Source organism: Pseudomonas sp. BIGb0278 (genome assembly GCF_024809895.1).
In the GTDB taxonomy this organism is placed as follows: domain Bacteria; phylum Pseudomonadota; class Gammaproteobacteria; order Pseudomonadales; family Pseudomonadaceae; genus Aquipseudomonas; species Aquipseudomonas shirazensis.
Window position 1 is genome coordinate 55,935 of the sequence record NZ_JANUEL010000001.1, and the last position, 113,882, is coordinate 169,816.

General features: G+C 61.2%; 95 protein-coding genes, 12 tRNA genes and 2 pseudogenes (2 of these 109 cut by a window edge). 69 read left to right on the forward strand and 40 right to left on the reverse strand.

Annotation, left to right across the window (positions count from 1 at the left end; translation table 11 throughout):
• Window positions 1-12: the 3' end of an amidotransferase gene (locus tag M2396_RS00270; protein ID WP_103438161.1), read on the forward strand. It extends 726 nt beyond the left edge of the window; 12 of the gene's 738 nt are visible here — the last part of the coding sequence; its start codon lies off the left edge, out of view; it ends in the stop codon at window positions 10-12.
• Window positions 13-54: 42 nt separating this feature from the next.
• Here the strand turns inward: M2396_RS00270 and M2396_RS00275 are convergent, their stop codons facing one another.
• Entirely contained in the window at window positions 55-1,026 is a 972-nt protein-coding gene (locus M2396_RS00275) for a magnesium and cobalt transport protein CorA (protein ID WP_101321582.1), read from the reverse strand.
• Between the two features lie 75 nt (window positions 1,027-1,101).
• The gene (locus M2396_RS00280; protein WP_259072285.1) at window positions 1,102-1,791 is read right to left on the reverse strand and encodes a crotonase/enoyl-CoA hydratase family protein; all 690 of its coding nucleotides are present in this window, start codon (window positions 1,789-1,791) and stop codon (window positions 1,102-1,104) included.
• Window positions 1,792-2,079: 288 nt separating this feature from the next.
• On the opposite strand from M2396_RS00280, the gene M2396_RS00285 reads away from it, so the two are divergent.
• A tRNA-Ser gene (locus M2396_RS00285) sits at window positions 2,080-2,169 on the forward strand.
• Between the two features lie 163 nt (window positions 2,170-2,332).
• Here M2396_RS00285 and M2396_RS00290 read toward each other — a convergent pair.
• The 11 genes from M2396_RS00290 to M2396_RS00345 all read right to left on the reverse strand — a co-directional run bounded on the left by M2396_RS00290 (window position 2,333) and on the right by M2396_RS00345 (window position 15,544).
• Window positions 2,333-3,064 (reverse strand): hypothetical protein, encoded by a 732-nt coding sequence (locus M2396_RS00290; protein WP_259072286.1) that lies wholly within the window; start codon window positions 3,062-3,064, stop codon window positions 2,333-2,335.
• Window positions 3,065-3,178: 114 nt separating this feature from the next.
• A complete protein-coding gene (locus tag M2396_RS00295) occupies window positions 3,179-3,883 on the reverse strand; it encodes a hypothetical protein (RefSeq protein ID WP_259072287.1) in 705 nt (234 codons plus the stop codon).
• 527 nt (window positions 3,884-4,410) lie between these two features.
• The gene (locus tag M2396_RS00305) at window positions 4,411-4,983 is read right to left on the reverse strand and encodes a recombinase family protein (RefSeq protein ID WP_259072291.1); all 573 of its coding nucleotides are present in this window, start codon (window positions 4,981-4,983) and stop codon (window positions 4,411-4,413) included.
• A gap of 415 nt (window positions 4,984-5,398) precedes the next feature.
• Window positions 5,399-5,827, reverse strand: a complete 429-nt coding sequence (locus M2396_RS00310) for a hypothetical protein (RefSeq protein ID WP_259072292.1) — start codon at window positions 5,825-5,827, stop codon at window positions 5,399-5,401.
• A 61-nt stretch (window positions 5,828-5,888) separates the two neighbouring features.
• Window positions 5,889-7,424 carry a hypothetical protein gene (locus M2396_RS00315; RefSeq protein ID WP_259072294.1) on the reverse strand — a complete coding sequence of 512 codons (1,536 nt, stop codon included), beginning with the start codon at window positions 7,422-7,424 and terminating at the stop codon, window positions 5,889-5,891.
• A gap of 452 nt (window positions 7,425-7,876) precedes the next feature.
• Window positions 7,877-8,425, reverse strand: coding sequence for a hypothetical protein (locus M2396_RS00320; RefSeq protein ID WP_259072296.1), 549 nt, complete (start codon window positions 8,423-8,425; stop codon window positions 7,877-7,879).
• On the reverse strand, window positions 8,422-8,802 hold the full coding sequence (locus M2396_RS00325) for a hypothetical protein (protein WP_259072298.1): 381 nt from the start codon (window positions 8,800-8,802) through the stop codon (window positions 8,422-8,424). Before M2396_RS00325 ends, M2396_RS00320 begins: the two co-directional genes overlap by 4 nt.
• Before the next feature lie 702 nt (window positions 8,803-9,504).
• Window positions 9,505-10,890 carry a site-specific integrase gene (locus M2396_RS00330; RefSeq protein WP_259072300.1) on the reverse strand — a complete coding sequence of 462 codons (1,386 nt, stop codon included), beginning with the start codon at window positions 10,888-10,890 and terminating at the stop codon, window positions 9,505-9,507.
• Window positions 10,891-11,140: 250 nt separating this feature from the next.
• Window positions 11,141-13,267, reverse strand: coding sequence for a TonB-dependent siderophore receptor (locus tag M2396_RS00335; RefSeq protein ID WP_259072301.1), 2,127 nt, complete (start codon window positions 13,265-13,267; stop codon window positions 11,141-11,143).
• Between the two features lie 192 nt (window positions 13,268-13,459).
• On the reverse strand, window positions 13,460-14,662 hold the full coding sequence (locus M2396_RS00340) for an MFS transporter (RefSeq protein WP_259072303.1): 1,203 nt from the start codon (window positions 14,660-14,662) through the stop codon (window positions 13,460-13,462).
• A gap of 132 nt (window positions 14,663-14,794) precedes the next feature.
• Window positions 14,795-15,544 (reverse strand): 3-oxoacyl-ACP reductase family protein, encoded by a 750-nt coding sequence (locus M2396_RS00345; protein ID WP_259072305.1) that lies wholly within the window; start codon window positions 15,542-15,544, stop codon window positions 14,795-14,797.
• Window positions 15,545-15,664: 120 nt separating this feature from the next.
• On the opposite strand from M2396_RS00345, the gene M2396_RS00350 reads away from it, so the two are divergent.
• The gene (locus M2396_RS00350; RefSeq protein ID WP_101321577.1) at window positions 15,665-16,603 is read left to right on the forward strand and encodes a LysR family transcriptional regulator; all 939 of its coding nucleotides are present in this window, start codon (window positions 15,665-15,667) and stop codon (window positions 16,601-16,603) included.
• Here the strand turns inward: M2396_RS00350 and M2396_RS00355 are convergent.
• Together M2396_RS00355 and M2396_RS00360 are read right to left on the reverse strand one after the other, a co-directional pair.
• On the reverse strand, window positions 16,600-17,085 hold the full coding sequence (locus M2396_RS00355) for a GreA/GreB family elongation factor (RefSeq protein ID WP_371918883.1): 486 nt from the start codon (window positions 17,083-17,085) through the stop codon (window positions 16,600-16,602). The two genes, M2396_RS00350 and M2396_RS00355, sit on opposite strands and share 4 nt — an antisense overlap.
• Window positions 17,085-17,471, reverse strand: a complete 387-nt coding sequence (locus M2396_RS00360; protein ID WP_150570115.1) for a hypothetical protein — start codon at window positions 17,469-17,471, stop codon at window positions 17,085-17,087. Before M2396_RS00360 ends, M2396_RS00355 begins: the two co-directional genes overlap by 1 nt.
• Before the next feature lie 130 nt (window positions 17,472-17,601).
• Here M2396_RS00360 and earP point away from each other — a divergent pair, with 130 nt between their 5' ends.
• Both earP and efp read left to right on the forward strand, forming a co-directional pair.
• Window positions 17,602-18,735, forward strand: coding sequence for an elongation factor P maturation arginine rhamnosyltransferase EarP (gene earP, locus M2396_RS00365; protein WP_259072308.1), 1,134 nt, complete (start codon window positions 17,602-17,604; stop codon window positions 18,733-18,735).
• Window positions 18,736-18,783: 48 nt separating this feature from the next.
• Window positions 18,784-19,353 (forward strand): elongation factor P, encoded by a 570-nt coding sequence (efp, locus tag M2396_RS00370; protein WP_101321573.1) that lies wholly within the window; start codon window positions 18,784-18,786, stop codon window positions 19,351-19,353.
• 62 nt (window positions 19,354-19,415) lie between these two features.
• On the opposite strand, the gene M2396_RS00375 is transcribed toward efp, so the two are convergent.
• From M2396_RS00375 to M2396_RS00385, 3 genes are all read right to left on the reverse strand, one after another.
• Window positions 19,416-19,844, reverse strand: coding sequence for an organic hydroperoxide resistance protein (locus M2396_RS00375; protein WP_259072309.1), 429 nt, complete (start codon window positions 19,842-19,844; stop codon window positions 19,416-19,418).
• A gap of 128 nt (window positions 19,845-19,972) precedes the next feature.
• Window positions 19,973-20,428: a MarR family winged helix-turn-helix transcriptional regulator gene (locus tag M2396_RS00380; RefSeq protein ID WP_259072310.1), complete on the reverse strand. Its 456-nt coding sequence runs from the start codon at window positions 20,426-20,428 to the stop codon at window positions 19,973-19,975.
• Between the two features lie 57 nt (window positions 20,429-20,485).
• Entirely contained in the window at window positions 20,486-21,439 is a 954-nt protein-coding gene (locus tag M2396_RS00385; RefSeq protein WP_101321568.1) for a LysR family transcriptional regulator, read from the reverse strand.
• 112 nt (window positions 21,440-21,551) lie between these two features.
• On the opposite strand from M2396_RS00385, the gene M2396_RS00390 reads away from it, so the two are divergent.
• Window positions 21,552-22,301, forward strand: coding sequence for a sulfite exporter TauE/SafE family protein (locus M2396_RS00390; RefSeq protein ID WP_259072312.1), 750 nt, complete (start codon window positions 21,552-21,554; stop codon window positions 22,299-22,301).
• Between the two features lie 44 nt (window positions 22,302-22,345).
• Here the strand turns inward: M2396_RS00390 and M2396_RS00395 are convergent, their stop codons facing one another.
• Window positions 22,346-23,692, reverse strand: coding sequence for a class II 3-deoxy-7-phosphoheptulonate synthase (locus tag M2396_RS00395; protein ID WP_101321563.1), 1,347 nt, complete (start codon window positions 23,690-23,692; stop codon window positions 22,346-22,348).
• 119 nt (window positions 23,693-23,811) lie between these two features.
• Between M2396_RS00395 and M2396_RS00400 the strand changes: the two genes are divergently transcribed.
• Both M2396_RS00400 and M2396_RS00405 read left to right on the forward strand, forming a co-directional pair.
• Entirely contained in the window at window positions 23,812-24,567 is a 756-nt protein-coding gene (locus M2396_RS00400) for a spermidine synthase (RefSeq protein ID WP_101321561.1), read from the forward strand.
• A 342-nt stretch (window positions 24,568-24,909) separates the two neighbouring features.
• A pseudogene (locus M2396_RS00405) lies at window positions 24,910-26,638 on the forward strand (DEAD/DEAH box helicase).
• A 66-nt stretch (window positions 26,639-26,704) separates the two neighbouring features.
• Here M2396_RS00405 and M2396_RS00410 read toward each other — a convergent pair.
• On the reverse strand, window positions 26,705-27,472 hold the full coding sequence (locus M2396_RS00410) for a class III extradiol ring-cleavage dioxygenase (protein ID WP_259072315.1): 768 nt from the start codon (window positions 27,470-27,472) through the stop codon (window positions 26,705-26,707).
• A 102-nt stretch (window positions 27,473-27,574) separates the two neighbouring features.
• Here M2396_RS00410 and M2396_RS00415 point away from each other — a divergent pair, with 102 nt between their 5' ends.
• Window positions 27,575-28,225 carry a thiopurine S-methyltransferase gene (locus M2396_RS00415; RefSeq protein ID WP_259072318.1) on the forward strand — a complete coding sequence of 217 codons (651 nt, stop codon included), beginning with the start codon at window positions 27,575-27,577 and terminating at the stop codon, window positions 28,223-28,225.
• Between the two features lie 57 nt (window positions 28,226-28,282).
• Here M2396_RS00415 and htpX read toward each other — a convergent pair whose 3' ends face one another.
• Both htpX and M2396_RS00425 read right to left on the reverse strand, forming a co-directional pair.
• Window positions 28,283-29,170 carry a protease HtpX gene (gene htpX / locus M2396_RS00420; protein WP_101321555.1) on the reverse strand — a complete coding sequence of 296 codons (888 nt, stop codon included), beginning with the start codon at window positions 29,168-29,170 and terminating at the stop codon, window positions 28,283-28,285.
• 218 nt (window positions 29,171-29,388) lie between these two features.
• Window positions 29,389-30,600 (reverse strand): pyridoxal phosphate-dependent aminotransferase, encoded by a 1,212-nt coding sequence (locus M2396_RS00425; RefSeq protein WP_101321553.1) that lies wholly within the window; start codon window positions 30,598-30,600, stop codon window positions 29,389-29,391.
• Between the two features lie 169 nt (window positions 30,601-30,769).
• Between M2396_RS00425 and msrB the strand changes: the two genes are divergently transcribed.
• A complete protein-coding gene (msrB, locus tag M2396_RS00430) occupies window positions 30,770-31,165 on the forward strand; it encodes a peptide-methionine (R)-S-oxide reductase MsrB (RefSeq protein WP_101321551.1) in 396 nt (131 codons plus the stop codon).
• Between the two features lie 13 nt (window positions 31,166-31,178).
• Window positions 31,179-31,667 carry a glutathione peroxidase gene (locus M2396_RS00435; RefSeq protein ID WP_101321549.1) on the forward strand — a complete coding sequence of 163 codons (489 nt, stop codon included), beginning with the start codon at window positions 31,179-31,181 and terminating at the stop codon, window positions 31,665-31,667.
• Here the strand turns inward: M2396_RS00435 and M2396_RS00440 are convergent.
• Window positions 31,657-34,013 (reverse strand): annotated as a pseudogene (locus tag M2396_RS00440) (response regulator). The gene M2396_RS00435 and the pseudogene M2396_RS00440 overlap by 11 nt on opposite strands.
• A gap of 77 nt (window positions 34,014-34,090) precedes the next feature.
• Between M2396_RS00440 and M2396_RS00445 the strand changes: the two are divergent.
• Window positions 34,091-34,978 carry an ATP-binding protein gene (locus M2396_RS00445; RefSeq protein WP_259072321.1) on the forward strand — a complete coding sequence of 296 codons (888 nt, stop codon included), beginning with the start codon at window positions 34,091-34,093 and terminating at the stop codon, window positions 34,976-34,978.
• Window position 34,979: 1 nt separating this feature from the next.
• Window positions 34,980-35,462 carry a GAF domain-containing protein gene (locus M2396_RS00450; RefSeq protein ID WP_259072323.1) on the forward strand — a complete coding sequence of 161 codons (483 nt, stop codon included), beginning with the start codon at window positions 34,980-34,982 and terminating at the stop codon, window positions 35,460-35,462.
• A gap of 60 nt (window positions 35,463-35,522) precedes the next feature.
• On the opposite strand, the gene M2396_RS00455 is transcribed toward M2396_RS00450, so the two are convergent.
• Complete coding sequence (locus tag M2396_RS00455) at window positions 35,523-36,290, reverse strand: hypothetical protein (protein WP_150573100.1); 768 nt, start codon at window positions 36,288-36,290, stop codon at window positions 35,523-35,525.
• A gap of 369 nt (window positions 36,291-36,659) precedes the next feature.
• Here M2396_RS00455 and M2396_RS00460 point away from each other — a divergent pair.
• From M2396_RS00460 to M2396_RS00480, 5 genes are all read left to right on the forward strand, one after another.
• Window positions 36,660-36,735, forward strand: a tRNA-Glu gene (locus tag M2396_RS00460).
• A 2-nt stretch (window positions 36,736-36,737) separates the two neighbouring features.
• A tRNA-Gly gene (locus M2396_RS00465) sits at window positions 36,738-36,813 on the forward strand.
• A gap of 82 nt (window positions 36,814-36,895) precedes the next feature.
• Window positions 36,896-36,971 (forward strand) — tRNA-Glu (locus tag M2396_RS00470).
• A 3-nt stretch (window positions 36,972-36,974) separates the two neighbouring features.
• Window positions 36,975-37,050 (forward strand) — tRNA-Gly (locus M2396_RS00475).
• Between the two features lie 86 nt (window positions 37,051-37,136).
• A tRNA-Gly gene (locus tag M2396_RS00480) sits at window positions 37,137-37,212 on the forward strand.
• A gap of 106 nt (window positions 37,213-37,318) precedes the next feature.
• Here the strand turns inward: M2396_RS00480 and M2396_RS00485 are convergent.
• The 4 genes from M2396_RS00485 to M2396_RS00500 all read right to left on the reverse strand — a co-directional run bounded on the left by M2396_RS00485 (window position 37,319) and on the right by M2396_RS00500 (window position 46,799).
• Complete coding sequence (locus tag M2396_RS00485) at window positions 37,319-38,398, reverse strand: fimbrial protein (protein WP_259072325.1); 1,080 nt, start codon at window positions 38,396-38,398, stop codon at window positions 37,319-37,321.
• Window positions 38,395-40,974: a fimbria/pilus outer membrane usher protein gene (locus tag M2396_RS00490; protein ID WP_259072327.1), complete on the reverse strand. Its 2,580-nt coding sequence runs from the start codon at window positions 40,972-40,974 to the stop codon at window positions 38,395-38,397. The genes M2396_RS00485 and M2396_RS00490 overlap by 4 nt, the downstream gene beginning before the upstream one ends.
• A gap of 248 nt (window positions 40,975-41,222) precedes the next feature.
• Complete coding sequence (locus M2396_RS00495) at window positions 41,223-46,334, reverse strand: RHS repeat domain-containing protein (protein WP_259072329.1); 5,112 nt, start codon at window positions 46,332-46,334, stop codon at window positions 41,223-41,225.
• Window positions 46,335-46,361: 27 nt separating this feature from the next.
• Complete coding sequence (locus tag M2396_RS00500; protein WP_178080785.1) at window positions 46,362-46,799, reverse strand: hypothetical protein; 438 nt, start codon at window positions 46,797-46,799, stop codon at window positions 46,362-46,364.
• Window positions 46,800-47,120: 321 nt separating this feature from the next.
• Here M2396_RS00500 and M2396_RS00505 point away from each other — a divergent pair, with 321 nt between their 5' ends.
• From M2396_RS00505 to M2396_RS00520, 4 genes are all read left to right on the forward strand, one after another.
• Window positions 47,121-48,917, forward strand: a complete 1,797-nt coding sequence (locus tag M2396_RS00505; protein WP_150570130.1) for a hypothetical protein — start codon at window positions 47,121-47,123, stop codon at window positions 48,915-48,917.
• Window positions 48,918-49,128: 211 nt separating this feature from the next.
• Window positions 49,129-51,540 carry a hypothetical protein gene (locus M2396_RS00510; protein ID WP_259072335.1) on the forward strand — a complete coding sequence of 804 codons (2,412 nt, stop codon included), beginning with the start codon at window positions 49,129-49,131 and terminating at the stop codon, window positions 51,538-51,540.
• Between the two features lie 2 nt (window positions 51,541-51,542).
• Window positions 51,543-54,365, forward strand: a complete 2,823-nt coding sequence (locus M2396_RS00515; RefSeq protein WP_259072337.1) for a hypothetical protein — start codon at window positions 51,543-51,545, stop codon at window positions 54,363-54,365.
• Window positions 54,366-54,423: 58 nt separating this feature from the next.
• Window positions 54,424-58,140 carry an RHS repeat domain-containing protein gene (locus M2396_RS00520; protein WP_259072339.1) on the forward strand — a complete coding sequence of 1,239 codons (3,717 nt, stop codon included), beginning with the start codon at window positions 54,424-54,426 and terminating at the stop codon, window positions 58,138-58,140.
• A gap of 145 nt (window positions 58,141-58,285) precedes the next feature.
• On the opposite strand, the gene M2396_RS00525 is transcribed toward M2396_RS00520, so the two are convergent.
• The 3 genes from M2396_RS00525 to M2396_RS00535 all read right to left on the reverse strand — a co-directional run bounded on the left by M2396_RS00525 (window position 58,286) and on the right by M2396_RS00535 (window position 60,255).
• On the reverse strand, window positions 58,286-59,020 hold the full coding sequence (locus M2396_RS00525; RefSeq protein ID WP_101321525.1) for a molecular chaperone: 735 nt from the start codon (window positions 59,018-59,020) through the stop codon (window positions 58,286-58,288).
• A gap of 56 nt (window positions 59,021-59,076) precedes the next feature.
• A complete protein-coding gene (locus M2396_RS00530) occupies window positions 59,077-59,616 on the reverse strand; it encodes a fimbrial protein (protein ID WP_150573108.1) in 540 nt (179 codons plus the stop codon).
• Between the two features lie 228 nt (window positions 59,617-59,844).
• A complete protein-coding gene (locus M2396_RS00535) occupies window positions 59,845-60,255 on the reverse strand; it encodes a PA2817 family protein (protein WP_150573109.1) in 411 nt (136 codons plus the stop codon).
• A gap of 216 nt (window positions 60,256-60,471) precedes the next feature.
• Here M2396_RS00535 and M2396_RS00540 point away from each other — a divergent pair, with 216 nt between their 5' ends.
• A complete protein-coding gene (locus M2396_RS00540; protein WP_259072340.1) occupies window positions 60,472-62,001 on the forward strand; it encodes a hypothetical protein in 1,530 nt (509 codons plus the stop codon).
• Window positions 62,002-62,054: 53 nt separating this feature from the next.
• Here the strand turns inward: M2396_RS00540 and M2396_RS00545 are convergent, their stop codons facing one another.
• Entirely contained in the window at window positions 62,055-64,502 is a 2,448-nt protein-coding gene (locus tag M2396_RS00545; RefSeq protein WP_259072342.1) for an acyl-CoA dehydrogenase, read from the reverse strand.
• 168 nt (window positions 64,503-64,670) lie between these two features.
• Here M2396_RS00545 and M2396_RS00550 point away from each other — a divergent pair, with 168 nt between their 5' ends.
• The 3 genes from M2396_RS00550 (at window position 64,671) to M2396_RS00560 (ending at window position 67,148) form a co-directional block, all read left to right on the forward strand.
• Window positions 64,671-65,294: a glutathione S-transferase gene (locus M2396_RS00550; protein WP_259072343.1), complete on the forward strand. Its 624-nt coding sequence runs from the start codon at window positions 64,671-64,673 to the stop codon at window positions 65,292-65,294.
• A 145-nt stretch (window positions 65,295-65,439) separates the two neighbouring features.
• The gene (locus M2396_RS00555; RefSeq protein ID WP_150570138.1) at window positions 65,440-66,372 is read left to right on the forward strand and encodes an ABC transporter ATP-binding protein; all 933 of its coding nucleotides are present in this window, start codon (window positions 65,440-65,442) and stop codon (window positions 66,370-66,372) included.
• A complete protein-coding gene (locus tag M2396_RS00560; RefSeq protein ID WP_103438136.1) occupies window positions 66,369-67,148 on the forward strand; it encodes an ABC transporter permease in 780 nt (259 codons plus the stop codon). The genes M2396_RS00555 and M2396_RS00560 overlap by 4 nt, the downstream gene beginning before the upstream one ends.
• Here M2396_RS00560 and M2396_RS00565 read toward each other — a convergent pair.
• Complete coding sequence (locus tag M2396_RS00565) at window positions 67,032-67,658, reverse strand: DUF2062 domain-containing protein (protein WP_150570139.1); 627 nt, start codon at window positions 67,656-67,658, stop codon at window positions 67,032-67,034. The genes M2396_RS00560 and M2396_RS00565 overlap by 117 nt on opposite strands.
• 142 nt (window positions 67,659-67,800) lie before the next feature.
• Here M2396_RS00565 and M2396_RS00570 point away from each other — a divergent pair, with 142 nt between their 5' ends.
• The 8 genes from M2396_RS00570 (at window position 67,801) to murB (ending at window position 74,644) form a co-directional block, all read left to right on the forward strand.
• The gene (locus tag M2396_RS00570) at window positions 67,801-70,011 is read left to right on the forward strand and encodes a DNA internalization-related competence protein ComEC/Rec2 (protein ID WP_259072345.1); all 2,211 of its coding nucleotides are present in this window, start codon (window positions 67,801-67,803) and stop codon (window positions 70,009-70,011) included.
• Window positions 70,012-70,101: 90 nt separating this feature from the next.
• Entirely contained in the window at window positions 70,102-70,737 is a 636-nt protein-coding gene (locus tag M2396_RS00575; protein WP_060481604.1) for a MotA/TolQ/ExbB proton channel family protein, read from the forward strand.
• Window positions 70,734-71,168: a biopolymer transporter ExbD gene (locus M2396_RS00580; RefSeq protein ID WP_060481531.1), complete on the forward strand. Its 435-nt coding sequence runs from the start codon at window positions 70,734-70,736 to the stop codon at window positions 71,166-71,168. Before M2396_RS00575 ends, M2396_RS00580 begins: the two co-directional genes overlap by 4 nt.
• Window positions 71,168-72,175 carry a tetraacyldisaccharide 4'-kinase gene (gene lpxK, locus M2396_RS00585; protein ID WP_259072346.1) on the forward strand — a complete coding sequence of 336 codons (1,008 nt, stop codon included), beginning with the start codon at window positions 71,168-71,170 and terminating at the stop codon, window positions 72,173-72,175. The genes M2396_RS00580 and lpxK overlap by 1 nt, the downstream gene beginning before the upstream one ends.
• Window positions 72,176-72,217: 42 nt before the next feature.
• Window positions 72,218-72,403: a Trm112 family protein gene (locus M2396_RS00590; protein WP_028633616.1), complete on the forward strand. Its 186-nt coding sequence runs from the start codon at window positions 72,218-72,220 to the stop codon at window positions 72,401-72,403.
• Window positions 72,400-73,164, forward strand: a complete 765-nt coding sequence (gene kdsB, locus M2396_RS00595) for a 3-deoxy-manno-octulosonate cytidylyltransferase (protein ID WP_101321506.1) — start codon at window positions 72,400-72,402, stop codon at window positions 73,162-73,164. The genes M2396_RS00590 and kdsB overlap by 4 nt, the downstream gene beginning before the upstream one ends.
• On the forward strand, window positions 73,164-73,628 hold the full coding sequence (locus M2396_RS00600) for a low molecular weight protein-tyrosine-phosphatase (RefSeq protein ID WP_101321504.1): 465 nt from the start codon (window positions 73,164-73,166) through the stop codon (window positions 73,626-73,628). Before kdsB ends, M2396_RS00600 begins: the two co-directional genes overlap by 1 nt.
• On the forward strand, window positions 73,625-74,644 hold the full coding sequence (murB, locus tag M2396_RS00605) for a UDP-N-acetylmuramate dehydrogenase (RefSeq protein WP_150572939.1): 1,020 nt from the start codon (window positions 73,625-73,627) through the stop codon (window positions 74,642-74,644). The genes M2396_RS00600 and murB overlap by 4 nt, the downstream gene beginning before the upstream one ends.
• A 98-nt stretch (window positions 74,645-74,742) precedes the next feature.
• Here murB and rne read toward each other — a convergent pair whose 3' ends face one another.
• A complete protein-coding gene (gene rne / locus M2396_RS00610; protein ID WP_259072349.1) occupies window positions 74,743-78,030 on the reverse strand; it encodes a ribonuclease E in 3,288 nt (1,095 codons plus the stop codon).
• A gap of 783 nt (window positions 78,031-78,813) precedes the next feature.
• Here rne and rluC point away from each other — a divergent pair.
• Genes rluC through sppA form a run of 3 tightly spaced genes read left to right on the forward strand, consistent with a single transcriptional unit; the run spans window position 78,814 to window position 81,449 of the window.
• Window positions 78,814-79,779 carry a 23S rRNA pseudouridine(955/2504/2580) synthase RluC gene (rluC, locus tag M2396_RS00615; protein WP_259072351.1) on the forward strand — a complete coding sequence of 322 codons (966 nt, stop codon included), beginning with the start codon at window positions 78,814-78,816 and terminating at the stop codon, window positions 79,777-79,779.
• Window positions 79,776-80,453 (forward strand): HAD family hydrolase, encoded by a 678-nt coding sequence (locus M2396_RS00620; RefSeq protein ID WP_259072352.1) that lies wholly within the window; start codon window positions 79,776-79,778, stop codon window positions 80,451-80,453. The genes rluC and M2396_RS00620 overlap by 4 nt, the downstream gene beginning before the upstream one ends.
• 6 nt (window positions 80,454-80,459) lie before the next feature.
• Window positions 80,460-81,449 (forward strand): signal peptide peptidase SppA, encoded by a 990-nt coding sequence (gene sppA / locus M2396_RS00625; protein ID WP_103438127.1) that lies wholly within the window; start codon window positions 80,460-80,462, stop codon window positions 81,447-81,449.
• Between the two features lie 38 nt (window positions 81,450-81,487).
• On the opposite strand, the gene M2396_RS00630 is transcribed toward sppA, so the two are convergent.
• Entirely contained in the window at window positions 81,488-82,066 is a 579-nt protein-coding gene (locus M2396_RS00630) for a nucleoside triphosphate pyrophosphatase (protein ID WP_150570147.1), read from the reverse strand.
• Window positions 82,067-82,160: 94 nt separating this feature from the next.
• On the opposite strand from M2396_RS00630, the gene M2396_RS00635 reads away from it, so the two are divergent.
• The 16 genes from M2396_RS00635 to M2396_RS00710 all read left to right on the forward strand — a co-directional run bounded on the left by M2396_RS00635 (window position 82,161) and on the right by M2396_RS00710 (window position 95,403).
• Window positions 82,161-82,688 carry a YceD family protein gene (locus M2396_RS00635; protein WP_101321489.1) on the forward strand — a complete coding sequence of 176 codons (528 nt, stop codon included), beginning with the start codon at window positions 82,161-82,163 and terminating at the stop codon, window positions 82,686-82,688.
• 13 nt (window positions 82,689-82,701) lie between these two features.
• Entirely contained in the window at window positions 82,702-82,884 is a 183-nt protein-coding gene (gene rpmF / locus M2396_RS00640; protein ID WP_016485486.1) for a 50S ribosomal protein L32, read from the forward strand.
• 3 nt (window positions 82,885-82,887) lie between these two features.
• A complete protein-coding gene (gene plsX, locus M2396_RS00645; protein ID WP_150570148.1) occupies window positions 82,888-83,898 on the forward strand; it encodes a phosphate acyltransferase PlsX in 1,011 nt (336 codons plus the stop codon).
• 127 nt (window positions 83,899-84,025) lie between these two features.
• Window positions 84,026-84,964, forward strand: a complete 939-nt coding sequence (gene fabD, locus M2396_RS00650) for an ACP S-malonyltransferase (protein ID WP_150570149.1) — start codon at window positions 84,026-84,028, stop codon at window positions 84,962-84,964.
• A 16-nt stretch (window positions 84,965-84,980) separates the two neighbouring features.
• The gene (gene fabG, locus M2396_RS00655) at window positions 84,981-85,721 is read left to right on the forward strand and encodes a 3-oxoacyl-ACP reductase FabG (protein WP_101321482.1); all 741 of its coding nucleotides are present in this window, start codon (window positions 84,981-84,983) and stop codon (window positions 85,719-85,721) included.
• 215 nt (window positions 85,722-85,936) lie between these two features.
• Window positions 85,937-86,173: an acyl carrier protein gene (gene acpP / locus M2396_RS00660; protein WP_004371293.1), complete on the forward strand. Its 237-nt coding sequence runs from the start codon at window positions 85,937-85,939 to the stop codon at window positions 86,171-86,173.
• Window positions 86,174-86,342: 169 nt separating this feature from the next.
• On the forward strand, window positions 86,343-87,587 hold the full coding sequence (fabF, locus tag M2396_RS00665; protein WP_259072358.1) for a beta-ketoacyl-ACP synthase II: 1,245 nt from the start codon (window positions 86,343-86,345) through the stop codon (window positions 87,585-87,587).
• The gene (pabC, locus tag M2396_RS00670) at window positions 87,587-88,408 is read left to right on the forward strand and encodes an aminodeoxychorismate lyase (protein WP_259072359.1); all 822 of its coding nucleotides are present in this window, start codon (window positions 87,587-87,589) and stop codon (window positions 88,406-88,408) included. The genes fabF and pabC overlap by 1 nt, the downstream gene beginning before the upstream one ends.
• A gap of 3 nt (window positions 88,409-88,411) precedes the next feature.
• Complete coding sequence (mltG, locus tag M2396_RS00675; protein ID WP_259072361.1) at window positions 88,412-89,605, forward strand: endolytic transglycosylase MltG; 1,194 nt, start codon at window positions 88,412-88,414, stop codon at window positions 89,603-89,605.
• Between the two features lie 9 nt (window positions 89,606-89,614).
• A complete protein-coding gene (gene tmk / locus M2396_RS00680; RefSeq protein WP_101321474.1) occupies window positions 89,615-90,247 on the forward strand; it encodes a dTMP kinase in 633 nt (210 codons plus the stop codon).
• Complete coding sequence (locus tag M2396_RS00685) at window positions 90,240-91,226, forward strand: DNA polymerase III subunit delta' (RefSeq protein WP_101321472.1); 987 nt, start codon at window positions 90,240-90,242, stop codon at window positions 91,224-91,226. Before tmk ends, M2396_RS00685 begins: the two co-directional genes overlap by 8 nt.
• 31 nt (window positions 91,227-91,257) lie before the next feature.
• Window positions 91,258-92,040: a TatD family hydrolase gene (locus M2396_RS00690; protein ID WP_101321470.1), complete on the forward strand. Its 783-nt coding sequence runs from the start codon at window positions 91,258-91,260 to the stop codon at window positions 92,038-92,040.
• A gap of 405 nt (window positions 92,041-92,445) precedes the next feature.
• The gene (locus M2396_RS00695) at window positions 92,446-93,081 is read left to right on the forward strand and encodes a TetR/AcrR family transcriptional regulator (protein ID WP_101321468.1); all 636 of its coding nucleotides are present in this window, start codon (window positions 92,446-92,448) and stop codon (window positions 93,079-93,081) included.
• Window positions 93,082-93,189: 108 nt separating this feature from the next.
• Window positions 93,190-94,158: a GTP 3',8-cyclase MoaA gene (locus M2396_RS00700; RefSeq protein ID WP_259072363.1), complete on the forward strand. Its 969-nt coding sequence runs from the start codon at window positions 93,190-93,192 to the stop codon at window positions 94,156-94,158.
• A 66-nt stretch (window positions 94,159-94,224) separates the two neighbouring features.
• Window positions 94,225-94,830, forward strand: a complete 606-nt coding sequence (locus M2396_RS00705; RefSeq protein WP_101321464.1) for a DUF4823 domain-containing protein — start codon at window positions 94,225-94,227, stop codon at window positions 94,828-94,830.
• 12 nt (window positions 94,831-94,842) lie between these two features.
• The gene (locus tag M2396_RS00710) at window positions 94,843-95,403 is read left to right on the forward strand and encodes a DUF1285 domain-containing protein (protein ID WP_150570200.1); all 561 of its coding nucleotides are present in this window, start codon (window positions 94,843-94,845) and stop codon (window positions 95,401-95,403) included.
• Window positions 95,404-95,439: 36 nt separating this feature from the next.
• Here M2396_RS00710 and M2396_RS00715 read toward each other — a convergent pair whose 3' ends face one another.
• Window positions 95,440-96,636, reverse strand: coding sequence for an amino acid aminotransferase (locus tag M2396_RS00715; RefSeq protein ID WP_150572946.1), 1,197 nt, complete (start codon window positions 96,634-96,636; stop codon window positions 95,440-95,442).
• A gap of 279 nt (window positions 96,637-96,915) precedes the next feature.
• Between M2396_RS00715 and uvrB the strand changes: the two genes are divergently transcribed.
• From uvrB to M2396_RS00770, 11 genes are all read left to right on the forward strand, one after another.
• Window positions 96,916-98,931 carry an excinuclease ABC subunit UvrB gene (uvrB, locus tag M2396_RS00720; RefSeq protein ID WP_101321457.1) on the forward strand — a complete coding sequence of 672 codons (2,016 nt, stop codon included), beginning with the start codon at window positions 96,916-96,918 and terminating at the stop codon, window positions 98,929-98,931.
• Window positions 98,932-99,077: 146 nt separating this feature from the next.
• Window positions 99,078-100,559, forward strand: coding sequence for a glutamate--tRNA ligase (gene gltX, locus M2396_RS00725; protein ID WP_103438112.1), 1,482 nt, complete (start codon window positions 99,078-99,080; stop codon window positions 100,557-100,559).
• Between the two features lie 245 nt (window positions 100,560-100,804).
• A tRNA-Ala gene (locus M2396_RS00730) sits at window positions 100,805-100,880 on the forward strand.
• A 76-nt stretch (window positions 100,881-100,956) separates the two neighbouring features.
• Window positions 100,957-101,032 (forward strand) — tRNA-Glu (locus M2396_RS00735).
• Window positions 101,033-101,085: 53 nt separating this feature from the next.
• Window positions 101,086-101,161 (forward strand) — tRNA-Ala (locus M2396_RS00740).
• 42 nt (window positions 101,162-101,203) lie between these two features.
• Window positions 101,204-101,279: transfer RNA gene (locus M2396_RS00745), tRNA-Glu, on the forward strand.
• Between the two features lie 64 nt (window positions 101,280-101,343).
• Window positions 101,344-101,419, forward strand: a tRNA-Ala gene (locus M2396_RS00750).
• Between the two features lie 45 nt (window positions 101,420-101,464).
• Window positions 101,465-101,540: transfer RNA gene (locus M2396_RS00755), tRNA-Glu, on the forward strand.
• A gap of 171 nt (window positions 101,541-101,711) precedes the next feature.
• A complete protein-coding gene (locus M2396_RS00760) occupies window positions 101,712-102,251 on the forward strand; it encodes a TetR/AcrR family transcriptional regulator (protein ID WP_259072367.1) in 540 nt (179 codons plus the stop codon).
• Between the two features lie 22 nt (window positions 102,252-102,273).
• Entirely contained in the window at window positions 102,274-103,107 is an 834-nt protein-coding gene (locus M2396_RS00765) for an alpha/beta hydrolase (protein ID WP_101323080.1), read from the forward strand.
• Window positions 103,108-103,150: 43 nt separating this feature from the next.
• The gene (locus M2396_RS00770) at window positions 103,151-103,579 is read left to right on the forward strand and encodes a thioesterase family protein (protein WP_101321451.1); all 429 of its coding nucleotides are present in this window, start codon (window positions 103,151-103,153) and stop codon (window positions 103,577-103,579) included.
• 8 nt (window positions 103,580-103,587) lie between these two features.
• Here M2396_RS00770 and M2396_RS00775 read toward each other — a convergent pair whose 3' ends face one another.
• Window positions 103,588-104,295: an ATP-binding cassette domain-containing protein gene (locus M2396_RS00775; RefSeq protein WP_259072368.1), complete on the reverse strand. Its 708-nt coding sequence runs from the start codon at window positions 104,293-104,295 to the stop codon at window positions 103,588-103,590.
• Complete coding sequence (locus M2396_RS00780) at window positions 104,296-105,183, reverse strand: hypothetical protein (RefSeq protein WP_224785551.1); 888 nt, start codon at window positions 105,181-105,183, stop codon at window positions 104,296-104,298.
• A gap of 430 nt (window positions 105,184-105,613) precedes the next feature.
• Here M2396_RS00780 and M2396_RS00785 point away from each other — a divergent pair, with 430 nt between their 5' ends.
• Together M2396_RS00785 and M2396_RS00790 are read left to right on the forward strand one after the other, a co-directional pair.
• Window positions 105,614-106,588, forward strand: coding sequence for a tRNA-dihydrouridine synthase (locus M2396_RS00785; protein ID WP_101321437.1), 975 nt, complete (start codon window positions 105,614-105,616; stop codon window positions 106,586-106,588).
• Between the two features lie 126 nt (window positions 106,589-106,714).
• Window positions 106,715-107,158, forward strand: a complete 444-nt coding sequence (locus M2396_RS00790) for an Hsp20 family protein (protein WP_101321435.1) — start codon at window positions 106,715-106,717, stop codon at window positions 107,156-107,158.
• 49 nt (window positions 107,159-107,207) lie between these two features.
• Here M2396_RS00790 and M2396_RS00795 read toward each other — a convergent pair whose 3' ends face one another.
• Both M2396_RS00795 and M2396_RS00800 read right to left on the reverse strand, forming a co-directional pair.
• Entirely contained in the window at window positions 107,208-110,504 is a 3,297-nt protein-coding gene (locus tag M2396_RS00795) for a PAS domain S-box protein (RefSeq protein ID WP_259072370.1), read from the reverse strand.
• Between the two features lie 61 nt (window positions 110,505-110,565).
• Window positions 110,566-111,444, reverse strand: a complete 879-nt coding sequence (locus M2396_RS00800; protein WP_101321431.1) for a LysR family transcriptional regulator — start codon at window positions 111,442-111,444, stop codon at window positions 110,566-110,568.
• Window positions 111,445-111,574: 130 nt separating this feature from the next.
• On the opposite strand from M2396_RS00800, the gene leuC reads away from it, so the two are divergent.
• From leuC to leuB, 3 genes are all read left to right on the forward strand, one after another.
• Window positions 111,575-113,008 carry a 3-isopropylmalate dehydratase large subunit gene (gene leuC, locus M2396_RS00805; protein WP_101321429.1) on the forward strand — a complete coding sequence of 478 codons (1,434 nt, stop codon included), beginning with the start codon at window positions 111,575-111,577 and terminating at the stop codon, window positions 113,006-113,008.
• The gene (gene leuD / locus M2396_RS00810; protein ID WP_101321427.1) at window positions 113,005-113,649 is read left to right on the forward strand and encodes a 3-isopropylmalate dehydratase small subunit; all 645 of its coding nucleotides are present in this window, start codon (window positions 113,005-113,007) and stop codon (window positions 113,647-113,649) included. The genes leuC and leuD overlap by 4 nt, the downstream gene beginning before the upstream one ends.
• 78 nt (window positions 113,650-113,727) lie before the next feature.
• Window positions 113,728-113,882: the start of a 3-isopropylmalate dehydrogenase gene (leuB, locus tag M2396_RS00815; protein ID WP_150572950.1), read on the forward strand. Its footprint extends 928 nt past the window's final position; only the first 155 of its 1,083 coding nucleotides appear in the window; the start codon lies at window positions 113,728-113,730; its stop codon lies off the right edge, out of view.

The window sequence follows — 113,882 nt, forward strand, 5'->3', positions numbered from 1 at the left end:
AGCGCCGCCTGAGGCAGTTGTCAGGAGCTGCCAGCGCGGCTCCTGCTTATCCCGCTACAACCAACCCGAGCGCTTGAAACTGGCGAACAGCCCGGTGCAGCCGAGGCCGATCACGCTCAGCACGGCAAAGTAGCCGTAGTGCCAGCTTAGCTCGGGCATATTCTGGAAATTCATCCCGTAGATCCCGGCAATCGCCGTTGGGAACGCCAGGATCGCTGCCCACGCGGCGAACTTGCGCTGGGTAATGCTCTGGCGTGACGACTCCAGCAGCATGCCGATCTCGATGGTCTGGCTGGCGATATCGCGAATGCTCACCAGGTCTTCCATCTGCCGGGTGACGTGGATCTGCACGTCGCGAAAATACGGGCGCATGTTTTTGTCGATGAAGGGGAAGCTCAGCCGCTGCAGCTCTTCGCTGATTTCCACCATCGGCGCCACGTAGCGGCGCAGGCGCAGGATGTCGCGGCGCAGGCTGTGCAGGCGGCGGATGTCGTCTTCCATCAGCGAACTGCTGAGCACGCTCTGTTCCAGCTCCTCGATCTCGCCGTGGATCGCTTCGCTGACTGGCTGGTAATTCTCGGTGACGAAGTCGAGCAGGGCATACAGCACGAAGTCTTCACCGTGATCGAGCAGCAACGGTCGGGCTTCGCAGCGCTGGCGCACCAGCGCGTAGGATTTGGAGTGGCCGTTGCGGCAGGTGATGATGTAGCCGTTGCCGGCAAAGATGTGCGTTTCGATGAATTCCAGCTTGCCGTCCTGCCGCACCGGCGAATAGGTGACGATGAACAGCGCATCGCCGAAGGTTTCCAGCTTGGGCCGGCTGTGTTTCTCCAGCGCGTCCTCGATGGCCAGCTCATGCAGGTTGAACTGGCACTGCAGGCTGGCCAGCTCTTCGGCGCTGGGCGCTTCCAGGCCGATCCAGACGAAGTGGCCGGGCTTTTTCGCCCACTCACTGCCCTCGTCGATGCTGATGTTGGTGACCTTTCTTCCGGCGCTGTACACCGCCGCTGCGACGACTCGACCCATGGCTGTCCGCTTGTTCGGTTGACTATGTCGGACAGCTTGGTCGGTCTGCGCCGCGCAGGCAACCTCGGCGCGGGCTCAGAGGGCAAAGTCCTGGTCGAGGATGATCGCTTCGTCGAGCGCATCGAGCAGGTCCTTGCGCACTTTCAGCTTGGTTTTCTTGTGCGCATTCATGTTCAGTTTTTTCAGCGTATGGGCTGCGCTGGTGGCGGCTTCAAGCAATTGCTCGGCGGGTACCACCGCATCGAGGAAGCCAGCTTCGCGGGCCGCCTGCGGGTCGAACATCTCGGCGTTGATCACCGAGCGGTGGAAGGCCGAGCGGCGCAGGCGGTCGCGGGCCAGTTCGATGCCGGCGTGGTGCATGGTCATGCCGATGGCGACTTCGTTGAGGCCGATCTTGTACGGCCCTTCGACGCCGATGCGGTAGTCGGCCGACAACAGCAGGAACGCCCCCTTGGCCACGGCATGGCCGGGGCAGGCGACGATCACCGGGAATGGGTGCGCGAGCAGCCGGCGGGCCAGGGTCGAGCCTGCGGTGACCAGCGAGACCGCCTGCTGTGGGCCCGAGGTCATTACCTTGAGGTCGTAGCCGCCGGAGAGAATGCCGGGCTGACCGGTGATGATCACCACAGCGCGCTCCACTACCGCACGATCAAGGGCGGCGTTGATTTCGGTGATCAGGTCTGGCGAGATGGCGTTGACCTTGCCGTTGTTCAGGGTCAAGGTGGCGATGCCGTCTTCGGCGTGGTAAGTGATCAGCTCGTTCATGGCAGAGTCCTTTAAGTGGCGTGGCGATGACGTTACCCAGCGCAGCTGCGCAGGTAAAGCAGCAAGGCTGACCGGCCAGTCAGCTGCGGCCATCGCGGCCACGGGTTGCGGCCGTGGCCGCCGTTGCGCGGGAAAAGCGCCGGGTACAATGGCAGCTTTGCCATCCGCCCCTGCAGCGATCCTCGGGTTTGCTTAAGCGCATGAAAATTCTGAAAAAAGCGCTTGCCAATACCCGACTCTTCGACTAAATTAGCGCGCCTCGACAGGCTGAATAGCTTGAAGAGAAACGGTGAAGTGTCCGAGTGGTCGAAGGAGCACGCCTGGAAAGTGTGTATACGAGAAATCGTATCAAGGGTTCAAATCCCTTCTTCACCGCCACATTCCGAAAAGCCCCGCAAATCAATGGTTTGCGGGGCTTTCTCTTTTCTGATTGTACTACTCGATTGTACTACTCATCGAGGCGTATGATCTTCACTGCCTCGCTACCGATCGGTAGCTCGATAAGGCAGCACAGAATCCGCGACCAGAGGCGGAGCTGGCTCTAAATGAGCTGCTCACGCTCGGCTCGTCGTCTCGCTACTTCTTTGATCATCGCAGGGTTCTCGGGGATCAGGGCCTCAGTACACGCAATGTCCATATCCAGCCAGAACAGCTCTACTGCGTTCACCAAGTTTCTTAGCAACTCGACGGAAACAAGCATATCGTCTATGGGTCTTAGGTACTCCGCTGGTGTACCGGACTGCTCTCTGTAGGTATCAACCTCTGGCCACAGTTCGGGATGTCGCTGCCTAAGCATTGTCGCTGACCCACCCTCGCCATGTCTGCAAACGTTTCCCAATAGCTGAAGCTTGTCGAGACGCTGGTAAGACTCAAAATCTTCCAGTGACAGGCCACGTATCTCGCGAAACAACTGGTTTAGTGAAGGAATCTTCCCCGAACCGCCCCAGCAGGCGCGTCGGATAATGTCCACCATCCTGTCACGTTGCTTTAGCCTCGTCCCGCAGTTGCAAAGGTAGGCGCGCAATTGCTGCTCCCATAGCGATTGGATGCCTAAGCATAGCGCCATACTCGTTTTGACGATCAGTTGTCGATGGTCATGGAGATGGAAGGCAGCGACTATTTGATCTGGTTGTGCAGCAATTTCGATTCTCCTCAAGTCCAGGGCTGTCAGCGACGGCTCAACCACCAGCGAAAGGAAGTCTTGCGCTACCTCGCCGTACTTGGTGGCGTAGGCATCGGCTATCATCGGCGTCCATGTTTTTTGGGCAGTCATCGGATGGCCTTGGCAGTCGGCGGGGTGGGGTGGGTAATGAATGAACATCAGGGGCCTGAGCAGCCTTGCCTTGGCAGCTGACATAGCGACGAGGCTGCTCAGGGCGTTGTTGCCCTATTCAAGTCGCGGGGGCAAAGTGTCGCTGCCTATGGCGAGTGGTTCGCTGTCAGAGGGCAGGTTTTCGGCTTGAGCTTCAGCCCTGAACGCTATACCCATAATCTCGCGGCACCGATCAACGAAAGGCTTAGCGTCTTTACCAAACTTGCCCAGCATGATCCCGGCATCACCCCATAGCGCGTACATCTTCGAAAGATCAGATACCTTCTTGTGTAGTTCTTTCTGTAAATCCTCAAGCCGCTTCATCATCCGCTGCCTGTGAGTATCGTCCAGCGATGTATTCTCCATCAAGAAGTCTCGAAGCTCGTTAATCAGGCGCTGGATTTTCGACACGTCACCATCTGTGAACTTGTAGCCGAAGCTGTCGGTAAGTGTCGCAGAGAAATGCTTCTTCAGATTTTCTAGTTTCTGACTCGCTGACTGGGATAGCAACTGTTCTTCCATAGACTGAAGGAAGCCCCAGATGTCTGAGCAAACCCTTGTTAGGGGGCCCTCAACGTCAGGCTCGTAACCGTCTAGATGAATCAGGTTAGCTTCACGCAAAGCCGATAGAAGAGCCAAGGCTTCAATCAGGAGAGAATGAGCATCCTCATCATAGCTCGGGCCCATCTGCGTTCGTACATAGGAGATTATGGCAAGCGTTCCATTCAGCGGGTCAGACTGAGCGCTTTGAACGTATGGCGAAGGGATATTCATAAGCATCCGTTGTTCATGATTAGAGAAGCGTCACTGTGGCACAGGTCTCATACCATTGGAACGGGACGTGAAGGCAATAGCAACATTGGTAGTTGCTCCAACCCTTCTAAATAAGCATTGGCTCGCACCAGATAGCTTCGCTGTACCGGGTGTTGAAATATCGGTGGGGACAATGGCCATAGACTGCGAGTGTGGGGCAGTGTCTAACCCCCAAGCCGACCTCCATACTACCTACCAGCTACGATCCTGAAATATCAGGCACGAAAAAGCCGCCCGAAGGCGGCTATGTGCGAAGTCTCTCAATAGCTGAGGCAATAGAGCCGGCGTTAGCATCAAGAGCCTGAAGGCAAGCCATTGTGTTTTCGTGGGTATTCACGGAGCCTCTCTGCCGCACCCAAAGACTGACCTCTTCGATGGCTGCCCTTAAGGCAGTATTATCCATATGCAGCAGCTCTAGGGCGTCGGCTATCGCAGCGGCCTTGTCATCCATGTGGGGGGCACTCGTCATTGGGTAGATATCGCAGCGTAGGGCCTTACAGCGCCTTGTTCCAGTGCCGTTTGACCGTAGCAATACCGATGTTGAGTTCGGCTGCCACTTCCGCCTGTGTCATGTTCTTGGTCTTGGCCTTCTGCACTGCCTTGGTGGTGTCAACCGCTTCAGGGCGCCCCAGCCTTTTACCCTCTGCTTTGGCACGCTTCAAGCCGGATTGTGTACGCTCGATCAGCAAATCCCGCTCGAACTCTGCTACAGCACCAAGTACCTGCATCGTCATCTTGCCTGCTGCACTTGTCAGGTCTACGCCACCAAGGGCGAGGCAGTGAACACGAATGCCGGTCGCCGCCAGTTGCTCGACCGTCTGCCGTACATCCATAGCGTTGCGTCCAAGGCGATCCAGCTTGGTGACGATCAGCACATCACCTGATTCCATCCGCTCAAGCAGCTTCTGGAAGCCGGGGCGATCACTGGCAGGAACGCTGCCGGAAATGATCTCTTCGATAACCCGGCTGGCTTGTACATCGAAGCCAGCGTTCTTGACGTCCTGTATTTGGTTCTCGGTGAACTGATTCGACGTGCTTACACGGCAGTAAAGAAAGGTGCGAGACATCGGCATCACCAAAGGGATCATTTAACGTAGGATCATAGTAGCGGTATCAATAATATTTGTAAACCCTATTTTGTTGATACCACAATGAGCCAGATTTGACGGCATCGTTTAACGGTCGTTTGCTGATACCAGTTGAAGCCAGTGATCTAGGCACATGGGAAAGCCTTCACCAAGACAAGCTGATTAGGAGGCTCCAAATTTGGTGTCTCCTACAGTGCGGGTAGTTGATCAGCCCGCATAGTCCTGGCCCAACTGTATTTCCGTACAAATTCTGTGGAATAAGCGTTGAAGTGGCGATCTGCTTGACCCCGTATAGTGCAAGTCCCCGGAAACACTGGGCTGTAGCCGTGTAGCGCATCCAGTAGGCTCGGTATAGTGGCCGACTGGATTAGATATGGCGTTAGTTTTCCATTAGTTACTTGGTGTTTGCCCGCTCAGCGTTGTAGGCCCTGAATTCTTCCATCGTCAGCTCAGGTAGGCCGTACCTCTTCTGGAAGAAGTTGTGAAACCTCAGGTCGTAGTCTTCCGGGGTGATCTTGTATGCCACCCGCATTGCATCAAGGTCCAGATCGGCAGGCCAGTACTTCAGCCGCTTCTGCTCAAACCACCTGTGTATGCAACCGTTGGTGCCATGCATATCCACCCGCTCTACAGAGCATTTGACCAGCCCTTGCGACACTAGGGATTTAAGAGTCCGGGTCAGGTTGGCCAGATCAAATTCGCCGTAGCCCAAGTCGTCTCTGAGCACTTCCTGTAGGCGTACAGCGTTGTACGGCGGGTAACGGTTATCGGTCGGGTCAATGTGGGCGAGTGCTTCGAGCACCCGCACCTTGTTAGTCGTCATTCTCATAGTGGGTCACAATTCTTACTGACAAGTAGCGTGGGGAGCAAAATTTCATTACCTCCTACGCAGCCTGTGCCGCTGGCTCTGTCGCCATTGGTGGGAACTCAAGGTGTGCGGGGTAGCCTTTAAAGCCCCACTGACTGTAATAGCGATCACGATACGTCCGCTTGAACCGGGGCTGTGCCGAGTAGTCTCGACGGCCCTTTTCGATGACAGCGTGTAGGCAATCAAGTAAGCCAGTACGGGCAGCTTCGACCTGTTCAGCGGTACACAGGCCCAGTGCAAGCAATGGCTGCCACACTAGTTCGGCATCTGCATACAGAGCAGCGATGTAATCAGACCATGTGCCCAGCTTCTTAAACCGCTGATCGTCAGGCACAAGCACTGTTGGCATCAGAGCGGCCACATCAAGCCGCTTGAGCAGGCGGGCACGTAACAAACCCTTGGGGATGTCTGCACCCGACAAGGCGTGATAGCAGTGGTCGGTGATGCTGCCGATCAACAGGCGTTGGTCAGCATCAATAAGTTTCCTATTGGGCTTGCCCCAAGGCTGTTGCCAGTTCAGGTAAGTCAACGGCTTCCATTCGAAAGCGTGTTGCGGCAGGAAGCTTTTGTGCTCTTCGCCAATCTGCCACTCGCTCTGTGCGATGTAGATGCCAAGTACTCGCACCAGACCAAGCATAAAGGAGCAGTTGTCCCGGTGACGCTGTGATGGTGATACCGCTGCCATCCGTTCCAGCTCATCTGCATATACGCACAGAGATGCACGGGTGTGCAGCTCGGGCTTAAACCTGGTGAACGAGCCTTTGCCGCGCTGGTAGGCGTCCATCAGCTCTAGCTGCTCTAGCGGTAGTTGCTCAAGCTGGCCAAGCGTGTAGCGGTCTTCCAGTTCCTGTGCTGATGTACCCTTCTGCTGCCGGTTATAGATTTGCCGGGCTAGGGTGTGCAGTGTGTCCAGCTTTAAAGCACTGGATTGGGCAAGGTACTCGATGAACTCTGTGCCCAGCAGGGTGCGCACCTTCTTTGCCACCTGCTCGTTAGTGTCACCCAAGGTTACTTGCCATTTCTTTGGAAGATTGTGGGCTGGGATGCTCAGCCCCGCATCTGCCGAGACGAACTTGTTACCGGCTTGCTGATTAGGCAGCCACAGACCGATGAACAGGTTAAGCGGGTGCAGTGCTCCTACTGAGCCATCTACGCCTATACGGGCCTGGATGTGGCAGCGGTGGTACACAGACTTCCGCTCATCAGGGTTGAAGCCATAGCACTTGTAGTAGCGGTTGTGGAACTGTTCAAGCTCGAACAGTGAAGTAGTGGTGTGGGTCATCATGATGCAGACGGTGTTGGCCTTGATGCACTCTCTGATTACCCACTGCCCGAAACTGCTTTTGCAGAACCGGGTGAACTGGCCCTCTATGCGGGACTGCCGCTTAACGGCCTTGTCGGTCTGCCTTGACTTGGCCTTTCTACAGCTATCGTGACAGAAGCGCTTGGTCTTGTCCGCCTGCTCCCGCCGTCCAACATATGAACTGTTGCAGGTGTGGCAGGTGTAACCGTAATTACGGGTGCTGCTCTTCTTGGTGTTGCTCGTTGACATTCGTTCCGCCTTGGGAATCAAGCCGCATGGCAGCTTCTTCAATCAATTGTTCTACCGCTCGGGTAGGGTTAATGGCGCCTGTGTGTTCCATCAAGCGAAGCAACTTCGCTTGGTGCTCAGGCCGGTATACTGAGATTCGCATATGGGTTCCTGCTGGGATTGTTCAAAGGCGATTGGGCTGAAGCCCTAGTGCCATGCGGGATTGAGCGATTAAGGCGGACAAGTTCTATACTACCTGCGGCCTTCACCGATGTTTGCCGTGCGAGTCGAGAGTGGGCGGTGTTACGCCCGACTCGTTTCTTCGGCTGGCACAGAGTTGATGAAGCACTTAACCATCCAACTCACGAATTTGCGAACTGGCATCTTGTGTCTGCGTGCTTGGGCACAAAGAACTTCAAACTCGGCAGGGGTGAACGTGAGTCGCATCCCCTCGCCATGTACGTACCGGTCGTTCACGCAGCCTTACCTTCTACTGTGGCCTCTATCGGTGCAGCATAGGCTTTAAGCAGGTCAGCCAAGGCTGCTGCTTCCTGATCTTGTTTCAGTGCTGCCGCTGCTTTTGCTGCTGCGTCTGCTGCCGCTACATCTTCTGCGCGTTTCACTTGGTCTACGCTGAACTTCACCTGACGCTTAGTTTCAGCAAGATTCAATTCAAAGCGAGACAGGTCATATTCTTTTCTAGCAGAATTTGCTACTTCAGAAAGTTCGGCTTTGATGGTCTTCTCTGGCTTGCGTAGCACAGCGAAAACATCCAGCGGTGGGTTGAATGCCAGCTTGACCAGCGTATACCCCTTCACCATCTCTTCGTAAAGCTCCATGACGGCAGGCTCTAGAGGTTTGCTGCGTTGCCAGTGGATGTGGGCTGCTTTATCTTTGTAGTGCAGTGTCTCGCTGCCTCTGTTGTAGCCATCTTGTTTGGCTGCAATCAGCTTCTGCAAGTCTTCATCAGAATGGGGATAAAATTCTACGACATTAACGCCGTATTGGTATTCGGTTATCATGGTTGCTTCCTTTGATTGGGAGCCGGTTTGAATCCGGCTTTAAACTTTGCTGTGTTGTTTGTGGCTGGTTTACTGCTTGCTGCTGTAACGCTCTGGGAAGGCTTCTGAGACGTATTCTGGGTCGCCCCCGTAGGTTTGGGTGCAGTAATTGCTTTCGCTTCATATACGCGCTTTCTGTGAGCTTGCAGGTCTTCCAGCGACACTATTGTGCCAGCAGACAAGATGTAGTCTTCCAGAGCTGAAAGATAATTTAGTTCATCCTGTGTAGCTTCCACATAATCCACAGTGGCTGAGTGGGCAGTCGGTTGCTCTAAGAAGTAGCTCAGGATTGCCCCATCTGACTTCCGTACCTCTAGATACACTTTGTTGCTGGGCATTATGCCGCTTCCTGTTGATTGGTCTGTTCTTCCAGCTCTTGAGCCATATAAAGTTGCTCAAGTTCTGTTTGTGTAGCTTGGTTGTTTTGGCGCCAAGTGCGTGACTGGCAAGTTGACCCGCAAAAGCGGGTTAGTGGGCTTCTGGAATAGTGAGTTCTTCCACAGGCTTCACAGGTGTTACGGCGTAGCGGTCTTTGCATATGATGTTACCTTCAATGAATTAAGAGTTTCCAGCGGACAAAATAAACCCGTCACTCGGTGAGGAGCTTCGGGCTAAGTCTGTATTGAGTTGTGTAGCTGCGTACTTATGAAAAGTACGCTATTGCCCGTTGCGGGCGAATATATAGATTGGTGGCCAGTTTCGCTGCCCCACTGGCCGTGGGTATAATCATGATATCAAGATGGAATTACGTATCTTGATATGCCGGTGCAACTAGTGTTGGCATTTTCAAATCATCAGTCATATGCCCCAGACTGATAATGGGGTAACGCCACTAGGACCTTTCCAAGTCTAACTGTGTATTGGCATCAAAGATGGGAGCAAGCGGGGATACTTCAATGGGAAGTTGGCTGCATCACTAAACTTATTACGCTCATTATACCAGCTTTCTGTAGATGTCAATAGCTCAGGCATGCATTTGTGAAAATAAAGTTTCTGTCGTGGCTGGGGTATGTCTTGCCTGTTGGTACAAGGCAAGTAATTCAGTGCCCTATGTTAAGCAGGGAAGGGAGTGTGGAAATCGCTGACAGCTTCTGCATCGTGCTTCCACCCTTAGAATATACGTCGTGCGTCACAGAGCCTGTTTCATGTCCAATAAGTTCTTTCGCCAAAGCGTCTGGTACATCTGCCCTGATCAGCTCGGTTACAACTGTATGTCGGAAGCTGTGAAAAACATGCAGCTTGCTGAAGCCTGCTTCATTACGCAATCTACCAAATGCTTTGGATATCGCATGTGAGCGTTTGCCATAAGGGGCGCTTGAGTTGACTGGAATGAGGAAGTTGTCAGCCGAGTCTGCGATTAATCGGTTAACCGTCGGTAGCAGGCTTGGGTGAATCGGCACCACCCGCTTACTCGCCTTGCTTTTGCTTTTAGGGAAGTCAAAGCATAGAATTCCATCAGCGGCGATAATACTTTCTTTAGTTAGTTTACACAGCTCTTCGATCCTGCCACCTGTATACCAGCCCAGTAGGATGAGGTCGGCAAGGGGCTGGTCTTTTTTCTTTAGTGCTGCTTGATGCAACTTGGTAGCGTCGTCTTGTGTGTATATCTGGCGGTCTTGGCCAGCTGTCTCGGAACCCCCGCCTTGGGGCAGTTCGTGACCGGTGAACGGGTTGACCTTGTCTTTGTACTCTTCACGCCAGCCTTCATCGTATTTGATAGCCCACTTCCAGAACGCAGTACCAGCCATCAGGTATTGGCTGAGCGTGGCCGGGGCACGATTCAGCGATTTCAGCCACAGATCCACCGTGTCAAAGTTCAGCGGTAGTGTTTCTTTCTTCATGAAGCCGGAAAGCAGCTCCATCTTGCTCACTTGCTGATCGACGTGCTTATCCGCACCACCCCGGCTTTCTCTAAATTCACGGAATGTTTTGAGGCGGGCCGTGGTTATTGACACCTTCTGTTTCACTGGGGGGGTGAAAGTGGAGGGGGTTCGCAGAAGCACTTCCGCTTCTGAAACCTCTTCGGCATTAAGGCCATACCTTTCCATCGCTTCATGAGCAGTCCTGACGCGAGTACGCCCGATCAAATCGGTAAAATGGCTTACGCCTGTCGCTAACTTCTCAGGGGGACCATCCATGAGAAGTCTCAACTTGCGATGAGTCGCTTTTTGCAATACGTCACCCATTAACGCCACTTCGAGTCGCCAACTCTGTTTGCGTTTCTGCATTTCTACTCTGGCTGCGGCAATCTCAGCCTTCCACTGGGCGAGGATGGGCAGACGTGCTTCCATGGCTTCCTTACGAAGTCCGGTTTTCAGCGACTGAACCCGCACCTTCCAGCCAAGCGCTTTTTGCACATCGACTGGGATAGCCAGCCGCACGTACCATGTGGACTCGCCTTTCTTCTGAATCAGGTTGTGCGACATCGGGGCACCATTCGATGATGGGGTAATGGGCGTATTGTACTACTCGATTGTACTACTATTTGTCGTTAAAGGTCCTATTCTGCGTGGCTTATGGCCTTGAGGGTCAAAAAGTTCAAATCCCTTCTTCACCGCCACATTCTACGAGAAGCCCTCGAACTGAAAAGTTCGGGGGCTTTTTGTTTTGGGCTCGGTATAGCGGGCTGTACTTCACCTGCATGCGGTTGATGACCGCATGCAGGTCGACGCTGGGTTAAAAACTTACCGAAGCCGACAACCGAGCCGTACGCGGGGCGCCCTGGAACAGGTAGTTGTCGCCCAGATAATCGCCAGTGTCGCGCCAGTAGCGCTTGTCGAACAGGTTATCGACGGTCAGGCGCAGTACAGTGTCATAGCCGCCGATGGCTGTGCGGTAGCGGCTGCCGAGATCGAACACGGTGTAGCCGCCGACTTCGACGTTACCGGCCTGGCTGGCGTACTTGCTGGCGCTGTAACGGGCGCCGCCGAGCAGGGCCAGGCCGGGCACCGGTAGGGTGTATTCGGCGTGCAGCGCGGCGCGCACCTTCGGCACGTTGATCGCCTGGTGGCCTTCGTAAGCGTCGGTGCCGCTGTCTTCGACCCGCGCGCGAATAGCTGCGACGCTGGCTTGGAGTTGCAACTTCGAGGTGGCCCAACCGCTGGCGCCGAGCTCCAGGCCGGTGTTTTTTTGCTGGCCTTGCTGGACGTAGGTAAAGCCACCGACCTCAGGGCGAGCGTACTGGTAGGCCTGGCGGATCTGGAACAGCGCAGCGCTGAAGCTCATGCCTTGCCAGTCATGCTTGATGCCCAGTTCAAGTTGCCTTGAGAGCGTCGGGGCGAGGATTTCGCCGAGGTTGCTGGTGAACCACGGTGCCGTGCCCCCGGCCGAAAGGCCTTTGGAGTAGCTGGCGTAGACGGTGGTGTCAGGCTGCGGCTTGTAGATCAGCGCAGCATTTGGCAGCAGTTGATACTGCTGCGTGTGGCGGCCCGCAATGCCAGTCTCGTCCCAAGTCTTCTCATCCAGGCGCACTTCGCGGGCACCGAGCACGGTTTGCCACTGCTCGTTGAAGGTGATGCGGTCGCTGAAGAACACACCGTATTGGCGGCTGTCGAGGCGGCGCTCGCTGGCGCCAACGGCCTTGCTCGACGGTTCCAGTGGCGGCGCTCCGGTATCGATATTGCCGCTGCCGAGCCATTCGTTGTAGTACGGGCGTTGGTCGAGGGTACGGCGTTGCGCACTGGCACCTACGGTCAATTCGTGGCCGAGGCCCAGGGCATCGAAGCGACCATTGAGCATTGCCTGCGCCTCATCGGTACGACGGGTGTCGTCCGGGCTGCGGTAGTCATAGATGTCGTAATCGCCATTGCCGGCAAAGAACGCGCCTTCGCTCGAACCCCAGGCAAACGCACTGTAATCGTCGATCACCACCTTGCTGCGCGAAGCACTCAGCGTGCCGCTCCAGTCGTCATTGAAGCGGTACTCGAAGCGCCCGCCAAGGTTCAGCGAATCGTTCTGCACGGGCTTGGCCCATTGCTGATAAGCAAGCCGATCAGTCGGATCGACCCCATGCGGCACTGTGCTGCCACCAAGCAGCTGATAACCCGGCACTGAGCGCTGCTCGCGGTGCTGATACTCGGCGTCCAGCTGCAAGGTGGCGTTGCTGCTGATCTGCCAGTCAAACGCCAACGAGGCAAAATCACGCTTGCCGTCGGCGTGGTCGACATACGAGCGAATGTCCTCGTGGGCGAGGTTGGCGCGCAGGCCGAACTGGCGCTCGCTGCCGAACCAGCCGCCAACGTCAGTGGCCAGATAGCGCTCGCCGTGTTCGTTGGTCGAGACGCTGACGCTGCGCACATCGGCGGCGCGTTTGGTCACGTAATTGATCAGGCCGCCCGGCTCGGAGACGCCACTCTGCAAACCCGACAAGCCCTTGAGCAGTTCCACCTGCTGCTTGTTCTCCAGTGCGACGTTCTGCTCGCCGGCGATGGTCTGGCCGTTGATCTTGTAGCTGCTGGCAGCATTGAGCTCGAAGCCGCGCACGTTGAAGTTTTCGTAGTAGCCAATCGGCGCATAGCTTTCGCCCACCGAGGCATCGCTTTGCAGCACTTCGCTGAGCTTGCGCACCTGGCGGTCTTCCAGCAGTTGCTGGCTGAACACGCTGATCGAGGCCGGGGTGTCGAGCAGCGCCGCTGGCTGCCAGCCGGCTACCTGCGCCTGACGCACCTGATAACCGTCGCTGGCCGAGACATCGGTCACCTGCAGCGGGGCCAGGGTCACGCCGTCAGCCAACGCCTGGCCACTGTGCAGAGCAAGGCCAAGGCTGAGCAGGCTCAGGGGCAGGCGAGGGCGAAGCGAGGTCATGCAGGGCTCCTGGAAAAACGCGCGCGGCACCGCTGCGCCGAGGGCAAGCGAGGCGTGGCAGCGGCAGCGGGCAGCCTGCTGGTATTGCGCCAGGCAGGCGAAAAAGGGGCGCCATGGTAGCAGGCGCAGCAGCGCCGGGCGCCCCTATTTCAGAGGCGTCCGTTCAGAGAAACGATTGAGCTGGCAGATAATTCAGCTCGCGGCAGCCGACGGGCGCGGCGGCTGCAGCTTGCGCCTGCGCTCGGCCAGAACCCACACCAGCAAGGCCAGCGTGCCGATCAGGATCCCGGCGACGACGATGGCTTTCCAGCCGCTGTACTCGAACAACTGCGTCCCCAGCAGTGAGCCCAGCGCGCCGCCGATGAAGTAGCAGGTGATGTAGCCGGCATTGAGCCGGGTGCGGGCCTCGGGACGCAGGCTGATCACGGCGTTCTGGTTGCTGACATGTACCAGTTGTACCGCCAGATCAAGCAGCAACACACCGATCAGCAGGGCCACCAGCGACTGTTCGGCAAAACCCAGTGGCAGCCACGACAGCACCAGCGCACTCAGGCCCACGGTAGTGCCGAGGGCACCCTTACCGCGGTCGGCCAGGCGCCCGGCCCAGTTCGCTGCCAGGGCACCGGCAGCCCCGGCCAGGCCAAACAGGCCGATGGCCGCCTCGCCATAGTGGTAGGGCTCGCGCACCAGCAAAAACGCCAGTGGGGTCCAGAACAACGCAAACAGGCTGAACGCCAACAGCCCCAGCAACGAGCGCAGGCGCAGCACCGGCTCTTCGGCGAACAGGCGAAACACCGAGCCAATCAGTGCCGGGTATTTCAGCCCAGCGTGGCTCTTGTGCTGCGGCAGGCTGCGGTATAGCGCGATGGCGCTGATCGCCATCAACACTGCCGCCAGCACATAGATGCTGCGCCAGCCGCCCAGCTCGGCCATGAAGCCCGCAGCGGTGCGCGCCAGCAGGATCCCCAGCAGCAGCCCGCTCATCAAGGTGCCGACCGCGCGGCCGCGTTGTTCGGGGGCGGCCAGGCTGGCGGCCATCGGCACCAGAATCTGCGCCACCACCGAAAACAATCCGGTCAGCGTGGTGCCGACCAGCAACCAGGCCAGGTTCGGAGCGCAGGCACTGATGACCAGGCCGACCGTGGCGATGGCAATCATGCACACGATCAGCCGCCGTTGCTCGAGCATGTCGCCCAGCGGCGCCAGCAGCAGCAGGCCGGCGCCGTAACTGAGCTGCGCAGCGATGACGATGGTGCCGGCGCTGGCCGTACTCAGGCCAAACTGTTCGGCGATGCTGTGCAGCAAAGGTTGCGCGTAATAGTTGCTGGCAACGGCCAGGCCGGTGGCGGTCGCCATCAGCAGGATGAGGGCGCGACTCAAGGTCGGGGAGGGCATGGCAGGTCCTTTGCTGGCAGTAAAAAGTACATCGAGTATTGGGGCTGCGTTGGCCCCATCCCAATTCAATTGCTGCATGGTAGCGATTACCAGGCGACCCCGTCGCGCTGTCTGGCGCAACGGGGCAGGTACTCAGGCCGAAAAGCCGCCATCCACGGTCAGGCTGGCGCCGGTGATGTAGCCCGCTTCGGGGCCGGCCAGATAGGCGACAAAGCTGGCGATTTCCTCGGCGTGGCCATAACGGCCGACGGCCATCAACGGGATCAGGCTGTCGGCAAAGTCGCCATCGGCCGGGTTCATGTCGGTATCCACTGGCCCTGGCTGCACGTTGTTGACGGTCACGCCCTGCGGGCCGAGGTCGCGTGCCAGGCCTTTGGTCAGGCCAACCAGCGCTGACTTGCTCATGGCATACGGGGCGCCGCCGGCAAACGGCATGCGCTCGGCATTGGTGCTGCCGATATTGATGATCCTCCCGCCCTGGCCCAGGTGCGGCGCTGCAGCCTGACTGGCTACGAACACGCTGCGCACGTTGACCGCGAGCATGCGGTCGAACTCGGACAGATCGAACTCGGCGACGGGTGCAACGGCGAGCACGCCGGCGTTGTTGACCAGGATATCCAGCCGGCCGAAAGTCTCCACGGTGTTCTGTACCGCTTGCTGGACGGCGCTGGCATCGGCGCTGTCTGCGCGCAGCGCCAAGGCCTTGCCGCCGGCGCTATTTATCTCTTCGGCCAGGGCCTGGGCAGGCCCGGCGGAGCTGACGTAGGTGAACGCGACGTGTGCACCTTGCAGCGCCAGGCGGCGCACGATGGCTGCACCGATACCACGCGAACCGCCTTGGACCAAAGCGACTTTGCCGGTGAGGATGAGGGAACTGGACATGGGCGAACTCCTGCTAGTGGGCAAGGCGAAAGGCCTTGGCATGGGCGCAGTATCCGCTGCCGATTAGCTACTGATAAGATGCTAATCACGATCAGCAGAGTAAACCCTGGGTTGCTAATCATGGCCATCGAGTCATTCAGTACGCTGGAATGCTTTATCCGCAGCGCCGAGGTTGGCAGCTTCGCCGAAGCGGCTCGGCGGCTGCGCCTGACTCCGGCCGCAGTGGGCAAGAACGTTGCCCAGCTGGAGTCGCGCCTGGGTGTGCGGCTGTTTCAGCGCAGCACCCGCAAGCTGACCCTGACCGAAGCCGGCCAACGCTTTTTAAGCGAGGTCAAGGACAGCTTCGGCACTATCCAGTCGGCAATGGCCAACCTGGCCAGCGCGCAGGGGCAGCCGGCGGGGCTGTTGCGGGTGAGCATGGGCACGGTGTTCGGCCGCCTGTACGTGCTGCCGCTGCTGGGTGAGTTCTTGCAGCGCTTCCCGGCGATCACGCCGGATTGGCACTTCGACAACCGCCAGGTCGACCTGATCGGCCAGGGCTTCGATGCGGCCATCGGCGGCGGCTTCGAGCTGCCGCCGGGGGTGGTGGCGCGGCGGTTGACTCCAGCGCATCGGGTGCTGGTCGCGGCGCCTGGGTTTATTCAAGGGCGCGCCGCGATCAATCAGCCGGAAGATCTGCTCGAGTTGCCCGGCATTCTTATCCGCTCGCCGCAGACCGGCCGCGTGCGGGCCTGGCCATTGACCAGTCGCGGGCGTGAGCAACGACCGCTGCAGTTGCGTCAGGCCATGACCATGAGCGACTCCGATGCTGCCTGCGCGGTGGCCCAGCAAGGCCTGGGGATTGCCTTGGTCAGCCTGCCGTTTGCTGTGCCGTACCTGCGCGCTGGCCTGCTGCAACGGGTGCTACCGGACTGGTACGTGGACGATGGCAACATCAGCGTTTACTACGCTGGGCACAAGCTGCTGCCGGGCAAGACCCGCGCGTTCATCGACTTTGTCGTCGAGCAGTTTGCCGAGCAGGGCCTGGCCAGCGCCTTTGATGCGCTGGAGCTGCTTTAGACGACAGCAACCACGGCGGACACCTGGGCCACGCCTGCCACCACCAGGCTCACTTCATCGTCCAGCCGCTTGCCGATCAACACTTGCCCCAGTGGTGAGCGCGGGGTGATCACGGTCACCTGCTGCGGCCCGTGGCCAATCTTCAGGCCGGCGCCCTCCGGGCCAATGAACACCCGACGCTGATCGCCTTGTTCGTCTTCGAGGGTGACCAGGCTGCTGATCTGAATGCCGCGTGCGGGGTCATAGTCACGCAGCACCAACTGTTGATAGGTCAGCAGCGCCTGGCGGATCTCGGCAGCGCGACGGGCCTGGCCGGTTGCCAGGTAAGAAGCCTCGAGGCCGAGGGTGTCGTACTTGTTCTCGGCCTTGTTCTCTTCGGCGGTGGCGGCTTCATAGGCGATCTGCGCGGCCCGCCGCAGTGCCTCGACGTCGGCTTCGAGGGCAGTGACGATGGCGCTGAGGACTTCATTCTTGTTCAGCATCAGTAACAGAACTCGAGTACGTTGGCCTGGCTCTTGTCGGTCGGCGCGGTGCGATTCTGCTGCAGCCAGAACTGGCACTTGGGCTTGTTCAGGTTACGCGGGTTGCCCTGCGCGGCTGCGGCGGCCTGCTCGGCTTCCTGGTTGTGCAGAATGTCCTTGTAGCGCTCGAACATCTGCGCCTGGGCATCGCCGGCTGCGGCCGGTGCCGGCGCTACGATTGCCGGTGCCAGCACCTGAGCGACCGGCTGCACCTGTTCGGGCCACAACCGCGCCGCCAGCCACAGGCTCACGGCAATCGCGACGGCGCCAAGCCACAGGCCGAAGGCAATACACAGCACCAGTTGCACGGGCTTGAGGGTAATCTTCAGTTCACGGCGGCGGTACATGGCGGCCTCCTGGCAGGGCGGGGTGGCGAGCATTGTCGCATGGCCGCCGACAAATATTCAGCGCGGTGCTTTTGTCGGCAGGCGTTTATCCGCAAAATCGCGGGTTTTACCGCGCAGCATGGGAGCGGCGATGAAAGCCAGCTGGGATATCTTTTGCACCGTTGTGGATAACTACGGTGATATCGGCGTGACCTGGCGCCTGGCCCGGCAACTGGTGGCCGAACATGGCCTGGCTGTTCGCTTGTGGGTCGACGACCTGAACGCCTTCGTGCCGCTGTGCCCAGCCGCTGACGCCAGCGCCGAGCAGCAGTGGCACGAGGGGGTCGACGTGCGCCATTGGCCGGCGGCATGGCCGGCCACTACACCAGCCGAGGTGGTGATCGGTGCTTTTGCCTGCCAACTGCCCCCGGCCTACATCGAAGCGATGAGCGCGCAAGCGACGCCGCCGTTGTGGCTGAACCTCGAGTACCTGAGCGCCGAAGACTGGGTCGAGGGTTGCCACGGTTTGCCGTCGCCCCAGCCCAACGGCCTGCGCAAGGTGTTTTTCTTCCCGGGTTTCACCGCCAGGACCGGCGGCCTGCTGCGCGAGGCCGGTTTGCTGGCGAGCCGCGACAGCCTGCAGTCAGCGCCAAAGCAACGGGCAGAGTTTTTGGCAGGGCTGGGCGTGCAGGTCGCATCCGGCAGCCGGCTGCTGTCGCTGTTCGCTTATGAGAACCGCCAGTTGGGCAGTTGGCTGCAGGCGCTGGCGGCAGGGCCGCAAGCGACTCACTTGCTGGTGCCACAAGGGCGGATTCTGGCGGACCTGGCGGCCTGGCTCGAGGTTGCCACGCTGGCGCCGGGTGCGCTGCATCAGCGCGGCGCGCTGACTGTGCAGGTGGTGCCATTCGTCAGTCAGGGTGATTACGACAAGCTGCTGTGGGCCTGCGACTTCAATGCCGTGCGTGGTGAAGATTCGTTCGTGCGTGCGCAGTGGTCCGGTGTGCCGATGCTGTGGCATATCTACGTCCAGGACGAGAATGCCCACTGGGAAAAACTCGAAGCGTTCCTGGCGCTCTATCGCCAGGGTCTGTCAGACCCGGCCAGCGTGGCGCTGACCGCATTGTGGCGGGCATGGAACATCGACGGCGACATGGGCCAGGCCTGGCAAGCGCTGCAGCCACACTGGGACGAACTGCAAACCCATGCCCGCGAATGGGCTGTCGCGCAAGCCGCTCAGCCGGACCTCGCCACAGCGCTAGTACACTTTTGCCGAAATTCGCTATGATACGCGGCCTCGATTTTTATAAATCCATCCAGATTCGGATATTTCGCAATGAAAACTGGTAAAGAAATCAAACCCGGTACCGTTCTGCGCATCGATAACGATCCGTGGCTGGTTCAGAAAGCTGAGTTCACCAAGTCGGGCCGTAACAGCGCGATCATGAAGACCAAGCTGAAAAACCTGCTGACCGGCTACAAGACTGAAACCGTATACGGTGCAGACGACAAGCTGGACGACGTGATCCTCGATCGCAAAGAAGCGACCCTGTCGTTCATCAGCGGTGACTCGTACACCTTCATGGACACCAGCGATTACACCATGTACGAGCTGAACGCCGAAGACATCGAGGCCGTTCTGCCGTACATCGAAGAAGGCATGGAAGACGTCTGCGAAGCGGTGTTCTTCGAAGACCGTCTGGTTTCGGTTGAACTGCCGACCACCATCAGCCGTAAAGTTGTCTACACCGAGAACTCGGCGCGTGGCGACACTTCGGGCAAGGTCATGAAGCCTGCCAAGCTGTCCAACGGTACTGAAGTTCAGGTTGCTGACTTCATCGAAATCGACGAAATGATCGATATCGACACCCGTGACGGTAGCTTCAAAGGCCGTTCGAAGAAGTAATCACTTCTGCCGAACGCAAAAAAACCCGGCGCTGGCCGGGTTTTTTTATGCCTGAAGATTACTCAGACGTTCACATGCAAGCGTACATCGACGTTGCCGCGGGTGGCATTGGAGTACGGGCAGACCTGGTGTGCCTTGTCGACCAGTTCCTGCGCTGCGGCTTGTTCCAGGCCGGGCAGGCTGATCTCCAGGTCGATGTCCAGGCCAAAGCCGCCGGGAATCTGGCCGATGCCGACCTTGGCGGTAATCGAGGTGTCTGCTGGCAACGGCTGCTTGGTCTGGCCCGCGACGAACTTCAGGGCACCGATGAAGCAGGCCGAGTAGCCGGCAGCGAACAGCTGCTCGGGATTGCTGCCTTCACCGCCGGCGCCGCCGAGCTCTTTCGGCGTGCTCAATTTGACTTCGAGCTTGCCGTCGTCCGAGCGGGATTTGCCATCACGACCACCGGTAGAAGTGGCTTGGGCAATGTACAGCGGAGTGACCTTTTGCATGACTAGCCTCGCGTAATGTGCTGCGCGCCGTGGCGCTGGTTGGTGTGGGATTTAAATTAGCGCGCAATTAGTTAGTGCGCAAGATAAATAGCTGACCGTTTGTCGGAGATGCTGTCACAGCCTAGTTGCTATACGGCTTTTTGCAGGCTGGCGCGCAGGTCCAACAGCTCGGCCTGCAACTGCTGCAGCCGCTCCAGGCTGCGCCCGCTGGCCTGCAGAATGCACTGCGGCACGCGCTTGGCATCCTCATGCAGGGCATGGCCCTTGTCGGTCAGTTGCACCAGTACCACCCGTTCATCCTCGCGGCTGCGGGTGCGCTTGAGCAGGCCCTCGCTTTCCAGGCGTTTGAGCAGCGGGGTCAGCGAGCCAGGGTCGGTCAGCAGGCGATTGCTGATTTCACCTACGGTCAGGCCGTCCTCCTCCCACAACACCAGCATCGCCAGGTATTGCGGATAGGTCAGGCCCAGCGCCTGCAGCAAGGGCTTGTAAACCTTGGTCATCAGCAACGAGGTCGAGTGCAGGGCAAAACAGACCTGGTTGTTCAGCAGCAGCTCGTCGCAAGGGGCTTTAGTGTCGGCGTTCATGCAGGTCCTTGAATTCTTCAGATTTAAAATCTAGCACGCTGATAACTGGCGCGCTCACTACCAGCGTAATTCGCTGCGCAGGGCAAGATCCCACGGCGGCAACGGACTGAACCGGCTCTTGAGGAATTCGAGCAGCAAGCGACTGCGAGAGTTCGTTTCATGTTCCAGGCGTAATGCATAGATACCGCTGGTCTCGGCTGCAGGCAGGCCGTTTTGACAGAATAACGGCACCAGGTCGCCGCGCAGCAGGTGCTCGCTGATCAGCCAGGTTGGCAGGTGTGCCACGCCCAAACCGGCCAGGGCGCCGCACAGCAGTGTCTCGGCGTTGTTGGCCGACATGCGCATGCGGCTGGGCCGATACAGGCGCAGTTGGCCGTCGACGTTGAAGCGCCAGGCAAACGGTGGCGCCAGGCCGTCCCAGTCGAGGCCGTCGTGCTCTGGCAGTTCGCTGGGGCAGTTTGGCAAGCCACGGTTGGTCAGATACGCCGGGCTGGCACAGGCCACGCGGACCATATAGGCCAGTGGCGTAGCAACCAGGCGGGTGTCTGCCAAGGGGCCGGCGCGCAACACCAGATCGACCTCGCCCAGGTGGCTGCCGTGCAGGTCGACGAAGCTGTCGATCAGGCGCAGGCGCACGTCCAGCCCGGGATACGCCGCGAGAAAGTCGGCAATCGCCGGGGCCAGGTGCAGGCGGCCGAAGGCGGCCGGGGCGTCGATGCGGATCAGCCCCTCAGGGGCGTTGCTCAGCGACACCGCTTCGGCGCGGGCCAGGCGCAGCTCTTCGATGATGCGCCGCGCGCGTTCGGCAAAGGCCTTGCCGGCGGGCGTCACGCGTACGGCGTGGGTGCTGCGCATGAACAGCCGGCTGCCCACCGCTGCCTCGAGACTGTCGATGCGCCGAGCCACGGCAGATGGGGTCAGGGGATGGCGCCTGGACGCTGCGGAAAAACTGCCGGTGTCGAGCACGTCGAGGAACAGGCTCAGCTGTTCGGTAAGGGCATCGGGGTTCATTAAGACTCTGCTTGTGCGAGATACGCAAAGCCATTGTGCGCTGCTGTGCGTTTCCCTACCAGCCCGCAATGGTTAGCATGTACACATTGTGTAACAGGCAGATGAGGCCCTGATGATCGAGTGGTTGCTGTATATCGTACTGGGCGCTGCATTGGGCACGGTGGGCGGGTTGTTCGGCATCGGTGGCGGCTTGATCGCGATACCGGCGCTGGGCGTGCTGTTCGGTCTGGACCAACAACTCGCGCAAGGTACCGCGCTGGTGATGGTGGTGCCGAATGTGCTGCTGGCGCTGTGGCGCTACAACCAGCGCAACCGCATCGAACTGCGCTACGCCTTGCCGTTGTCGCTTTTCAGTCTGCTGTTCGCCTGGCTGGGCTCGATCTGGGCGGTCGGCATCAATGCCCATTCGATGCGCCTGGGCTTTGTCGGCTTTTTGCTGGCGTTGGTGGTGTGGAACCTGGCGCGGATGTTCATGCGCACCGCACCGGCCAGCAGCCAGTTGCGTTACCCGTGGCCGTGGCTGGGTGTGCTCGGCTGTTTTGCCGGGACCATGGGCGGGCTGTTTGGGGTTGGCGGCGCGGTGGTTGCCACACCGGTACTGACCAGTGTGTTCGGCACCACTCAGGTAGTCGCCCAGGGCCTGTCGCTGGCATTGGCGGCACCGAGCACCTCGGTGACTTTGCTCACCTACGGCCTGCACCACAGTGTTGACTGGCAGATGGGCGCTGCCCTGGCCGTGGGCGGGCTGCTCAGCATCAGTTGGGGCGTGAAGCTCGCGCACGCCTTGCCCGAGCGCGTGCTGCGCATGATGTTCTGTGGCTTTTTGGTGGTGTGCGCCGTGCTGCTGGCTTACGAGCTGTAAGCCGGTCGCGCAGTCACTGGCTGGCAGTGACTGCGCGGAGCAGGTCAGCGACGGACCTGTTTGAGGGTTTCGGCGATGAGGAATGCCAACTCCAGCGACTGGTCGGCATTCAGCCGCGGGTCGCAGTGGGTGTGGTAGCGATCGGACAAGCCGTCTTCGGTGATCGGTCGCGCACCGCCAATGCACTCGGTGACGTTCTGCCCGGTCATCTCGATGTGAATGCCGCCAGCGTACGAGCCTTCGGCCTGATGAACCTGGAAGAAGTGCTTCACCTCATCGAGGATCTGCGCAAAGTCGCGGGTCTTGTAGCCGCTGCTGGCCTTGATCGTGTTGGCGTGCATCGGGTCGCAGCTCCACAGCACCTGGCGGCCTTCGCGCTCTACCGTACGGATCAGCCCCGGCAGGTGTGTGCCGACCTTGCCTGCGCCCATGCGCACGATCAGGTTCAGACGGCCTGGATCGTTGCTCGGGTTGAGCACATCGATCAGCCGAATCAACTCCTCAGGGTCCATGCTCGGGCCAACCTTGACCCCGATCGGGTTGTGCACACCGCGCAGAAACTCGACATGCGCGCCATCGAGCTGGCGGGTGCGGTCGCCGATCCACAGCATGTGCGCTGAGCAGTCATAGAAATCGCCGGTCAGGCTGTCGCTGCGTACAAACGCCTGTTCGTAGTTCAGCAGCAGCGCTTCGTGGGCGGTGAAGAAACTGGTTTCGCGCAGCTGCGGCGCGCTGTCCAGGCCACAGGCGCGCATGAACGCCAGGGTCTCGTCGATGCGGTCGGCGAGCTGGTGGTACTTGTCGGCAAGGGCTGAGTTGGCGATGAAGTCGAGGTTCCACTTGTGCACCTGATGCAGGTCGGCAAAACCGCCCTGGGCGAACGCGCGCAACAGGTTGAGGCTGGCGGTGGACTGGTGATACGCCTGCAGCAAGCGCTCGGGGTCGGGGATGCGGCTGGGTGCGTCGAAGCCAATGCCGTTGACGATGTCGCCGCGATACGCTGGCAAGGTCACCTGGCCGATGGTCTCGTCACCGGCCGAACGCGGCTTGGCGAACTGCCCGGCCATGCGCCCGACCTTGACCACCGGGCAACCGGCCGCAAAGGTCATGACGATGGCCATCTGCAGCAGCACCTTGAAGGTGTCGCGGATCTTCGCGGCGGAAAACTCGGCAAAGCTCTCGGCGCAATCGCCGCCCTGCAGCAGAAACGCCCGGCCCTGGGTGACCTCGGCGAATTGCCGGCGCAGCTCGCGCGCTTCACCGGCAAACACCAGCGGCGGATAGCTGGCGAGGGTCTGCTCGACCTTGGCCAGGTGCGCGGCATCGGGGTAGCTCGGCTGCTGCTGGATGGGCAGGGCACGCCAGCTTTCAGGGCTCCAGGGTTGGTTCATCACGGGCTCGTTATGGCTGTTATGGGCAATGGCTCATGGTATCAGGTGGCGGCGTGCTTGTTGCACCGCAGGCATTGACGGACAATGGCGCTTTTGTGCGCGGTGCAGCGGGAGTGGTAATGACTAACGAGCGGGAAGAGCGGCTGCTGGCTCGGGTCGAGGATGCCTATGGCATCGTCAGCGTTTACGAGGTCGAGGATTATCGTTTTCTCGAATTCGGTGAGGCCATCGAGCAAAGCTGCGTGTTTACCGCTGACCCTAGCTGGCTTGAATACGACTACACCCGGGCGATGCTGATCGGCGCGCTGTGCCATGAGCTGCCCGAGAGCGCGCTGTTTCTCGGCCTGGGTGCGGGTACGCTGACCCAGGCGTGCCTGAAGTTCCTGCCGTTGGATGACGTCGAAGCCATCGAGCTGCGCCCGGATGTACCGCGGCTGGCCATGGAATACCTCGGTCTGGACGATGACCCGCGGCTGTATGTGCGCATTGGTGATGCGGTCGAGTTGCTGCCGACGGCCGAGAAGGCTGACCTGATCTTTGTCGACCTGTATACCGACCATGGGCCGGGAGTGGCGCATCTGGCCTGGAATTTCCTCGAGCAGTGTCAGCAGCAGCTAAACCCAGGCGGTTGGCTGGTGATCAACCAGTGGGCCGGCGATGACGGCAAGCCGCTGGGTGCGGCGCTGCTGCGTGGGCTCTACCACCGGCATTATTGGGAGTTGCCGGTGAAGGAGGGCAATGTCGTGGTGCTGGTGCCAGCCGAATTCGATCAGGAATTGCAGATCGACGAGTTGCGCGCGCGGGCCGAGGCGCTGGCGCCGCAGTTGGGGTATAGCCTTGAGTACCTGATCAAGGCGATCCGCCCGGCGACCTGAGGCCTTTGGGGCGCATGCCCCCGAGTTGCCTGCACACTACAATTCTTCATCCTGCCACCCGCAAAAGCCGAACCGATTCAGCCATAATCCCTGGCCAGCTACCCACCCCACCACGGTCGAGAAAAAAATTTCACCGTAATCAAGGATTTCGGGTATAGTACGCGCCGGTCTTTTAGCGGGCCGCAAAATCAGGTGGTGCAAATCCTCCGAGTCCAGCTTCGGCTGCACGTCCGCTAGTCGGACCTTCTCAAGTATTTCTTTTTCAATCGTTTTCGCAAATCCCCGCCGCCAAAACTGCCTGGGTGACCTTTGGGTCTTTCAAGGCATGTGCAGTTTTGGAGCATGGGTCTTTGCGGATGCACATAGAGGCAGACCCATGACCCAGGAAACCGGCGGATTCGCCGCTCTCGGACTTAACCCGAACATTGTTGCTGCTGTAATGGCCACCGGCTACGAAGAGCCGTCCGCCATTCAGCATCAGTCGATCCCGATCATCCTCGACGGTCATGACATGATCGGCCAGGCGCAGACCGGCACCGGTAAAACCGCTGCCTTCGCTCTGCCGATCCTGAATCGCATCGATGTGAGCAAGCGCGAACCGCAAGCCCTGATCCTGGCGCCAACCCGTGAGTTGGCGCTGCAAGTTGCTACCGCATTCGAAACCTACGCCAAACAAACGCCGGGTATCAATGTAGTCGCTGTGTACGGTGGCGCCCCGATGGGCCCACAGCTGCGTGCCATTCGCAATGGTGCTCAGATCGTCGTAGCGACCCCAGGCCGTCTGTGCGACCACCTGCGTCGCGACGAGAAAGTCCTGTCGACTGTTCAGCACCTGGTGCTGGACGAAGCCGACGAGATGCTCAAGCTGGGCTTCATGGACGACCTCGAAGTCATCTTCGAGGCCCTGCCGCCGACTCGCCAGACCGTGCTGTTCTCTGCGACCCTGCCGTCGTCGATCCGCAGCATCGCCGAGCGTCATCTGCGCGAGCCGAAACACGTCAAGATCCAGAGCAAGACTCAGACCGTCACCGCGATCGATCAGGCTCACCTGATGGTTCACGCTGACCAGAAGATCGCTGCCGTACTGCGTCTGCTGGAAGTCGAAGAGTTCGATGCCCTGATCGCCTTCGTGCGTACCAAGCAAGCCACCCTGGATCTCGCTGCCGCCCTTGAAGCCAAAGGCTACAAGGCTGCCGCGCTGAACGGCGACATCGCCCAGAACCAGCGTGAGCGCGTCATCGAATCGCTCAAGGATGGCCGCCTGGACATCGTCGTCGCTACCGACGTCGCTGCCCGTGGTCTGGACGTACCGCGCATCACCCACGTGTTCAACGTGGACATGCCGTACGACCCAGAGTCCTACGTTCACCGTATCGGCCGTACTGGCCGTGCCGGTCGCGAAGGCCGTGCACTGCTGCTGGTGACTCCACGTGAGCGCCGCATGCTGCAGGTTATCGAGCGTGTGACCGGTCAGAAAGTTGCTGAAGCCCGTCTGCCTGGCCCACAAGCTGTGCTCGATGCGCGCATCAAGAAGCTGACCGCAAGCCTGGCGCCACTGGTAGCCGAAGCAGAAACCACCCACGGCGACCTGTTCGACCGCCTGACCGCTTCGCTGGAATGCACCCCGCGTGCCCTGGCTTCGGCCCTGCTGAGCAAAGCCACCAACGGTCAGCCGCTGGACCTGGCTTCGGTTGAGCGCGAGCAGCCGCTGGTACCCACCGGTGCCCCGCGTGGCGAGCGTACCGAGCGTAGCGACCGCCCTGATCGTGGCGAGCGCAGCAGCAGCGACCGTGGCGACCGTGAGCGCCGTGCGCCAATGCCACTGGCCGAAGGCCGTGTGCGTTGCCGTACCGCTCTGGGTGCTCGTGACGGCATCGCCGCCAAGAACCTGCTCGGCGCGATCCTCAACGAAGGCGGCCTGGCCCGCGATGCTATCGGCCGTATCCAGGTACGCGACAGCTTCAGCCTGGTCGAGCTGCCGGAAGATGGTCTGGAGCGTCTGCTGACCAAGCTCAAGGACACCCGCGTAGCCGGTAAGCAGCTCAAGCTGCGCCGCTATCGCGAGGATTGATCCTGGCGCACTAAAAAAAATCCCCGATTGATTCGGGGATTTTTTTTGCCTGAAAAACGCCCAGGCTCAATCGAAGCGATAGATGTCCATGCCCAGCGCGCCGAGGGTGAAGCCTTGATGGACCACGCCAAGGCGCGCCCCTGAACCCATTGCGAAAAACAACGGCAGCAGGTGCTCATCGCTCGGGTGGTTGCGTACCGCGTGCGGTGCCTGGCGCCGGTAGTCAAGCAGGGCAGGGCGGTCATCCGCCTCCAGCCTGGCCACGATCCAGTCGCGAAACGCCAGCGCCCAGGGCTCTACAGCATCTGGCCCAGCGTGCCAGTCCAGCTCGCCGAGGTTATGGGTGATGCTGCCTGAGCCGATCAGCAGGATGCCGTCTGCGCGCAACGCGGCCAGTGCCTGGCCGACGCGCAGTTGCAGCTCAGGCCCGGCGTGGCTGGGCAGCGACACCTGTACTACGGGAATATCGGCCTCGCGGTACATCAGCGACAGCGGTACCCAGGCGCCATGGTCGAACGGACGCTGGTCATCAAGCCGCGCTGGCAGGCCGGCAGCGCTCAGTTGCTGGCTGATCTGACTGGCCAGCTCGGGCGCACCCGGTGCCGGGTATTCAACGGCATACAGCGCTGGCGGGAAGCCACCGAAGTCGTGCCAGGTCGCTGGCTGCGGGTTGCTCATGACCAGCAGCTCGCGGCTCTCCCAATGGGCCGAGACCAGTACGATGGCTTTAGGTCGCGGCAGCTCGCGGGCCAGCCTGGCCAGGGCCGGCCCGCTGGCCCCAGGTTGCAGGGCCAGCATTGGAGAGCCGTGGGAAATAAACAGGCTGGGCAACATGGCGGTGGTCCTGAAGGCTAAGATGAGGCCATCTTCGAGCAGATTCAGATCGACTTCCAATATAAGTTTTTGCAGTGACTGATCGAAAAACCAGGAGGAAGCATGCAGGCTGCGTTTTGGCACAAGAAGTGGGCAGACAACCAGATCGGTTTTCACCAGAGCCAGGTAAATCCCTATTTGCAGGCGCATTGGCCGGCCCTGCAACTGGCGCCTGGTAGCCGGGTGCTGGTGCCGCTGTGTGGCAAGAGCCTGGATCTGCTCTGGCTCGCCGGGCAGGGCCATCAGGTGCGTGGAGTAGAGCTGTCCGCTCAGGCAATCGAGGCGTTTTTTGCCTGCAACGGGCTGCAGCCAGAGGTGTCCCGTCAGGGCCAGTTCGAGGTCTGGCGCAGCGGGGAAATCGAGCTTTGGTGTGGCGATATCTTCGACTTGCAGGCGGCTGACCTGGCCGAGTGCGCCGGGCTGTATGACCGTGCGGCGCTGATTGCCTTGCCGCAGGAAATGCGTAGCGGCTATCTGCAGTTGCTTGGCAAAGGCTTGCCGGCTGGCGCCAAAGGCCTGCTGGTGACCCTTGAGTACGATCAGGCACGTATCGACGGTCCGCCGTTTTCGGTGGCTGAGCGTGAAGTGCGGGAAGGCTATGCAGGTTGGCAGGTTGATGCGCTGGGGACTCAGCAGATCATTGCCGAAAGCCCTAAGTACAGTCAGGCCGGCGTGAGCAGCTTGTTGGAGCGGGTGTATCACTTGCACCGCTGAAGCGGTCCGAGATGTAACGTGCCAGGCCGCTGCATTAGGCAGCGGCCCGGCGGGTTATCAACCGCGTTGGCGCAGCGCTTCGATACGCTCTTCCAGCGGCGGGTGGCTCATCAGCAGACCAGCCAGGCCCTGCTTGAGGCCGCCGTTGATGCCGAAGGCCTTCAGCGTGTCGGGCATATGCACCGGCATGCCTTGCTCGACGCGCAGGCGCTGCAGGGCAGCGATCATGGCGCCGGTGCCGGCCAGGCGAGCGCCGGCTTCGTCGGCGCGGTACTCGCGGCGCCGCGAGAACCACATGACGATCATGCTCGCCAGAATGCCCAGGATCAGCTCGGCAACGATGGTCGCGACGTAGTAGGCGATACCGCGGCCTTCTTCGTTCTTGAAGATCACCTTGTCGACAAAGTTGCCGATGATCCGCGCAAAGAACATGACGAAGGTGTTTACCACGCCCTGCACCAGCGCCAGGGTGACCATGTCACCGTTGGCGACGTGGCCGATTTCGTGGGCCAGCACCGCGCGGACTTCATCGGGCGAGAAGCGCTCGAGCAAGCCTTGCGACACGGCGACCAAGGCGTCGTTGCGGTTCCAGCCGGTGGCAAAGGCATTGGCCTCGTAAGCCGGGAAGATACCCACCTCGGGCATCTTGATGCCGGCTTCGCGAGATAGCTCTTCGACCGTCTGCAACAGCCATTGCTCATGGCGGGTGCGGGGCTGGGTGATGATCTGCGTGCCGGTGCTCATCTTCGCCATCCACTTGGAGATGAACAGCGAGATCAGCGAGCCGGCGAAGCCGAACACGGCGCAGAAGACCAGCAACTGGCCGAGGTCGAGGTCAACCCCATTGGCGGCCATGAACCCATTGAAGCCGAACAGGCTCAGGGTAATGCTTGCAACCAGCACCACCGCGAGGTTGGTGGCTACAAACAACAGAATGCGCATCATGGTTGTTACGTTCTCCTGACGGATGAAAATTTTGCTGACTGCGGGGTATATAAGGGGGCTGTCGCGCCGATTCAACCGGGCGACTATTTCAAACTGTGTAGCGCGGAGTATGGCAGAGGAATTTCGCCCAGCTGTAGGCGAGAGCGTTGCAGGATGTAAGGGGAATTCCGCACCCGTAGACGGGACCGCAGCGCGGCCCCGTCATGCTCAAGGCTGGATCACTGCTGGTAGGTGCGCAGGAAGTTGCCGATGCGGCCGATGGCCTGCTCCAGGTCATCCACGCGCGGCAGCGTAACCACCCGGAAGTGGTCCGGCCACGGCCAGTTGAACGCAGTGCCCTGGACGATCAGCAGCTTCTCGGAGAGCAGCAGGTCGAGGGCAAACTTCTCGTCGTTGAGGATCGGGCAGACCTTCGGGTCGATCCGCGGGAACGCATACAGCGCGCCCATCGGCTTGACGCAGCTGACACCCGGGATGTCGTTGAGCAGCTCGTAGGTTCGGTTGCGCTGCTCGAGCAGGCGGCCTGGCGGCAGGATCAGGTCATTGATGCTCTGGTAACCACCCAGGGCGGTCTGGATCGCATGCTGGGCCGGCACGTTGGCGCACAGGCGCATGTTGGCCAGCATGTCGATGCCTTCGATGTAGCTCTGGGCGTTGTGCTTGGGCCCGGAGATGATCAGCCAGCCGGAGCGGAAGCCCGCCACCCGGTACGACTTGGACAGGCCGTTGAAAGTCAGGCAGAGCAGGTCCGGGGCGAGCGCGGCGGTGCTGATGTGCACGGCTTCGTCGTAGAGGATCTTGTCGTAGATCTCGTCGGAGAACACCACCAGGTTGTGCTGGCGAGCCAGTTCGAGCATGCCCAGCAGCATCTCTTTGGAGTACACCGCGCCGGTAGGGTTGTTCGGGTTGATGATCACCAGCGCCTTGGTATTGGGGGTGATCTTGGCCTTGATGTCGGCCAGGTCCGGGAACCAGTCGGCCTGCTCGTCGCACAGGTAATGCACCGGGTTGCCGCCGGCCAGGCTTACTGCGGCGGTCCACAGCGGGTAGTCCGGTGCCGGAATGAGCACTTCGTCGCCATTGTTGAGCAACGCCTGCATCGACATCACGATCAGCTCGGAGACGCCGTTGCCAAGGTAGATGTCCTCGATGGTGACGCCTTCGATCTCTTTTTGCTGGCAGTACTGCATGACTGCCTTGCGCGCGCTGAACAGGCCTTTGGAGTCGCTGTAGCCCTGGGCGGTCGGCAGATTGCGGATCACGTCCTGGAGGATTTCATCCGGCGCCTCGAAGCCAAACGGCGCCGGGTTGCCGATGTTCAGCTTGAGGATGCGGTGGCCTTCCTCTTCCAGGCGTTTGGCGTGCTTGAGCACAGGGCCGCGAATGTCGTAGCAGACATTGGCCAGCTTGTTCGATTTGCTGAACTGCATGATGTGATCCCGATTGAGAAGTCGCGGACGCGTCGCCGTCGAAAGGTTTGTAAGGGCGCGGCGCGGGTGCCAGACTTGGAGCCTTGCGCACGAAGCCAACTAATATACGTGCCACCCGCGCCGTGGAAAAGCCGGTGCGAGGTGAAATTCAGCCTGCCGAGGTGACAACATGCAAAAGATCGACAAAACCCTGGATGAATGGCGCGCCATGCTCGACCCCGAGCAGTATCAGGTGTGTCGCCTGAAAGGCACCGAGCGCCCGTTCAGCGGCAAGTACAACAGCCATAAGGCCGACGGTGTGTACACTTGCATCTGTTGCAACGCTGACCTGTTTGACTCGACCACCAAGTTCGATTCCGGCTGTGGCTGGCCAAGCTTCTATGCGCCGATTGCCGACAGCGCGATGATCGAAATCCGTGACACGACTCACGGCATGATCCGTACCGAAGTCACCTGCGCCCAGTGCGATGCGCACCTGGGTCATGTGTTCCCTGACGGCCCGCCGCCGACCGGGCTGCGCTACTGCATCAACTCGGTGTGTCTGGACTTCAAGCCGCGTGACTGACCGGAGAGCGACCATGGACGATTCTTTGCTGAACATCCCCTGCGTGACCTTGAGCGGCGAGCACAAGCTGCTCGGCGACTTCGCCGGCAAGGCACTGCTGGTGGTGAACACCGCCAGCCAGTGCGGCTTCACCCCGCAGTATCAGGGCCTGGAACAGCTATGGCGCGACTATCGCGGGCAGGGCCTAGTGGTGCTGGGCTTTCCCTGCAATCAGTTCGGCAAGCAGGAGCCCGGCGATGCCCGCGAAATCGCCTCGTTCTGCGAAGCACGCTTTGGCGTCAGTTTCCCGTTGATGCGCAAGATCGACGTCAACGGCCCAGGCACTCATCCGCTGTTCGTCGAGCTGAAAAAACGCGCGCCGGGCCTGCTTGGCACCGAGAAGGTCAAGTGGAACTTCACCAAGTTCCTGCTCGACCCGGTCAGCGGCAAGGTCACCCGCTTTGCTCCGACCACCAAGCCGCAGGCGTTACAGGCTGCGGTGGAGAAACTGCTCAACCCTTGAGCGGCACCCAGTGTTCGATCAGTGCGAGCAGGTCTTCGCGGCGAAACGGCTTGGCCAGGTAGTCATCCATGCCGGCGGCGCGGCAGCGCTCGCGCTCTTCCGGCATGGCATTGGCGGTCAGGGCGACGATGGGTAATTGTTGCCAACGTCCGCTCTGGCGAATCCGCCGGCTGGCTTCGTAACCGTCCATGACCGGCATGTTGCAGTCCATCAGGACCATGTCGACGGTTTCCCGTTCGAGCATTTCCAGAGCCTCGGCGCCTTGGCTGGCGACCAGCACCTGGCAGCCGAGCTTGCCCAGCATGCCCTTGGCCACTAGTTGATTGACCGGATTGTCTTCGACCAGCAGCACTCGTGCGCGGTGCTGCAGGGCGTTGGGCGAAGCCTGCACGGGAGCGGTGTGGGCCTGTTCGCCCTGGAGCATCCGCCGCAGCGTCTGGTAGAGCGCGTTGCGCGCCAACGGCCGAGCCAGCTGCACCAGCGGAGCCAGCTCGCCGGCGCGCTCGGAGGGGAGGAAGTTGCCGTAGGCTGTGACCAGCAGAATCGGCGCAGCGAATTGCGGGCGCAGCGCGAGCAGTTGCTCGAGGTCATCGGTGATCAACAGCTCGAATGCGCCTGGCTGCAGCGTGCTGGCGCTTTCGTGCTGTTGATAGTCCAGGCCCCAGCCAGGCAGGTTGCTGCTCAGCAGCTCGGCCAGGCCACTGCCGGCCTTGCTCAGGACCACCACGCGTCCACGCAGCGGCGCGGCGGGAATCGCTTCGGTGTGGGTCAGCAGCGGCAGGTCGGCGCTGAAACGGCTGCCAAAGCCTGCGGCTGACTGGATATGCAGGTGGCCTTGCATGGCTTTGCACAGGTTGCGCGTCAGGGCCAGGCCCAGGCCGGTGCCGCCGTACTGGCGGGTGATGCCGGCACCGGCCTGGGTGAACGGCTGAAAGATTCGTGCCTGGGCCTCTTCGGGGATGCCGATGCCGGTGTCGCAGACTTCCAGGCGTACGCCGCCGACAATTGGCGACAGGCGCACATCGACACGGCCAAAGCGGGTGAACTTGAGCGCATTGGACAGCAGATTGCTGACGATCTGGCGCACCCGCGTTGGGTCGCCGAGCACGGTACTGGGAAACTGGCTGGCGATCAGGCAGGTCAGCTCGACGTTGGCGGCGGCGTTCTGCGACAGCAGGTTGGCGGTGTCTTCGACCATCGCGCCGAGGTCGAACGGGATGCGCTCCAGCTCCAGCTGGCCGGCGTCGAATTTGGACAGGTCGAGGATATCGTTGAGCAGTTCGACCAGCACCTTGCCGGAATCATGGGCGATCGACAGCTGTTGGCGCTGCTCGGCCGGCAGGCCGCTGTCCAGGGCCAGCGAGATCATGCCCAGCATGCCGTTCAGCGGGGTGCGGATCTCGTGGCTCATGTTGGCCAGGAACGCCGCGCGGGCCTGGGCCATTTCCAGGGCGCGGCGGCGTGCTTCTTCAAGGTCCTGGTTGGTCTGGCTGAGGCGATCGTTGCTTGCCTTGAGCTCGTCGGTGCGGGCCGAGACGCGGTCCTCCAGTTCGTTGAGGTAGTCGGTCAGGCGGTTTTCCGCAGCGCGCCGCTGCTGAATCTCGGTGGCCATGCTGACGAACTGCCGATTGGCCACCTTGACCAGCACGCCGATCTCGTCCGACTCGTGCCCGGGCGGGCAATCCACCCGGGTTTGCTGGGGCTGGCGCGGGTCGCTGTTGCTCAGCGCGGCAATCACCGTCACCAGCGGCTTGGTCAGCATCATGTAGAACAGGCCGAGGAGGATACCGGTCAGCACCAGGCTGCGGGTAAAGCCGTTGAGCAGGGTGACCCAGGCGCGCTCGAGAAAGCGCCCGCCGAAGGTGTAGGTGTCGACGTCCAGGTACAGCGTGCCGAGGTAGTCCTTGGGCATCTGCGCCAGGTGCAGGCGCTCCTGAAACTGGCGTTGCTCGCCGAACAGAAAGTCGCTCAAAAGCCGATAGCGGTCTTCCAGGCGCGGGCGCTGCACATCGGCCAGCACCGTGTCATTGTTGTCGATCAGCCGCGCACGGATCACCGCCGGCGATTGCAGCAGGCCGCCGGTCAGCTCTTGGGCAAGCTCGGTGTCGATGTTGTAGGCGATGCGCGAGGCGGGGTTGTGGCTGATTTGCAGCAATGCCTGCACTTCGCGGTTGATAGACGCGTCTTCGCTGGCATAATCGATACCGATCTGGATGAGACTGAGCAATGTTCCCAGTATGAAGCCGACCAGGACAGTCAGCCGGGCTTGCTTGTAAGACAGACGATTGGTGAACTTTATATCCATGGATCCCAAGCCGGTTTCGCGCTCCTGCGCTGCGCAAGCATAGCCGATCAACCTCGGCAACTGGTGGGTCTGTCAAACATTCAGCCTTTCCCTGCATCCGTTTTAACCAGGAGTCACCATGGACCCCCGCCTCACCGCCTTTCTCGAGCGCGCCGAATCGATGCTCGCCCGGCTCGAACCGCTGCTGCCCGCGCTGCGCCCGCAGATCAACTGGGACATAACCCTGGCGGCCCGTTGGCAGCGCGATGGCCGCAGCGGCTACCTGATGCCGCTGGAAGTCAGCCTGGACATGCGCCTGTCCGACCTGATCGGGGTGGACAAGCAGCGCGATCAACTCGGCCGCAACACCCATCAATTCATCAACGGCCTGCCGGCCAACCACGCGCTGCTGTGGGGCTCGCGTGGCACCGGCAAGTCGTCGCTGGTGCGCGCCTTGCTCGCCGAGCACGCCGGCGCCGGTCTGCGCCTGATCGAGATCGAGCGCGATCACCTGGCCGACCTGCCGCGGGTGGTCGAGCAATTGAGCAAGCTCAAGCAGCGCTTCGTGCTGTTTTGCGATGACCTCTCGTTTGAAGCAGGCGAGGGCGACTACCGCGTGCTCAAGAGCGTGCTCGATGGCTCGCTGGAGCAGGCGCCGGACAACGTCCTGCTGTACGCCACCTCCAACCGCCGCCACCTGGTGCCAGAGAAGCAGAGCGACAACGAAAACTGGAAGATGGTTGACGGCGAGCTGCACCCCAACGAGGCGGTGGAGGACAAGATCGCCTTGTCTGACCGCTTCGGCCTGTGGCTGTCGTTCTACCCGTTCACTCAGGAGCACTTCCTCGATGTGGTCGAGCACTGGATCGGCCAACTGGCCAGTACCGCCGGGTTGCAATGGCAGCGCGACGAAGCACTGGAAATTCTCGCCGTGCGCTGGGCCACCGGGCGCGGTAATCGTAACGGCCGCTGTGCCTATCAGTTCGCCCGTTATTGGGTCGGCCTGCAATTGCTGGAGCAAAACTGAAATGATCGACCTCAATGCCAGTGGCGCAGGCCTGGACGGCTATCACCTGCTGGCCGCGCAAGTGCAGGCGCTGTTTGCCGACGAGCGCGACTTCATCGCCAATGCCGCGCAGTTCTCGGCATTCCTGTACAGCCAGCTGGACGACCTGAACTGGGCCGGCTTCTATATCAACCGTGACGAAGAGCTGGTACTTGGCCCATTCCAGGGGCAAGTGGCCTGCGTGCGCATTCCTTTCGGCAAGGGCGTGTGCGGCGCGGCCGCAGCCAACTGGCAGACCCAGCGGGTGGAAGACGTGCATGCGTTTCCCGGGCATATCGCCTGTGACAGTGCATCGCAGAGCGAACTGGTGATTCCGCTGGTCAAGGAGGGCAGGCTGATTGGCGTGCTCGACCTCGACAGTCCCAGGCTTGCGCGTTTCACTGAGGCCGATCAGATGGGGCTGGAGCGATTGGCGGCGATCTTTCTGGAATTGACCGACTGCTGAAAACGACAAGGGGCCTGATCAGGCCCCTTGTGCTGTGTTGCAACCGATGCAGCATGCCAATCAGTCGTAGATGACCTTTTTCTTCCAGGTCTCTTCCTCGTCGGTCTTGAGGCCTTCGGTCAACTCATTGTTGTCGCTCTCGGCAGGCTCCATCTGGTCCAGCACCATAGCGTTGGCGCGGGCCAGCAGCTTCTCCAGATAGGTCAACTGCTCTTCATACTGCTTGGGCTCCTGCTGCTTGCGCAGGTACTGCACGCCGCGCTCGAAGGCCAACCGCGCCTGACCAGGCTGATTTTGCTGGAGTGCCTGCTGGCCGAGGTTGTTGAAGAACTCGATGTGCAGCAGCACCAGGATATGGCGGATTTCCTTGACCCAGTACTTGCCCTCGTTGCCGGCCAGGAAGCCTTCCTGGGTGGCACGCACGATCTGGTTGTGCAGTGCTTCCAGCAGGAAACGCACATCCTTGGCTTTGACTTCGGTCTGGATCGGGCTCGGTGGGTTGTTCACCGGCAGCTTGTCGCCCAGTGCAATCAAACCTTCCAGCTCGGCCAGGCGCGCTTTCAGGGGGGCGCTGTTCTTGTCCACTGCCAGCTGGCGCTGCGTGACGTTGTGTTCCAGGCGCGTCATCAACAGCTTCAGCGCCGGGTTCATCAGCTGCCCGGGGAACGTCTCGTTGATTTCGCCACAGCGGCGGGCACGTTCGGCCAGCTCGATTTTCAGCCGTGCGCGTTCGAGCTTGCTGTTCTCGACCACATTGTTGAGGTAGCCGATAACGATCAGCAGGGCAATGCCGGCAACGATGAGCAGAGTGATCAGAAGTGGTGTCACCGTTAACGCCTCATGAATAAGTTTTGCTGCAATGAGTGTAGTGAGTTCGCTGGAGGGCGAACAGTGCAGCTTGGCGGACGCCAGGCACGATGCCTGTATCCTGTGTCGGCTCGCACGGCAAAAACTGCAGTGCAGTCGATCGCTAGTGGCACTTTGCTGCGAGCTTGCCGGGCTGCTGTCAGAAAATCAACGCCAATCCCCGGACGCTACCTATATAGCTGCGCAGCCAGCGCCGAAGTCATTGATTTCAATAAATTTATACAAAGGGGTTGACGGCTTTCGAAGGCATCCCTAGAATGCGCGCCACTTGCAGCGGAAAGCTAACCGCTAGATGCAGCAAGTCAGTAATAAATAGTGAAGATGTAGCGTGTCCCCTTCGTCTAGTGGCCTAGGACACCGCCCTTTCACGGCGGTAACAGGGGTTCGAGTCCCCTAGGGGACGCCATTGCGGGAATAGCTCAGTTGGTAGAGCACGACCTTGCCAAGGTCGGGGTCGCGAGTTCGAGTCTCGTTTCCCGCTCCAGTTTTCAGGGTTTTGCCTCACGGCAGGGCTCGAAAAAAGAAATCCAGGGCTTGTACCTGGTGCGCTGCAAAGCGTCGGCATTGTCCCCTTCGTCTAGTGGCCTAGGACACCGCCCTTTCACGGCGGTAACAGGGGTTCGAGTCCCCTAGGGGACGCCATTTGCGGGAATAGCTCAGTTGGTAGAGCACGACCTTGCCAAGGTCGGGGTCGCGAGTTCGAGTCTCGTTTCCCGCTCCAGTTTTTCAAACTGTGGCGTTCATGACGTAACAGCGGTGGTGCAGGGCAGTACAGCCTTTCACGCCGACAGAAGCACGCTTTACATTGCGGGAATAGCTCAGTTGGTAGAGCACGACCTTGCCAAGGTCGGGGTCGCGAGTTCGAGTCTCGTTTCCCGCTCCAAACGTAGTACGAAAAAGGGGACCTCTGGTCCCCTTTTTTGCGTCTGGATTTTTTCACGCTGATCCAGTGACTGCGCCGGCGCCCCTGAATCAGGGGCGTGTAGGGCTCAGCGGTAGGTGATGGTGAAGTTCAACGCGCCTTCACCCACGCCCGGTTTCACCCGCGGGTCGATCTGAACATAGCGTGCCTGAAAATCCAGGCGGGTGAGGCCGATGTCCAGGGCTTTCATCAACTGATCGGCTTGCAGCGGCATCGGCGAGCCGTCGCTGCGCAATATCTGAATACCCAGGCCGATATCGTCCGACGTGCTCGTCAGGCTGAACACGCCTTGATCAGGGTCGATTGCCCGAGAGCCTTTGGCACCGTCGAGATACACATGGACATCCGCACGGGTGGCGCCGGGCACACTGCTGTCCTGGCAATCGTTTAGGGTGATATGGAAGGGTACAGACGGCGTGTGCGTGCCGACGCCCTTGAAGTCTTCAACCTTGTGATCACCCAGCAACACCGGGTCGGCACTCACCGCATCGGCTCTGAGGGAGCATTGCGCGCGAGTGACCGTCGCCGTGAGCCGGTAGTCCAGCACTTTGCCCAGGTCGTGGACAATCCCATGGAACATCTCTCCAGCGATCCGCTGCGGCCCCGCGGCGATGTCGCCGGTCTTGATGAACACCGCCTCGCCATTGATGGTGCTCAGTGACGCGGGGAAGCTGGTCATGGTCCTCATGGCGCCAGAGTAGGGGACTGCGTTGACAGCGTCCGGGCTGAAGCTATTGGTGCTGCTGCCATCGTAGGGATATCCCAAATCGATATACACACCGACGCCTGGGATATTGGTTTGCAGCACGTGACCATCAACGTTCTTGCCTTCGACCGGTGGCAGGCTGCCGCTGAACAGCGGTGCAGTGTTGGGCAACCTGGCGGTGACTGGGGTGGCGGCATCATAAAAACACTCCAGCGTCGTGCTCTCGTTATTGCGAGCGAATAATCGTGCTTTGCCAATGACGGTGCCGACCGGGGCGTCGCGAGGGATCCAGAAGCTGCCCATGTCTTTGACGAAGGTCATGTAGGCGCCACCGGTGCCAAATGCGCATCTGCCGTAGGCGTTGGTCGAGGCCAGCCCGAGCGCGAGGTTGCCCAGGATCAGCACGAGGGGACGCAGGGTACTGCGCAGCGCAGAAGTCATGAGGTGTGTTCCTGTAAGAGGGTAGCGGAGGCCGGGGCGGCGTCGTCAGGGGAGTACGGCAGGCACGCCAGCGTTTGCAGGCGATAGCCGTCGCTGTACGGCATCGTTTGCGCATCCAGCATCACCTGGCAGTGTTGAATAGCGCTGTCGCCCCAGCGCACCTGCAGCTGCTGCAGCCCGGGTTCGGTGATGGCCAGCAGGGTTTGCCCGGCTTGGCCGACGCTCCCCAGGACCTCGCCCTGGGCATTGCTGACCTGAGCGCCGAAGGGCAGCGGGCGGCCGTCGGGCTGATGCAGGGTCAGCACCATCCGCAGCACCTTGCGGGCATCGAAACGGGCCTTGATCACCGCGCCCCGGCGCGGCACCACCTGCTGGCTGGCATTGTCGATGATGACCTCGGGCGACAGCTGGTCGGTGTCCAGCACCAGCGAATTGATCCGATACGGGTTCAGGTGCGAGACCAGCAGATAGCCCTGGGCGTCGGTGCGAGCCGAGGACGCGTTCTGCACGCCGACGTTGGCGACGTCGGGTACATGGACCAGGGCCGGGGTTTCGCCCAGATAGCTGCCGAAGGCGATACCGTCGGCATGCACCAGTACCGCACCGCTGGCGTTCAGGGACAGGCTGCGTTGCTGGCGTGACTCGTTGTAACCTGCCCCGAAGCTGGCCTGGCTGCCCTGATAAGCGAGGGATACGGCGCCGTTCTGGTGCTGGTTCCGATCGTTGTTGAGCGAGGCATGGTAGCTGAGGCGATCATCCAGCATGCCGCCCTGCAGGCTCGCCCGCTCGGTGGACTTGCCATCGACGTGTTGCAGGTTGAACGAAGCGGTATGCGGGCGGCGGCCAAAGTCCAGCGGCAGGCTCAAGCTGACCCCGAACTGGCGGCTGTCGGTGTTGCGCGAACTGAGCGATTGCGAGGCGAACAGGTTGATCCCCAGCTTGTCCACGCGGGTGTTGTACTGCAACTGGTACTGACGGCGTTGCTGATTGCTGTGCCAGAAGTCTTCCTGCGACAGGGTCAGGCTCAGCGAACTGCTGCGCCCAAGGTTCTGGTACAGCGAGGCTTCGACCCGGCTGCGCCGGCTGCCTGCAAAGCGCGCGTCGGCGAAGCGCTGCTGGACCGCTTCGTCAAAGTCGCGGTAGCCCTCGGTGGAGTAGCGGTAGCCGGCGAAGCGCAGGCTGGTGCGGGTCTGGAAGGTCTTGCCGTAACGCAGGCTGTAACTTTGCCCCTGGACGTGGCCCAGGGTGCTACCCAGGTCGGTATTGGCCTGGGTGACATCCAGCGAAAACGCGCCCAGCTCGCCGAAGTCGCGGGCCATGCCCAGCACATCGGCTCGGTAGTGGTCACTGACAAGCAGGCCGCCATAAAGGGTGGTGCCCCAGGCGCCGCCGCGCGCCAGCGTGCCCTGCCAGAAGCGCGGCTCGTCGAGGTGCCTGGCGCCAGTGTAATTGCCAACGGTGGCGCTGTAGCGCCAGACGCCTTCGCGCAAGAGGCTGCCCATCGATGAATAGGGCTGGATGAAACGGCTGACCTGGCCATCGCTCTCGGTGACGACGATTTCCAGCTCACCGTTGCCGGAGCCGACACTCAGGTCGTCGATTTCGTAGGGGCCGGGCGCCACGTAGGTCGAGTAGATCGGAAAGCCGCTGCGCAGCACTTCGACCTTGGCCCGGGTTTGTGCCACACCGCGGATCACTGGGGCGTACTGTTGCAGGGTGTCGGACAGCATGCCCTGGTCGGAGGCCAGGCGCGCGCCGGAGAAGGCGAAGGAGCGAAACATGTCGCCGCTGGTAAAGGTTTCACCCAGGGTGAGGTTGGCATACAGGCCCGGCAGGTCGCGCTGGGCGTAGGTGTCAGTGCGGGTCCAGCGGCGCCGGCCCTGTTCATCCTCGCGCAGGAACTGTTGGCTGCGCAGGCGCCAGGCCCCCAGATTGAGCCCGCTGTTGAGGTTGAGGTCCTGGCTGTGGGTGTTGCGCCCGTCGCGCCGGCTGCTGTGCTGGGCAGACGCCTGGTAGTTGATGAAGGCGGCCGGGATGCCGGTGTCCCAGCGTTCTTGCGTCACGGTGCTGGAGCGATCCTGGCGCAGGGCAATCTGTGGGATCGACAGCGACAAGCGTAGCTGCGACGGATCGAAATCAACCCGCGCCTGGGGAATCAGCGCTGCCAGGTCGATACAGCGATCGTCATCGGGCAAGGGCGTTTCCAGCGCCTGCTCGCGCAGGTTCAGGCCGCGCAACAGGTCGCGGGTCAGGCAGGCCTGCAACGCTTTGCCCGTGGCAGACTGACGGAATTCGATCTCGCGCGTTTCGACGGGCGTGAGGTTGACCAGCAGTGCCACCCGATAGCGCCCAGGGGTCAGCGGGGTATCCGCCGCCAGGCTTTGCAGGGCAAGCGCACCCGCTTCGGCCGCCTGGCCGGGTGGTTGGCGCATGAAGCCTGCCTGGAACTGCGAAGAGGGGCTTTCGGCAAGGGCGGGTGCGCTCAGCACCAGGGTCAGGCAACTGCCCGTAAAGGGTTGAAGCAGGGCGATGCGCAGGCGCGACGGCAGAGGCCTGCGCCGGTCAAGTCGGGACATGGGAGGATCCTGAACTGCATGCACTACCGATCGCAGCGGATCGGTGAGTGGTGGCTGGAGCGTGGGGGGAACCGCGATGTACCGACCGCCTCAGCGGCAGGTACATCGGGTTCGAGGGCGCTAGGTTAGGCTGGCGCCGGAAGGGGGGATGTAGGCAATTTCTCTGGTTCGCAGTGGAGTAGTCTACGTAGCGATATGGACTACCGCTGCATGGCGCAGAGCGTGCTCAGGCTCGACAACCCTCAGGTTTAGCCATTTATGATTCTCCATTGCTGGTGATTATCTCTCCAGGCGATGTATTGCCCCTTACCCACTTGGGTAAAGTCAGCGGGCACTGGTCTCCATGGGGATGCCGCCCCTGGTGTGGCAGTTGTATGGCCACTGTTTGCTACCGGATTGACGCTCGACGCTGAGCTCGCGCGCGAGAGTGCCGGGGAAGCGACTGGTGACGGACTGGAAGCGTTTTCGAACATCTCTAGGTCCAGCCCTGACCAACTTTGTGAACCGGTTCTGCTTCCCATGGCTGCGTCGGGCTCGGGCAAGTTGGCGATCGAGCTTCTGGTGGGTCCACTCAAACTCGGCGACCTCGACAGCCCCGCTGGCGCATTACCTTTGACCTTGCTCGTGGCCGTGGCGACCTTGGAGACATTGTCGAACAAGGCTTTTTTCCCCGCTTGGTAACTGGCCGCGGCTTTCGCAGACTGCGCCGCCTTGACTGCGCCAAGTGCAGCGCGAGTGCCATTGATGCCCGCAGCCCCGATGAAGCCGCCCATGAAACTGAGCCCGTAGGCGATGTAGGTCAGGTTGGCGTTGTCATCTCCGGTAATTGCGGTGTAGGTCTGGATGCCGAGCGCCGCTGCGTTGGCTGCCACCCCGCCCAGACCGGCAACATAGCTCAGCGTGAGGCCAATGGTCGCCGGTGCGGTCCACGGCATGGTGAAGGCCGCCACGCCGAGCATCAAGGCGGCGATGCCTACGCCGATCCATGCGCCCCACGGTGTCTTCGGCTTCTCCGGCGGATCGACATACGACGGTGGATCGCGATCCGGCGAGACGCCTTCGGCCCGGTGCCCGGTGGGGTCACGCCAGTTGACCGGGTTGCCCAGTGCATACAGGTAGGGGTTGATGCCGGCCTCTTCGGGGCTCAGCGAATCCGGACTGTGGAAGCGCATCAAGCCTGGGTTGTAGGCACGATAACCGTTGCCCAGCAGGTACCAGCCAAGCGCCTCTTCACGGGCTTCGCCGTTGAACGCCAGCAGGCTGCGCATGCCATTGTCATCGGGCCGTTCGCCGTAGGCACTATAGTCTGCGTGGCGGGTGCCCTGCGCATCGCATTCGCCGATGACGCTGCCCGACAGGTCGCTGAGCAGCAGTTGCGTGGCGTCGGCATCGGCGGGGTAGTGCTGCACCCCCAGCGGTTGGATGCCGGCATACAGGTAGTGGGTCAGCACATCGTCTTGCGAGGTGCAGTGCAATTGCTGACCTAGGAAGCGCCGGTCGACCTGGCGAGTGCCGCCGTGCAGCGAGCCCACCAGCTCATCATGGCCATCGTACTGGTACTCGACCAACGGAGTCACACCGTCGACCTCCAGCACCCGTTGCAGGCGGCCGAGGGTGTCGTATTCAAGCTTGCGCCCCTGCTCGTCATTGAGCATGTTGCCGAATTCGTCGTAGTCGAACGCTTGCTCTGCGGGGTAATCCTCAAGCAGGCGATGGGTCACTTTGGTCAGCTTGAAGCTGCCATCCGTCGCGTAGGTAAAGTCGGCTCGGTCGCTGGTGCCATCGGCGAATTGGGTTACGCAGCGGGTGAGGTTGTCTCGTTCGTCGAATCGGAACTGCTGCAGACTGATCGGCCGCCCTTTGGCATTGCGCGGCAGTGCCTCGCCGTCACAGCAATGTTCGAAGAGGCGATCGAGCTCATCGTACTCGAAAGTCTCTTTGCGCACCTGTTTGCCAGCGCGGTGCAAGGTACGGCTCGCAAGAAGGTCGTTGTCCAGCCAGGTCAGGTTGACTACCTGCTGTTCGCTGCCATTGACGCTCAGTGTGCGGGTAACCTCGCGGCCCAGCGCGTCGTAGGCCAGCGTGCACTGCACCTGGCGATCGGCATTGTCGCTGTCGCGGGTGGTGGTGGAGGCGAGCAAGCCTTCGCTGTTGTAGCCGAAGGTACAGTGCAGGCTGCCCTGGTCCACGCGGGTGACGCGCCCTAGGCTGTCATAGGCATAGTGGCAGTCGTGACCATCCGAGTGCTCGCGGGCCTGGATTCGCCCTTGCAGCGAGTGCCGGTAGGCGTTGTGATGCTGTTGCTGGTCGGCGACTTTCCAGGTTTCTGCGCGCAGGTGGCCCTGAGCGGAGTAGTGGTATTCGCGGCTACCGCTGGCATTGGCGGCACTGGCAATCTCTGCGCTCACCGCGTCGTAGGCATAATTGGCCTGCAGTTCGCTGCTGGGCGCGCTTTGACCCTCCACTTCGATCCGGGCGCTGACGTGGGTCGGCTGCACGGTCAGCTGCGGCAGGTACTGGTAGCCGATCACCCGCTTGCGCAGGCCCTTGCCAGTGCGCTCGAGGCTGTAGCTCGTGCGCTTCTCCACCAGCGGGGTGGTGCTGCGGTAATCGTATTCTTCTAGGCGCGGGCCAACCTTGACCTTGACCAGCCGATCCAGGCCGTCAAAGGCACGCTCGCAGACTGTCTCGGCGTCGCTGCCGGCACTTTTGCGCACCTGCAAGGCGGTGGTCAGTTCACTGGCGCTCTGCGCGGCGAAGTGACGGATCAGGGCGCTGCCATCCGGACGCACGGTCTCGACCATTCGGCCCCAGACGTCATAGGTGTATTGCGTCACGCGGCGTACTGCCTGGGTGCTGTTGTCAGTGAAGCTGAAGGTGTCCTGGACGCAGCGGCCGAGCCCGTCATAGACGAAGTCCTTACGCCCCACCTGGAGCGCTGGCTGGTCTCCCTGCTCGAGCTGGCGGTACTCGAATACCGGCTTGTTGAACGCATTGAGTTGGCTGACCCGCAGCTGTTGCTTGACCCCGGGTGCATCCGGGCTCTCGGACCAGTTGGTGAGACGGTCGCCACCGTCGCCGAACGGGGTGAAGTGGGTCAGCTCCCTGACGCCGTCTGGACGGGTCACTTCACTGCGTCGGCCCCAGCCGTCGTAACCGTAGCTATAGCTCAGGGTGACGTCCGGGGTCAGCGCCCGGGCATCCGCCGGCTGCGTCGGATAGTCATGGAAGGCTTCACCGACCAGACGGCCGACCGAGTCGTAGCGCATGGTCGACACGGTGTACTTCAGACGCTGTTGCGGGTCGCCTGGCATGGCGACTTCGCGCTCTTCCCTGATCGGGCGGTTCTGGCCGTCGTAGACGATGCGCGTGAGCACCCCCTTGGCGTCGGTGACTTCCTCGCAGCTGCGCGTGCGGCGGTCTTCTTGCAGGATCGGGTAAGCGAAGCGGCGGGTGGCCCGGTAGGTCGGGTCATCGGGCGCGGTGGTCTGCTCGACCAGGCGATCGAGCACATCGTACTGGTAGCGGGTGACCACACCGAGGGTGTCATGGTCTTCGACCAGATGGCCGCTGATGATCGACTGCGCCGAACGGGTAGTGGTCTCCAGGGTGCCGCATGGCGCGCTGTAGGTCTCGCGTGTCTGCAGCCAGGTCGATTGCCCGGCAGGGTCATCGACCAGCTCGTAGCGCCAGCGGCGGCTGGCGGAAACGCCATTCATGCTGAACTGATGCTGGTCGAGGCGACCGTGCAGATGGGGCTTGTCGGGCAGGTTCAGGTAGCTGCGACGGTTGCTGTGCAACAGCGTTTCGTGTTCCTTGGCCTGATCGAGGGTGACCTCGAAGGTGTCCTCCTGCGCGAGTGCGAGCCAGCCTTCAGGCAGCGCCTGAAGGGTGTTCTGGGTCAGGCCAGAGAGCAGCGCATAGCGATAGCGATTACGTTTGATCGCCGCGGCGGGCAGCGTCTCGTCGTCGACCGGGGCGGGGTAGACCGTCTCGCATTTGAGGTTGCGCACGAAGCCTTCCGGGTCCGCCGGGCAGCCGTCGCTTTGCGTCCTGGGATAGTACTCACGCACGGTGCGTATGCCATTGGCGTTGATCTCTTCGATCAGGTTGCCAAACGCGTCATAGCGGGTTTGCAGGGTTTCCGCGCGCCGGTCCTGCGAGTTGCCCTGCAGGGTCCAGGTCTTGGTCACCGTGTGCGGCAATTGAAAGAAGTTCGGCTGGTCGGCGAACTGCAGGTTGGGCAGTTCATGGTAGGTGGTGGTGACGGTTTCAATGCAGCCTTGTTGGGTAGTGACCTGTTCGGTCATCAGGTGGAAACGGTTGAAGCTGCGTTTGACGGTGCGCAGTACCTGGCCATCGAGGTAATGGCTGGCGGTGGAGTCGTAACTGAAGTTGGCCTGGGTCGACTTGTAGAGGTTGTCCTCGCCCTGGTCGGACCAGGTGACGCCGGCGCCATAGCCGAGAAAGTTATTGCTGCTGAAGGTGTAGGTGTTCTTCATGTGGGTGGATTCATCCAGCGGATCAGGCTGGAGAATGTGTTCGGCGGCATAGGGCAGCGTGCGTGCGACCCCCGGAAGCGCGTGACCGTCTTCCTTGTAGGCCACCGTCTCGACGCCACCGATGGGGTTGGCCAAGCGAGTCAGGTAGTACAAGCCGCCAATGGTTCGATAGGTGAAGTCCCAGCCCGCCTGGTCGGTGCCGGGCAGGGTGATCCGGGTCAGCTGGTCGCCTTCCAGGCCCAGGGTGAAGCGGGCATGGGCGTCGGTCGCGGGGTGCAGGTCGAGCAGTACCCGGGCGTTGCCGCTGTAGTCGATGCTCAGCAGGGTGCGTTGGCTGTCGTCGCTGATCGACGCCAGGCGCGGTTGGCCGTTGAGGACTTGATACTTCAGGTCGATGCCATGCCCGGAGGGCGCCAGTACCCGCACCGGCAGGGCCACGTCGAAGCCTGGGCCCTGGGGTTCGAGGATTTCGACAAGGCCCGATTTATGGGCAATGCGCAAGCGCTTGTGTTCGCCTTCGCTGATGTTGCTGAACTGGAAGCTTTCCAGTTTGCGCTCCGCGATGACCGCGGTTTGCCCAGGGCCGTTATCGGCGACCTTGAAGCTTTCGCCGGTGTGCAGCTCGAGCATGCCATCGGCGAGGCTGAAGCGGGTCAGTTTAAGGCTCCAGCCGATGCCGAAGCCGCTGTTGCGTTCGTTCATCGGGTTGAAGCTCAACTGCAGGGGCAGATCGGGGCCGCACAGTGCGTTGGGGTTGAGTGCCGGCAGGTCGATGCCCAGTGCATATTGGCCGGTGCGTGGGTCGACACTGCCCTGAACGAAACTCATGAAGTTGAAGGCATTGGAATGCAGAGACATACAGTGCTCCAGGTGAAACCACTCAGCTCAGTGGGTGGGGGGGACAGGGGACGTGTCGACGGTGACTTTGCCGAGGGTGTCGCGGGTTATATTATTTTCAGTCTTTGCATCGACGACGATGCCCAGGCCTTCCTTGATAAAGTCGTTCGCCAGATAACCATTAACGAAGTAATCGACGTCGTGGCTGTCCAACTTTGAAGTCTGGTGAGTGGTTTTCAAACGCATCCACCACTGTGGTGTACCGTCACTGTTCAGGTGTCTGGACGCGAGTGTGATGCGTGTGGCAGACGGTAAGTCGTCCATTTGAATCTTGCGCGGTCTGCCCAGTTGGGTATTGCCTCGGGTGAGGTCCAGTGTGAAGGTTCGACCGTTGGCATCTGCCGGGATATTGAGAATCTTTGAATCTTGATCGGGATCGCTGACGATGATCACCGCAGATTGCAAGCGTGCGTTGTTATGGGTCATGAAACACTAACCTCGTGAATTAAAAGTTTGGTTCACACGTGCGTGCAGGGCCTGTGTGAGCACAATTGGCGGGTGCCGTGCAGCGCTGTTTGAAGTTGGCAGGCTAGGAGAGTTTGACTGGGTGCGCACCTCGTAACATTCACAGGTGCGCGCAGGCTGGCCGCAAGCTGGCGAATCCAGAGGGCTGGTGAGTTCACCGTGAGCAGCCTAGTAGTTGTGCCAGCTGTTCGACTCATTCAACCCGGCTTATAACTGAGGCCCGGCAACCGCTGGCGATGCGGCGGTTGAATAAGTTCCGTCTCTGATTTGAGGTCGCTAAACATGAGTGTGCAACAGACGGCAGGGCTCGAAGAACCGTCAGTTCCTGATTTGAATGAATCGAATGAATTGGACCTGGATGCGTTGGGTAACCAGGACCTGCTGACCTATATCAAATATACCGGTATGCAAGATGGTGACTTGCTCCGGCCGCGTTGGATAGGCGCCAGTATCAGCGGCGAGCCGTTCGACGATGTCGGGGCCGTACGTCAGGTGGGCCCGGATGATCTGGTGAGCGGTCATCCAGTCATTATCAAGAATGAAGATATTCGCGCCGCCGCAGGGGGGCTGGCGGTGTATTCCTATAGCGTCAACGAAGGGCCGGAATCACTGCGCAAGATCTGCTACCTGGGCCTGCGTCCAAAGCCCGCGGCGGAAACCCTGTCGGTGCTGCATGCCTTGCCCTCGCATGACCTGACCCTGCAGCCACGGGCGTTGCCCTCCAATGGGGTCATCACGCTGGTGGTCGCGCCTTACCAGGCCATGCAGGTCGGTGACAAGATCACCGTGAAGCTGGTGGGCTACGACGAAGATGGGGTCGAGGACGATGACTGGTCGACTGTGCTGACGGTGGACAAAGACCATTTCGACAAGAAGCCGCTGTCCGCCAACGTTCCCAAGAACTGGTTCAGTTTCCTCGAAGACGGATGTGTAGAAGGCCATTACCGCATTGCCCTGGCTGACGGTAGCAGCCTGGACTCGCCTGCGCAGCGCTGGAAGATCGACTCGAGCGCAACGCTCCCCGGCCTGCTCGATGCACCCGCCATCGAGGGCCACACCGAGGGCGAGCCGTTGGACCCGGCACGCTTTCGCAACGGTTTGACCCTTCGCGTGCCAGGTTATCCGGGGATGGCTGTGTCGGACCATGTCGTGCTGCATTGGCGTAGCCCGGCGGGTGACCTGATCCAGGCGGCGCGGGTAGACCTCAGCAGCGTGACGGCGGATTCGATGTATTTCCGAGTGCCTGCCGAAAACCTGGTGCACAACGCGGGCGCGAGCGTGCGCTTGACCTACCAGTATGGGCGCGAGGGCGCCAGTCTGGGCTCCAGGGAGCTGCTGATCAATGTGGCATTGATACGCACCTTGCTTGCCGCTGATGTCCGAAGTGCCATCCCGGAAAACGCGCCTGGCTCAGGCCGGATACCCGCTCTCGAGGCCCGAGGCGGAGTCTATGTGGTGGTGCCCCCAGACACCCTGGCCCCGGGCGAGCGAGCCGAGGTTCACTGGATGGGCCAGTCAGCGCTGGGCCAGTATGTCGCCAAGTCGCCGGTCAGCGAGGCCAACCCGCTGCGCTTCCTCATTCCGCAAGACTATGTACCGGCGAACTTTGGCCGCGGTGACCGGGACGAGTCCAGGCGTTTTCCGGTGTTCTACCGGTTGATCGGAGCTAACGGCCATGTCGACTCGCTGCCGTACAACCTTCGGATCACGCCGGTGCCCAGCGCCAACTACCCGCAGATCAACTGTACCCAGGCTGATGCGGGGGGGCTGTCACTGTCGAGGGTTCCTGCTGCGGGTGCCGACCTGACGTTGGGGACCTGGCTGTTCGGCAAAGAAGGCCAACTGCTGACGCTGGTAGCCAGCGGCCTGACGGCAACGGGCGAGGTCGAGGAGGTGATTCTCGACAGCGTTCCGGTCACGGCCGAGCAAGCCGAGAAAGGGGTACAGGCAAAGTTGCCCAGGGCATTCCTGCAAGGGCTGGTAATGGGCGAACGTTTCACACTTTCGCCACGACTCAGTTTTGACGGCGGGGACTATTACACGCCGTTTCGTAGTATCACATTAACGTTGAACCGCTAGTTCATACCATTCAATAACCCCGGTTGGCACGTTGTCAAGCTGCCTTCCAGGACACTGACTGATAGCAAACAATCCAAATCGACTCCAGGTTTATCTGGCGATTCATATCGCCTGCAATTCCATGCAATTCGCAGAATTGTTCATGACGACTCGATAGGTTAGGAGAAAGACCCTGATGGCTAAGCTTACATTCGCAAATTATTTAACTTACTTGAAACGTGAACCCCGCACCAAAGGCTGGGGTGCGCTGTTGGTGTATGACCGTTTCAAAACCAACATGCTGTTGGCGCAGGAACATATCGAACGCTTTGACAACAGCCGTTGGTTGAAACCGATCAGCGTGCGAGTGGAAACCGAAGGCGGCAGCTGGACCGATGTTTCCGAACTGACAATGGATAAGCCGAGCCTGTCCTTCGTCAATTCGAACATCAGCAGTTCGGCGGCCCGTTTGAGCATGTCTATGCAAGGTGGCAAACTCAAACAGTTGCGCAGAAAGACCGGCAGTGAGCAGATCGAACTGGTGGGGCTGTCGCGGCTCGACCCGCTGAGTGCACCGGCCGTGCGCATGAATATCAACCTCAACCAAAGTAACAACGGCACTATCACCGATCAGGGACGGGTGACCCTGGACCTCTCCGAGGGTTCGGGATACACCTTCGAAGTGTCGAGCTGGAAAGACTTGAACGAAAAGGTCGGCGCCGCTATTCAGCGGAGCTTTGCCGCGCTACCGATCGAGGAGCGGGTGTGGGAGCTGAACACGCTGAAGCCGGTCGAGGGTGAGCTCAACCCCACCTCGTTTGCGGTACGAACCCATTCCTTGGCCAACGCCGGGCAATCTGTAGCCAGCACCGATCGGGCTGAGCAAGAAGAGGGCGCAGTGGTGATCGGTGTCGCCTTCAACGGCGCGAAGGGGGGCGATTTTCCAACCCGTGACCAGGACATGCCGTACTTGCTGCCCGAGCCTGCGCCGAACAGTGGTCATGTGCCGTACACCATGAACGTGCTCTTGAGCAATGCCAGCTGGACCCAGCAGGTACTGGTGAAGTTGCTCAGAAGTGTGCCTGGCTTTACCGAAACCGTGCCGACCTATGTGGTGGAGAATGGTTTCAATGTAGGGGTTGAGTTCGGCTCAGCCAATGTCGCGTTCCCGGCCGGCCGCGATGACTTCGATGGCGATAACTGGGTGACATGGCAGGCCTATGATGCCTTCGATCTGCAGCCGAGCCGTAGCGCGCTGAATTTCCGTGTGGAAGACAACAACATTGTTTTCTCGTGGCGCGCCGTGGCGGTCGGCACCTTCTCATCCCGATTCAAATATGCCGAGTCGTGGGTAGTGGCAGAGGGCCGAAAGGCTGAGTTTACCTTTACCTGCACCAAAAAGTTCGTATCGGAACTGCAGACCAGTGGTGCGCGCAAAGGCAGTGTCATTTTCAAGGGTGACGCGGTCACGTCCACTGTGGACGTCAAGCAGGTGGACGATACCAACTGGAATATCGGCCCCTTCCAGGATTACATTCGCCGTGATACTGCCCCCAAACTCCTGGCTCAGGTCGTCGAGAAGTTCGATACCTTTACCGCTGCCGTAGATGCCGCCGGGGTCTCGCTGGACGTCCTGCGCTTGAACAGCCTGCTGTTTCGCAGCGAGCAGGCTGCCGAGCCGGAGAGCCTCCAGGCCCCTGGTGACCTGTCACTGCTGGGCACCTTGGCACCCAAGCTCACCGCATTCGCCGTCGAACCGCTGAATGCCTCGCTCTCTGCGGGTACCAGCCAAACCTTCCAGCTGACGCCACGCCCTTCGGGTACGGTGACCTGGACTGTCGACCACCTGCCAGGGGAGACCGGCGACAAAGGCACGATCGTCAACGGTGTGTATAGCGCGCCGGCCAGCGAAACCATCACCGGTACGTCGAAGCGGGTCATCGTTACCGCCAAGGTCGGCGACCAGCTCAGCCGCGCGTTGGTGACCGTCGTTCCCCGCAGCGTGTCGGTCTTCCCCTTCCTGCTCAGTGGCCAATTCTCCAGCGAGCCGCCTGCGAAACCGTCCCGCTATGTCGTGACCGGCGGTAGCCTGGGCGCCCCGTTGACCTGGTCGATGGCACCCGGGGCCAAAGGCACCTTGCGCACGCCGGGCGCTGAAGACTCGGACCTGGACATCCCAGTGGACCAGGAGGTGCGTATCTATGTCGCGCCGACCAAACAACCAGGCGCTAGCGGCACGATCGACTCCCTGATGCAGCTGGATACGGTCAAGGTGAGTGCGGGTGCACAAACAGAGACCATGGATGTCGTCCTGCCCTGGATTTCCACCACCGCCGAACTCAAGGTTACTGCGCAACCGGGCAATACGCTCAAACTGGGCTTGTGGGGGCAAAGCTGGGGCGGCGGCTCGGTGGAGGTGCCAGCTGAAAATACCCAGTGGTTCCTGGTCAAGGGTGAGGGCACCTTGGCTGAAACAGGGATCTACACGCCAGGTGCCGAGGGTGACTACATCATCGTTGCCGCGGTTGACAAGACTTCTCCGGCCCTTGTCTGGAGCTACACCATCTTGCCGATGCCATATGACCAGGCCTACACCGAATTGGTCGAGCATGTGCACGCGCACAGCACTCAAAGGAAGGGCTGATCATGACTGGCAACGCTAAACAAACCCTGCTCGATGAGCTGAAAAAGGGCGATGCCCTGCATGGTTGGGGCGCGATCCTCGCGCTGGGACGTAATCGCTTCAATCAGTTGCTTGAAGCGCAATTCGTCGATGCGTTCGCGACCCAGGATTTCACCTTGCCGATCAGCGGCGAGTACTTCATGGAAAACCGCACCGAGAAGGTCGTCTTCGACAACCTCATGCTCGGCCCGCCTCAGCTGTCGTTCAAGCATGCCAGCGGGAAAACGGCGCAGGTCACGGTCAGCATGGAGCTGATCGCCGGTACCTGCTACGCGATCGGCCAGCATCCAGGCGCCCCCGACTGGCTGCGCCGCAGCCATCGCTTGCTGCAGGGCATGGGCTATCACTTGGAAATGCAGGCGGTGCTGCAGGTGGTCCCGCTGGAAGCGTCCGGCCAGAGCCAGTTGATCCTGGACCTGGGGGCTGCCACTGAGCCCACCTGCAACCTGGGGATGAGCGATATCGCCAGGCGCGCAATGGGTAACTTCATCCAGCAGCAACTCGGTGAGCAACGCCCCGAGTGGATACTGCCGGTGATGACCCTCGACATGCTCGGCTATGACGCAACCTCGGTGGCCGATTTCAATGTAGTCGCGCAGAAAGCACCGCAAGGCGCTGGCAGCGGCGCGTCACCGACAGACGATGGTGCCGTGCTGCTGCTCCTGCAGTTGCGCGGTAGTGCCGCCGCAGGTGACGTCCCTTCGGCGCTGCCGTACCTGCTGCCGGCGAAGGATACCGGTGGCGGCAACTACAATGCCGCCCTGCTGGTCGACAGACTTCGTGCGCCGCTGTTGGGCCAGAAGGCCAGCAATACCCTGACGCGCATGCTGCTACCCCAGGCTTATCAGGTGCGCATGAGCGAAGAGCACCTGCCGCACGACATGATTCTGTTCGGTGACCTCGAGGCCACTGCGCAAAGCAGTGATCTGCAACCCGCCCTGAGCAGTGTCGCGGCCTCACGGCAGGTCAGTTACAAGCTGAACGGAACACCCGCCAGCGCATGGTCGGCGCGCAACCTCGTCCATCCACGTGCGTGCGGTGCGATCAGTCAAGGCCGCTATACCGCATCTGCGCGCGAAGATTTCGTCAGCGATCAGCAAGTGGTGGTGGTCACCGCACACGTGGCCGATGCCGCCGACAGCAAGCCGCGTACGGCGTTGCTGGTCGAGTCCAGCGAGTCCCTGGCCATCTCGCCGAGGGTGGTGCTGTGGGGCAAGGGCGATGGCCCGGTCAGCCTGAGCGCGTCGCAGAGTGACGGCCTGCGCTGGGAGCTGGAGGGCGCAGCGCACGGCAGTCTGCAGCCCGACCCGGCAAACCCGGGTACGGTGCAGTTCCTGCCCGGGGATCAGACCGGTGCGGCGCAGGTCGTGCTGCAGCGGATCAAGGTCACCCGTGGCGCGGACAGCGGTTATGCGACCGTGGCGATTCTCAACTACACGCCAGTGTTGAACGTCGAACCCTTCCATGTGAGCACGATGCCCGCCAGTGGTGTTCAGACGTTCGCCCTGGCCGATTTCCCCGCTGATGACTGGGTACTGTTCGGTGCCGGCGAAATCGACCGAGCGACCGGTGAGTACACGGCGCCTGAGAGCGGCGCGGGCGAGGTCAGCGTGGTCGCCGGCATCGCCGGTATGCACGCCGGCTTTGCAGTGATCGAACACCAGCGTAACAGCCCGCAACAAATGGCCAGCCTGCGCGCGCGCTGGAAAACCCTGAACAGGTTCGAGGTTTCGCTCAACAACGCCAACCGTAACCGGGTGCTGGCCAATGGGTTGCAGCAGGTGGGCATCGATATCCTGCTTGAAACCAACTCGTTCGAGGACGATGACGGTACGGCCTGGGACCCGGTCAGCGACCTGGAGCTGTCGACGTTGGTGATCCTGCATGAGGACGGCACTGAAGTCGATTACCTGCTGCCCGGGCGCGAAGGGCTTGACCCGGATAAACCCGGCGACGGCAAGCACTGGGCGGTGAGCAAGGTGCGCAATCGCTTCGACTACCTGCCAACCGCCAACCGCAGCGCCCAGGCCACGCCGGCACCGCAGCTGGCGCCGGCTGATGCCCGACGCATCGTCACGGTGTACGTGCATTGCCTGGAGGCAGAGGTTCGCAAGTTCAAGGCCAAGTTCCAGGATCATGCCAATGCCTGGCATTACTCCGAGCTCAAGGACGAAACCAAGGGCGTCGTGCAGCTCGAAGGGGTGGTGGTACCGCCACCGAACCTTGGCAACTACGCGATCGCGCCCAAGCGCGTGGCCCGTCGCATGGGCTTCGATCACGGCCAGCCACTGGATACCTTCAACTACTGGCACTACACCACCGATTACTGGGTGATCAGCGCAAGGGACACGCAATTCACCAGTGTTAGTTTCGATAAAGCGTCGATGATCCGCTGGGAAAGCGAACTGCTCAAGGAGTCGTATTGCACGTACACCGGCTACGCCTTCAAACCGCGCCGCTACCGGGGCGCAGTGCCGACATCGACAGGTATCGAATACCAGGCCGAGTTGCAGCTGTTGGCGCAAGAACGGCAAGTGGCTTTCAAGGAACTCGACTATGGCTTCAAGGGCCAGGAAGACGTCGCTGAAGGCAGCCTGCTATTGACTCTGGATCGGGTACCGAACCTCGCCTACTGGTATGACACCGCAGGCACAAATTACCGCAAAGTCCTGGACACGCCGCTGTCGTTCACCCTGATCGACAACTTCGGCATTGCGCATCGGCTCAAGGTCACCTTCGGTGCCGGAGCAGACAGTCGCAACACCCTGACGCTGGACCTTCAGTAAGTGTGGGTCGCCCCTTCGCGGGGCGACTTTCCATCGCTATCAGAACGAAAACGATCCTATGACGAAGCAAACCCTGATTCATTCCAACGCCTTCAACTTCCTCAGCTTCGTGCAGGGCAGTGTCGACCCGCGCACCGGGTTCTATTCCCTGGCCATCGCACTGCCCGAGCTGCCGGCCAACCACCTAAGTGGGCCCAACCTGCCACTGAGCCTGCGCTACAACCCATTGAACATTCAGGACAGCGGCTTCGGCGTCGGCTGGAGCCTCAACCTGACCCAGTTCGACGTCACCACCGGCATGCTCGGCCTGCACACCGGCGAAAGCTTCAAGGTGGCCGACAATGGGCCTGGCCAGACGGCAGTGATCCCTGAACGCAAGATCGACAGCTTTCACTTTGAGAATGTCAGCGAGGGTGCGCACAAGCGTGTGCGCATCGCCCACAAGTCCGGCCTGATCGAGGTGCTCGAACCGCAGGCACCCGATTACACGGTGGCGCTGCCAGTGCGCGTACTGGCCGCCAGCGGCCACGGCATCAGCCTGAGCTACCGCGTGGTAAACGGCGCGCCTTGCCTCGAAACGATCACCGATGACACGCTGCTCGACGGCCGCCCGCGCACCCTGCTGGCGATCGATTACAGCGGCAATGCGCAGGTGAAGATCGACCTCAATCCCGGCACTGAAGCCTTTGCGCGCTACACCCTCGAACGTTCGGGTGATGAGCTGGGCAAGGTCGTGTTGCCGACCGCCGACCAGGCATGCTGGGCCTTCACCTATCGTCGGGTGGGTGAGCTGCGCTGCCTGACCGCCATGCAGACCCCGGTCGGTGCCCGCGAAGTGATCGAGTACAAGGATGACGGCCATGCCTTGCCCGGCGGCCAGGGGCGCACAGTGCCGTACGTGCGGCGCCATGTCATCAGCCCGGGCGCCGGGCAGCCGGACGTCGAGACGCGCTACGCGTTCAGCAGCAACAACTTCCTCGGCAATGGCACCGGGGTGAGCTGGGATAACGATGGTCTGGACAACCTGTACAAGTTTACCGGCTCACGCTTCGTCTACAGCTCGACGGCCAGTCACTACCAGGACGGCGCCGCGCTGCGCACGATCACCCGCGAGTTCAACCGTTTCCACTTGCTCACCGCCCAGGTCACCACCCAGCAAGGCTGCATCGAAACGGCGACAACCACCTATCACGAGCTCAGCGACCTGTCGTTCGCCGACCAGCCTGAACATTTCCAGTTGCCCCAGACGGTGACCACCGAGTGGCGCTTGCAAGGCAACCCCCAGGCTCGCCGCAGTGAAGTGACCGCCACCGACTACGACACCCACGGCAACCTCATCCGCGAGGTCCAGGCCAATGGGATGCAAACCCACTACAGCTATTACCCGGCCACGCAAAGCCAGGGCTGCCCGCGCGATCCGGAAGGCTTTGTGCGCACGCTCAAGTCGCAGGTCCAGCTGCCGGCCGCCGACGGTGAGGGCCAGGCCGAGGCCCTGCGCCGCGATTACACCTACATCGCGCTGGCCGCCCTCGATGCTCAGGCCAAGGGCGAGCTGTTGCAGGACAGCGAAGTGCTGGTGCGAGTGAGTGACGGCACGGTCCTCAGCCGCACCCAAGTCGAGTACGCGGCCGCTCTGGCCGATCCGCTGCTGCATGGCCGGCGCCTGAGCGAGATGCGCACCCTGGGCGGCAAGCGCACCCGTACCGACTACCGCTACGCCCAGCGCGTGGTCGACCGGCACCCGGTGGTGGAGACGGTGGCTACCCGGACGGGGTTCGATAAAACGCAAAAAGTCACCACCCTGCACCACTCGGTGCTGATCGGTGAGCCGCTGCTCAACTATGACGACAATCAGGTGCAGATTGCCTACGAGTACGACCCGCTCAGGCGTGTAGTGCGCGAAACCGTCTCGCCGAACGAGGAAGCGTTCAAGGCCGCGCGCGCCTACAGCTACTACCTGTCGGCCACGGGCAACCAGGCGGTGCAGGTCATGACGGACGTCAAGGGCGTCACTACCTGGAGCTACGTCGACGGCCTCAACCGGGTGGTCCGGCAGATGCGCCAGGACCCTGACTACGCGACGACCCGGCTGGCCCAGGAAGCGCCGCGGCTGAGCTACAGTGCCCGCTACGATGCCCTCGGCAATCTGTGTGAAGAGATCGAGCACGAGTGGCTGGCGTTGGACGACCTGCCGCTGCGCACCCGCTTCGAATACGACGGTTGGGGCCAGCGCAGCTGTGTGATCGGCCCCGACGGCGTGCGCAACCACGAGCAGGTCGATCCGATCGGCACGCCAGAATCGAACGGGCCGATCCTCACCCAGTGGCGTGAGTCGGCGGATGGCCGTGTGCGCACTGGCAAGACCGTCATCTGGAACAATCTGTTCGACAAGCCGGTACGCGTCGAACGTCTGCGCTGTGACGATGCGCGCGAGAGCCTGCACCAGTACTTCTATGACGGCCTGGGCCGGACGGCGCGAGAAATCGACGGCCGTGGTGCGCAGACCGCCTTCGCCTACGACGAGTTCGACCGCCTGCACACGCATACCCTGGCCGATGCCGCGCAGGTGCTGCGCGAGTATGCCGAGCACAGCGATGAAGACCTGCCGGTGCTGATCAAGGTGCGGCATGCCGACGGTGCCACGCAGAGTGTGCTGGGTGAACAGGTGTTCGACGGCCTCGATCGCATGGTCGAGACCATCACCGGTGGCCGTCGGCGGGTGCTGCAGTACGCCGATGGCATGCGCCAGCCGGAGTCGGTGGTCACCCCCAGTGGCCAGGTCATCCGCTATGAGTACCTGCCGCAGTTGGGTGAGGAACCCTTGCAGCGGGCGGTGATTGGCTCCGGGGTCGAGGCGCGATACGACTACGACAAGCACAATGCGCGGCTGCTGTATTGCAAGGAGCAGGGCGAGGAGCTCTCGCGTACCTACTTCAGCACCGGCCAGGTGCGGTCGGAGGCGCGCGTGCAGGAGGGCACCCGCTACGAGATGGCTTATGTTCACAGCCTGGCCGGTCGCCTGTTGAGTTACACCGATGTGCTCGGGCAGGTCCAGTCCTATAGCTACAACCCGCTGGGCCAACTCGAGCAGACCAGCCTGGGCACGCTGACCAGCACCTTCAGCTATGACGCACTGGGCCGCAACACGTCGATCACCACCCAGACGCGTGACGCCGATGAGGCTGTTCGCAGCGTGCAGATCACCCTGGACTATGACGACTTCGAGCGTGAGACCGCTCGCCACTTTGATTTTGGCGATGCGCAGCAGGTATTGGCGCAGACCTACGATGCGGTCGATGCGATCGTCACCAAGACGCTCAGCGAGGGCGGACAACGGCTTCGCGAGGAGGCGTACACCTACGACGAGCGAGGCCGATTGACCCATTACGAGTGTGAGGGTGAAGACGCGTACGTGCCGGTGGACCCCTACGGCAAGAAAATCCAGATCCAGCGGTTCGATCTGGACGCCCTGGACAACATCACCCGCGTGCGCACGCGCTTCGAGGGGGGCACCATTGACGCCCGCTATCAGTTCGACAATGCGCTCGATCCTGCGCAGTTGACCGGTATCGAGGTCCGCGGGCTTGAGGAAACGCCGCGCCGGATCGTGCTCGACTATGACCTGGATGGCAACCTGGTGCTGGACGAAGAAGGGCGCGAGCTGCAGTACGATGCCTTGGGGCGCTTGCACAGCGTCAAGGACGAGGACCGTTCAACCATCGCCCTTTACGGCTACGACCCGTTGGATCGGCTGGCGATGCAACAAACGCTTTGAGTGACGGGCGCGGTGTGACCTGGCATGTGCAGGCACAGCGGCCCTTGGATTGCCTCGAATGAACAAAGGCCTGTGCATGCACAGGCCTTTTTTTTGCTGTGGGCTGCGGCCGGGTGGTTACCGGCCAGCCGCTAACGACGCTGAATCACTGCACGCCCACCGGGCTGGAACGTTCGGCAGTGATGCCGCTGTAGTCATTGATCGTGGTGAAGCTGACCTGCAGGCCGTTGGTGACCGATACCTGCTTCAACGCATAGGTCTGGCGGGCCAATGGCAAGGCCATGTCGTGGGCGGTGATGGTTTCACGGACGCCGGCGCCGCTGATGACCAGCTGGTTGAAGGTGAAGTGGTAGGGCGAGGGATTGTCGACCACCAGGTGCGGTTTACCGTCGATCCGTTGTACCGACCAGACCAGGTCCTTGAGTCGATCTTCCGGGCGGCCTTTGAGGTGGCTGGGCCGGTAGAACAGCTTGATGCGTGTGCGCAGGGCGATGTTGAGGACGTTTTGCCCAGTGTCCGTCGCTTGCGGAATTTCCTGCAGGTTGAAATAGAACAGCGATTCACGGTCTTGCGGCAGGTCGTTGGGCAGGGCGTTGATCTGCACCGTCTGTTCATTGTCAGGGTCGATGCGGAACAGGCTGGGCGAGGCAATCAGGGGGACGGCAGTGGTCGCATCGTCGGCCTCGGTATTGACCCAGGCCTGTGCGGCGTACGACGTTTTCGAAGGGTTTGCGACAATCACCGAAGAGCTGCGCTTGGCGCTCTCATGGACGATTCGCGTGTGGCTTATGGTGAGTGCGGCATACGCGCTGGGCATGCTGGCGCTGAGCAGCAGCAGGCAACTGCTCAGGGTAATCAGTGAGCGGGGCAAAGGCTGCATGGTGTTTGACCGAGCGTAAAGAAATCGACTCCAGGTGCCAGCACCTGGAGTGCGTGTTAGGGCAGGCTCACCAGGAACGAAACTTCCGCTTCGGCCAGGCCTTCGCCAACCCTGGCGGCGTGGGACTCATACGCCGCATAGAACATCAAGTCGGTAGGCTGCGACTGGTACAGGTCGTAATCGGGAGATGCCGCATTGGGGTTGAGTTTGGTGCGGGTCCGGTCCTTGATCGTGATGCCCAGTCCCGTGGCGCCGCCATCGCGAATGGCGTAGAGGTTGGTGCCGACCACGCCGTGCAATGGCGTGAAGGTCACCTTGGTTTTGGTACCGGGAGCGATGACGCACGTGGTGGTCGGCGTCACGCGCAAGGCAAATGCCACGTCTGGGGTGGCAGTGCCGCTCGCGCCAAAGTAGCCGGTGGTGAAGTTACCCATCGATACACGGGGGATGACGCTGCCGCCCGGGTTGACCACCTCGATGGGGCAGGTGCCACCGCCGTAAACGGTACCGTAAAAGTTGATCTGGCCGGTTTCGGGTGCTGCGAACACGGTGCTGCTCGCCATTCCCAGGGCAAGCATGAGTAACGTCTTTTTCATGGGTAGTTCCTTGAATCTGTTCGTGTGTGTGGCAGGCCCAGCAGGCTCGCTGATGGAGCGGCGCTAGGTGGATGTGAGCGACGAGCAGATTAAAGGGGACGCGACAGGCAGGATGTAGGGCTAATTAACCCGCGCCTGTGGATTATCAGATGGGGGCGCCGCAAGGGGCGCAGAGGCGGGGCACACGTCAGCCTGACGCGCCGCCCCTGATATGGCAGACCGCAGTGTTCAGTGCGCAGATCCTCGATTGGACAGCATCAGCATTTCTTTGTGTTGATGCCAATCGAACGCTTCGCCTTGCTGTTCGGCGTCGTAGCGGATTTCTTCCAGTTGCTGGTACAGCTCGAGCTCGTCGTCCGGCATGAAGTGCAGGCAGTCGCCACCGAAGAACCACAGCAGGTCACGGGGCACCAGGTGGGCGATCTGCGGATAGCGCTGGATGACCTGACAGATCAGGTCCTGGCCGAGGTATTGGCTTTCCAGTGGATCGGTCGGCAGACGCTCCAGCAGTTCGTCGAAACGCTCGAGGAACAACGCGTGGCTTTCTTCGGGAACCTGTTCGGCTTCGCCGAGCGCCACCAGGATGGTACGCAGGTGCTGCAGAAGCTGCAGGTGGTGTGCCAGATAGGAGTGGGCCATGTTAACAACTCGAGTACGTAGAAAATGCGCAATTATACGCTCAGGGCCGACCTCCTGTCCCGAATGGGCGCCAACGGCTATCGCCCCGTCTCAATGTGGGCGGGCGACAGACAGGGTGTTCTGCCAATGAGTGGGTTGTCTACTGCAAGGACTGTCAGTTGGCGGTGTGGTGACGCAATGTTGGTATGGGCGACCTGAAGAACAAGGAGTTTTGCCATGCCTGATACTACGCCACGCCGCGCGCAACCCACGACGCCCGACAGTTCCTTGAAAACGCTGTGTGTCGACCCGCCAACGCTGCTTATCGGTGTCTTTGACCAGCAGGTCGTCAACGCGTCCTGGTCGGCTTATGCTCAGCGTGATGCGCAGCGCATCAGTGAGCAGATACCGTACGACCGGATTGTCGAGGGTAATGTGTGGCGGGTGGGCACCCTCGCTGTGGGTGTTCCACGCGTGCACTACGGCGATCATTACATCAGCCTGACCCTGCCCGTTGTAAAGGACTCGCAGTTTACCTTTCGCGCGGAATTGGGGCGTGCCGAGCGACGGGTTCATGAAATCCTGGAAGTCTTGCCGGGTGCGGACACGACATTCACCGTCAAGGTACCGCTGGCCAATGGCTACTTGCGTTACAAGACGATCGAGGGGCGGGTCGTTCGGCTGCAGTGGTCGGGTCAGGCGACGTTCGAAAACTCGGGCGGTGATTACAATTGGGCAGCGCTGAGCGAGTTTTATAAAACAGCGGCTCGGGTCAACTTGTATGAGGTACTTCCGCCAGTCAGTCCGCTGCTGCACGACATCAAAGGCAGTTACACGATACGCGACGACAGTATGGACCTGGTGTTGTCTTCGTTATCGGGAGAACATGCCGCGGTTGATGCAACGCCAGCGCCTGCGCCTGCACGTGCAGGGGATGCGGGCGTTTTATCGTTCCTCAGCATTCTTTTCCCCGAGGTATTAACCGGGCTGCCACCTGTTGATAGGGCCTGGCTTGCCAACTTCTGCACGCCGCCGGCTTCCCTGCGATTCACCGCCGGGCAATTGATACCTGAACTGTTGATGTATTGGGCCATGTATGACGTCAGCAGCGTGGCGGGCCCAGACCACAGTCAGGCACTCGCTGCACCACCGCTGTCCATTACGCCTCGGCTTCGGTTGGTTGGCGCAGGTGATGCAAAACAGGCCCTGAGCTTGCCCCCTGGCGCGCCGAGCGTGCAGTGGAGCTTTGAGGGTCGAGCTCTCGGCCGCTTGGTAAACGAACAGGGGCAGATGTTCTATTACCCGCCCAATGCACCCTCGCCGGCCTTCGTGCTCGAGGCCAATAATAAGACCAGGCATCCTGTAGCGCGCCGATCCGACGCAGGTACGCTGATCAGCGCGGATGTCATCAAGGCAACAGCGGGCGGTCAAAGTGCAACGTCCACCTTCGTTGCGTTGCACACCACAGAGTCCCATTACATCAAGGCGCAGTTGGCCAACAACAAGGTCAAGCTGAAGGTGTTTTATGAGACTTGGGGGGGTGTGGTCGAGGTGCCTGATGCCCAGGTCCGATGGACCGTCATCAGTGGTAATGGCAGCATGTCTACAGCGGGGGTGTTTACGCCACATCCGAGCGACCCGTCCCCCTTCACTGTGCTATTGGCAGAAGATACTCAGGATCAGGCGCAGTTCCACTATTGGGCGTCGATTGTCCTGCCTGTACCGACGCTGGACGCCGCTCGCTTCGTTGAACTGACCAACGGTTGAGGCGCCTGTAGCGCCAGCCCGGGACCGAACGCCGGTCCCGGGCTGGCGCGCCGTCAGCGAATCTGGCCCTCGGTCAGCGCCAGCTGCTCGGGTTCGAACGCGTCCACATCGATCACCTGTCGACGGGCCTGTTGCGCATCGAGCAGGCGTTGCCCGTCCTGCGGCTGCAGTACGCCTGCGTTCACCGCCGCATCGATGGCCGACTCGCCGGGCGCGGGTCGCACGGTGCCGTCCTTGAGGGCCTGGTGCAGCGTTCGTTGCAGCGGGGCGACCTCATCGAGCAGGTCGCTGGCGCGCTGCAGTGCGCCCACCGGGTCGTCGGCGGCATTGGGCCGGTAGCAGCCCGCCAGCAATTCCTCGAGCGCCGGGTCGCCTTTGCCGCGACCGATCAGTTCGGCGACCTGCGCATCCAGTTCGTCACTCGGTCCGGTATGGCAGCGGCCGGTGGGGAATACCAGCACCCGCAGGGCGCAGCCGATGAAGCGGTTGGGGAAGTTGTCCAGCAGGCGATCCAGGGCTTTTTCCGCCTGGCCGAGGCTTTCTTCCATGGCCCAGCGCAGCAGCGGTTGCATGTGCTCGGGCGAACCCAGGTCGTGGTAGCGCTTGAGCGCCGCCGAGGACAGGTAGAGGTAGCTGAGCACGTCACCCAAGCGGGCACTGAGCCGCTCGCGGCGCTTGAGCGCGCCGCCGAGCAGCATCATCGACAGATCGGCGAGCAGCGCAAAGGCTGCGGCCTGGCGGTTCAAGGCGCGGAAGTAGCCCTGGCTCAAGGCGTCACCCGGTGCCCGCTCGAAGCGCCCCAGGCCAATGCCCAGGACAAAGGTGCTGGCCGCGTTGCTGACGGCGAACGAGATGTGCTTGAGCAGCAGATCATCGAACGTCCTTAGCCCCTGCTCACGGTCTTCGTGCCCGGCCGCAGCCATTTCCTTGAGCACGAACGGATGGCAGCGGATGGCGCCTTGGCCGAAGATCATCAAGTTACGCGAAAGAATGTTGGCGCCTTCGACGGTGATGAAGATCGGCGCACCTTGCCAGTTGCGGCCCAGGTAGTTGTTCGGGCCCATGATGATGCCCTTGCCGCCGTGCACGTCCATGGCGTGCTGGATGCACTCGCGGCCGCGCTCGGTCAGGTGGTACTTGAGAATCGCCGACAGCACCGAGGGCTTCTCGCCCAGGTCGACCGCCTTGGCGGTGAGCAGGCGCGCGCTGTCCATCAGCCAGGCATTGCCGCCGATGCGCGCCAGCGATTCCTGGATGCCTTCAAAGGCGGCCAGGGGTACGTTGAACTGCTCGCGGATGTTGGCGTACTGGCCGGTGACCAGGCTGGTGTACTTGGCGGCGCCGGTGCCGACCGCTGGCAGGGAGATCGAGCGGCCGACCGACAGGCAGTTCATCAGCATCATCCAGCCTTTGCCGAGCATGGATTGGCCGCCGATGAGGAAGTCCAGCGGGATGAACACGTCCTTGCCGCTGTTCGGCCCGTTCATGAACGCTGCCCCCAGCGGCAGGTGGCGCTGGCCGATTTCCACGCCGGGGGTGTCGGTGGGGATCAGCGCCAGGCTGATACCCAGTTCCTCTTCCTCGCCCAGCAGGTGCTCGGGGTCGTAGGCCTTGAAGGCCAGGCCGAGCAGGGTGGCGACCGGGCCGAGGGTGATGTAGCGCTTTTCCCAGTTCAGGCGCAGGCCGAGGACTTCCTCGCCTTGCCATTGGCCTTTACAGATGATGCCGGTGTCAGGCATGGCGCCGGCATCGGAGCCGGCCAGCGGGCCGGTGAGGGCGAAGCACGGGATATCGTCGCCGCGGGCCAGGCGCGGCAGGTAGTGATTGCGTTGTTCGTCGGTGCCGTAGTGCAGCAGCAGTTCTGCCGGGCCGAGCGAGTTGGGCACCATCACGGTCGAGGCGAGGTCACCGCTGCGGGTCGCCAGCTTCATCGCCACCTGGGAGTGGGCGTAGGCGCTGAAGCCCTTGCCGCCATATTCCTTGGGGATGATCAGGGCGAAGAAACCGTGTTGTTTGATGTATGCCCAGGCTTCGGGGGGCAGGTCCAGGTCCTGGCCGATCTGCCAATCACTGACCATCGCGCAGAGCTCGTCGGCGGGGCCGTCGATGAACGCTTGCTCTTCTTCGGTGAGTTTCGGCGCGGGGTAGTCGAGCAGGGTATGCCAGTCAGGACGGCCGCTGAACAGCTGGCCATCCCACCAGACGGTGCCGGCCTCGATCGCCTCGCGCTCGGTTTGCGACATCGGCGGCAGGGTGCGCTGGAACCACTTGAACACCGGCCCGGTAAAGATCTTGCGGCGCCAATCGTGGAGCACCAGCAGGGCGGTCTTCGCCGCCAGCACCAGCCAGATGAGCGCCAGCAGCCAGCCGGGTGCCTTGCTGAAAATGCCCATCAGCAGGGTATAGGCGGCAACGATGGCGAGAATCTGCAACGGTGGCAGACGCCGGTGGGTGAGGTACGCCGTGCCGATCACCAGGACCAGCAACCACAACAGCAACATAATCCTTCCTCCTTGGAAGTTGGGCTTGAGCCGACCCCAGCAGCATAGACGGCCTCGTCTGTTCAGTGACCGGTCGTGGCGCCAAGAGTTCGCCGGGTGTTGTCAGGGCATGTTTCCTGGGGGGCCGCTGGAGTAGACTCCAGGTTCTGCATTCATAAGGACGTCGTCATGCTGAAGATCTGGGGTCGCAAGAACTCGAGCAACGTGCGCAAGGTATTGTGGGCTGCCCACGAACTCGGCCTGGATTTCGAAGCGATCGATGCCGGCGGCGCTTTTGGTCTGGTCAATGAGCCGCACTACCGTGCGCGCAACCCCAATGGCCTGGTGCCGATGGTCGAAGACGACGACCTGACCCTGTGGGAATCCAACACCATCGTGCGCTACCTCTGCGCGCAGTACGGCCGCGAGCAGGGCTGGTATCTGGATGATCCACGCCAGCGCGCCCTGGCGGACAAATGGATGGACTGGACCACGTCAGCCCTGGCCACGCCGTTCCGGCCGCTGTTCTGGGGCATCCTGCGCACGCCCGAGGAGCAACGCGACTGGGTGGCGATCAACGCCGCGCTAAAGACCTGTAGCAACCTGCTGACGATCGCCGATGAGACCTTGGCCAGGCAACCGTACTTGTCCGGCGAGCAGATCGGCATGGGTGACATTCCCTTGGGCTGTTTCGCCTACGCGTGGTTCGAGATGCCCATCGAGCGCCCTGATTTGCCCCATCTGCAGGCCTGGTATGAGCGCCTCAAGGCGCGGCCGGCCTATCAAGCGGCGGTAATGACCGCGCTGACCTGATCGAACACCTGTGCGCTTTCGATAGTCACTATCAATGCACATGACTGTACTTGTGTGGCCCTGGCTTGCACCATGGGCCGCACTCACTGCGCCAGTGACCTTATCTGGCGTGTCCTGAACCTCCTAGAATGGTACGTGACCCGCTATGAGTTCTGCTCTGTCCATCCGACAGCTGACCAAAACCTACGGCAACGGCTTCCAGGCCCTCAAGGGTATTGATCTGGATGTCGCCGAAGGTGACTTCTTCGCCTTGCTCGGCCCCAACGGCGCCGGCAAATCCACCACCATCGGCATTCTCTCGACCCTGGTCAACAAGACCAGCGGCAGCGTCAATGTCTTTGGCCATGACCTCGACCGCGAGCCTGCCGCGCTGAAGCGTTGCCTGGGCGTGGTGCCGCAGGAATTCAACTTCAACCAGTTTGAAAAGACCTTCGATATCGTCGTCACCCAGGCCGGCTACTACGGCATCCCGCCCAAGCTGGCCAAGGAACGCGCCGAGCAGTACCTGACCCAGTTGGGCCTGTGGGACAAGCGCGACGTGCCATCACGCTCATTGTCTGGCGGCATGAAGCGTCGGCTGATGATCGCCCGTGCACTGATTCACGAGCCGCGCCTGTTGATCCTCGACGAGCCAACCGCGGGCGTCGATATCGAGCTGCGTCGGTCGATGTGGAGCTTTCTCACCGAGCTCAACGAGAAAGGCATCACCATCATTCTGACCACGCATTATCTGGAAGAGGCCGAACAGCTGTGCCGCAACATCGGCATCATCGACCACGGCACCATTGTCGAAAACACCAGCATGCGCAAACTGCTCGGCACGCTGCATGTCGAGACTTTTGTGCTGGACTTGAAGCAGGACCTGACCACGGTGCCAGCCCTGCACGGCTACCCGTGCCGGCTGATTACCCCGCATACGCTGGAAGTGCAGGTCGACAAGGATATCGGCATCACCGCGCTGTTCGGCCAGCTGGCCTTGCAGAACATCGAGGTGCAGAGCCTGCGCAACAAGACCAACCGGCTTGAGGAGTTGTTCGTGTCACTGGTAGAGAAAAACCTGTCGAAGGTGGCCGTATGAGTGTGGAACTGCGCACCAACTGGGTCGCCCTGAATACCATCGTTTACCGCGAAGTGCGTCGCTTCCTGCGGATCTGGCCGCAGACGCTGCTGCCGCCGGCCATCACCATGGTGTTGTACTTCGTCATCTTCGGTAACCTGATCGGTCGGCAGATTGGCGACATGGGTGGCTTCACCTACATGGAGTACATCGTGCCTGGGCTGATCATGATGTCGGTGATCACCAACTCCTATGGCAACGTGGTCTCGAGCTTCTTCGGCAGCAAGTTCCAACGCTCGATCGAGGAGCTGATGGTGTCGCCGGTGTCGCCGCACACCATTCTCGTCGGCTATGTGCTCGGCGGCGTGCTGCGTGGGTTGGCGGTAGGGGTGATCGTGACCATCCTGTCGATGTTCTTCACCCACCTGCAGGTGCATCACCTGGGCGTGACCGTGGTGGTAGTGCTGTTGACCGCAACCATCTTCTCGCTGCTGGGCTTCGTCAACGCAGTGTTTGCGCGCAACTTCGATGATATTTCGATCATCCCGACCTTCGTGCTGACCCCGCTGACCTACCTGGGCGGTGTGTTCTACTCGATCAGCCTGCTGCCGCCGTTCTGGCAGGTGGTGTCGCTGGCGAACCCGGTTCTGCACATGGTCAACTCGTTCCGCTACGGCATCCTAGGGGTTTCGGATATCAGTATCGGTACTGCGATCACCTTCATGCTGGTGGCCACGGCTGTGCTGTATGCCCTGTGCATTCGCCTGCTGGTCAGCGGCCGCGGCATGCGTGCATGACGTACGTTGCTTGCGGCGCCGCCACTGGCGGCCGACCCACCAGCGCCAGTAGCTCATGGTGATGAAGTAGGCGGCGATGCCCAGCACCACGCCGCACACCACTGAGCCGAGCAAAAATGGCTGCCACACGGTAGCCAGCTGGTCGGTGATCCACTCGAAGGTGAGGTCGTCGGGCAGGCTGCGTGGTGGCGTCTGCAACAGCCAGGCGCCGGTCATGTAGGTGACGAAGAACACCGGCGGCATGGTCAGCGGGTTGGTCAGCCAGACCAGGCTGACCGCGATCGGCAGGTTGCCCCGCAGCGGGATCGCCAGGCTGGCGGCCAGCAGCATCTGCATCGGCATCGGGATCAATGCGGCAAACAGGCCCACGCCCATGGCCCGTGCCACTGAATGGCGGTTCAGGTGCCAGAGGTTGGGGTCGTGCAGCAGCTTGCCGAAAAAGCGTAAGGACTTGTGTTCCCGAATGCTGGTCGGATCCGGCATGTACCGTTTGAACAGGCGGCGCGGCATGGGGGCTCCCGGGGCAGTGATCGGGCAAGTATGCCTTGATTCCCGGAATGGCTTGTTCAGAGTTTGTGACAATTGTTGAGCAAGACTGACCCTTAAATACGCTATTCCTCTGCAGGCTGTCTTGCTTGCGGAGCTCTACCTTATGCGCACAGGGATGTTGGCGCTTGCGCTCGGGCTGTTGTGCCTGGGCTTTCTACCCGTTCTGCCGACGGTCGGCTGGCTGGTGGTGATGCTGCTGGCTGCGCTTGGCTGCCTGGCTACGCGAGTCTGGCCGCTGGGCTGCTTGCTGCTGGGCTTTTGCTGGGCGTGCTGGTCGGCGCAGCAGGCGCTGGATGATCGTCTGGCGCATTCACTTGATGGCCGCACGCTATGGCTTGAGGGGCGCGTGGTCGGCCTGCCAGCGGTATCGGCCCACGGTGTGCGCTTCGAGCTGGATGAACCCGCTTCGCGCCGCGCCGAATTGCCCGGGCGCCTGCAACTGAGCTGGTTCGACGGCCCAGAGATTCGTGCCGGAGAGCGCTGGCGCCTGGCCGTGACCCTGAACCGCCCGCGCGGCCTGCTCAATCCACATGGGCCGGACCGCGAGGCGACGCTGTTGGCCCGGCGCATCGGCGCCACTGGCACGGTCAAGGCGGGAGCGTTGCTGGAGCCGGTGGCCGGCGGCTGGCGCGACAATTTGCGCCAGCGCCTGCTGGCAGTGGATGCCTGGGGCCGCGAAGCGACGTTGGCGGCGCTGGTACTGGGCGATGGCTCGGGGCTGGCCAGGCAAGACTGGCAAACGCTGCAGGCGACCGGCACGGTGCACTTGTTGGTCATCTCGGGCCAACACATTGGGTTGGTCGCAGGGTTGGTCTACGGCCTGGTGGCGGGGCTGGCACGTTACGGAGGCTGGCCGCGGCGCTGGCCATGGCTGCCGTGGGCGTGCGGGCTGGCCATGACGGCCGCGCTGGGCTACGGCTGGCTGGCCGGGTTTGGCGTGCCTGTGCAGCGGGCCTGTCTGATGCTGGCGGTAGTGCTGCTCTGGCGCCTGCGCTTTCGCCAAGTGAGCGCCTTTGTACCACTGTTGATGGCGCTGTGTGGTGTGCTGCTGGTTGAGCCGTTGGCCAGTTTGCTGCCCGGATTCTGGTTGTCGTTCGGCGCGGTGGCAGTGCTGATCTGCTGCTTTGCCCAGCGCCTAGGCGGTTGGCGGCCTTGGCAAGCGTGGACGCGTGCGCAGTGGGTGATCGCCATCGGCTTGTTGCCGGCGATGCTGGCGTTGGGCCTACCGATCAGTCTGAGCGCGCCGTTGGCTAATCTGCTCGCGGTGCCCTGGATCAGCTTCGTGGTGCTGCCGTTGGCGTTGCTGGGCACCTTGTTGCTGCCGCTGGCGGGGTTTGGCGAACTGCTGCTATGGCTGGCCGGCGCAGCGCTGGCTGGGTTGTTCGACGTGCTGACGGTGGTGGCTCAGTGGCAGCCGGCATGGATTGCCCGGCAGTTGCCGCTACTGGCCTGGTTGCTGGTGCTCAGTGGCGCGTTGATCGTGTTGCTGCCCCGTGGCGTACCCATGCGTGGCCTGGGCGCGCTGATGCTGCTGGCGCTGTGGGTGCCTGGCAAGTCGTTGCCGCAGGGGCAGGTCGAGGTGCTGCAGCTGGACGTCGGCCAAGGCCTGGCGATCCTTTTGCGCACGCGCAACCACAGCCTGCTCTACGATGCTGGCCCAGCACGCGGCGAGAGCGATCTGGGCGAAAGTGTAGTGCTGCCTACTTTGCGTAAACTGGGCGTCGATCGACTGGATGTGCTGCTGATCAGCCATGCCCATGCCGACCATGCCGGCGGCGCAGCGGCCGTGCAGCGCGGCCTGTCGGTCGGGCGCGTTGTGGCCGGTGAGTCGGAGCAGGCCTTCCAGGCACAAAGCTGCGAGACGGGGCAGGGCTGGCAGTGGGACGGGGTCGACTTTTCACTCTGGCATTGGCCGCAGGCGCGCTCGAGCAATGACCGCTCCTGCGTATTGCTGGTCGAGGCGCAGGGCGAGCGTCTGCTGTTGGCCGGCGACATTGAAGCCAGCGCCGAACGCGCCTGGCTGGCGGCGCATGAAGGCAAACGCATCGACTGGCTGCAGTCACCGCACCACGGCAGTCGCAGCTCCTCCACCGAGGCGTTCATTGCTGCCACCAGGCCGCGCGGCGTATTGATTTCCCGCGGTGCGCACAACGGTTTCGGCCATCCGCATGCGCAGGTGCTGGAACGCTACCAGCGCCATGGGCTGGCGATTCACGACACCGCCATAGAGGGCGCCTTGAGCTTGCGCCTGGGCGCTCAATCCCAGGTTGCCGGGCAGCGTGCCCAGCGCAGGTTCTGGCGTGACAAAGAATGACCCCGGCACGCGCATTGTTGCGACCTCCGGCAACTCAGCCGAGGGCGATCCTATGGTAGAGTGGCGGCCTTTTTCGAGGGGATGATTACTGTGTGGGAATTGGTAAAGTCCGGTGGTTGGATGATGCTGCCGATCATTCTGAGCTCCATCGTCGCCATGGCTATCGTCGTCGAACGCCTGTGGACCCTGCGTGCCAGTCGCGTAACCCCGCCGCACCTGCTGGGTCAGGTGTGGATGTGGATCAAGGACAAGCAGCTCACCAGTGACAAGCTCAAGAGCCTGCGCGCTGACTCGCCGCTGGGCGAGATCCTCGCTGCCGGCCTGGCCAATTCGCGCCATGGCCGCGAAATCATGAAAGAGTGCATTGAAGAAGCCGCCTCGCGGGTTATTCACGAGCTCGAACGTTATATCAGCACGCTCGGCACCATCGCTGCGATGGCACCGCTGCTGGGTCTGCTCGGTACCGTGCTGGGCATGATCGACATCTTCAGCGCGTTCATGGGGTCGCAGATGACCGCCAACGCTTCGGTGCTCGCCGGTGGCATCTCCAAAGCCCTGGTGACCACGGCTGCAGGCCTGATGGTCGGTATCCCGGCGGTATTCTTCCACCGCTTCCTGCTGCGCCGCATCGACGAGTTGGTGGTCGGTATGGAGCAAGAGGCGATCAAGCTGGTCGAAGTCGTGCAAGGTGATCGCGAAGTGGAAGTGGCGGGAGTCAAGGCGTGAAGTTTCGGCGCAACCGTGCGCGGGAGAACGTCGACATCAACCTGGCGTCGTTGATCGACGTGGTGTTCGTGCTGCTGCTGTTCTTCGTCGTCACCACCACCTTCACCCGCGAAAACCAGCTGCGGGTCGAACTGCCGGAGGCCTCTACAGGCGCGCCGGCCGAGGCCGACGAGGGCAAGCGGGTGGATATCACCATCAGTGCCGACGGGGTGTACTCGGTGAACAACCACCTGCTGCCGAAAAGCGACCTGGCCACTCTGGTCGAAGCGCTGCAGCAGGAATCTGGCGGTGATACCAAGCTGCCGTTGTCGATCAGCGCAGATGGCAAGACCCCGCATCAGTCGGTGGTGACGGCCATGGACGCGGCGGGCAAGCTTGGTTTCAGCCAGCTGCGCATGACCACGGTCGAGGCCGCAGCGGGGACGCCCTGATGGCTTTCACCGAGCGCTTGCTCGCTGCCTGGTACAACGGCCACCCAGCGCTGGCCTTTTTGCGGCCGCTGGAGCTGTTGTACCGTCGCGTCGTGCTGCGCAAGCGTGCGCGCTTCATCAGTGGTGCAAGCGCCGCTTACCGCGCGCCGGTGCCGGTCATTGTGGTCGGCAACATTACCGTTGGCGGCACCGGCAAGACGCCGATGATCCTCTGGCTGATCGAACACTGCCGCAAGCGGGGCTTGCGCGTCGGTGTGGTCAGCCGCGGTTACGGTGCCAAGCCGCCTTCGCTGCCCTGGCGGGTGGCGGCGGAGCACAGCGCCGAGCAGGCCGGCGACGAGCCGTTGTTGATCGTTCAGCGCACCGGTGTGCCGCTGATGATCGATCCCGACCGTTCGGCGGCCGTACGCGGGCTGCTTGCCAGCGAACCCCTCGACCTGATCCTCTGCGACGACGGCATGCAGCATTACCGCCTGGCGCGTGACCTTGAGCTGGTGCTGATCGATGCCGCACGGGGCTTGGGCAATCGCCGATGCCTGCCCGCAGGGCCACTGCGCGAGCCGGTCGAGCGCCTCGACGAGGTCGACGCGCTGCTCTACAACGGTGCCAGCAGCGACCGCGAAGACGGCTTCGCCTTTCAACTCAAGCCTTCGGCGCTGGTCAACCTGCGCAATGACGAACGCCGTGGGCTTGACCATTTCAGCCCTGGCCAGGCCGTGCATGCGGTGGCTGGCATCGGTAATCCACAACGTTTCTTCAACACCCTGCTGCAGCTAAACTGGCAGCCGGTGCCGCACCCGTTTGCCGACCATGCGCAGTTCAGCGCCGAAGCGCTGACGTTCAGTCCGACGCTGCCGGTGGTGATGACCGAAAAAGATGCGGTGAAATGCCGTGCCTTTGCCGCTGACGACTGGTGGTACCTGACAGTCGAGGCGCAACCGTCGCCGGCCTTCAGTACCTGGTTCGACGCCCAGCTTGAGCGTCTGCTGCCTGCGCAGCAGCCCTGACCCTGTTCAATTTTCCGGCCGCTTGGCCCCAAGGACGCACTCATGGACACCAAACTGCTTGATATCCTGGCTTGCCCGATCACCAAAGGCCCGCTCAAGCTCAGCGCCGACAAGACCGAGCTGATCAGCAAAGGCGCAGGCCTGGCCTACCCGGTGCGCGATGGCATCCCGGTCATGCTGGAAAGCGAAGCACGCACCTTGACCGACGACGAGCGTCTGGACAAATGAGCCTGGACTTCACTGTGGTCATCCCCGCCCGGCTGCGCTCCACGCGCCTGCCGGGCAAGCCGCTGCTGTTGATCGCTGGCAAGCCGATGGTCCAGCACGTCTGGGAACAGGCGCGCAAAAGCAGCGCCAGCCGGGTGGTGATCGCCACCGATGACGCCAGCATCGTTGCCGCCTGTCAGGCATTTGGTGCCGAGGTATTGCTGACCCGCGCTGACCATGAGTCGGGCACTGATCGCCTGGCAGAAGTTGCCGCCCAGCTGGGTTTGGCCAGTGATGCCATCGTCGTCAACGTGCAGGGCGACGAGCCATTGATCCCGCCGGTAATCATCGACCAGGTCGCGGCCAACCTTGCTGCGCACCCGGAAGCCGGCATCGCCACCCTGGCTGAGCCGATCCATGAGCCGCAGACGGTGTTCAATCCCAATGCGGTCAAGGTAGTCAGCGACAAGAATGGCCTGGCCCTGAGCTTCAGCCGTGCACCGTTGCCGTGGGCCCGCGATGCGTTTGCCGTGAACCGCGAGCAGTTGCCGCCGGCAGTGCCTTATCGCCGCCATATCGGCATGTATGCCTACCGAGTTGGTTTTCTTCAGGACTTCGTCAGCTGGGGCCCGTGCTGGCTCGAGCAGACCGAAGCGCTGGAACAGCTGCGAGCGCTGTGGCATGGCGTGCGTATTCACGTTGAAGATGCGCTCGAGGCTCCCGCCGTGGGCGTTGATACCCCAGAAGACCTGGAGCGCGTTCGGCGCTTGTTGGAGGCCTGATGCGCGTCCTGTTTGTGTGCCTGGGCAATATTTGCCGCTCGCCCACCGCAGAAGGGGTGTTGCGCCATCAGTTGCAACGCGCCGGGCTGGCCGACCAGGTAGAAGTGGCATCGGCCGGTACGGGCGACTGGCACGTGGGCAAGGCGCCGGACGCGCGCACCTGCAAGGCAGCGCTGGCGCGCGGCTATGACCTGTCGGCGCAACGTGCCCAGCAGGTCAAGGCCGGCCATTTTGCCGAGTACGATCTGGTGCTGGCCATGGATGCCAGCAACCTCGCCGACCTCAAGGCCATACGCCCGCCGGCGTCCAAGGGCGAGCTGGATCTGTTCCTGCGTCGCTATGACGGCGCGTTGGATGAAGTCCCCGACCCGTATTACGGCGGCGCGGCCGGTTTCGAGCAGGTGTTGGACCTGATCGAGCTGGCGTGCGAGCAGTTGGTCAATGAAATCAGGGGGCGGCTATGACTGCCACCTGGCAACAGCAGGTATCGCTCAAGCCTTTCAACACCTTTGGTATTGACGTCAAGGCCCGCTATTTCGCCCAGGCGCACAGCGACGCCGAGGTGCGGGCGGCATTGCTCGAAGCGGCCCGTCTTGAGCTCCCGGTGCTGGTCATCGGCGGTGGCAGCAACCTGCTGTTGACCGGTGACATCGACGCGCTGGTGCTGCATATGGCCAGCCGTGGCCGGCGGTTGCTGAGTGAGGAGGGCGATCGTGTGGTGGTCGAGGCCGAAGCCGGTGAACCCTGGCATGAGTTTGTGCAGTGGAGCCTGGCGCAGGGTTGCAGCGGGTTGGAAAACCTCAGCCTGATTCCCGGCACCGTCGGTGCCGCGCCGATGCAGAACGTCGGCGCGTATGGCGTCGAGATCAAAGACGTGTTTGCCGGCTTGACCGCACTCGACCGTGAAACAGGCGAGCTCAAGGATTTTTCCCTTGAGGAGTGCGGGTTTGGTTACCGCGACAGCCTGTTCAAGCGCAATCCCGGCCGCTGGTTGATCCTGCGCGTGCGCTTTGCCCTGAGTCGCAGCTTGCATGCGCACCTGGACTACGGCCCAGTGCGTCAGCGTCTGCACGAGCAGGGCGTCGTCGAGCCGACCGCGCAGGCAATCAGCGATGCGATCTGCAGCATTCGTCGCGAGAAACTGCCTGACCCGCTCGAACTGGGTAATGCTGGCAGCTTCTTCAAGAATCCGCTGGTCAGCGCCGTGCTCGGCGAGCAGCTTCGCGCTCGCTATCCGGGTGTGGTGGCTTATCCCCAGGCCGATGGCCAGCTGAAGCTGGCGGCGGGCTGGTTGATCGAGCAGGCAGGGTGGAAGGGCTATCGCGATGGCGATGCCGGCGTGCATCGGTTGCAGTCGTTGGTACTGGTCAATTATGGCCAGGCCTCGGGGGCGCAGTTGCATGCGCTGGCGCAGAAAATTCAGGCTGATATCTTCGCCAGGTTTGGCGTGGAGCTGGAGATGGAGCCGAATCTGTACTGAGTAGGTGGCACATGGATATGCCAGTGCAGCGCTGAATGCAACGCAAAAAAAGCCCCGCCAGTTCGCACTGGCGGGGCTTTTTCATTCAGCCGTGGCTATCAACCGTGATGAGGCTTGTGCTCATCGGTCGATGCCTGGGCCTGAGCTGCGGCAGCAGCGGCCTCGGCTTCACGCTTGCGGCGACGCACTTCACGTGGGTCGTTCGGTGCGCGACCGTTGGCCAGCATTACAGGCGCCGGTTCAGCCGCTACAGGCGCTGCCTCGACAACTTCGGGCTTGGCTTCAACCGGTGCAGCCTGCTCGACCACCGGTGCTTCGACTGGCGCGGCCGCTGGGGCCTCGGCAACGTGCACTGGCTTCTCGGCTTCACCCGACTCGACCACGGCGGCTTCAACCACTGGAGCTTCAACCACAGGGGCTTCGGCGGCTGGTGCCTCGACCACTGGCGCTTCAGTAACTGGCGCTGCAGTTTCCACTTCTGCTGCAGCAACCGGGGTTGCTTCAACGGCAGGTGCTTCGACTACGGGCTGCGGCGCAGCCTCGACAACCGGCTCGATGCTCGGCTCGACCACTGCAACCGGCTCGCTGACAGGCTGCTCGACCACAGGGGCGATCGCAACGTCATCAGCTTGCTGTGCAGGCTCGGCTGGCAGGGCGATAACTTCACCGGTAGCCGCTTCAGGCGTTTGGGTAGAAGCGATTTCAGCCTGCTGATTGGCTTGTGCTTCGGCTGCAGCGCTGATGTTGCTAGTGGCAACAGCGGCAGTTACGGCCAGGCCAGCGGCGAGGTCGGCACCCAGATCAGTCGCCTGACGTGGTTGCTGTTCTTCACCATTTTCGTTGCCTTCGCTGCTTTCTTCGTCGCCATCGATCAGATCGCCATTGGCATTGCGCTGACGTTCACGACGGTTGCTGCGACGACGCTGGCCGCGCGAGCGACGACGTGGGCGTTCGCCATCAGTGCCTTCTTGTTCTTCCTGCTGCAGTTCGTCGTTCGGCAGTTGCTCATCGGCGATCTCTGCGGCCTGCTCGTCAGCCTGGGCGGCTGGGCGCAGTTGACGCTCTTCCTGCGGCACACGTTCTTCACGTGGAGCACGTTCTTCGCGAGGGGCGCGTTCTTCACGTGTAGCACGCTCTTCGCGAGGGGCGCGTTCTTCACGTGGAGCACGCTCTTCGCGAGGGGCGCGTTCTTCACGTGGAGCACGTTCTTCGCGAGGGGCGCGTTCTTCACGTGGAGCACGTTCTTCGCGAGGGGCGCGTTCTTCACGTGGTGCACGTTCTTCGCGTGGTGCGCGTTCTTCAGTCGATGCAGGAGTAGCGTCAAGTGGCTCACGCAGCTCACGCACAGGGCGCTCGTCACGGTTGCCGCGACGTGGGCGATCTTCACGTGGAGCACGCTCCTCACGTGGAGCGCGTTCTTCACGCGGCGCACGCTCTTCACGCGGTGCGCGTTCTTCACGCGGTGCACGCTCTTCACGTGGTGCACGCTCTTCACGTGGAGCGCGTTCTTCACGCGGTGCACGCTCTTCGCGCGGCTTGCGCTCTTCGTCGCGACGACCGTTACGGTTGCGACTCTGCTGACGACCGTTGCGGCGCTCTTCGTTGCGCTGTGGGCGCTCGGTAACAGGCTTCTCGGTGGCAGCCGGTGCAGCGACCGGTTCTTCCTTGGCGGCAAACAGGCTCACCAGCGATTTGACCAGGCCTTTGAACAGGCTTGGCTCAGGCATGCTTGGTGCTGGCGCAGCGGCAACCGGAGCAGCCTCTTCTACAGCAGCCGGTACCGGAGCGCTGGTACGCGGTGGAGCAGTCTTGACCGCAGCTTCCTGGCGAACCAGGGTGCGGGTCGCGGCCTGCTGCGGCGCTTCCTCGGTTTCGGTGGTGGCGATTTCGTAGCTGGACTGGTTGGTCAGCACTTCCGGGTTGTCGTCGCGCAGGCGCTGGACTTCGAAGTGCGGGGTTTCCAGGTGGTCATTCGGCAGAATGATGATGCGAGCACGGGTGCGCATCTCGATCTTGGTGATCGAGTTGCGTTTCTCGTTGAGCAGGAACGCGGCAACCGGGATTGGCACCTGAGCGCGCACTTCGGCAGTGCGGTCTTTCAGGGCTTCTTCTTCGATCAGGCGCAGGATCGCCAGCGACAGCGACTCGACGTCACGGATGATGCCGGTGCCCGAGCAGCGTGGGCAGACGATGCCGCTGCTTTCACCCAGCGATGGACGCAGGCGTTGGCGCGACATTTCCAGCAGGCCGAAGCGCGAGATGCGGCCAACCTGGACGCGAGCACGGTCGGCCTCGAGGCATTCACGCACACGCTCTTCGACCGCGCGCTGGTTTTTCGCCGGGGTCATGTCGATGAAGTCGATGACGATCAGGCCGCCGATATCACGCAGACGCAGTTGGCGGGCGATTTCTTCAGCCGCTTCCAAGTTGGTCTGCAGGGCGGTTTCTTCGATGTCGCTGCCTTTGGTGGCACGCGCCGAGTTGATGTCGATCGACACCAGCGCCTCGGTTGGGTCGATCACGATCGAACCGCCAGACGGCAGCTCGACGACGCGCTGGAAGGCGGTCTCGATCTGGCTTTCGATCTGGAAGCGGTTGAACAGTGGCACGCTGTCTTCGTACAGCTTGACCTTGCTGGCGTACTGCGGCATCACCTGGCGGATGAAGGTCAGAGCTTCTTCCTGGGCCTCGATGCTGTCGATCAGGACTTCGCCGATGTCCTGGCGCAGGTAGTCGCGGATGGCGCGGATGATGACGTTGCTTTCCTGGTAGATCAGGAACGGCGCGGTGCGGTCCAGCGAGGCTTCCTTGATGGCGGTCCACAGCTGCAGCAGGTAGTCGAGGTCCCACTGCATTTCTTCGCTGCTGCGGCCAAGGCCGGCAGTGCGCACGATCAGGCCCATGTCGCCCGGTACGGTCAGCCCGTTGAGGGCTTCACGCAGCTCGTTGCGCTCTTCGCCTTCGATACGGCGGGAGATGCCGCCAGCACGTGGGTTGTTTGGCATCAGCACCAGGTAACGGCCAGCCAGGCTGATGAAGGTGGTCAGGGCGGCGCCTTTGTTGCCGCGCTCTTCCTTCTCGACCTGGACGATGACTTCCTGGCCTTCGGTGAGTACTTCCTTGATGTTGACGCGGCCTTCTGGGGCCTTCTTGAAGTACTCGCGGGAGATTTCCTTCAGCGGCAGGAAGCCGTGACGGTCGGAGCCGAAGTCGACGAAGGCGGCTTCGAGGCTGGGCTCGATCCGGGTGATCTTGCCTTTGTAGATGTTGGCCTTTTTCTGCTCACGGGCGCCGGATTCGATATCCAGGTCGTAGAGGCGTTGGCCATCCACCAGGGCTACACGCAACTCTTCGGGTTGAGTTGCGTTAATCAGCATTCTTTTCATGTTGTACCGTCGGTTTCCGGGCTGCCGGAAACGGCGTTCGGCACACACGACTTCTCATGGTCGGTGTCAAGGTGCGCAAAGGGTGGCGAACCACCCCCGTGTCGGCGACGTTCGGCACCAGCCGGTTGCCCAGCCTGCCGTTGTCGCGACGACGCGTCCTGTTGCTGCGGTGCTGTGGGCCTGTGGTATCGGGATCAACCTGGCAGGCCTGGTGCACTCAGTCAGGAGGAGGAATCAACCGTCAGCCGTGGACGCCTACGTGGCATCTGTAAGGACCTTATCCGCTCGCCGCCCATTACAGTGGGGCGGTGGCCGGACGCGGTGCTACACGGTCCGAGGGCTGTGCATCTCCACCCTGCACGTATCCCTGATAATTCGGGTGCTGCCGCGCGCTGAATCCGCAACGGGTTGCATTTTTCGCCATCTTCATAAGGGAAGCTGGCGCCATTCATGTCCAAGGCAGGTATTTCCGAAGCATTCGCCGGGTGCAGGAGGAAGTGACGATGGCGGTGCAGAGACACGGCGAAAAAAGCCAGTTAAGCAGGTGAACTACCGCACTTATGATTTTTTTCGGTCTTCTCTACCCGGCGCGAGTGGCGCTTCCAGGTATTTCGATAAACTGGCGAAAGCCCCGTAGGACGGCCTCGCGTCCTCGAGAATTGCGTTGGTCAGGGGCTGGCAAAGCGCCGTGTACCGCTGGCCCACCGCTTTTGGCGGCGTTCGCGACTATAGCAGCAATGATTAAGTGCTTCAATTCCCTAAAAAATTGTTATTATCGGCGCCATGACTACCAATACCCCTCCGACTTCCGGCGTCCAGCTGATCGAAGTCGCGCCGGAGCTTGCCGGCCAACGAATCGACAATTTCCTGATCACGGCGCTCAAGGGCGTGCCTCGCACCCTGGTCTACCGCATCCTGCGCAAGGGTGAAGTGCGGGTCAACAAGGGTCGGGTCAAGCCTGAATACAAGATCCAGGCCGGCGACATCGTGCGCGTGCCACCGGTGCGTCTGCCCGAGCGTGACGAGCCGGTGCCGGTGGCGCAATCGCTGTTGCAGCGCCTGGAGGCGGCCATTGTCTATGAAGACAAGGCGCTCATCGTGCTCAACAAACCGGCCGGCATTGCCGTGCATGGCGGCAGCGGCCTGAGCTTTGGCGTGATCGAAGCGTTTCGCCAGTTGCGTCCGGATGCCAAGGAGCTGGAGCTGGTGCACCGGCTCGACCGCGACACTTCCGGCCTGCTGATGATCGCCAAGAAGCGCAGCATGTTGCGCCATCTGCACGCTGCCCTGCGCGGTGATGGCGTCGACAAGCGCTACATGGCGCTGGTGCGTGGCAACTGGCCAACCGCGAAGAAACAGGTCAATGCCCCATTGCAGAAGAGCAACCTGCGTTCTGGCGAGCGTATGGTCGAGGTCAACGAAGAGGGCAAGGAAGCGCTGACCCTGTTCAAGGTGCTGCGCCGTTTCGGCGACTTCGCCACCATGATCGAAGCGCGTCCGATCACTGGTCGCACCCATCAGATCCGCGTGCACGCCCTGCATGCCGGGCACATGATTGCCGGCGACAACAAATACGGCGATGAAGAATTCTCCCGCGAGATTCGTGATCTCGGCGGCAAGCGCCTGTTCCTGCATGCCTATGCCCTGACCTTGCCGCTGCCCGATGGCGGCGAGCTCAAGGTAGAAGCGCCGGTCGACGAAATGTGGGCCAAGACTGTAGAGCGCCTGGCGCGGCCTGACTTCACATGAGCAAACCCTACGAGCTGCTGATTTTTGACTGGGATGGCACCCTGGCTGACTCTGTCGGGCGCATCGTTCTCGCGATGAATAAGGCCGCTGAACGCGCCGGTGAGGCGCCCAGTGCCGAGGATGCAATCAAGGGCATTATCGGTCTTGCCCTGGGCGAGGCGATCTGGACCCTGTATCCGCACCTTGAGCCGCTGCAGGTCGAACGCTTCCGTCAGCACTATGCTGATGTGTACATGGCGCTCGATCAGCAGCCGTCACCGTTGTTTGACGGTGTGGTCGAGTCGCTGGATGCGTTTCGCGCCCAGGGCTATCGCCTGGCAGTAGCTACTGGCAAGGCCCGTCGCGGGCTCGATCGAGTGCTCAAGGCCAATGGCTGGGAAGACTTTTTCGATATCACTCGGGCGGCTGACGAAACCCGCGGCAAGCCGCACCCATTGATGCTTGAAGAAATTCTTGCCCACTGCCGCGCCGAACCCGGCCAGGCGCTGATGGTCGGAGATTCTGCGTTCGACCTGCAAATGGCCAACAACGCCGGCATGCACTCGGTGGCTGTCGGTTACGGGGCTATGTCGCTGCAGGCGCTGGCAGAGTTCGGGCCGCAGGTGTGCATCGATCACTTTTCCCAGTTGCGCGAGTGGTTGGCAGGTTCGGCGCAGTTATCAATTCCAAGGTAGGTGAGCATGGCTGACGAGTGGAAAGCGCCCGAGACCGAAGTGGTCGAGAGTGAGGATCGCAAGAGCTGGAAGCTGCTGGAGAAAACCCTCCTTGCTGGTGTGCAGGAGCAGCGTCGAGCGCGACGCTGGGGGATTTTCTTCAAGCTGCTGACGTTCCTTTACCTGTTCGGCATCCTGTTCCTGTTCTCGCCGCTGATGAGTATGGACGGCGCTGCTTCGCGCAGTGGCAGCCATACCGCACTGGTCGAGGTGCGTGGGGTTATTGCTGATCAGGAGGCGGCCAGTGCCGACAACCTGATCAAGAGCCTGCGCGAGGCATTCAAGGATGCCAATACCAAGGCAGTGGTGATGCGTATCAACAGCCCAGGCGGCAGCCCGGTGCAGTCCGGTTACGTCTATGACGAGATTCGCCGCCTGCGCGCCGAGTACCCGCAGATCAAGCTCTACGCAGTGATCACCGACCTCGGTGCCTCGGGTGCCTATTACATCGCCAGTGCTGCCGATGAGATCTATGCCGACAAGGCCAGCCTGGTCGGCTCGATCGGCGTTACCGCTGCGGGCTATGGCTTTGTCGGTGCCATGGACAAGCTGGGCATCGAGCGGCGCACCTATACGGCCGGTGAGCACAAGGCATTCCTCGATCCGTTCTCGCCGCAAAAACCTGAAGAAACCGAGTTCTGGCAGGGCGTGCTCAACACCACTCACCAGCAGTTCATTGCCATGGTCAAACAGGGGCGTGGTGATCGGCTCAAGGACAAAGAGCACCCTGAGCTGTTCAGTGGCCTGATCTGGTCCGGTGAGCAGGCCAAGGCGCTAGGCCTGGTAGATGGTCTGGGCAGTGCCAGCTATGTCGCCAGAGACATCGTTGGCGAGAAGAATCTGGTCGATTTCACCGTCCAGGAGTCGCCGTTCGACCGTTTCTCCAAACGCATCGGCGCCAGCGTAGCTGAGCACCTGGCAATGTGGATGGGCTTCCAGGGGCCGACCCTGCGCTAAGCGCTGCTGGCCTGTGCGTGCAGGCCAGCAGTTTCCCTTCAGGGCACCTGTACGCCTTCTTCCAGCAGCATATCCACCAGGCGAATAAGCGGCAGCCCGATCAGGCTGGTCGCGTCGCTGCCATGGGTGCTCTGGAACAGGCTTACCCCCAGTCCCTCGGCTTTGAAACTGCCGGCGCAGTCGTAAGGCTGCTCTGCGCGCAGATAGCGCTCGATACTGGCCTGGCTCAGCTCGCGCATGACCACCGTGAACGGCACGCAGTCGACCTGGCAGTGGCCGCTGCTGCTGTTGAGTAGCGCCAGGCCGGTCAGAAAGGTGACCTGTTGGCCGCTGGCGGCAAGCAGTTGCTCGCGGGCGCGCTCGAACGTATGTGGCTTGCCGAGGATCTGTTCGCCCAGCACCGCGACCTGGTCAGAGCCGATGATCAGATGGCCGGGGTGCGCTGCGGCCAATGCCTCGGCCTTTTGCTGCGCCAGGCGCTTGACCAGCGCGATGGCGGGTTCGTCAGGCAGGCGCTGTTCGTCTAGGTCGGGGCTTGCCGAGGTAAAGGGCAGGCGCAGGCGGGCGAGCAATTCGCGGCGGTAGGCAGAGCTGGAAGCCAGTAACAGGGGCAGCATGGTAGACTCCTTGGCAGATCAACCGATTCTATCATCCACTTGCCGCCGAATTTCCTTTGACAGGGGCGGGGGCCATCCCTAGAATGCTGCGCCTATGTTGAATGACCCGATTCCACCTCACGTTGACCCGCGCAAATTAGCCGATCGTGGCGTAACCCTTCAAGGTTCGTTGCAACTCGCTGATTTGGAAAGACTCTGCGACCCGCTTTCCGACAATGTCGGTACGGTGCAGGCGAAGTTCGATTTTGAACGAGATGAACAGCATGCCGTGGTTATCCACAGTGAGCTCGACGTCGAAGTCAAAATGGTTTGCCAGCGTTGTCTTGAGCTGGTCACCCTACCGATCCACAGCGAGTGTTCGTACGCGGTGGTGAAGGAGGGTGCGAATACCCAGTCGTTGCCGAAAGGCTATGACGTGCTGGAACTGGGCGAAGATCCTTTGGATCTGCAGGCGCTGATCGAGGAAGAGCTTTTGCTCGCCTTGCCCATCGTGCCTGCTCATCATCCGGAAGAATGCCAGCAGCCGGCGGGCCTCGATGAGCCCGAATCGAGCGAGGACGAGGTAACGCGGTCCAACCCGTTCAGTGTCCTGGCGCAGTTAAAGCGTGACCCAAACGTTTAGGAGTTAATCAATTATGGCTGTTCAGCAGAACAAAAAATCCCGCTCTGCCCGTGACATGCGTCGTTCGCACGATGCCCTGTCGGAAAACGCGCTGTCGGTAGAAAAAACCACCGGTGAAATTCACCTGCGTCACCACGTTTCGCCAGAAGGCGTTTACCGTGGCCGCAAAGTGATCGACAAGGGCGCTGACGAGTAAATCTTGTCCGCTCAGATCATCGCGATCGACGCAATGGGCGGGGACTTCGGTCCCCGCAACATTGTTCAGGCAAGTATCGCTTGCCTCTCGGCTACGCCCTCGCTGCACCTGACCCTCGTCGGTCAACCCTCCCTTCTTGAATCACTCGTCAGTGGCCTAGCAGCTGCCGATCGCGCGCGCCTGCAAATTGTCGCGGCCAGTGAAGTGGTGGAGATGGACGAGCGGCCCTCGCAAGCGTTGCGCAGCAAGCCTGATTCGTCGATGCGCATCGCCCTTGAACTGGTGCGGGACGGCAAGGCCCAGGCCTGCGTCAGTGCCGGCAATACCGGTGCACTGATGGCGCTGTCGCGCTTTGTCCTCAAGACCGTGCCAGGCATTGATCGGCCGGCCATGGTCGCGGCGATCCCGACTCAGTCAGGCTTTTGCCAGTTGCTCGATCTGGGCGCCAACGTTGACTGCAGTGCCGAGCATCTCTACCAGTTCGCGTTGATGGGCTCGGTGGCGGCGCAGGCCTTGGGCATTCCGCGCCCACGCGTTGCGCTGCTCAACATCGGCACCGAAGACATCAAGGGCAATCAGCAGGTCAAGCTGGCAGCAACGCTGCTGCAGAATGCCCGCGGTATCAACTACGTCGGCTTTGTCGAGGGTGATGGCCTGTATCGCGGTGAAGCCGATGTAGTGGTGTGTGACGGCTTTGTCGGCAATATCCTGCTCAAGTCCAGCGAGGGTCTGGCAACCATGATCAGTGCCAGAATTGAGGCGCTGTTCAAGAGGGGGGTGCTGGCGCGCGCGGTCGGTGTGCTGGCCATGCCGCTGCTCAAACGCCTGCAGGCTGACCTGGCGCCTGCACGGCACAACGGCGCGAGTTTTCTCGGTCTGCAGGGCATCGTCATCAAGAGTCACGGTTCGGCAGGGGTCGAAGGCCTGCAGAGCGCTATCCAGCGTGCGCTGATCGAGATCGAGGAAAACCTGCCCGGGCGCCTGCAGAGCCGCCTCGAAGACCTGCTGCCTTAGGCATAATCGCCATGAGGTGGTTAAATGTGACCGCTGGGTTTTCGTATTCATCCAAGTTTTCAGATTCTGCGTACAGCCGTGGGCTGGGCGCATCCTCTCCGACGACAAGATCATAAGGGCTTGTTCAATGTCTGCATCCCTCGCATTTGTCTTTCCGGGTCAAGGTTCCCAATCGCTGGGCATGCTCGCCGAAATCGGCGCAGTAGAGCCGGTGATCGTCGAAACCTTCAAGGAAGCTTCCGACGCTCTGGGTTACGACCTGTGGGCACTGGTTCAGCAAGGTCCGGAAGAGCAACTCAATCAAACCGACAAGACTCAGCCGGCCATCCTCACCGCCTCCATTGCGTTGTGGCGCCTGTGGCTGGCGCAGGGCGGCGCAAAGCCTGCGTTCGTCGCCGGGCATAGCCTTGGCGAGTACAGCGCGTTGGTAGCGGCCGGTAGCCTCAGCCTGAAAGACGCGGTGCGCCTGGTCGAGCGCCGTGGCCAGCTGATGCAGGAAGCAGTCCCGGCAGGCCATGGCGGCATGGCCGCGATTCTCGGTCTGGACGACGAGGTCGTGGTCGCCATCTGCGCTGAAGCAGCAGAAGACCAGGTGGTCAGCGCGGTCAACTTCAACTCGCCAGGGCAGGTGGTCATTGCTGGCAACAAGGCAGCGGTAGATCGCGCCATGGAGCTGTGCAAGGCTAAGGGCGCCAAACGCGCCTTGCCGCTGGCGGTCAGCGTGCCGTCGCACTGCGCCCTGATGCAGCCTGCTGCCGAGCGCTTTGCCGAGTCGGTCAACGCCATCGAATGGCAGGCGCCGCAGATCCCAGTGGTGCAGAACGTTTCTGCAGCCATCCCAGCTGACCTGAGCGTGCTCAAGCAAGACTTGCTGGCCCAGTTGTACCAGCCCGTGCGCTGGGTTGAATGCGTGCAGACCCTGGCGGCCAATGGCGCGGTCAATCTGGTCGAGTGCGGCCCGGGCAAGGTCCTGGCCGGTCTGAACAAGCGTTGCGCTGAAGGCGTGACCACCTACAACCTCAATACCCCTGATGCCATCGCCGCCACCCGTGCGGCGCTGGCCTGAAACTGGAGAAGCTTGCATGAGCCTGCAAGGTAAAGTTGCACTGGTCACCGGCGCCAGCCGTGGTATCGGCCAGGCCATCGCCCTCGAGCTGGGCCGTCAGGGCGCTACCGTCATCGGTACCGCGACCTCGGCCTCGGGCGCCGAGCGCATTGCTGCCACGCTCAAGGAGCATGGCATCACCGGCACCGGCATGGAGCTGAACGTGACTGATGAAGCGTCGGTCAACAGCGTTCTGGCCGCGATCCAGGAACAGTTCGGCACTACCGCGATCCTGATCAACAACGCCGGCATCACCCGCGATAACCTGATGCTGCGGATGAAAGACGACGAGTGGTTCGACGTGATCGACACCAACCTCAACAGCCTCTACCGCTTGTCCAAGGGCGTGCTGCGCGGCATGACCAAGGCGCGTTGGGGCCGCATTATCAGCATCGGCTCGGTTGTGGGTGCCATGGGCAACGCCGGTCAGGTAAACTATGCCGCCGCCAAAGCCGGTCTGGAAGGTTTCAGCCGCGCTCTGGCACGTGAAGTCGGGTCACGCAATATCACTGTCAACTCGGTAACTCCAGGTTTTATCGACACCGATATGACCCGTGAGCTGCCAGAGGCTCAACGTGAAGCGTTGCAGACCCAGATTCCGCTGGGCCGTCTGGGCCAAGCCGACGAAATCGCCAAGGTAGTTGCTTTCCTGGCGTCCGACGGCGCAGCCTATGTCACAGGTGCTACAGTGCCTGTGAACGGCGGGATGTACATGTAATATCGCAACTCAATGTGACGGATTGCTTCAAAAAAGAGTCATACTCCGAGCTTAAAATCCGTTATAAAGCTGCAACCAGATTCCGGGCAGAGGGTCGAGTGACCACATAGCCAGTTGATGGCGGGGCGCGTTACGCTTGAAAAGCAGGCGTCTTGCTATAAACTCGGTCACCGGCCAGCTGCCTGACATATGTCTATTAGGAGTGAAAATTAGGTATGAGCACCATCGAAGAGCGCGTCAAGAAAATCGTCGCCGAGCAACTGGGCGTCAAGGAAGAAGAAGTAACTAACAGTGCTTCTTTCGTAGAAGACCTGGGTGCCGATTCGCTTGACACCGTTGAGCTGGTGATGGCTCTGGAAGAGGAATTCGAGACCGAAATCCCTGACGAAGAAGCCGAAAAAATCACTACCGTTCAAGCTGCTATCGACTACGTCACCAGCCACCAGGCTTAAGACGTCTGTAGTCGACGCTTCTTGTCGGGGAAAACCGCACTGCCGTAACTGGCGTGCGGTTTTTTCTTTGCGAGATGTGTGAAGCAGGCACCAAGAGCCTTTTGCCATTGCCTTTTGCTGCAGAATGCAACGGCAAGAGACTCTGTTACTGGACAATGAGGAGAGTACTGTGTCGCGTAGACGCGTCGTGGTCACTGGTATGGGCATGCTGTCGCCGCTGGGTACCGATGTACCGAGCACCTGGCAGTGCATTCTGGCTGGCCGCAGTGGCATCGGTCCGATCGAACACTCCGATCTGACGGCCTACTCCACCCGTTTTGGCGGCTCGGTGAAGGGCTTTGAAGTCGAGCAGTACCTGTCGGTCAAAGAGGCCCGCAAGCTCGACCTGTTCATTCAATACGGCCTGGCCGCAGGTTTCCAGGCGTTCCGTAACGCCGGGCTGGAAATCAACGACAGCAACCGTGAGCGGATCGGCGTGGCCATGGGCTCCGGCATCGGCGGCCTGACCAATATCGAAGAGACCAGCCGGACCTTGCACGAGCAAGGCCCGCGTCGCATCTCGCCGTTCTTTGTGCCTGGTTCGATCATCAACATGATCTCCGGCTTCCTGTCGATCCATTTGGGTCTGCAGGGTCCGAACTATGCCATCGCCACTGCCTGTACCACCGGCACCCATTGCATCGGCATGGCCGCGCGCAACATTGCCTACGGTGAAGCCGATGTGATGATCGCCGGCGGCGCTGAAATGGCCGCGTGTGGCCTGGGTATGGGCGGTTTCGGTGCTTCGCGTGCGCTGTCGACGCGCAATGACGAGCCAACCCGGGCCAGTCGGCCGTGGGACAAGGGCCGTGATGGTTTCGTGCTCTCCGACGGTGCCGGTGCACTGGTGCTCGAAGAGCTCGAGCACGCCAAGGCGCGCGGCGCCACCATCTATGCCGAGCTGGTTGGCTTTGGTATGAGCGGTGATGCCTATCACATGACCTCGCCACCGGATTCCGGTGAGGGTGCGGCGCGCTGCATGACCAACGCCCTGCGCGATGCCGGCATCGCCCCGGAAGAAGTCAGCTACATCAATGCCCATGGCACCTCGACCCCGGCCGGCGATATCGCCGAAGTGGCTGCGATCAAGCGTGTGTTCGGTGAGCATGCGTACAAGGTGGCAGTCAGCTCGACCAAGTCGATGACGGGTCACCTGCTCGGTGCTGCCGGTGCCGTGGAAGCGATCTTCAGCGTGCTGGCAATCAACAGCCAGATGGCGCCGCCGACCATCAACCTGGACGAGCCGGACGAGGGCTGCGATCTCGACTTCGTTGCCCATCACGCCCGCAGCATGCCGATCGACGTGGTGCTGTCCAACTCGTTCGGCTTTGGTGGTACCAACGGCTCGCTGGTGTTCCGCCGGTTCGCCGACTGATGCATAGCTGGATCGACGGCCAACCCGCGACTGCAGTCAACCTGCACAACCGCGGGCTGGCCTACGGCGATGGTCTGTTCGAAACCATCGCCGTGCGTGCCGGCAAGCCCAGCCTGCTGGAGCTGCACTTGCAGCGCCTGGCACTGGGCTGCCAGCGTCTGGCTATCAGCATCGACCTGCCGTTGGTGCGCGACGAACTGCTGCGCTTTGCCAGCCAGCTCGGCGACGGCGTCGCCAAGCTGATCGTTACCCGTGGCGACAGCCAGCGCGGCTACGCTCCAGGCGTTGGCGCCGCGGCTCGGCGCATCCTTCAGGGTAGCCCGCTGCCACAGTATCCCGCAGTCAATGCCGAGCTAGGCGTGCGTTTGTTCGCCTGCCAGACGCGCCTCGCGGAACAACCCCTGCTGGCCGGCCTCAAACACCTCAATCGCCTTGAGCAAGTGCTGGCCCGCGCCGAATGGCAGGACGCCGAGCACGCCGAAGGGCTGGTCTGTGACAGCCACGGGCGGGTCATCGAGGGCGTTTACAGCAATCTGTTCATGGTTCGTGGTGGGGTGCTGCAAACGCCTGAGCTGAGTCGCTGCGGTGTAGCCGGGGTAATGCGCGGCGCCTTGCTGACGCAAGCGCCGGCACTGGGTATCAGCGTGCAGGTCAGTGATCTGGCCCTGGCTGACCTGGAACAGGCCGAGGAAGTCTTTCTCTGCAACAGCGTGTATGGAATCTGGCCGGTACTGGAGTGCTCTGCGCTCAAGCTGAACTGGCCGGCGGGGCCGCTCACCCGTAAACTGCAGGCCGTTGCCCGGACGTTACTGGATACCTGATTCGTGAGACGCAAATTTCTCCTGCTGCTGGAAATGGGCCTGATCCTAGCCGGTCTGGCGTTGGGCTGGTCGGCCTGGAAAGTCCATTCGGCCCTTGAGCAGCCTCTGCACGTCGAGCAGGAGCGGATGCTCGAGGTTCCCAACGGCACCACACCCAATCGCATGTTCTACCGCATGCAGACTGACGGCTTGCTCGACGATGCCGTCTGGCTGCGCCTTTACTGGCGCTTCAACATGGCCGGCACGCCACTGCATACCGGTGAATACCGGCTGACACCTGGCATGACCGTCAACCAGCTGTTCGATGCCTGGCGCCGTGGCGATGTTGTGCAGTACAACCTGACTCTGGTCGAAGGCTGGACCTTCCGCCAAGTGCGTGCGGCAGTGGCCAAGCACGAGAAAATCACCCAGACCTTGGACGGCCTGTCCGATGCCGAGGTGATGGACAAACTCGGCCATAGTGGCGTGTTCCCTGAGGGACGCTTCTTTCCGGATACCTACCGCTTCGTACGTGGCATGAGCGATGTCGAGTTCCTGCAGCAGGCGTACATGCGTCTTGAGCAAGTGTTGGCCAAGGAATGGGCCGAGCGGGCCACCGATCTGCCTTACCGCGACCCGTACCAGGCGCTGATCATGGCTTCGCTGGTCGAGAAGGAAACCGGTATCCCGCAAGAGCGCGCGCAGATCGCTGGGGTGTTCGTGCGGCGTCTGCGGCTGGGCATGATGCTGCAGACCGATCCGACCGTGATCTATGGCATGGGCGAGCGCTATAACGGCAAGATCACCCGTGCCGACCTGCGTGAGCCCACGCCCTACAATACCTATACCATCAGTGGCCTGCCGCCGACACCGATCGCTATCGTCGGCCGCGAGGCGATTCATGCCGCGCTGAACCCGGCCAACGGCACCAGTCTGTACTTCGTTGCGCGGGGCGACGGCAGTCACGTGTTTTCCGACGACCTCGACAACCACAACTCGGCAGTGCGCGAGTATCAACTCAAGCGCCGCAGCGACTACCGCTCCAGCCCCGCGCCGCAGGCGCAGCCGGGTGCGATTGAGCAGCCAGAACCGGCAGCGGGAGACCAGCCGACACCTGCTACGGATGCACCGGCAGACGCACCTGCGTCGACCCCGCCAACCGCACCGGCGACCGACGCTGCCCCTGCAGCGGCGCCGACACCCGATGACAAACCCTAAGGACTGCGCGTGAGCGGCTTGTTTATTACCCTGGAAGGCCCCGAAGGCGCGGGCAAAAGCACTAACCGCGAATATCTGGCGCAGCGCTTGCGCGAGCAGGGCCTGGACGTAGTGCTGACCCGCGAGCCGGGCGGCACGCCGGTTGCTGAACAGATTCGTGAGTTGCTACTGGCACCAAGCGACGAAAGCATGGCAGCGGATACTGAATTGCTGTTGATGTTTGCGGCGCGTGCCCAGCACCTGGCCAAGGTCATCCGCCCGGCGCTGGCGCGCGGTGCGGTGGTGTTGTGCGATCGCTTCACCGATGCCACCTACGCCTACCAAGGTGGCGGCCGCGGCTTGCCGGTCGAGCGCATTGCTACGCTGGAAACATTTGTCCAGGGCGATCTGCGCCCTGACCTGACGCTGGTGTTCGACCTGCCGATCGAGATCGGCCTGTCGCGCGCGGCTGCCAGGGGCCGTTTGGACCGCTTCGAACAAGAAGGCACGGCCTTCTTCGAGGCCGTGCGCCATGCCTATCTGGCACGGGCCCAAGCTGACCCGCAGCGCTACAGCATCCTCGACGCCGGCCAATCGCTGGAGGCGGTGCAGCGCGACATCGACAGCTTGTTGCCGGCCATGCTGGAACGCGCCCGTGGCTGAGGCCTTCGCCTGGCAGGATGCGCTCTGGCAGCAATTGGCCGGGCGCAGCCAGCATGCCCATGCCTACCTGCTGCACGGTCCGCAGGGGATTGGCAAGCGGGCCCTGGCCGAGCGCCTGATGGCGCGTTTGTTGTGCCAGCAGCCGCAAGGCGCTGATGCCTGTGGGCAGTGCAAGTCATGCCTGTTGCTGCGTGCTGGCAGCCATCCGGACAACTACGTGCTTGAGCCGGAAGACGTCGACAAGCCGATCAAGATCGACCAAGTTCGCGATCTGGTGTCGTTTGTTGTTCAGACCGCGCAGTTGGGCGGGCGCAAGGTGATCCTGATCGAACCGGTCGAGGCCATGAACATCAATGCCTCCAACGCCTTGCTCAAGAGTCTGGAAGAGCCGTCCGGCAATACGGTGCTGCTGCTGGTCAGCCATCAGCCGAGCCGACTGTTGCCGACCATCAAGAGCCGTTGCCAGCAAGTTGTATGTCCGCAACCAAACCTTGCCCAAAGCCAGGCCTGGCTCGCCAATGCGTTGCCAGACAGTGAACCGGGAGAGCGCGAGGAGCTGCTGACCCTGGCGGCAGGATCGCCACTGATGGCGGCCAAGCTGCACGCGCAAGGTGTCCTCGAGCAACGTGCGCAGGTCACCGAGGGCGTGAAAAAACTGCTCAAGCAGCAACAGTCACCGACGCAACTGGCCGAGTCGTGGAACAGCGTGCCGCTGCTGCTGTTGTTTGACTGGTTCTTCGAGTGGTCGCACCTGATCCTGCGCTATCAGATGACTCAGGATGAACAAGGCCTGGGCCTGGCTGATATGCGTAAGGTGCTGCAGTATCTGGCGCAGAAGAGCCGCCAGGGCAAGGTGCTGGAAACCCAGGCGTGGATCCTTGAACAGCGGCAGAAGGTGCTGGGCAAGGCCAACCTCAACCGCGTGTTGCTGCTGGAAGCGTTGTTGGCCCACTGGGTCCAGCTGCCAGGCTCACGCTGACTCCCTTCTTCTAAATATGTGTCCTGCTGCCATGCTCGTAGATTCCCACTGCCACCTCGACCGTCTAGACCTGAGTGCCCATGATGGCTCGCTTGATGCTGCCCTGCAGGCGGCGCGTGAGCGCGGGGTAGGGCACTTTCTGTGCATTGGCGTGAGTGCCGACAATGCCGGCGCGGTAAAGGCGTTGAGTGAACAGTACGCAGATGTCGACTGCTCGGTGGGTATTCATCCGCTGGACCTGGCGCCAGGAGAAACCCCAGCGCTGGACTGGTTGCTCAACGAGCTTGCGCATCCGCATGTCGTGGCGATTGGTGAGACTGGCCTGGACTATCACTACGAGCCGGAGGCGGCGAGCCTGCAGCAGGCGTCTTTCCGCTTGCACCTGGAGGCCTCGCGGCAGACCGGCAAGCCGGTGATCGTGCACACCCGTGCGGCCAGGGCTGACACCCTGGCGCTGTTACGCGAAGCCAGCCTGGAGCAGGCCGGGGTGTTGCACTGCTTCACTGAAGACTGGCCGATGGCCAAGGCGGCGCTGGACCTGGGCTACTACATCTCGTTGTCCGGCATTGTCACCTTCCGCAATGCCGAGGCCCTGCGCGACGTGGCCCGCCAGGTCCCCAGCGATCGTCTGCTGGTAGAGACAGATTCACCGTACCTGGCGCCGATCCCTTACCGAGGCAAGCCCAACTTGCCTCAGTACGTGCGAGAAGTCGCCGAATACGTCGCGTCGCTGCGTGGCGTCAGTTATGCACAATTGGCCGAGCAAACCACGGCCAACTTCAAGCGCTTGTTCCCACTTGCGCGAGTACGCTGATCTGACAGCCTGATTGGCGGGCAAAAAAAACCCGGGTTCTGGGGGAGGAAACCGGGTTAAGACCATTAGGAGTAAACAAAGGCACGCGGTCCCTGAGCGCCTTTATCGGCACGCCACTTGGGGGGATGTGGCGGGTCAACACTTCAAGTATTGGTCAGCTTTGGCACAGTGCCAGCGACAACTGGTCGTTTTTTAAACAGATTTGGAATACGTCGCGGGATGCACAGTGCATTCCCTGCAGGCAAGTCACTTCTATTGGCCAATCTGCAGCTTGCCCAATCAATCCCACCGTTTGCGAACTCATCGTGAAACACAGACATGCGCCGATGATCCGTGCAATTTCTTGCAAGATAGGCATAATAATCCGCTTCGATTGTCAGCCAGTCCTCCCCCATGCAGCCTCCCATGCAGAAAGAACCGCGTAAGGTCCGTGAGTTTCGCCGTCGCGAACAAGAGATCCTTGATACCGCCCTCAGACTGTTCCTCGAACAGGGTGAAGACAGCGTCACCGTCGAGATGATCGCCGACGCCGTTGGCATCGGCAAAGGTACGATCTACAAGCACTTCAAGTCCAAGGCAGAGATCTACCTGCGCCTGATGCTCGACTACGAGCGCGATTTGAACACCTTGCTGCACTCGGCCGATGTCGACCGCGACAAAGAAGCACTGTCGCGTGCCTACTTCGAATTCCGCATGCGTGACCCGCAGCGCTACCGGCTGTTCGATCGCCTTGAAGAGAAGGTGGTCAAGGGTAATCAGGTACCAGAGATGGTCGAGGAGCTGCACAGCATTCGTGCCTCCAATTTCGATCGCCTGACTCAACTGATCAAGGGTCGTATCAGCGAAGGCAAGCTTGAAGACGTGCCACCGTACTTCCACTACTGCGCCGCCTGGGCGCTGGTGCATGGCGCAGTGGCGCTGTACCACTCGCCGTTCTGGAGCAATGTACTGGAAGATCAGGAAGGCTTCTTCCAGTTCCTGATGGACATCGGTGTGCGCATGGGTAACAAGCGCAAGCGCGACCCCGAACCGAACGCCTGACAGCAACGCCCCGTCACCCTTTGCGGGGCTGTCCGACATGCGAGCTTGCAAAAACCTGATTTATGAGTCAGGTTTTGCACGGCTTATTCTTCCATGTCGGAGTCATCCATGATCGTCGATCGTCAAGGCAGGCGTTTTCGCAACCTGCGGGTCAGCCTGACGGCGGCCTGTAACTACGCTTGTACCTACTGCGTACCCGACGGCAAGCGTTTGGTGGCGGCGCAGGATGAGCTCTCTGGCGAGGCCCTGGCACGAGGGGTGGCTTACCTGATCGAGGCGGCCGGCATCGAGCGTCTACGCATCACCGGCGGCGAGCCCCTGATCAGTCCCAGGCTCGAAGGGTTTCTCACCGCCGTCGCCGGCCTCGACCTGCACGACATCAGCCTGACTACCAACGGCCAGTTGCTGTCGCGGCGCCTGCCGCTGCTAGAGGCCGCGGGTATCCGCCGCTTGAACGTGTCGCTGGATACCCTCGACGCCGCTGCATTTCGCAGCATTGCTCGCGGCGGTGACCTGGCCACGGTGTTGCTTGGCATGCAAGAGGCCAGTGCGGCTGGCATGCGCATCAAGGTCAACATGGTGCCGATGCGCGGACAGAATCTGGATCAGGTCGCGCCGCTGCTCGACTACTGCCTGGCGCGTGGCTACGAGCTGCGTTTCATCGAGCTGATGCGCATGGGCCACCTGGCGCGCGACGGCAATGCCTTTCGCCAGCAGTTGGTCAGCCTGCCTGAGCTGCTGGCGCTGATTGGCCAGCACCATGCCTTTGAGCAGGCCAGCGCTGCTGTTGATGCCACCGCATTGCGCTACCAGATCCCCGGCAAAGGCCATTTTGGCGTTATCGCCAACGAGAGCGTACCGTTCTGTCGCGCCTGTTCGCGGCTGCGCTTGTCCTCAACCGGCTGGCTGCATGGCTGCCTGTCGAGCAGCAATCGGCACTACATCGGCGACTTGCTTGATCGCCCCCGGCACCTGGCGTTGCCAGCGCTGCAACGGTTACTGGTAAAAGCCCTGGCTGACAAGCAGGAACTGGCGTTCGCCGGTGGGGTAACGGTAATGAAGGTGATCGGCGGCTGACTCTGGCGCAAAAGCTGCATCTGGCGGCTATTCGCCGGTTTTTCGTCACCGGTCTCTGGAGGAAAGATGCGTAGCCTGGTCTTGCTGCTGGCGCTGATGGCGCTTGGTGGCTGCATGAATGTCAGCGATATGGGCGAAGGTGTTCGCTATCACATGAGCGATGCCGGTCTGCTCGATCATAGCGATACCCAGCGCAGCCTGTCGGTGCGCCTGCAACCGGATTCGTTCATCTATATTGGCCAGGGTGCGTTCGTGCCGCCGGGCAAAGGCCCGCTGCCGCAGCAGAACATCGTCGCCGAAGAGGCGTTCAAGGCTTTTGTCGAGTACTTCCCGCTGGTGCGTCGTGCGCAAGGCCCGCTGGGCCTGGAAGATGCCATCGCCGAAGCCCGCTCGGTCGGTGCCCATTACGTGCTGTATACCCGCTTCGCTCGTACCGACGACCGCATCGGCAATGGTGATGAGTGGTACGACGAACAGGCAGTCGACCGGCTCGGTTGGGACACCGGCGTGGTGCAGATGATGCTCATCGAAACCAGCACTCGCTACCTGATCGACACAGCGCGGATCAAGAGCCGTGGCGGTTTGTTGACGTTTCACGACAATAGCCCGCAGGATTTGCTCGCAGCGCCCATGCGCGAGTACGCTCGTAGCCTGTTGGGTATGAGCCGCTGATAGGAGAGGGTGATGACCGAGTCTGTCGAGACCAATGATCTGTTGGCGCAAATCCCCAAGGGTAGGGGCCCGGCGCCGGTTCACCTGTGGAACCCGGATTTCTGCGGCGACATCGACATGCGCATCGCCCGTGATGGCACCTGGTTTTACCAGGGCACGCCAATTGGCCGTAAACCAATGGTGCGGCTGTTTTCCAATATCCTGCGCCGTGACGGTGATGATTACTTTTTGGTGACGCCGGTCGAGAAGGTCGGCATCCAAGTCGATGACGCGCCGTTTGTGGCGGTGTTGCTGGAGGTGATCGGCGCGGGGGAGACGCAGGTTTTGCGTTTCACCAACAATGTTGAGGATGTGATTGAGGCTAGCAGTGCGCATCCGTTGCGGGTCGAGGTTGATCCGGTCACGCAGGAACCTGCGCCCTACATCCTGATGCGCAGCAACCTTGAGGCGCTATTGCATCGCAACGTGTTCTATCAGTTGGTGGAGCTGGCGGTGCCGCGCTTGCTGGACGGCGAGGAATGGCTTGGGGTGTGGAGCCATGGCCAGTTTTACCCGATTGGGCGTGCTGGCTGAAAACAGTTGGGGGCTGCAGAGCAGCCCCCAACTGCATCAAAGCACCGCGACGATAGCTTTGGTCACTACGTGGATGTTGCTCTGGTTCAGCGCAGCAACACAGATACGGCCAGTATCCAGCGCATAGATGCCGAACTCATCCTTCAGGCGATTGACCTGCTCGGCAGTCAGGCCCGAGTAGGAGAACATCCCGCACTGGCGACCGACAAAGCTGAAGTCGCGCTTGGCCCCATAGGTAGCCAGCAACTCGACCATCTGCTTGCGCATGCCGTGAATGCGATTACGCATTTCGCCCAGCTCGTCTTCCCACATCTGGCGCAGCTCAGGGCTGTTCAGCACTGCAGCGACGATGCTTGCGCCGTGGGTCGGCGGGTTGGAGTAGGTGGTGCGGATAACCCGCTTGACCTGCGACAGCACGCGGGTGCTTTCGTCCTTGGAGGCAGTGACGATCGACAGCGCGCCGACGCGCTCGCCATACAGCGAGAACGACTTGGAGAACGAGCTGGAGACAAAGAAGTCCAGGCCCGACTCGGCGAACAGGCGTACGGCGAAGGCGTCTTCGGCGATGCCGGCGCCAAAGCCCTGATAGGCCATGTCGAGGAACGGCACATGGCCTTTGGCCTTGACCACTTCCAGGACGTTTTTCCAGTCGTCCAGGGTCAGGTCGACACCGGTCGGGTTATGGCAGCAGGCATGCAGGACGATGATCGAGCCCGACGGCAGCTGGTTGAGGTCTTCGAGCATGCCGGCGCGGTTGACGTCGTGGCTGGCAGCATCGTAGTAGCGGTAGTTCTGTACCGGGAAACCGGCCGTCTCGAAAAGCGCGCGGTGGTTCTCCCAGCTCGGGTCGCTGATGGCGACGACTGCATCAGGCGACAGGCGCTTGAGGAAGTCTGCGCCGATCTTCAGTGCGCCAGTGCCGCCTACGGCCTGCACGGTGACCACGCGGCCAGCGGCCAGCAGTGGCGATTCGGCGCCGAACAGCAGCTTCTGTACAGCCTGGTCGTAGGTGGCAATCCCATCGATCGGCAAATAGCCGCGCGAGGCATGCTGTGCGGCACGCTGGGTCTCGGCTTCGATCACTGCGCGCAGCAGCGGGATACGGCCTTCCTCATTGCAGTAAACGCCGACGCCCAGGTTCACCTTGTCGGTGCGCGGGTCGGTGTTGAAAGCTTCGTTGAGGCCCAGGATAGGGTCGCGGGGTGCCAGCTCGACAGCGGAAAACAGGCTCATTGTTACCTTGGCTCTGAATGGAGTGTGATAGGGCTTGCACGCTCCAGCCGAATGCACTGAAGCGGTGCACAAACGGGGAGTCAGTATAGAGATACGCGCCGACCGCTGCGACCATCGGGCGCAGGTTTTCCGGCGTTTTTTCGCAATTTTTTTGGACCATTGGTCTAATTGCCCGGTCCACAGAAACACACGTTCACAGCGCCAGCCGCGAAGCGGGCAATGGAAAGGCCCGTTTCGGTGTAGACTACTGGCTATATTTACAGTTGCTCGAGGTCTGCCATGTCCGAGTTTCAGCTTGTCACCCGTTTTCAGCCGGCCGGCGACCAGCCTGAGGCGATTCGCCAGTTGGTCGAGGGTATCGACGCCGGGCTTTCGCACCAGACCTTGCTCGGGGTAACCGGCTCGGGCAAGACCTTCAGTATCGCCAACGTGATTCAGCAGGTGCAGCGGCCAACCCTGGTGCTGGCGCCGAACAAGACCCTGGCGGCCCAGTTGTATGGCGAGTTCAAGGCGTTTTTCCCGAACAACGCGGTTGAGTATTTCGTTTCCTACTACGACTACTATCAGCCGGAAGCCTATGTGCCGTCTTCGGACACCTTCATCGAGAAGGATGCATCGATCAACGACCATATCGAGCAGATGCGCCTGTCGGCTACCAAGGCCCTGCTCGAGCGACGCGACGCCATCATTGTCACCACGGTGTCGTGCATCTACGGTCTGGGCAGCCCTGAAACGTACCTCAAGATGGTCCTGCACATCGATCGCGGCGACAAGTTCGACCAGCGCGCGTTGCTGCGGCGCTTGGCCGATCTGCAGTACACCCGCAACGAGATGGACTTCGCCCGCGCCACCTTCCGCGTGCGCGGTGATGTCATCGACGTGTACCCGGCCGAGTCGGATCTCGAGGCGATCCGCATCGAATTGTTCGATGACGAAGTGGAGAACATTGCCGCCTTCGACCCGTTGACCGGCGAGGTGCTGCGCAAGCTGCCACGTTTTACCTTCTATCCGAAGAGCCACTATGTAACCCCGCGTGAAACCCTGCTTGGGGCAATCGAGGGCATCAAGGAAGAGCTCAAGGACCGCCTTGAGTACCTGCACAAGAACAACAAGCTGGTCGAGGCGCAGCGCCTCGAGCAGCGCACTCGCTTCGACCTGGAAATGATCCTCGAGCTGGGCTATTGCAACGGTATCGAAAACTACTCGCGCTACCTGTCTGGTCGGCCTTCCGGTGCGCCGCCGCCCACCCTATACGACTACCTGCCTGCCGACGCCCTGCTGGTGATCGACGAGTCGCACGTGAGCGTTCCGCAGGTCGGCGCCATGTACAAAGGCGACCGTTCACGCAAGGAGACTCTGGTCGAGTACGGTTTCCGTCTGCCATCGGCGCTGGACAACCGGCCCATGCGCTTCGATGAATGGGAGTCGGTCAGCCCGCAGACCATCTTCGTTTCTGCCACCCCCGGTCAGTACGAGGCGGAGCATGCCGGGCGTGTGGTCGAGCAGGTGGTGCGGCCGACCGGCTTGGTTGATCCGTTGGTAGAAATCCGCCCGGCGCTGACCCAGGTCGACGATCTGTTGTCGGAGATCGGCAAACGTGTGGCCGTTGGCGAGCGCGTGCTGGCCACCACTCTGACCAAGCGCATGGCCGAAGACCTCAGTGACTACCTGGCCGACCACGACATACGCGTGCGCTACCTGCACTCGGACATCGACACTGTCGAGCGGGTAGAGATCATTCGCGACCTCCGTCTGGGTACCTTCGATGTGCTGGTGGGGATCAACCTGCTGCGTGAAGGCCTGGACATGCCCGAAGTGTCGCTGGTGGCGATTCTGGACGCCGACAAGGAGGGTTTCCTGCGCTCGGATCGCTCGCTGATCCAGACCATCGGCCGCGCAGCGCGTAACCTCAACGGCAAGGCCATCCTGTATGCCGACCGCATGACCGGCTCGATGCAACGCGCCATCGACGAGACCGAGCGCCGCCGGGCAAAGCAGATAGCTTTCAACGAGGCCAACGGCATCGTGCCCAAAGGGGTGGTCAAGGACATCACCGACATCATGGAAGGCGCCAACATCCCCGGCGGGCGCAGCAAGAAGCGCAAAGGCATGGCCAAGGCGGCGGAGGAGAGCGCTCGCTACGAAGCCGAGTTGCGCACCCCAGGCGAGATCACCAAACGCATCAAACAGATGGAAGAGAAGATGTTCCAGCTGGCGCGCGACCTCGAGTTCGAGGCCGCCGCGCAGATGCGCGACGAGATCACCAAGCTGCGTGAGCGGCTTATCACCAGCTAAGTTGCCCGACGGGTCCGGTGATCGGCATAGCCTGCCGATCATCTGCACGCCTGGGCTGACGGTGGGGCGATTGTGCCACCGCTGGAGCCTGATGCCCGCTCCCTGCTAACATCGCGCCTTTGTTTCAACTTCGTTCGAGACCCTCCATGACCACCGTTCGCACGCGTATCGCGCCATCGCCCACCGGCGACCCCCATGTTGGCACCGCCTACATCGCCCTGTTCAACTACTGCTTTGCCAAGCAGCACGGCGGCGAATTCATCCTGCGCATCGAGGACACCGATCAGCTGCGTTCGACCCGTGAATCGGAACAGCAGATTTTCGACGCCCTGCGCTGGTTGGGCATCGAGTGGAACGAAGGCCCGGACGTGGGCGGCCCGCACGGCCCTTACCGGCAGAGCGAGCGTGGCGAGATCTACGCGAAGTACGCCAAACAGCTGGTTGACGCCGGGCATGCGTTCTACTGCTTCTGTACCGCAGAAGAACTCGACCAGATGCGCGCCGAACAGATGGCCCGGGGCGAGACGCCGCGTTACGACGGCCGCGCGCTGTTGCTCAGCGCTGAGGAAGTGCAGCGTCGCCTGGCCGCTGGTGAGCCCCATGTGATCCGCATGAAGGTGCCAAGCGAAGGCGTCTGCGTGGTCCCGGACATGCTCCGTGGCGATGTCGAAATCCCGTGGGATCGCATGGACATGCAGGTCCTGATGAAGAACGACGGCCTTCCGACCTACTTCCTGGCCAACGTGGTCGATGACCACCTGATGGGCATCACTCACGTCCTGCGTGGCGAAGAGTGGCTGCCGTCGGCGCCCAAGCTGATCAAACTGTATGAGTACTTCGGCTGGGAGCAGCCGCAGCTGTGCTACATGCCGCTGCTGCGTAACCCGGACAAGAGCAAGCTGTCCAAGCGCAAGAATCCGACTTCGGTCACCTTCTACGAGCGCATGGGCTTCATGCCCGAAGCCATGCTCAATTACCTCGGCCGCATGGGCTGGTCGATGCCGGACGAGCGCGAGAAGTTTTCCCTGGCCGAGATGGTCGAGCACTTCGACCTGTCGCGGGTTTCCCTGGGTGGGCCGATCTTCGATATCGAAAAGCTGTCCTGGCTCAACGGCCAGTGGCTGCGTGAGTTGCCGGTCGAGGAGTTCGCTGCACGGGTACAGAAGTGGGCGTTCAACAGCGATTACATGATGAAGATCGCGCCGCATGTGCAGGGCCGCGTAGAGACCTTCAGCCAGATCGCCCCATTGGGTGGCTTCTTCTTCGAGGGTGCGTTGAAGCTTGATGCCAAGCTGTTCGAGCACAAGAAGCTCTCGCCCGATCAGGTCCGCCAGGTCATCCAGCTGATTCTGTGGAAGCTGGAGAGCTTGCGCCAGTGGGAAAAAGACCGCATCACCGGTTGCATCCAGGCCGTGGTCGAATCGCTTGAGCTGAAGCTGCGTGACGCCATGCCGCTGATGTTTGCTGCCATCTCAGGCCAGGCCAGTTCGGTGTCGGTGCTGGATGCGATGGAAATCCTTGGCCCTGACCTGACTCGCTACCGCCTGCGTCAGGCGCTGGATCTGCTCGGTGGTGTGTCGAAGAAAGAAAACAAGGAATGGGAAAAACTGCTGGCCAACATTGCCTGACAGCCAGCTACCCAAGCGTGCTTGCCTGTCCCAGCTGACGCTGGGCGGGCCGGCTGCCGTAGGCAAAATCGTCAATTGCTGGGGCAGGGCGGTAAGTGATTGTTATCTGTGAAAAATCTTTTGGTTAATTTCAAAAATTCGTTTGACAGCATAGCCATCCGATCTTAATATGCGCCCCGTCCACAGCGATGAACGTAAAGAACTGTCAGCAACCCAGCCGGCAATTCAGTTCAAAGCGACATTGTGGGGCTATAGCTCAGCTGGGAGAGCGCCTGCATGGCATGCAGGAGGTCAGCGGTTCGATCCCGCTTAGCTCCACCAAATTCCGATTCTTGGCCAGCACTGCTGGCGGAGAATGAAACCCGGCACCAGCGCCAGGTTTCACGGTAGAAGGTTCGTCCCCTTCGTCTAGTGGCCTAGGACACCGCCCTTTCACGGCGGTAACAGGGGTTCGAGTCCCCTAGGGGACGCCAGTTTTACACAAGCGATGTATAACCATGTCGCTGGGCCGCGAGGCTAGAAATCCGGGGCTATAGCTCAGCTGGGAGAGCGCCTGCATGGCATGCAGGAGGTCAGCGGTTCGATCCCGCTTAGCTCCACCAATTTTGCCGCGGTTTGTGCAAGCGAACCGGCACGAAGGTTATGTCCCCTTCGTCTAGTGGCCTAGGACACCGCCCTTTCACGGCGGTAACAGGGGTTCGAGTCCCCTAGGGGACGCCAGTTTTACCCGCGTTTTGCGGGGCTTTAAAGGCTCATTCGCATATTGGATGGGCCTTTTGTTTTAGGGGCTATAGCTCAGCTGGGAGAGCGCCTGCATGGCATGCAGGAGGTCAGCGGTTCGATCCCGCTTAGCTCCACCAATATTTGCCAGGGTTCGTGAAAGCGGGCCTGCACGAAGGTTACAAGTCCCCTTCGTCTAGTGGCCTAGGACACCGCCCTTTCACGGCGGTAACAGGGGTTCGAGTCCCCTAGGGGACGCCAATTTTTTCTCGCGTTTTGCGGGGCTTATAAGGCTCATTCGATTATTGAATGGGCCTTTTGTTTTTTCTGCCTTCCTTACTTTTTCAATGAAGCGGCCTGAGCTCGATTTTTTCGCTTGCCAATAAATATTATGTGCATCATATTACACTCATAATATTTATCGGGTGGCTTATGAACGACAAGAAGAGCAAGACCCGCCAACGCATTCTCGATTCAGCCCGCAGCGCGTTGATCCAGCACGGACCGGCCGAGCCCAGTGTGAGTCAGGTGATGGGCGCCGCCGGGTTGACCGTGGGCGGTTTCTACGCGCACTTCGACAGCAAGGACGAACTCATGCTCGAGGCGTTCAGCCAGTTGCTGAGCGAGCGCCGCGGTTTATTCACCCAGATCGATCCAGCCCTGGACGGCGCCGGCCGCCGTGCCCTCGCTGCTGCTTTCTACCTGTCACGCAAGCATCGCGACGCGCTCGAGCAGGCATGCCCGTTGCCCACCTCGCTGAGCGAGATGCAGCGCCTGCCTGAGGCGTTTCGCGAGGCGCTGGCCGAGCACCTGGAGCTGATGACCGCGCAGATGGTCGACCGCCCTGAGGACGCCGACAAGGCGTTGGCCGACCTGGCGCTGATGATCGGTGGCCTGGCGCTGGCCCGGGCGCTGGGCACCAGTGAGCTGTCCAACCGAATCCTGTGCGCCGCCAAGTCGGCGGTCATCTAGTGGCCTGACTGGAGTATTGATGATGACTACCCTGAGCTGGATTCGCGGCGTCAACGGTACCCTGGGCCGGCTGGCCCCCGAGCATATAGCGGGCAAGATGCGCCGCGCCTTCATGACCCCGCGCAACCTGCCGCCGCGGCAATGGGAGTTGCCCTTGCTGGCGACAGCTGAACGCATCACCTTGCGCTTCGGCCTGTCAGCGCTGCGCTGGGGCCAGGGGCCGACGGTGCTGATGATGCACGGTTGGGAAGGGCGCCCAACCCAGTTTGCCGCGTTGATTGAAGCGCTGGTGGCGGCCGGGCATACCGTGGTGTCGCTGGAAGGGCCGGCCCATGGACGTTCTCCGGGCCGCCAGGCGCATGTGGCGCTGTTTGCCCGGGCGCTGCTCGAAGCTGCTGCCGAACTGCCGCCGCTGCGCGCCGTGATCGGCCATTCGATGGGCGGTGCCAGTGTCTTGCTGGCGCTGCAATGGGGTTTGCGCACCGAGGCTGCGGTCAGCATTGCCGCGCCGGCGCAACTGCTCGGGGTATTGCGCGGTTTTGCCCAGCGGCTGGGCATGCCGGCGCGGGCGCGGGCGGCGTTTATTCGCCAGGTCGAGCAGGATGTCGGCCTGCAAGTCGCCCGGCTTGACGTCAACGGCTATCAACTCGAGCTGCCGGGCCTGATAGTGCACGCCAGTGATGATCCTCTGGTCGCTGCCAGCGAAGCGCAATTGATCCACAAGGCCTGGTTCGACAGCCGCTTGCTGATGCTCGAAGAAGGCGGTCACCAGCGTGTGCTGGCCGACCCGCTCCTGGTCGAAGGCGTGCTTGAGCTGCTGGCGCGCGCTGCCACACCAGCACGCCAAAGCGCCTGAGCATCCGGTACAATCAACGCGTTCAATGACCTTCGGAGCGCGCATGAGCTGGGATCTGGCATCGCCATTCATCATCGACCTACGCGTTGGCGGTGACGACATCGACGGCCTCGGCCACGCCAACAACGCGGTCTACGTCACCTGGCTGGAGCGCTGCGCCTGGCGCCACTCGCAGCGTCTGGGTCTGGACCTGGCCGAATATCGCCGTCTTGACCGGGCCATGGCCGTTGTTCGCCACGAAATCGATTACCTGGCTGCCGGCTACGAAGATGACGAGCTGCAACTGGCCACCTGGATCGTCGACTGGGACCAGCGCCTGCGCATGACCCGCCGGTTTCAGCTCAAGCGCCCGAGCGACGGCGTGACCCTGCTGCGCGCGCAAACCACCTTTGTCTGTATCGAGCTGTCGACCGGCAAGCCCAAGCGTATGCCGGGCGAATTCATTGAAGGTTATGGGCAGGCGCTGATGTGATACCTCAATCAGTCTTTCGACGAAGCGAGGATAAACGCTTCGTCAAGGCACTCTGTGTCGTGGTGGGTCATAAAATGTTCGGCACTGCTGAACTCCTGCAATGTGCGTTGAGCAAGCATGTAGAACCGATCACAGTTAGCCGTGATTTCCTGAATGTGGTGTGATGAGACGAGCACGGTCGCGCCCTCTGCGCAGGCCTTGCGAATGGCCAGCCATATATAGTGCCGGAACTCCGGGTCAACGCCAGCTGTCGGCTCATCAAGGATAAGCAAGTCGCCCTGCATCACGAGCAACGTCAGCGTGAAAAAACTCCTTATTTCTCCATAGCTGCAGTTCGCTAGTTTTTTGTTCCAGAGGGCCGCATAGCGTTTATACAAGGGGACTGACCATCGCTCCATGCACTTGAAGGTTTCACCCGCGCTAAGCGGCTTGTCCCCATCAAGATGAGTGATGAGGGCGTGAATCTCCTGCATACGCAAGCCTGGGGGAGGTGACAGCGTTTGGGATAGGTATAACTGACGGCAAGCGTTATTGGTCAGGGTACCGGCGTCTGGCTTCCTAAGATTACAAATCAAGTCAAACAAGGTGGTCTTGCCCGCGCCATTGGAGCCGAGTATTCCGATAGCCTCACCTCGGTAGGCAGAAAAATTGAGTTTATGGAACAGCGGGGTGCGAGCATATGAGTAGCCTAGGTCGCGGATAGTGATCTTGGTCATTCAGTATCTGCTCCATACGGGTTGGATGCGAAAATAGCGCTTGGCCAGATAAAGACTAAACAGGAATGAAGCAGCGACGGCGACAGCAGCTGTCAGCAATGGGATGTCGCCCGATAGCAGCGCTGCGATCAGGGCAAGCGGATTGTAGCGTGAAAGAGGCGTTGAGGATTCAGTAGCTGAAGCACTGATAAACCCTAGCACCAACATCGCAAATGAAAAGATTGAAAATAGAGTGCCTGCTGTACTGAACTTGATCGGCAAAATAGTAAAAATCAGACCGATCGATGCAAACCCCAGGTAGCTAATGTAAAAACCCGTCAGTAGGAATGTGTACTCCGTGATGGAATAAGCGCCTGTCATGGGCTTGGTAATTAAATAGAAGATAGAGAAGTGGATCGCGCTGATACAGCTATTACTGAGGATGTGCGAGGTTAGAAATAGCCTCAGTGCAGATTCGTTATAGATGAATGACCGTATGAACCCACTCTCTCGCCGGCCAATGAGGTAGTAGCTCAAGCCGAATAAGGCTGAGCTGCATGCGATGTATGCATAAAACCATGATGCCGACGACGTGTAGTCTGGCGGCGCCAGTTGAGCGTGTTTTGATGAAGCCATGAAGTAGAATAATGCGCACGGGGAGAGTGTGGTCCATAGAAGTGCGGTGGGCTCTCTGAGTTGTTCGATGATAAATAATTTGGTAATTGTATATATCTTTATGTGAGATCGCTTAAAGCATCCGGATCCGCCAGAGCCATCACTCCCGCCGCTGCATCCGCCGCTACCTCCACAGCCACCTGCACCGCCCGATCCTCCAAAGAACTCAGGATCGAAGTGGTTGGCGACCCCTGTTTTTAACTTCAGCAGCGTAGTTCCAAATGTAGTTGTCATTTTGCCTCCTTGAATGCCCCGGTGTAGATTTTTCAAGGTTTAGTAGTTTTGATGCTGTTCGTCAATGTTACCCGGCGATCAATGGGTACCTCTACGGTGTAGTATGTTTATTGAGTTTCGTTATTTGGCGAATAATCCTGCGAAATGGATTTCAGAAATTTCCTAAATTAATGTAGTCCCAGGATTGAAATGCTATTAGTTGCTCGCTGTTTTCTTAAGCGCAAGTTTTTCTTCTGACTGTACTGGATGCGCTGTAGGAATTGTTACTGTCAATCGCGAGCGGTTAAACGTGAAAAAAATCTGAATTCCACGCAATTATTTTTCAAACGGGCGATTGTGTTGCGCACCGTGGTGCTCTCGCCTCAGCAGCTGCCCTCCGTCCGTCCGGGTTTCTTCTCTGATAGAATGCAAATTTTTGAAGAGCCCCCTCATGCAAATTGCCCTGGCCCCCATGGAGGGGCTGGTCGACAACATCCTGCGCGACGTCCTCACGCGGGTCGGCGGTGTCGACTGGTGCGTGACCGAGTTCATTCGCGTCTGCGACCGCCTGCTGCCACCTTCCCAGTTCGACAAGCTCGCCCCTGAACTGCGCCACGGCGCGCGTACTGCGGCAGGTGTGCCCATGCGCGTGCAGTTGCTTGGCTCCGATCCGGTGTGCCTGGCTGAAAACGCTGCATTGGCCTGCGAGCTGGGCGCGCCGGTGATCGACCTGAATTTCGGCTGCCCGGCCAAGACGGTGAACAAGTCCCGCGGTGGGGCGGTGTTGCTCAAGGAGCCTGAGTTGCTCCACGCGATCGTCCGTGAAGTGCGCCGGGCGGTGCCTGCCCACATCCCGGTCACGGCCAAGATGCGTCTGGGCTTCGATACCCCGGATGGCGCCCTCGATTGCGCTACCGCGTTGGCCGAAGGTGGCTCGGCGCACCTGGTGGTGCATGCACGGACCAAGGTCGAGGGCTACAAGCCGCCGGCGCACTGGGAGTGGGTGGCGCGGGTGCAGGATGTGGTCAAGGTGCCGGTGTTCGCCAATGGCGAGATCTGGACCGTGGACGACTGGCGACGGTGCCGCGAGGTCAGCGGCGCTGAAGACATCATGCTCGGCCGTGGCCTGGTGTCGCGGCCTGATCTGGGCCTGCAGATTGCTGCTGCACGGGCGGGGCTCGAGTATCAGCCGCTTGCCTGGCAGGCGCTGTTGCCGTTGCTGCGCGAGTTTTGGCGTCAGGCCCAGGCCAAGCTGTCGCCGCGCTATGCGCCGGGGCGGATGAAGCAGTGGGTGGCAATGCTGACTCGCAGCTATCCGGAAGCAGTACTGTTATTTGCCGAACTGCGCCGGGTCGATGATTGTCAGCGGATCACCCATTTGCTGGGTGCCGACATCAGCCAGCTGCCATGTGAAGCAGTGGCCTGAGCAAATTTTAAAAATTTTTTTGGTTGAGCTCTTGAAAGCGGTTGGTCGGGCCATATCTATTTAGTACGCGATGCCGAATTCGGGTCGCGGATTGACTCACTTGCTGATTTTCAGGAGTTTATGACCATGACTACCGCTTTCTCCCTTGCACCACTGTTCCGCCATTCCGTTGGTTTCGACCGTTTCAACGACCTGTTCGAATCCGCGGCGCGTAATGAGGCCGGTAGCAGCTACCCGCCCTACAACGTGGAAAAACATGGCGATGATCACTATCGCATCGTGGTTGCAGCAGCAGGCTTCCAGGAATCAGACCTTGAACTGCAGGTTGAGAAGGGCGTACTGACGGTTACTGGCGGCAAACGCGACGCCAGCAACGACGCAGTGACCTACCTGCACCAGGGCATCGCTCAGCGTGCCTTCAAGTTGTCGTTCCGCCTGGCCGACCACATCGAAGTGAAATCCGCAGGCCTGGCCAACGGACTGCTCAGCGTCGAACTGCTGCGCGTCGTGCCGGAAGAAGCCAAAGCCAAGCGGATCCCGATCAGTGCTGACAAGCCAGCGTTGAACTGACGATTGGCTGGGGCCGCCTCGCGGCCCCATTCCTCTATCCCCCGCCTGATCAATAATCCGCCGGTGCCTCAAGCAACATTTGCCTGAACTCGCTCAGCGGCAACGGTCGGCTATGCAAATACCCCTGATACAAATGGCAACCCAGCCGCTCCAGAAACTCCAATTGCTCGCTCAGCTCGACGCCCTCGGCAATGATCGTCAACTCAAGGCTGCGGGCCATGGCGACGATGGCGCGGACGATCTCGGCATCATTGGGATCTATCGGCGCATCGCGCACGAATGACTGGTCGATCTTCAAGGTATCCACCGGCAGCCGCTTGAGATAGGTCAGCGACGAGTAACCGGTGCCGAAGTCATCCATGGCAAAACTCACGCCGTAGCCTTTGAGTTCACGCATCTTGGCGATGGTGTCCTCCAGATTCTGGATCACGATGCCCTCGGTAATCTCCAGCTTGAGCATGTGCCGGGGCAGGCGATAGTCGTCCAGGCTGCGCAGCACTCTGCCGACAAAGTCGTTCTGGCGGAACTGCCGCGGGCTGATATTCACGCACAGGCTGAACTCGTCCGCCTTGATCAGGCCGTCGCTGAGCATGCCGGCGCAGGCATCACAGGCCTCGTCGAGAATCCAGCTACCCACCTCCAGAATCAGCCCGCTTTCTTCCAGCACCTGGATGAACTGCGAGGGCGGTTGCTGCCCCAGTTGCGGGTGATGCCAGCGCAGCAGTACTTCAGCGCCGACAATGCGATTGTCGCGAGCATCCACCTGCGGCTGAAAGTGCAGCGCCAGTTCGCCGCGGGCCAACGCTTGGCGCAGGTCATTCTCCATGCGCAGGCGTTCACTGGCGGCCTTTTGCATGGTGGTGTGGTACAGCTGGGTGGTGTTGCGCCCAGAGTCCTTCGCCCGGTACAGGGCAATGTCGGCGCGCTTGAGCAAGTCGGCAGGCGTAGCCCCATGATCGGGGATCAAGGCAACGCCAATGCTGGGGGTGACTTGCAGGCGCTGGCCGTCCAGAGACATCGGCTCGGCGAGCAATTCGCGCAGGGTGTCGGCCAGTTCGCGGACCTTGCCTTCAACCGTCTCGCGGCTGCCTTCCAGACCGCTGAGCAAGACCACGAACTCGTCGCCGCCCAGGCGCGCCACGGTGTCTTCCAGGCGCACGCTGGCCTCGAGCCGGGCGGTGATGACCTTGAGCACGATGTCGCCGACCGGGTGACCGAGTGAGTCGTTGATGTGCTTGAAGTGATCGAGGTCGAGAAACAGCAGCGCGCCGCGCAGGTTGTGCCGCTTGAGCAGGGCGATCTGCTGGCTCAGGCGGTCCATCAGCAGGGCTCGGTTGGGCAGGTTGGTGAGCGGGTCGTGGTACGCCAGGTGGCGAATCTGCGCCTGGGCGTTTTTCAGCTGGCTGACGTCGCGCGCGGTCAGCAGCAGGCATTCGGTGGCATTCAGGGTAATCGGCTCGACCGACACTTCCACCGTCAGCAGCTCGCCGCGTTTGTTGCGTCCGAGCATCTCGCGGTGGTGCACCCGCCCGCGCAGTTTGATCTCGCTGAGCAAGGTCGCCCGTTGCGTGTCGTCGGCCCAGATGCCGAGCTCGTGCACGGTACGCCCGATCACTTCGTCAATGCTGTAGCCCGTCAGGCGGCAGAAGCCGTCGTTGACTTCCAGGTACAGGCCGCTGGCGCGCACGGTTATGGTGATGGCGTCGGGGCTGGAGTGAAACGCCTTGGCGAATTTCTCTTCACTGGCCTTGATTGCCGCTTCGGCGCGCTGCTGCTGAGTGATGTCACGCAGTGAGGTCACGCTGCAGGGCTGGTTATCGACCATGATCAGGCGGCTGGAAATGACACAGGTCATGGGCGCGCCACTACGATGGTTGACCACGACTGCGACGTTGCTCAGCGCCCGTTCGCGGATCACGTGTTCGATACGCTGGGCGCGCTCTGCGGTTTCTGCCCACAGGCCGATCTGCTCGGCGGTGCGGCCGAGCACCTGTTGCGCGCTCCAGCCAAAGGTCTGGCTGAAGGCCGGGTTGATCTCGATGAACTGGCCATTGTCCTGGCGGGTTACGCAGATTGGGTCGGGGCTGACCTGGAAGAGGCTGGCGAACTTTTCTTCAGAGGCGCTCAGGCGCTGCTCGCGCTCGACCTGGTCGGTGATGTCGAGCAGGGTGCCAGCCATGCGCAACGGATTGCCCTGCTCGTCACGGTAGAGGCGGGCGCGGCTTTCTATATAGCGCGCTGCGCCATTTTCCAGCTGCACCCGATAGGTGATCTGGTAACTGCCCGCCGGGCCTTCGCGCAAGCTGCGATAAGACTGGCGCATGGCCTCACGCTCCTGTTCAGGCACACCTTCGAAAAATGCTTCGAAGGATTCATGAAACGGCACCGGCTCCAGCCCATGCAGCTGCGCGGCGCGCGCCGAGCCGTAGAGCATGCCGCTGGGGATATGCCAGTCCCAGGTCCCCAGCTGGGCAGAGTCCAGCGCCAGGTCGAGGCGTTCCTGGCTGTCCTTGAGGGCAAGCTCGGCGCGCTTGCGCTCGCTGGTATCGACAAAGGTAGTGAGTAGAAACGCTATGCCCTCCAGCTCGATGCTCTGGGTGCACAGGATGCCGTCGTGGACCTTGCCGCCGCTGCCGCGAAACTGCACTTCCATGGTGATCGGCCCGGTGTTGTAGCGGGTCGCCTCCAGTACCTGCTGGCGCTGTTCCGGATGCACCCACAGGCCCAGTTCGATACTGGTCTTGCCGACGATCTGCGCCCCGGGCCAGCCGAACATGTCTTCAAAATGCTGGTTGACCTCGAACAGCATGCCGTCTTTGCGCCGACTCAACAGAATGGCATTGGGGCTCATGTGAAACAGGCTGGCAAAGCGTTTTTCCGAGTTGATCAAGGCCGTTTCGCGGTCGCGCTGGCGGGTGATTTCGCGGATCACGCCGATCATCTGCCGGCGGCCATTACGGTCGTGGGTCAGGCTGCCGCTGACTTCCAGCCAGTGCAGGCTGCCGTCGGGCCACCGAATCCGATGACGCATGGCCTGCTCGATGGGCTCGCCATTGACCACCGCCTGAAACGCCAGGCGGGTACGCGCGCGGTCTTCCTCCGGGAGCAGTTCAAGGTAGTCGATATCACTGGGCAAAGGCTGCTGCGGATCGAAGCCGAACAGCGCCTGGGTGCCTCGCGACCAACTGATTCGGCCACTGTCGATATCCCACAGCCAAGCGCCCAATTGCGCGCCATTGAGCGCCGCCAGCAACTGCGGGGCGTTCTGCCAGGCCAACTCCGAGTCCTGCGGGTCGACAGCAGGAATACGCGGCAAGCGCGGAAAACGGTTAGCTGATTTGGGCATCGATACCAGACCTTTGGCGAGTGACCTGTCCCTGAGAGTGGTGTGCCGCCCCGACGAACCGTCAGGCGCTGCCGGCGTGACTGTCGAGCAGGGCCATGAATGCCTTGGCGGCATTCGAAAGGGTGCGCTCGGTGTGCAGAATGTAGCCTAGCTGCCGCGTCAGCTTTACGCCGGGCAAAGCGATAGGCGCAACCTGATCATCGAGCATGGTGCGCGGCAGCACGCTCCAGGCAAGGCCGATCGAGACCATCATCTTGATGGTTTCCAGGTAGTTGGTGCTCATCGCGATGTTGGGTGTCAGGCCCTGGCTTTCGAACAGGCGCTGGACAATGTGGTGGGTAAAGGTATTGCCGCCGGGAAACACTGCCGGATGGCGGGCGACGTCAGCCAGGCTCACTGTCTCGCTGCTGGCCAGCGGGTGCTCGGGGGCAGCCACCAGATCCAGCGGATCGTCCCAGACCGGCACCGCGCGCACCAGGTTGTGCGGTTCGGGGGCCAGGGTAATTACCGCGATTTCAGCCCGGCCGTGGAGTATTTCATCGTAGGCCGCTTCCGAATCTAGGAACTGAATATCCAGCGCAACCAGGGGGTACTGACGGGTGAAAGCCCGCAATAACGGTGGCAGGCGGTGCAGGCCGATGTGGTGGCTGGTCGCCAGGGTCAGCCTACCCGTGACTTCACCGGTCAGATTGCTCAGGGCGCGTCGTGTATCGTCGAGTACATTGAGTATCTGGTAGGCACGCGGGAGCAGGGCGCGGCCGGCCTCGGTCAGGGTCACTTCGCGGCCCAGCCGATCGAACAGGCGAACGTCAAGTTGCTGCTCAAGGCCAGCGATGCGTTTGCTGATGGCGGGCTGGGTCAAATGCAGGCGTTCTCCTGCGCCAGAAAAACTGCCGGTCTCGGCGATGGCGATAAACGCACTGAGGTTGGCCAGGTCCACTGCTCGTATTCCTTTTGGTTATCCAAAGCATAAAAATTATCAATTTGAGTTATTCAATCTAAACCCATAGCATCGTCCGTACAAGCCAAGGGGTTATTGGCATAGAAAGACGCTGATGAGGAACAGTCTGATGGCCGGCAAAACGCTTTACGACAAGCTCTGGGATGCGCATGAGGTCAAGCGACGCGACGATGGTTCGTCGTTGATCTACATCGATCGCCACATCATTCACGAAGTGACGTCGCCCCAGGCATTCGAAGGCCTGCGTCTGGCCAAGCGGCAGCCGTGGCGGATCGACGCCAACATCGCTACGCCCGACCACAACGTGCCGACTACCCCTGAGCGCAAAGGCGGCATCGAGGCCATCGCTGACCAGGTGTCGCGTTTGCAAGTGCAGACCCTCGATGAAAACTGTGACGAATACGGCATCGTCGAATTCAAGATGAACGACATTCGCCAGGGCATCGTTCACGTCATCAGTCCAGAGCAGGGCGCCACCTTGCCGGGCATGACCGTGGTCTGTGGCGACTCGCACACCTCGACTCACGGCGCTTTCGGCGCACTGGCCCACGGCATCGGTACTTCCGAGGTCGAGCACGTGCTCGCCACCCAGTGCCTGGTCGCAAAAAAAATGAAGAACATGCTGGTCCGTGTCGAGGGCCAGCTGGGCGAAGGCGTGACCGCCAAGGACATCGTCCTTGCCGTGATCGGCAAGATCGGCACCGCCGGCGGTAACGGCCATGCCATGGAATTTGCTGGCAGCGCCATCCGCGACTTGTCGATGGAAGGCCGCATGACCATCTGCAACATGTCCATCGAGGCCGGCGCCCGAGTTGGCCTGGTCGCTGTCGACCAGACCACCATCGATTACGTCGAAGGCCGCCCCTACGCGCCGACTGTCAGCCAGTGGCCGCAAGCGGTTGCCGCCTGGCGAGGGCTGGTGTCCGACACCGATGCGGTATTCGATACCGTGGTCGAGCTCGACGCCGCACAGATCAAGCCACAGGTCAGCTGGGGCACCTCGCCGGAGATGGTCCTGGCCGTTGATCAGCGTGTACCGGATCCAGCTGCCGAGCCGGATCTGGTCAAACGTGGCTCGATCGAGCGCGCGCTCAAGTACATGGGCCTGAGTGCCAACCAGGCGATCACCGATATTCGTCTCGATCGGGTGTTCATCGGCTCGTGCACCAACTCGCGCATCGAAGACCTGCGCGCTGCCGCCGAAGTCGCCAAGGGCCGCAAGGTCGCCGCTACCGTCAAGCAGGCGATGGTGGTACCGGGCTCGGGCCTGGTCAAGGCTCAGGCCGAGAAGGAAGGGCTGGACAAGATCTTCATCGAAGCCGGCTTCGAATGGCGTGAACCGGGCTGCTCGATGTGCCTGGCGATGAACCCGGATCGGCTGGAAAGCGGCGAGCATTGCGCGTCGACCTCCAACCGTAACTTCGAAGGTCGGCAGGGCGCCGGTGGTCGTACCCACCTGGTCAGCCCGGCAATGGCCGCCGCTGCCGCGGTGACCGGCCACTTCATCGATGTCCGCGAGTTGATTCAAGGGAGCGCAGCATGAAAGCCTTTACCCAGCACACCGGCCTGGTTGCGCCATTGGATCGCGCCAACGTCGATACCGACCAGATCATCCCCAAGCAGTTTCTCAAGTCGATCAAGCGCACCGGCTTCGGCCCGAACCTGTTCGATGAATGGCGCTACCTGGACGTTGGCCAGCCATATCAGGACAACAGTAAGCGCCCGTTGAACATGGACTTCGTGCTCAACCACGAACGTTACCAAGGTGCCAGTGTGTTGCTCGCCCGGGAAAACTTCGGTTGCGGCTCGAGCCGTGAGCACGCCCCGTGGGCCCTCGACGAATATGGCTTTCGCAGCGTCATCGCGCCAAGCTTTGCTGATATCTTCTTCAACAACAGCTTCAAGAACGGCTTGTTGCCGATCATCCTCAGCGACGAAGAAGTCGACGAGTTGTTCAAGCAGGTCGAAGCCATTCCAGGCTATCAGCTGACCGTCGACCTGCAGGCGCAGGCCGTTACCCGTCCTGACGGCAAGGTGCTGCACTTCGAGATCGACGCCTTCCGCAAGCATTGCCTGCTCAATGGTCTCGACGACATTGGCTTGACCTTGCAGGATAGCGAGTCGATCCAGGCGTTCGAAGCCAGGCACCGCGCCAGCCAGCCATGGCTGTTCCGCGAAGCCTGAAGCAGCGCGCAGGTCGGGCATTAATTTTTGTTCGGCGCGGCCATGGCGGCGGCGCCGTTTGAACGGATAGAGAAAAGCATGAGCAAGCAGATTCTGATTCTCCCAGGTGACGGTATCGGCCCGGAAATCATGGCCGAAGCGGTCAAGGTACTGGAGCTGGCCAACGACAAGTTCCAGCTCGGTTTCGCCCTGGAGCACGATCTGATCGGTGGCGCTGCCATCGACGCCCATGG

What these genes read in the sequence shown, in the direction of transcription:
- M2396_RS00570 (WP_259072345.1), top strand. Translation starts at nt 67,801, where the DNA reads ATGCGCACAGGGATGTTGGCGCTTGCGCTCGGGCTGTTGTGCCTGGGC.
- M2396_RS00325 (WP_259072298.1), bottom strand. Translation starts at nt 8,802, where the DNA reads ATGCCCAGCAACAAAGTGTATCTAGAGGTACGGAAGTCAGATGGGGCA.
- M2396_RS00490 (WP_259072327.1), bottom strand. Translation starts at nt 40,974, where the DNA reads ATGTCCCGACTTGACCGGCGCAGGCCTCTGCCGTCGCGCCTGCGCATC.
- rne (WP_259072349.1), bottom strand. Translation starts at nt 78,030, where the DNA reads ATGAAAAGAATGCTGATTAACGCAACTCAACCCGAAGAGTTGCGTGTA.
- M2396_RS00495 (WP_259072329.1), bottom strand. Translation starts at nt 46,334, where the DNA reads ATGTCTCTGCATTCCAATGCCTTCAACTTCATGAGTTTCGTTCAGGGC.
- M2396_RS00350 (WP_101321577.1), top strand. Translation starts at nt 15,665, where the DNA reads ATGGCCATCGAGTCATTCAGTACGCTGGAATGCTTTATCCGCAGCGCC.
- pabC (WP_259072359.1), top strand. Translation starts at nt 87,587, where the DNA reads ATGCATAGCTGGATCGACGGCCAACCCGCGACTGCAGTCAACCTGCAC.
- gltX (WP_103438112.1), top strand. Translation starts at nt 99,078, where the DNA reads ATGACCACCGTTCGCACGCGTATCGCGCCATCGCCCACCGGCGACCCC.
- M2396_RS00525 (WP_101321525.1), bottom strand. Translation starts at nt 59,020, where the DNA reads ATGCAGCCTTTGCCCCGCTCACTGATTACCCTGAGCAGTTGCCTGCTG.
- earP (WP_259072308.1), top strand. Translation starts at nt 17,602, where the DNA reads ATGAAAGCCAGCTGGGATATCTTTTGCACCGTTGTGGATAACTACGGT.
- M2396_RS00790 (WP_101321435.1), top strand. Translation starts at nt 106,715, where the DNA reads ATGACTACCGCTTTCTCCCTTGCACCACTGTTCCGCCATTCCGTTGGT.
- M2396_RS00690 (WP_101321470.1), top strand. Translation starts at nt 91,258, where the DNA reads ATGCTCGTAGATTCCCACTGCCACCTCGACCGTCTAGACCTGAGTGCC.
- M2396_RS00530 (WP_150573108.1), bottom strand. Translation starts at nt 59,616, where the DNA reads ATGAAAAAGACGTTACTCATGCTTGCCCTGGGAATGGCGAGCAGCACC.
- htpX (WP_101321555.1), bottom strand. Translation starts at nt 29,170, where the DNA reads ATGATGCGCATTCTGTTGTTTGTAGCCACCAACCTCGCGGTGGTGCTG.
- M2396_RS00505 (WP_150570130.1), top strand. Translation starts at nt 47,121, where the DNA reads ATGAGTGTGCAACAGACGGCAGGGCTCGAAGAACCGTCAGTTCCTGAT.
- M2396_RS00315 (WP_259072294.1), bottom strand. Translation starts at nt 7,424, where the DNA reads ATGTCAACGAGCAACACCAAGAAGAGCAGCACCCGTAATTACGGTTAC.
- fabD (WP_150570149.1), top strand. Translation starts at nt 84,026, where the DNA reads ATGTCTGCATCCCTCGCATTTGTCTTTCCGGGTCAAGGTTCCCAATCG.
- M2396_RS00320 (WP_259072296.1), bottom strand. Translation starts at nt 8,425, where the DNA reads ATGATAACCGAATACCAATACGGCGTTAATGTCGTAGAATTTTATCCC.
- M2396_RS00415 (WP_259072318.1), top strand. Translation starts at nt 27,575, where the DNA reads ATGCAGGCTGCGTTTTGGCACAAGAAGTGGGCAGACAACCAGATCGGT.
- lpxK (WP_259072346.1), top strand. Translation starts at nt 71,168, where the DNA reads ATGGCTTTCACCGAGCGCTTGCTCGCTGCCTGGTACAACGGCCACCCA.
- rluC (WP_259072351.1), top strand. Translation starts at nt 78,814, where the DNA reads ATGACTACCAATACCCCTCCGACTTCCGGCGTCCAGCTGATCGAAGTC.
- M2396_RS00565 (WP_150570139.1), bottom strand. Translation starts at nt 67,658, where the DNA reads ATGCCGCGCCGCCTGTTCAAACGGTACATGCCGGATCCGACCAGCATT.
- M2396_RS00520 (WP_259072339.1), top strand. Translation starts at nt 54,424, where the DNA reads ATGACGAAGCAAACCCTGATTCATTCCAACGCCTTCAACTTCCTCAGC.
- M2396_RS00785 (WP_101321437.1), top strand. Translation starts at nt 105,614, where the DNA reads ATGCAAATTGCCCTGGCCCCCATGGAGGGGCTGGTCGACAACATCCTG.
- msrB (WP_101321551.1), top strand. Translation starts at nt 30,770, where the DNA reads ATGCAAAAGATCGACAAAACCCTGGATGAATGGCGCGCCATGCTCGAC.
- M2396_RS00775 (WP_259072368.1), bottom strand. Translation starts at nt 104,295, where the DNA reads ATGACCAAGATCACTATCCGCGACCTAGGCTACTCATATGCTCGCACC.
- M2396_RS00340 (WP_259072303.1), bottom strand. Translation starts at nt 14,662, where the DNA reads ATGCCCTCCCCGACCTTGAGTCGCGCCCTCATCCTGCTGATGGCGACC.
- M2396_RS00275 (WP_101321582.1), bottom strand. Translation starts at nt 1,026, where the DNA reads ATGGGTCGAGTCGTCGCAGCGGCGGTGTACAGCGCCGGAAGAAAGGTC.
- M2396_RS00290 (WP_259072286.1), bottom strand. Translation starts at nt 3,064, where the DNA reads ATGACTGCCCAAAAAACATGGACGCCGATGATAGCCGATGCCTACGCC.
- M2396_RS00425 (WP_101321553.1), bottom strand. Translation starts at nt 30,600, where the DNA reads ATGCAGTTCAGCAAATCGAACAAGCTGGCCAATGTCTGCTACGACATT.
- leuC (WP_101321429.1), top strand. Translation starts at nt 111,575, where the DNA reads ATGGCCGGCAAAACGCTTTACGACAAGCTCTGGGATGCGCATGAGGTC.
- M2396_RS00710 (WP_150570200.1), top strand. Translation starts at nt 94,843, where the DNA reads ATGACCGAGTCTGTCGAGACCAATGATCTGTTGGCGCAAATCCCCAAG.
- M2396_RS00560 (WP_103438136.1), top strand. Translation starts at nt 66,369, where the DNA reads ATGAGTGTGGAACTGCGCACCAACTGGGTCGCCCTGAATACCATCGTT.
- M2396_RS00515 (WP_259072337.1), top strand. Translation starts at nt 51,543, where the DNA reads ATGACTGGCAACGCTAAACAAACCCTGCTCGATGAGCTGAAAAAGGGC.
- M2396_RS00540 (WP_259072340.1), top strand. Translation starts at nt 60,472, where the DNA reads ATGCCTGATACTACGCCACGCCGCGCGCAACCCACGACGCCCGACAGT.
- M2396_RS00380 (WP_259072310.1), bottom strand. Translation starts at nt 20,428, where the DNA reads ATGAACGCCGACACTAAAGCCCCTTGCGACGAGCTGCTGCTGAACAAC.
- M2396_RS00345 (WP_259072305.1), bottom strand. Translation starts at nt 15,544, where the DNA reads ATGTCCAGTTCCCTCATCCTCACCGGCAAAGTCGCTTTGGTCCAAGGC.
- M2396_RS00620 (WP_259072352.1), top strand. Translation starts at nt 79,776, where the DNA reads ATGAGCAAACCCTACGAGCTGCTGATTTTTGACTGGGATGGCACCCTG.
- M2396_RS00760 (WP_259072367.1), top strand. Translation starts at nt 101,712, where the DNA reads ATGAACGACAAGAAGAGCAAGACCCGCCAACGCATTCTCGATTCAGCC.
- kdsB (WP_101321506.1), top strand. Translation starts at nt 72,400, where the DNA reads ATGAGCCTGGACTTCACTGTGGTCATCCCCGCCCGGCTGCGCTCCACG.
- sppA (WP_103438127.1), top strand. Translation starts at nt 80,460, where the DNA reads ATGGCTGACGAGTGGAAAGCGCCCGAGACCGAAGTGGTCGAGAGTGAG.
- leuD (WP_101321427.1), top strand. Translation starts at nt 113,005, where the DNA reads ATGAAAGCCTTTACCCAGCACACCGGCCTGGTTGCGCCATTGGATCGC.
- M2396_RS00550 (WP_259072343.1), top strand. Translation starts at nt 64,671, where the DNA reads ATGCTGAAGATCTGGGGTCGCAAGAACTCGAGCAACGTGCGCAAGGTA.
- M2396_RS00485 (WP_259072325.1), bottom strand. Translation starts at nt 38,398, where the DNA reads ATGACTTCTGCGCTGCGCAGTACCCTGCGTCCCCTCGTGCTGATCCTG.
- M2396_RS00310 (WP_259072292.1), bottom strand. Translation starts at nt 5,827, where the DNA reads ATGACGACTAACAAGGTGCGGGTGCTCGAAGCACTCGCCCACATTGAC.
- M2396_RS00715 (WP_150572946.1), bottom strand. Translation starts at nt 96,636, where the DNA reads ATGAGCCTGTTTTCCGCTGTCGAGCTGGCACCCCGCGACCCTATCCTG.
- M2396_RS00545 (WP_259072342.1), bottom strand. Translation starts at nt 64,502, where the DNA reads ATGTTGCTGTTGTGGTTGCTGGTCCTGGTGATCGGCACGGCGTACCTC.
- M2396_RS00635 (WP_101321489.1), top strand. Translation starts at nt 82,161, where the DNA reads ATGTTGAATGACCCGATTCCACCTCACGTTGACCCGCGCAAATTAGCC.
- M2396_RS00590 (WP_028633616.1), top strand. Translation starts at nt 72,218, where the DNA reads ATGGACACCAAACTGCTTGATATCCTGGCTTGCCCGATCACCAAAGGC.
- M2396_RS00700 (WP_259072363.1), top strand. Translation starts at nt 93,190, where the DNA reads ATGATCGTCGATCGTCAAGGCAGGCGTTTTCGCAACCTGCGGGTCAGC.
- M2396_RS00555 (WP_150570138.1), top strand. Translation starts at nt 65,440, where the DNA reads ATGAGTTCTGCTCTGTCCATCCGACAGCTGACCAAAACCTACGGCAAC.
- M2396_RS00305 (WP_259072291.1), bottom strand. Translation starts at nt 4,983, where the DNA reads ATGTCTCGCACCTTTCTTTACTGCCGTGTAAGCACGTCGAATCAGTTC.
- M2396_RS00355 (WP_371918883.1), bottom strand. Translation starts at nt 17,085, where the DNA reads ATGCTGAACAAGAATGAAGTCCTCAGCGCCATCGTCACTGCCCTCGAA.
- M2396_RS00335 (WP_259072301.1), bottom strand. Translation starts at nt 13,267, where the DNA reads ATGACCTCGCTTCGCCCTCGCCTGCCCCTGAGCCTGCTCAGCCTTGGC.
- M2396_RS00445 (WP_259072321.1), top strand. Translation starts at nt 34,091, where the DNA reads ATGGACCCCCGCCTCACCGCCTTTCTCGAGCGCGCCGAATCGATGCTC.
- M2396_RS00705 (WP_101321464.1), top strand. Translation starts at nt 94,225, where the DNA reads ATGCGTAGCCTGGTCTTGCTGCTGGCGCTGATGGCGCTTGGTGGCTGC.
- uvrB (WP_101321457.1), top strand. Translation starts at nt 96,916, where the DNA reads ATGTCCGAGTTTCAGCTTGTCACCCGTTTTCAGCCGGCCGGCGACCAG.
- M2396_RS00295 (WP_259072287.1), bottom strand. Translation starts at nt 3,883, where the DNA reads ATGCTTATGAATATCCCTTCGCCATACGTTCAAAGCGCTCAGTCTGAC.
- rpmF (WP_016485486.1), top strand. Translation starts at nt 82,702, where the DNA reads ATGGCTGTTCAGCAGAACAAAAAATCCCGCTCTGCCCGTGACATGCGT.
- M2396_RS00360 (WP_150570115.1), bottom strand. Translation starts at nt 17,471, where the DNA reads ATGTACCGCCGCCGTGAACTGAAGATTACCCTCAAGCCCGTGCAACTG.
- M2396_RS00765 (WP_101323080.1), top strand. Translation starts at nt 102,274, where the DNA reads ATGACTACCCTGAGCTGGATTCGCGGCGTCAACGGTACCCTGGGCCGG.
- M2396_RS00600 (WP_101321504.1), top strand. Translation starts at nt 73,164, where the DNA reads ATGCGCGTCCTGTTTGTGTGCCTGGGCAATATTTGCCGCTCGCCCACC.
- M2396_RS00500 (WP_178080785.1), bottom strand. Translation starts at nt 46,799, where the DNA reads ATGACCCATAACAACGCACGCTTGCAATCTGCGGTGATCATCGTCAGC.
- efp (WP_101321573.1), top strand. Translation starts at nt 18,784, where the DNA reads ATGAAAACTGGTAAAGAAATCAAACCCGGTACCGTTCTGCGCATCGAT.
- M2396_RS00770 (WP_101321451.1), top strand. Translation starts at nt 103,151, where the DNA reads ATGAGCTGGGATCTGGCATCGCCATTCATCATCGACCTACGCGTTGGC.
- M2396_RS00330 (WP_259072300.1), bottom strand. Translation starts at nt 10,890, where the DNA reads ATGTCGCACAACCTGATTCAGAAGAAAGGCGAGTCCACATGGTACGTG.
- murB (WP_150572939.1), top strand. Translation starts at nt 73,625, where the DNA reads ATGACTGCCACCTGGCAACAGCAGGTATCGCTCAAGCCTTTCAACACC.
- M2396_RS00795 (WP_259072370.1), bottom strand. Translation starts at nt 110,504, where the DNA reads ATGCCCAAATCAGCTAACCGTTTTCCGCGCTTGCCGCGTATTCCTGCT.
- acpP (WP_004371293.1), top strand. Translation starts at nt 85,937, where the DNA reads ATGAGCACCATCGAAGAGCGCGTCAAGAAAATCGTCGCCGAGCAACTG.
- M2396_RS00280 (WP_259072285.1), bottom strand. Translation starts at nt 1,791, where the DNA reads ATGAACGAGCTGATCACTTACCACGCCGAAGACGGCATCGCCACCTTG.
- M2396_RS00410 (WP_259072315.1), bottom strand. Translation starts at nt 27,472, where the DNA reads ATGTTGCCCAGCCTGTTTATTTCCCACGGCTCTCCAATGCTGGCCCTG.
- M2396_RS00395 (WP_101321563.1), bottom strand. Translation starts at nt 23,692, where the DNA reads ATGAACCAACCCTGGAGCCCTGAAAGCTGGCGTGCCCTGCCCATCCAG.
- M2396_RS00435 (WP_101321549.1), top strand. Translation starts at nt 31,179, where the DNA reads ATGGACGATTCTTTGCTGAACATCCCCTGCGTGACCTTGAGCGGCGAG.
- M2396_RS00400 (WP_101321561.1), top strand. Translation starts at nt 23,812, where the DNA reads ATGACTAACGAGCGGGAAGAGCGGCTGCTGGCTCGGGTCGAGGATGCC.
- M2396_RS00535 (WP_150573109.1), bottom strand. Translation starts at nt 60,255, where the DNA reads ATGGCCCACTCCTATCTGGCACACCACCTGCAGCTTCTGCAGCACCTG.
- M2396_RS00390 (WP_259072312.1), top strand. Translation starts at nt 21,552, where the DNA reads ATGATCGAGTGGTTGCTGTATATCGTACTGGGCGCTGCATTGGGCACG.
- M2396_RS00385 (WP_101321568.1), bottom strand. Translation starts at nt 21,439, where the DNA reads ATGAACCCCGATGCCCTTACCGAACAGCTGAGCCTGTTCCTCGACGTG.
- M2396_RS00375 (WP_259072309.1), bottom strand. Translation starts at nt 19,844, where the DNA reads ATGCAAAAGGTCACTCCGCTGTACATTGCCCAAGCCACTTCTACCGGT.
- M2396_RS00450 (WP_259072323.1), top strand. Translation starts at nt 34,980, where the DNA reads ATGATCGACCTCAATGCCAGTGGCGCAGGCCTGGACGGCTATCACCTG.
- M2396_RS00780 (WP_224785551.1), bottom strand. Translation starts at nt 105,183, where the DNA reads ATGACAACTACATTTGGAACTACGCTGCTGAAGTTAAAAACAGGGGTC.
- M2396_RS00630 (WP_150570147.1), bottom strand. Translation starts at nt 82,066, where the DNA reads ATGCTGCCCCTGTTACTGGCTTCCAGCTCTGCCTACCGCCGCGAATTG.
- M2396_RS00695 (WP_101321468.1), top strand. Translation starts at nt 92,446, where the DNA reads ATGCAGAAAGAACCGCGTAAGGTCCGTGAGTTTCGCCGTCGCGAACAA.
- fabG (WP_101321482.1), top strand. Translation starts at nt 84,981, where the DNA reads ATGAGCCTGCAAGGTAAAGTTGCACTGGTCACCGGCGCCAGCCGTGGT.